The following is an 83284-nucleotide window of genomic DNA, read 5'->3' on the forward strand; positions in this document are numbered from 1 at the left end:
GATCAATAACCTTCAAAGGCTCTACCTCTCCCGTGAGCAACAAATAATTCAACGCAGAAACCCACATGCCAATACTAGTCCGCATATGCGAAATAGCATACCCATTACTCGACTGATACGGGCGAGGAATTGGAACACCCCACGCACGATGCTCCCGAGTCCCAGGAATAAACTTACCAACCGCCTGAAACTCCCAATACTTCACCTCACCCGAACGATCTTTATCATCCCAAAAAGGCTCCTCCGTAGGCGAAGGAGAAGACGAAAAACCCTCAGTTCTAGAAGGAGTTGGCCTAGAAACAGCGCATGAACTCAACACCGAACCAGCAACAACACCCAAACCACCAACAAAAATCGATCGACGAGAAAAGTACTTTATATTATGGGTCAACATACCTGTTGTACCCCTCAGAAAATTCATTAGTTCCTCTACTCCAAGGATCTTCATCTGCCGTATTTGTCCCAGTATATAGTTTAGTCGTAGTCTCCATGTCACTAGTTTCTACTGATACTACTGGCTCTGAAGGTATTTTATGGCTTTGAATGTTTCCTTGTACGGCTTTATCGTAAACGCTCATATCATGATACTGCATAGGGTTTAGTGACTCTAGTGGAGATTCGATGGTAATTTTATTTCCTTCCGGACCACTTAAATTCATACCATATGGAGTTGCATGAGGTATAGGATCATATCGATTCTCTACCTGCGTCAAGTTAAAATGATGGGGCAAATTTTTATTCTGCCCCTGTAAATTGTCAAGAGGCGCGCCATAGGTAACAACGTTACTCACATTATATTTATTATTAAATTCTTCATTATTCGCTAAGTTATAGGCAACAGCACCACCCTGAGAATGACCCACAAGAACTACCTGATCATCAGGAGATATTTCTGCATCTTGTAATGCTTGTGCTACAAGTCTAGGATACGGAGACATATCATCAATTTTATCCTTTGTATTTCCCCCAGGGGTACCCAGATTAGATCCTATACTACCCAGCTCACCTTTCTTGCCGTCGAAATCGGTACCAGATATATACACATAAACGACACGCTTGCCTTCTTTATTTTTATATATATCAAGCTGTACACCCGAGTATCCTCTATCGTCTTTTTTCTGCAATTCCTTAACATAATCCGCAGAATCAACCTGACGCATACGAGTCGTGATTTCGTCAAGGCGTGTAGGAGGCTCCTTAGGGGCAGCAGATATTTCAGGCATTCCATCTTTATTATTCTGTTCAGTTACATTCAGATCCTTAATATCAGGATGATTCTTATTATCCTGAAGCTGAATTTTAGGCTGCCTGCGTCCTTCTTCCTCACCGGCGCGCCCAGCACGCCAGAGCATAATTAGCAGTGGCAACTTCCTACCATTTTGAGAAATATCCGTAGTGAATTGGCCAACGAATCCGTCTATATAACCCTTCATATACATAATATTATTTATTGTATCTATATTAAATGAAATTAAACCATTTGAAGCCTTATATATCCAATCAACCGGCATAAGTAAAAATTTAAAAACAGTTAAAAGTGCCTTCTCAAGTATATGCAAAAAATCATTTCCTATCCCTACAGACCAAATAGTATACGTAATGAGGCCCAACGTCATCCGTGATTTTATATCAGATACAATCCCGTCCCATTTTAAAGCAGCTTCTAAAAGGGTTTGTTTCCACCAAGTCTGAAAATAATTCCAACCGCTATGAATCTCCCTCAACTTCTTCAGCTCTTCAACTGAGACAGGTGAGAGTCCCCACGGGTCGATGAGCCCTACGGGGTTGTTGCCGACCAGAGAATATTCGTTCCCTACCCAGCCAGTGCCGGGAATTGCCGGAAGTGGGTCACGCGAGAGGAACGAAGCCGTCGACCCATCCACCATCCGGTGTCCCAGAACGTTTACCCCTGCAATCCCGATACCACCAGCACGCGGCACAGAAATCAGAGACAGCGCATCCGGCATCATAGATGTCTGAGCTGGTGAAGGCGCGCTACTCTGAGGGCTGTAGGCGCTAAACGGATCGAGTGAACCCGTTCCCGGTGCCAGCATGGGAATCGAGAACTCACGGTCTTGGGGCAACGAAACGCCCAGAGCGCTATCGGCAATACCTTCGGGAAGCTTAGCAGCGGGCGCGGATCCCACGCCCATAAGCGCGGGCACATCCAAAAGATCATCCCACACCACCGGAACCGATACACCATCTGCGCCTGTCACCTGGTAAATCTCGCCCTCATAGGAAGCTGCCGCAGAAATAGTACCCTCAGCAGCCGCAGCATTCGCACGCGACACAGCTGCCAGATACCCGGAAGGGTTGAAATCTACGTCTATCTGAGAGCCGTCAGAGGTACGCTCACCCGTGCGGTGACCGTTAGCATCGTAGGTAAACACACGAACCTGAGATAGTGAAAGCTCGATAGGTTCTGTTGGCGTATTGTCTAATGGCAAAGCGCCCAAGGTGAAAGCCTGAGGATGCTCTAGACCGTGCTGCTTTAGGAAATCATCAGCATGCGCGATCTCATCAGAAGAAACATCGAGAGTATACGTACAAACGTTGTGAAGCTGAGCCGCAGCGTCATAGGTGAAAAGGCGCACACGGGCAGAGACAACCTGTAAAAGCCCAGGATTTTCTGCATTTTCTGGTTCGACGAGCGCGTATACTTCACGTTCCAGCGTGCCTGCGCTCCCCCAGTTCCAGGTCATGTATTCGTTTCCACGGCGGGCACTCACCAGCTGCCCAGAACCATCATAGGAGTACATGACTAACCCAGCAGGAGAATCGACACCAATAATGCGCCCTTCACTATCCCGCATAATCTGAGCATGGCTGTAAACATCGCCTGAAGATGCAGACTCTTCGGAATACTCCGTGATCAGACCGTCCGTGTAGTTCCAGCGGCGAACAATATCTCCCACCCGAGCACGTACTAGGTTGTTAACGGCATCATAGGCAAAGGACGCGGTTTCTCCCTGAAGGTAGTCACCCGTCGATACCAGGTTTCCGGCATTATCGTAGGTGTAACTCTGCATGCCATAGGGACTAATCAAACCCGTGCGGTAGCCATCGGCATCATAGATATACACTAGCTCATATGTTCCTTCCGAGAGGAAGGTCTGAGAAATATCAGCAACCGAGGTTTCGGAGGACAGCACCGATTCACCGACTCCGTGACGAACGCTGACCACGCGATCCAGGCGGTCACGGTGAGTACGGGTCACCCAAGGTTTTTGACCCGAGTTTTTACCGCCAACTGCGGTCCAGTCCCGCACGGTGATGCTTCGTCCGCGCAGGTTGCGGGCAATCTGTGCCATCAGCTCACCGTCAACGCGGTATGCCGTCACCTCGCCGTTTGCATCATACTCCCACACATGAACCCTGTGGTCAGGGTTAGTCTTTGAAACTAGGCGCGAAGCACCATCGTAGGAGTACTTTGTCACGGCACCTACGGGATCAACTCGGCGTACCATATTGCCCAGAACATCATATTCGTAGCTGGTAATGGCGCCTGCTGGGTCCATCATCGATACTACATTCCCGGCTTCGTCATAGGTGTAATGGGTACGTCCGCCTACGCCGTTAATCATGGTGATAACCTGACCTGCGGCGTCATAAACGAAGGAGCGGGTACCGTACTTACCATCACGGATACTTGTTACGCGCCCGGCGGCATCATAGGTATAGTGCGTCGGAAGCTGCGAACCACCCACCACACTGATAATACGGCTGGCACGGTCGTACGTCATGCGTTCTACAGTTCCATCCGCAAATTTACGTGCTACCGGGCGCGAATCGGCATCATACTCCAGCTCGGTGGTATTCCCGTTTCCATCGGTCATAGACGCAAGCCGCCCCGCTCGATCGTAGGCGTAGGTTTTGACTCGCCCTGCGGGAGATACTTCACGCACAAGCTGATGCGCGCGGTTATATTCGTACCGCGTCAGGCCGCCTTCGGCATCAAGAATTTCAACCGGGTTACCCACGACATCATAGACAATGCGCTCTTCACCAGATGCCGCACGCTCTTGAACGGTTTCCGTGGGTGAGGGGATTTCCTCGCGTGCCACCGGGCGTCCTAGCTGATCAAGCTTCACCCGTATTGCTGTACCTGAACCGTCATGCTGCGTCACCGTGCGGTGGGTACGATTGGCGATATTTTTCACCTGCACACCGGTCGGATCGATCGTGCTGGTAAGCGTACTTGCCGCGTCGTAAGTACGTTTCCAGGAACCGCCAGCGGGGTCGACGGTTTCCACCAGACGTGCCAACCCGTCATAGATATAGGTAAAGGTTCTATCGCCGGGCAGGGTTTCCGAACTCATATTTCCGTAGAGGTCGAAAGTACGTGTGGTAATGCGCTCAAGCGCATCGCGAAGCTGAACCACATCGCCGCTGGCACCGTATGTGTACTCTTGACGCGCGCCCAGGGGGTCAACGGCAGCAGTCAGGCGAGCGCCTTCAGCGTACTCAAATTTCCAGAGAGCACCCGTGGGGTCTTCATAGCAGATCAGGTTACCTGCGTTATCGTAGGTTAGAGTCGTGCGATAACCGAGTGGTGTTGTTACAGCCGTTAGCTGGCCTGAAGGAGTGTACTCCAGACGTGTGGTCTCGCCCAGATCATTACTCATAGTGACCGGCTGCCCAAACTTGTCGTAGGTGAAGTTCACCCCTACACCTTCAGGATTTTCAGTTCGGATCAGCATTCCCTGATTCCAGGTGAATGTGGTGGTGTTGCCTTGGGCATCAGTCACGGCAGACGGATAGCGATCCTCAGGACTGGCATAGGTGAAGGTCTGGGTTGCAAGGACCTGCGGTGTACTATCTTCCGTTCCCTCCCCGTTCAGGTGGGCAATGTACGTTTCGTAGCGTTTCCGCTGGTCCACCTCAAAAGTAGAGATGATTTGAGAGGTCACCCGGTCAAATTCATCGTAAGTAGTGAGCGTTTCTGCGCCTTCGGCGGTGATCTCGCGAATCTGCCGACCACGCTCATCGTAGTACCTGTGTATGCGGCTCCCATCGCGTTCCGTTACGAGACGGCGGTTACCGAAGGTGTCGTAGGAGAAGGTAGTACGGCCGCCTTCAGCATCATGCAGGGCAACCAGGCGACCGTATTCATCGCTAACCCACACGTTTGCATCGGTGCCGTCAGTATTGGCAATATCGGTGATGCCGTGGTTCAGATAGGAGTACCGCACGGTACGCCCGTAGTGGGTGAGCTGCTGAATTATACGGGCTCGTTCATCATAGGAGTTAGTAACCTCGACGGTACCATCTGCTGCGATAACACGGTAAATCAGATTATTCTTATCATGCTCGTATGTACGGGTACCTCGCGCAGTATTTACACCCGTGAGATGTCCAGCAGTTCGTTCTGCAAGACCTCCGTACATATATTCAGCATGCTCACCAGTAGAAGTGGTTGCGTAAGCAACGCGCCCATCACGGTATTGAATCTTAATATGTCGTCCAAGTTCGTGTATAAGCTGAACTATTTGATCTTCGCTGTTACGCAAAGCAGCAATTGTAGTTCCTGGGCCAGTAGTTGCACCAAGCCAGGTACCGCTCGGGGAGAAATAGGTTCGGGTTCCCTGATTATCTTGGGCACAGTAGAGCACACCGACATGTTGCTCTGTGGTATTCAGAATGAATTCAAGCGTGGAGTCAATGTCATGATGTTCTTCAAGACTTATACGCTCAAGCCATTGCGCTTCTCACTGAGCTCGGGCAAACCCTTCACCCTGCCGTGCATAGAAGATATGCCGCCCATCAGGAAGAATACGGGTTGCGCCTTCGTCCTCAAAAAATAGTTTTACGTCCAGATTCGATGACCAACCAGGACCAAAAACACCAGTATCCATAGAGTCATCGAGCAAGGCGACGCTGTTGTACATGCGGGTTAGAGCACAGGATGATGCAAGACCGGAATACTCAAGGTCAATCTCCGGTTCGATAAAGTTACCCGTCGCCACATTAACAGGGTCGTTTGCGAAACCACTTGAAGGCGTTTTACCCGTCACCATAGGTGCTGGAATCGTTAGGTCGGCGCGGTTATTACGTATACCTTTAAGATCTAAGCTGTTTTGCAACGCCGCGTCCGAGAGGGTAACAAACTCGCCAGCAGCTCCAGCCTTTTTAAATTCGTTCGCAATAGTATTTGCCCACCGATGATCTTGGCGGTTCTCTTCATTCCATGTCTCAAATGCTTTTATAAAGTCTTCGCAGTCAACGCTCCCCCACTGACTTCCAGCAGAAAATTCCGCAGCTTTATTACGGATTTCACTAGGAAAATGACTAAGCCCAGCGACAAGGCTCTCAGTTTGCATAGCGCTTATCATCAATCTGGAAGGTCGGAGCGAAGATACCGACATACCCTGTTCTGTATTCTCTCCTATACGAGGAAACTCACGTGAAGGCTGTCTTACGACCTCAATATGAACATTGGGAGGAATAATTTCATCTACTGGCGGGGCAAATCCCCAAAACTCATCCCAGCTTTTATGAAGCCCCCACCAGTCATCCTCATACTCGCGTGCCTTCTGGCGGTTTCTTCGTTCATCATAAGCAGATCTATCAATTTGTTTAATAGACCGTTCTAGCTGCTCCAGGTAGCTGATAATAGCGTTTCCACCCTCAACAGCTATCTCCATATTCCGCCGGTAAACTTCAGCGAAATACCCTCTGAAATCTTTAAGTGCTTCATCAGCAGTTCTACGCAGATCAGGTAGCAGAAATTTAAGCTCTCGCAAGGCTCTCTGACATATATCTGCGAATAAGGAAGCTGCAGAATGATCAAATATAAGGGGATTATGGTTCGCGTATCCGATTTCGGTTCTCTGTGGTTGTTCATCGCTCATGGCATGCATCCTCAATTTTATTAAGTCACGGAAGCTCAATGGTGTTCATGTAATTGACACCTATAAGAATACCTTGAAGAACGTAAATTATCGTGAATTTCTTCAATACTCCTTGAGAAATTTTTGCACTTCATATTGCTGGACTCCTCATGTCATACCCTAGACTCTTAGTACAGAATGCTACTCACAGAGAGTACGCCGCGCATAGTGAAGGGGATGGGAACCACGTTAGGTTCCCATCCCCTTTCTATTGCGTCAGCGGTGCTCTAGGCTCAACCGCCTAGTCCGTTTACCGCATTTGCCGAACCGGCTATTTGCCTTCGAGGATCACCACATCCAGGATGCGCGGCCCGTGCACACCCTCCACGCGAATCAGCTCAATATCGCTGGTCGCAGACGGCCCGGAAATCATGGTCACCGGGCGCTCGTAGGTGATGCGTTCAATCGCCTCCGGCACCAGCTCCACAACCGTGGATTCCGGCACCACGCATACGTGGTGATCGGGCACCAGGGAAATCGCACGGCGACCTTCCTGTGGGGTGGAGTTCAAGAAAATGGTGCCGGTCTCAGCGCACGATACGGTCGAGGAGGTGACCACCGCATCCACGGCATCAAGCTCATGCACCGAAAGCGCGCCGGGTTCAAGAGTGCTCCCCGAATCGGTGACATGCACGCGGGTTGCAGTGTCCTCAGGCAGCCATTCGGGGTTCAGCCCGGTGGGAACCACATAGCGCGAGTTCTCTCCTAGACGCTCAGCAATAACCTCGGCGATATTCGACTCGGTCGCGTTGAAGACGTTCGCCTTATAGTCGATCAGACGATCTACCAGCATCTCAATAGTCTGTTCGCGGTTCAGCTCGCTTACGCGGCGGTAATTACGCACGGGAGTTGGTGCCTCGGGGGCATCCGACAGGGACTCACGAATACGTGTGAGAATATCTTCCTTCGCAGAGGACATTATGCGTTCTCCTTACCTTCACGAGCCGCCTGAGCTTCGGCCGCAGCCTGTGCGTTCGCTGCGGCTTCTGCAGCCTTACCCTTATTCGCTTCGATGAGAGCGGAAATATCCACGCGCTCGGCGCTGTCACGAGCGGGTGCGCCAGACTTTTCCTTCTTCCACCAGTTGCGGAACGATTCTTTGGGAGGCTCAGGAATATCGCGGTAGTCCGTCCAACCGCCGACAATTCCGGGCACCTTCGTAATCTTATGTTTCTTGCCGCTAATCAGACGGGACATCGGCAGACCGCGTTCGGCGACCGCCATCATCTTGCCCGAGGAGAACAGCTTCTTAGCACCGTACATCATGGCGTCCATCTGGGTGGGCGCGTGTTTCTTCGCGTGCTTCGCCTCAACATCCTTACCGCGCAAATGCACCAGCACCTCGGGGAAGTTGATCTTCACGGGGCACACTTCGTAGCAGGCACCGCATAGCGAAGATGCGTATGGCAGCGAGTTATTGTGCGCCGCCTCAATACCGGAAAGCTGGGGCGAAAGAATTGCACCAATCGGACCGGGGTAAGTGGAACCGTAGGCGTGACCACCGGCACGCTCGTACACCGGACACACGTTCATGCAGGCAGAACAGCGGATGCAGCGCAGAGCCTGGCGACCCAGTTCATCGGCCAGCACAGCGGTACGACCATTATCGATAAGGATCACGTGCAGGTTCTGCGGGCCGTCACCGGGGGTTACGCCCGTCCACATGGAGGTGTAAGGGTTCATGCGCTCACCTGTGGAGGAACGCGGCAAAAGCTGCAGGAACGCCTCGTAGTCCTGGAAGGTGGGCAGCAGCTTCTCGATACCCATGAACGAGATGAGAGTATCGGGCAGAGTCAGGCACATACGACCATTGCCTTCGGATTCCACGATGGTCATAGTGCCGGTCTCAGCGATACCGAAGTTCACGCCCGAAACGGCGACCTTAGTCGAGAGGAACTTCTCGCGCAGACGGTTACGCGAAGCCTCCGCAAGCTCAGCGGGTTCATCGGTAATATCCGGGTTAATGCCTTCAATCTTCTTAAGGAAGATATCGCGGATTTCGCGGCGGTTACGGTGAATTGCAGGAACCAGAATGTGCGAGGGGCGGTCTTCGCCGAGCTGCACAATTTCTTCCGCAAGGTCGGTCTCAATGGCGTTAATGCCGTTCTCTTCCAAGAACTCGTTCAGACCGGTTTCGGCGGTTGCCATGGACTTGATCTTGATGATCTCGTCTACACCCTGCTCACGAATCAGATCGAGGGCGATCTGGTTTGCCTCGTGAGCATCGCGCGCCCAGTGTACGTGGCCACCGCGCGCGGTAAAGTTGCGCTCGAACTGTTCCAGCATTTGGGGCAGGTTGAAGAGCACATAGTTCTTCACCATTTCGCCGGTGTTGCGCAGTTCCTGCCAGTCGGGCAGCTCGCTGGTGACGCGGGCACGCTTATTGCGAATAGCGTGGGTCACGAAACGCAGGTTATTACGCAGCTGGTCATTCTTCAGCTCACGCTTGGCGTATTCGGGGAACGGTTCGTTCTCAAAGATATTACCTTCGCCGTAGTGCACGACCTTCGGCATACCCAGGGGGATTGCGGTGGAAGTCATCATCAACCTACTTTCTATGCGAAGGCGAGTTCTACGTTGCCGTCAATCTTCAGCGGATTCTCCTTGGTGGAGGCGAGGATTTCGGCAAAATGGACGGTCTTAACAGAGGATCCGCGGCGTGAGAGCGCACCGCCGATATTCATCAGGCAGGAGCAGTCGCCGCCAGTGCATACGGATGCGCCGGTCTTCTCAACGTTGGTTGCTTTATCTTCAACCATCGCACCGGAAACATCGGCGTTCTTGAACGAGAAGGTTCCGCCGAAGCCGCAGCACTGGTCGAGACCCTCAATTTCGGTGTACTTAATACCCTCAACGGTGCGCACAAGATCTGACTGACGAGAGCCAAGATGCAGCAGACGCATACCGTGGCATGAGCTATGGTAGGTCACGTGCTCGGGGAAGTAAGAACCAAGCTGCTCGGCAGCGTTGGTGATGCCCAGAACGTCAATGAGAAGCTGGGAAAGCTCAAAGGTGCGTGCAGCAATCTGTTCTGCGCGCACGGCAAGATCTTCGTCGCCCTGATGACGAGCGATCATGGGCTGCTGGTGCCCCAGGGATGCTACGCAGGAACCTGAGGGTGCCACGGCAACATCCCAGTCCCACGCCTCAAAAGACTCGACGTGGTTTTTTACGACGGGGTAAGCATCATCAAAGTACCCGGAATTGACATGCATTTGGGAACAGCAGGTCTGCCCGGGAGGATAAACAACCTCATGCCCCAAGCGTTCTAGAATCTCGACGGTCGCGCGTGCTACGCGGGGATACATGCCATCAACAATGCACGTGGAGAAAAGCGCAATACGCATGTTATCCGTCCTTTCTGGTTTCGAGTCTCTACAGAACCGCTGATGTGGGATGCGGTATGCGCTCCGGGACGCAAATTCCTGTGCCGAATTTACGTAACGCGGGTTTTCAACGCGCCAGGATCATGACTGACCAGGTTCTCTCAGGAACCCGCCGGTGTTTACGGGGACCGGTCATATCGGTGTAGAAACGTATTCGTAGACTTTCTTCGTTGATCTTCATTTAACACCAGGTTCGGAGCATTCCTTTAATTGAAATAACGAACATTTTTCTCACCAAATTGAGTTTTAAGGACTCCCTTAGTTTCAGGTAGTAAAGCATACTTTAGGTCATAGCAACCCCAATGTTTCGAGATACCTTAAACAGACATTCCGGCGGGTGTATATGCAGCATCCGCGAGCTGATGCGGAACTGCCCAATTTTTCTGCATAATTTCCCGCAAATATGCATACCTTACCTATGCAGTCCCTTGCAATATCGGGTGGCACAACCCAGGAACATCTCGAAAAAATGCAGTGCGCAAAATCTCTATGCGCAGAGCTGAAATTTAATGCCAGAAGTTGGAACAACCCGTTTTTGGCACCCAGAACGCAAATATCACCCCTCTCCCCCGCCATCGTGCGGAAAACACACCTGCACTCTATAAGTTGTATCTCAAAGCACCCTTCGGGTAGGCTTCACATGAAGCTAATGGTCAGACCACATCCCAGAAGGGTGCCATAGTCGCCACGAATCCGTGGAATTTTGATTGGTCTGACCACATCACATTGAACCGAACCAAAGGAGTTCCAGTGAATACATTCTTCGCTGAACCCAACGCAGTCGGGGGAAGCCTTGGGCTAAGCGCGCTCGTGGCAACCATACCGCTGCTGACCTTCTTCATCATGCTACTCGTCGTCAAGGCACGCGCGCACTGGTCGGCGCTGGTGGCACTTGCCGCATCTATCCTGGTGGCAAGCCTCGGCTTTACGATGCCCTTCGATTTGGCAGGGCTCAGCGCGGTGCGCGGCGCTATCTACGGTTTGGTGATCTGCTGGGTGATCCTCGGTGCCATCTGGTTCTACCAGGTCACCGTGCTTGCCGGACGCTTTGAAGACCTGCGCCGTACCTTCGACCGTCTGGGCGGCGGCGATTTGCGCATCCAGGCGATTCTGATTGCCTTCTGCTTCGGTGGTCTGCTTGAAGCCCTCGCAGGGTTCGGTGCTCCCGTGGCAATTACCGCGACCATGATTCTTGCCCTCGGCGTGAAGCCGCTCAAAGCAGCTATTACCGTGCTTCTTGCTAACACCGCTCCTGTGGCCTTCGGCGCCGTCGCCGTCCCGATTGTGACTGCAGGCGATGTTGGCGGCAAAGACCCGCACGTTATTGCAACTATCGTCGGTCACCAGGCACCGTTCCTGGCAATGTTCGTGCCCGTCATTCTGCTCTTCATCCTCGACGGTATGAAGGGTGTTAAAGATGCATGGCTCCCTGCCTTCGTTATCGGTATTTCCTTCGCTATTGCGCAGTGGATTACCGCCGCAACTCCCGCCTACAACCTCACCGACGTGGTGGCATGTATTGTTTCGATGGGTGCTGCGGTGCTCTTCCTGCGCTTCTGGAAGCCGCGCGGTGTTGAGGGCGTGCGTGAACGCTACGGCCTGCCTTCACAGTCTGAGGAGAAAGAGGCGCTGCCCGCAGTGCGCGTGTGGATGGCTCTGCTGCCCTACCTGATTGTGGTCGCTATCTTCGGCATCGTGAACCTCAATGCCGGTTTGAAGGCATGGCTGAAGACCGTGGCTATTAAAATCAATATCCCCGCGCTCAGCTCCCGTTTGGTCACCAAGGACGGCACACCCGTCAAGGACGCCCCTTACACCTTCACCTGGCTTTCAAACCCCGGTACTCTGCTGATTATCTCGGGCCTGATCGTTGCGGTTGTTTACTTCTTCTTCAACGAGAAGGGGCGGTATGGTTTCAAGTTCCCAGCCGTTTTCGCCGAGTTCGGTTCGGTCATCTACCGTATGCGCTGGACGATTCTGACCATTGCCTCGGTGCTGGCACTGGCATACGTCATGAACTTCTCGGGTCAGACCGTCGCAATGGGTACTTTCTTGGCGGGCTTGGGTACCATCTACGCAGTACTGGCACCGGTGCTGGGCTGGATCGGCACTGCGGTGACCGGCTCGGATACCAGCGCAAACGCGCTCTTCTCCAAGCTGCAGGTATCTGCTGCCGAGAATCTGCAGCATGCTGGTGTGAGTGGTGCTACCCCTGAGCTGATGCTTGCAGCAAACACCACCGGTGGTGTGGTCGGCAAGATGATCTCTCCGCAGTCACTGGCTATTGCGGCCACCTCTGTGGATATGGAGGGCAAGGAGTCCGACATCCTCAAGGCCGTGGTTCCCTGGTCGTTTGCGATGCTCGTGGTCGTCTGCCTGCTGGTCTTCCTGCAGACCAATATCCTCTCGTTCCTCGTTCCCTAGCCCTTAGGGTTCCGTAACGAGCGAGCTGGCGGGGCGGGGCACCACAGGGTGCACCGCCCCGCCGCTGCACTACCGGAATGCAGTGCGGGCATCATAAAAATACTGTAGGCTTGCAGAGCACAACATTGGGCGTGGTTCTGTGACGAACCCACCCAGGCGGCGTACACGCCCTCAGGCACCCACCCACAGGGTTTTGCACCCTGGAGAGTTGCACAAGCTAAAAGTCACTTTCAGATTTCACACGAAATGGGACATACTCATGACGCGCACAACAGGCTCAGGGACGATCATGCAAGAGCGTAGTTACAGCATCCTGCTCGAAAACTTTGAACGCAGGCTGCGTCTGGGGGAGCTGCGTGTGGGCGATAGGCTACCATCCGAACGCACCCTAGCCGAACAGTACGGTATTTCACGCCCATCGGTGCGTGAGGCCCTGCGTATTTTAGGGGCTTTGGGACTGATTCGTTCCAGCACCGGTTCGGGCCCAAAATCCGGCGCTATCGTTATTTCTGAGCCTTCAGATGCGCTCAGTTGGGCGCTTCGCATGCACATTGCCACCCGCAACCTGCCCGTCAAAGACGTGGTTTCCACGCGTTTACTGCTGGAGGGGCCTGCTGCACGTGCCGCCGCGAACGCTCCGGATTCTGCTGAGCGTGACCTCGCCTTAGAGAACGCCCGCGAGCACCTGGCGGAGATGGATTCGCCAGATATTTCCAATGAGCGGTTCCATTTCTGCGACACACGTTTTCACTACGAGCTATCCCGCTTGAGCGGCAATATTGTGCTCGATACGGTCATTGATTCTTTGCATATGGCCACTATCAGTTACGTGCAGGAGGCGGTTCCGCTGCTGCGTGACTGGGCTACGGTTAAGCAGACTCTGCAAGATCAGCACCGGGGAATCTATGAGGCGATTTCCACTCGTGATGAAGAGGCCGCCTATGAGCGCGTATGTGAGCACATTAAATGGTTCTATTCCCTCTCAGACCGCGCCCGCGACCAACAGCGGGAACGGCAGGCTCAGGTGATAGATGCGGATGCGCTGCCGCATCAGGTGGTGCTGCATGAGGAGCATCTGGCGTAGAAGCTCTCTCATATGCATTAGGCACAAAGCGGGAACGTTTTCTATCCCTTCGCTACGTTGTGCCCTATCAGCTCCACTGCTTGGAGAAGATAAGGCATAGGTGTGGCTGGGGATTCGGCTAACTCGTTCGGCATAGGGTTGTAGTTCCCCGTAAGATGTGCGTTCCCGCATGCTTTTTCGTACTCCTCAAAAGGAAAATCTTGAGGAATAGTTTTCTCATCTTTCTCCAAGACTCCCGATAACTGACGATAGTGTCGTTGCGCATCTTTCTGATTTTGGTATTTTCTGACCCGTTCGTAATGAGCGTTAAGCCACACTTCAAAGCACGGTGCATTCACAACAGCGGCGATATCTTCGTCCGTACAACTCTTGATAAACTCACGTAATTTTTCACGGGTATGGTCGTCCTGATCTACCACAAACCATACCTGATCATAGTTTTTAGAAGTTCTGCCTATTACTTTTTGAAGTATCCACGTGGGATCTCCTGAAATAGCTTCTATCGTTACTGAATACTTTTCACGCGGTCCGTTGACCTTATCGCGTAACCATTCAAGGTAACGATGCTCCGTCACTTCACCATTGGTTACGACTAGGATAGTAGTCTTTGTGCTGCGTTTTCTTGGTGCTCTTAGCACGACGGCTCATTGTTCCGCCTCTAAAAGAGCACGTAACTCAGACATGTAGGTGGTGGGTATAGCCCCGAAAGCACCGGTGAGATACTGTTTCTGAATATTGCTCTTGGGACGGGTATCAAACTCTTCCAAAGAAAAAATTTCGCTCGCGCCCTCATTATTTTTCTCGGTAAACCACACTTCCGGCGGGTCAAGCAGGCGCATGGGGATATTACCCAGCAGAGTAGCATCGTGCGAAGTAAAAATGAGTTGCGCGCCGGTACGGTTCATGTCAGGGTTCTTGAACATGCTCACCAATTCAGCGGCCAAAGTAGGATGCAGGCTAGATTCCAGTTCATCAACTACTAACGCTGCGCCCCCTTGGAGGGCTGCCACAGCTCTACCCGCAAGCACAAGCCAGCTGAGAGTACCATCGCTCTGTGCGCTAAGCCCCAGCCTAACCTCTTTCTCATGTACTCCACGATGGTATAGATTAAGTGCTTGTGCACTCTCTAACATATCTTCATGAGAAAGCTCAGGCCCGAAACCCGCTATTTGTCTAATATTTGCTACTTCAATAAACTCTGGTGGGAGTTTTTTACGGTCTACTTCAAGACGGGTAACTCCAATATCAGCCACTTGTGCTAATGCGCTCATAGAACGCTCCCACAGGTCGATATTACGAATTATCATACGCATTATTGTCACGATATTCGTCTGTCGTGAAGCCATACCATCCATGAAATAGAAATCGTAGGCAAGAACACGCGCCAAAGGTGCCAGGGTCTCATGCCCGTATTGCCGAGCAACCGCTAAAAACAGCTGATCTGGCTGTGTAATTTTACGAACCTCTTGGGTGGCGCCCTTCAGCGAGGACCCTGCCTTTACGGTAACTGTGGAGTCTTTTTGGGTGCGGCGCTCAAAGAGTAATCGTGCTGTACCTTTTGGGTAGGCATGCATGGTTTCAAGGGCTATAGCACCGCTTTTATCTGCCTGTACCCGATAGTCATAGCGCACCTGCTCGTGGGTGAAACTCAGCGTGTAGGTTGTCTGCGGGTTGAGAGGGTTCTGAAGCAGATAAGGATGATAAAGATGTCCCCCAGGCGCACGGACAGCCTGGCTCAGTCTGATAAGCGCACCACGCACAATGGTGCTTTTACCAGAAGCATTCGCCCCGAAAATAGCGGCCACTCGGCTCGTAGAGCTCTCCCAAGTCTGCCCATTTTTCGGCACCTGCGTTTTGAGGGAGGGAAGCACCATCGACAGGTACGCTTCATCCCTGAAACTTTCATAGTTTTCAACCGAAAATTCTAGAAGCATACGCCAACTCTAACAAAAATAGAGGGTATTTTGGGAAAATTTTTCCCTAAAACACCAGAATTTACCCCTGAGTACATAATATTCTAGGTAAAAAGAGCAACGCTGCATGAGGAGCATCTGGCGTAGAAAATTTCCGCGAGTAGATAGTATTTTGACGAGCAGATATCAACGCGTTATCTGCTCGTCAAAATATTATCTACTCGCGCATTTAGTCTATCTAGAACTTCGTTCCGGTCAGCCTCTCGTAGGCTTCAACATAGCGGGCGCGGGTCTTCTCAACCACATCCTCGGGCAGATGAGGCACGTTATCCGAACCGTCCCAGCCCGATTCCGGCGAGCGCAGCCAGTCGCGCACAAACTGCTTATCAAAGCTCGGCTGAGACTTTCCGGGTTCGTACTCACTCGCATCCCAGAATCGTGAGGAGTCGGGGGTAAGCAATTCGTCGCCAAGGGTGATTTCGCCGCGGTAAGAGTCGGTTCCGAATTCGACTTTGGTGTCTGCCAAGATAATGCCCTGCTCGCGGGCGATTTTTTCGGCGGTGCTGTAGAGTTCGAGTGAGAGTTCTTCTAGGCGGTTACCGATTGCGTGCCCTACTTCGGCGTAGAGTTCTTCGCGGGTTACCGGTTCATCGTGCTGGCCTACTTCGGCTTTGCCGGTCGGCGTGAAAATTGGGGTTTCGAGGCGTGACCCGTCCACAAGCCCCGCCGGGAGTTCGATGCCTGCTATGCTTCCGGTGTCGCGGTAACTTGTGAGCCCCGAGCCCGTCAGATAGCCGCGCACAATGCACTCGACCGGGAACATATTGAGCGATTTGCATATCATGGCTCGCCCTGCGACTGATTCGGGCACATCGATTGAAATCACATGGTTTGGGATATGCGAAAGTTGTTGAAACCACCACAGCGACATTTGGGTGAGGATTTTGCCTTTATCGGGGATTTCGGTGGGAAGAATTTTATCGAAGGCACTAATGCGGTCAGAGGCGACGACCATGACGGAGCCTGCGCGGATTTCAGCATCGTCGCTGACGGTTAGCCCGGCAGCGTCATAGCGGCTTTCTTCGGGAACGTAAAGGTCGCGTACTTTACCGGAGTAGACGTGCGTCCACCCCGGAATCATGGGTGGGTTGTTGCGGGAATTCATGGGCAGTTCTCCTGTGGGGCGAATGTGCGCGGCGTGTTTATCTATTCTTTACCTTACCGGACAATGCCCGCATCCCGCGATATGTGAATCCGAATGCGACCGCAACGCCGTGTTCTCAGGGTTCGGCTGTTAAGTTCTGTTACTTGGCGCCCGGCTGGAATACACCGCGAGCAGGTTGCTTTTGGTCGAGCAGGTAGGAAAATCCCACCTGTTCGACCAAAAACGACCTGCTCACGCGAATAGAGAGTAGCGGTTAGTTGCGGAGTTCGGGCACGGTAATCGCCCCCTGCACCGCTTTGAGGGCAATATCGGTGCGGTATTGTGCGCCTTCCCAGGTGATGGCTCGTACCCCTTCATAGGCGGCATCGCGTGCATGGGCAAGGGTATCACCAAGCGCGACGACGGCGAGCACGCGGCCGCCCGCTGTCACAATCTCTTCGCCCGCGACGGCGGTTCCGGCGTGCACCACATGCACATCAGGCATAGCGGATGCGCTCTCAAGCCCCGCAATCGCATCGCCCTTACGCGGGGTTCCCGGATAGTTTTCTGCCGCCATGACCACATCCACGGCGGTGCGGGGGTCCCATTCCAGGTGGGTGTCTTCGGCGATCTCGCCGCGGGATGCCGCAAAGAGCAGCTGTCCGAGCGGGGTGCGCAGGCGTGCCAGCACCGCCTGGGTTTCGGGGTCGCCAAAGCGAGCGTTGAATTCGATGACGCGCACGCCGCGGCTAGTAACGGCGAGCCCGCAGAAGAGCACGCCCACGAACGGGGTGCCGCGTTCTGCCATGCGCGTGATGGTGGGGCGGGCGATCTTTTCGATCACTTCGTCCACAAATCCTTCGGGCAGCCAGTCAAGTGGGGTGTAGGCGCCCATCCCGCCGGTGTTCGGGCCTTCATCGTTGTCAAAGATGCGCTTGAAATCCTGCGCCGGAGAGAGCGGGAGCACGTTCTTTCCGTCGCTGATGACGAAGAGCGATACTTCGGGACCGTCCAAGAATTCTTCGATCACCACGGAACCGCCAGCGGCAAAGCAGGCGTTCGCATGCTCTAAGGCAGCGTCCCGGTTCTCGGTGACAACCACGCCCTTACCCGCGGCGAGCCCGTCGTCTTTCACCACATAGGGGGCGCCGAATTCGTCAAGGGCTTGCGCCGCTTCGGCTTCGATCGTGGCGACGAAGGCGCGGGCGGTCGGTACGTTTGCTTCTTCCATCACCTGCTTGGCGAATGCCTTGGACCCCTCAAGCTGTGCCGCAGCCGCTGAGGGTCCGAAGACCGCGAAGCCTGCCTCGCGCAGGGCATCAGAAACACCGGCGACTAGAGGTGCCTCAGGGCCAATAACCACCAGGTCTGCGGCGAGCTCACGGGCGAGCGTGACAGCCTGCTCGGGGTTATTGGCGTCGATGGCGTGTACCGGAACGTCCTGAGCGATGCCCGCGTTGCCGGGTGCGCTGTGAACTTCGGTTACCTGTGGATCGCGTGCAAGCGCACGGATAATTGCGTGTTCGCGGCCGCCGGGGCCCAGTACCAAAACCTTCATGTACATAAGGGTACCGTGTCGGATGCGGCACGGGCGGGGGTTTCGGCGCTCTTCCGTATCGTGGGGTTCCCACCCTCAGGCCGTAAAAAAGAGCCTTTATGTGAATAAAGCGGTGTTTTTAACGCTTTTTTCGCATAAAGGCTCTTTTTAGCAGGATAGTTTAGGGCTGCCGCCATGGCCTGCATTTGCGTCATTCCAGGGGCGGGAGTAGGCTAAATTGTCTTGTGAATACGGTCTGTTCTACTGGCCGGGCGCATTTGCAGGGCGTATTACACAGACGAAAGGATCCTCATGAGCGCGCAAAATTCCAGCACTCAGACCCCCACCCAAGATACGCACAGCGAATCCGATATTCACGCCAGATTATTCCCGATCCTGGCGCGCGTAGCATCCGTAACCGCGGTGCTCATGTACGTCTTCTACTTCCCGCAAATTATCGGCAATATCAACGGCCATAAGGGCGACTGGATTCAGCCGCTCGTTGCAGGCATTAACTGCACGCTGTGGGTGGCATACGGTTTGTGGCGCGAGAAGAAAGACTGGCCCATTGTGATTGCGAATGCGCCCGGCATTATTTTTGGCGGTACGGCAGCCATCACCGCGCTTATGTGATTTTATCCGCTAGAATTTCTATTTTTAGCACTATTATTGTGGGTATATGACTTCTCCTCAGCTTTCCCTCACAGACGCCGAACTCGTATTTCAGACTCGTAACGATCTGATCGAGACGACCCACCACGGTATTGTGGTGGTGCTCTCCCCCGAAGGCACCACCGATCTTGCCCTCGGAGACATGAGCCAGCCATTCTTTGCCCGCTCGGCGCTCAAGCCCCTGCAGGCTATCGGCACGCTCAAATCGGGGGCGCCGCTGCGTGGCGCGCAGGTAGCGATCGCGTGCGGGTCGCATCAGGGAACGTTCGAGCAGATGCGCGCGGTTCAAGACGTGCTTCAGGGCGCCGGTGTTGATGCGACCGCCCTGCTCTGTCCTACCGCCTACCCCGCTGATGCACACGCGCACGAACAGATGGTACGCGCGGATTTGGCGAAGACCCCGCTTGCGCATCCATGTTCGGGTAAGCATGCCGGGTTTCTGTGGGCGTGTGCCGCGCAGCTGGACCGCTCGGTCGTAGACCCGGATTCGCGCCAGTGGACGATGAAGGATTACTGCGACCCCGAGCATCCGCTGCAGCGCATGATTGCTGAGGAGATCGCGAGTTTTACGGGCGAGCCTGTGGGCACATCGGGCATTGACGGATGTGGTGCCCCCGTCGCAGCGGTCTCAGCTCTGGGTCTGGCGCGTGCCTATTCGACGCTCGGTGCGGCGATTCGCAATATGGATGCGGATGCGCGCGCCTCAACCGTAGCGACCGCGATGGTGGATTACCCCGAACTGATCCAGGCCCCCGGTATGCCCGATACGGTACTGAGTGAGCAGCTGGATGCGGTCGTCAAGAGCGGCGCCGCCGGGGTATTGTGTGTGGGCCTGCGTTCTGGCGCGTCTGTGGTCGTGAAGATTTCCGACGGCGCAACCCGTGCTGCCTACCCGGTTGCGCTGTGGGCGCTGGAAGCTACAGGGCATCTGCCTTCCGAGCAGGTGCAGCAGCTTCTTCCGCAGGTGACTCGCCCCGTGATCGGCGGCGTGCAGGATAATGCGCCCCGCGAAGTTGGAGGCTGGGTGCCCGGCGCAGATTTAGAACCGCTGGTGGGTGAGAGCGCATGAGTGTGCGCCGTCGAGTTTCGGAGGCTGACGGCGCGGCTGCCTTTGCACAGGTCAGACAGGTTTTTGATACTGTGCTTTCCGGAGAAAAACCGCTTATTAGTGCGGAAAATCGAGCCGATATAGAACAAGCGTTCGCTCGCCTGCCGCGCGGTGTGCGCGCTACCGCAGTGCGGTACGCCCTTGAAGAGCTCGCCACGCTCGCCCCCGGCAACAGCGTGGAGGTTCGGGTTCCGCCCTACGGGGTTACCCAGTGTATTGCCGGGCCTCGCCATACCCGCGGCACGCCGCCGAGTGTAGTCGAAACGAGCGGGTTTATCTGGTGTGCGCTGGCTGCCGGTGCCTTGGCTTGGGATGATGCGAGCGCATCCGGACTGCTGACCGCTAGCGGCGAACGCAGCAATCTATCCCGCTACTTCCCGTTGTTCTAGGCGCCGAGCTACCTGACAACGGCACCTCAAGTCTTAGCGTCCACGCTCTAGAGCAGACGACATTCCTTCAGCCGCGTTTTCCGCACCCCGCCGTCGCCAAGAGTCATTAGGCAGGATTCACCCCAAAAGATAGACTTGAAGACATGAGTAGCGCACACACACCTTCTAATTCCCACTCTGATTCTTCGGAACCGGAATCCCTCACGCCCGAAGCTGAAGCATCCCCTGAAGCCGAGGTTGAGTACTCACAGGTGCGGGTTCGCCGTGCCCCGTCGGTGGTAGCTTTCATGATGCTGGGGCTCATCATCGGACTTATTGCGGCGTTTATTTCGGTGATCATGGGTCCAGGCGATCCGTCATATTCTGAAACATCAGTGTTCGGTGTTATCGCGGTTATTTACGGTGCCGTCGGTGTGGCGTTGGGCGCCCTCGTGGCCCTGTGGCTTGACCGCCGCTCCCTCAAAAAGTCCGTAACGGCGCAGGTTGAGCCAGAATCCAAAGAAGAGGATAAGTAGGAGCGAGCGGCGCATCCTAAAACGCTTGACGCAGCCAAACGTGACATATTCATCGCTCCTGCGGGCGTTAAATTTCATAGCGTGCACCACAGGGTGGCTTGAAAGAGGGTAGACTAGAAATGTCTGTGTACTCCCCCGAGGGTACAGCTGCCCGGCGGCTCACACACCCGCGCGCAGACAAGACTTTCCCGCAGTCCCAACGTCGAAAAGATGTGAATTGATTCGTCCTGACGGAAAACTCACTCACGATCTCGATCCGATAGACCACGGACCCAAGGACGCCTGCGGCGTATTTGGTGTCTGGGCTCCCGGTGAGGACGTGGCAAAACTAACCTACTACGGCCTGTATGCACTGCAGCATCGCGGGCAGGAATCCGCCGGTATCGCAACGAGCAACGGCAAGCGCATCCACGTGTATAAAGACATGGGGCTGGTGTCTCAGGTTTTTGATGAGGCCACGCTCAGTTCCATGCCGGGCGAACACGCTATCGGGCATGCGCGCTACTCCACGACCGGCGCATCCCATTGGGCGAACGCTCAGCCGACTCTGGGCACCACCCCGCACGGCACGCTCTGCCTGGCGCATAACGGCAACCTGACGAACTCGGCAGATCTTTACGATAAGCTGCTACAAAAGAACGGCGGCAAGCCCCCAGCGTTTGGTGAGCTAGCGCAGGGCAATACGACCGATACCGCACTGGTAACCGCGCTTTTAGCCGAGCACGATTTTGATTCTCTAGAAGAAGCCGTTCTCGATCTGCTGCCCACCCTGCGAGGCGCATTCTGCCTCACGTTCATGGACGAGCAGACTCTCTATGCGGCGCGTGACCCACAGGGCGTTCGCCCGCTGGTGCTGGGGCGTTTGGAGCGGGGCTGGGTGGTTGCCTCCGAGACCGCAGCACTCGATATTGTGGGTGCATCCTTTGTGCGCGAGGTTGAACCCGGCGAACTTATTACGATCGACGAAAACGGTCTGCGTTCACACCGTTTTGCTGAGGCAAAACCCGCCGGATGCGTCTTCGAATACGTCTACCTGGCCCGCCCGGATACTACGATTGCGGGGCGCTCTGTATACGAATCCCGCGTGGAGATGGGGCGCCAGCTCGCCCGTGAACACCAGGTCGAAGCAGATTTGGTGATGCCCACGCCAGAATCCGGCGTCCCTGCGGCCATCGGCTACGCCGAGCAGTCCGGCATTCCCTACGGTAACGGCCTGGTCAAGAACGCCTATGTGGGGCGCACCTTCATTCAGCCTTCGCAAACCATTCGCCAGTTGGGTATTCGGCTCAAGCTAAACCCGCTCAAATCCGTGGTTGCGGGCAAACGCCTGATTGTCATTGACGATTCGATCGTGCGCGGCAACACTCAACGAGCCCTAGTGCGTATGCTTCGTGAGGCCGGGGCGAAAGAAGTTCACGTGCGTATTTCTTCCCCACCCGTGAAATGGCCCTGTTTCTACGGTATCGACTTTGCCTCACGCGCAGAGCTGATTGCGAACGGTCTTTCGGTGGACGAAATTTGCGCTTCTCTCGGCGCCGATTCGCTCGGTTTTATATCGGAAGACGGCATGATGGCGGCAACCGAGCAGCCCGCGAAAAACATGTGCACGGCGTGCTTCACCGGCAAGTACCCGATTGGGCTTCCCTCGGAGGAGCGCCGCGGCAAGTCGCTCTTCGATGCCGAAGACGGCAAGGGCGGACCGCTCGCCGGCAAGGCGGCGGAAGTGACCGTTGAGCGCCCGGTACCAAGCAAGCCCGAGCATGCGGAAGCCGTCTCCATTGAAACCCGCACCGGTACCGATACCTTGGAGAACAAGTTCGATACCGCCGCGCTTCCGGTGGTTCAGGCGCAGGCTGGCTCTGGCGCATCCGCACCCGTTGGGTCTGTTCAGGAAGCTCAACAACCGGCACCGGGCATGTGCAACCCCGGTCCCGACGCCGATCTTGAAGCGCTTTTGACCGAAGAAGACTTGGTTCCAGCACACGTTAATTCACGCCCTATAACCCCGAAGGACTAATAAACCCATGAGCGAAAACAGCACCTCTGTAACCTATGCAAGCGCTGGCGTTGATGTTGAGGCGGGCGACCGCGCCGTCGAGCTGATGAAGGATGCGGTGAAGGCGACTCACAACGCTTCGGTAATCGGCGGTGTGGGCGGTTTTGCCGGGCTGTATGACCTCTCGGCGTTGTCCTCATATCGCAAGCCCTATTTGGCGACTTCTACGGATGGTGTGGGCACGAAGGTTGCTATCGCGCAGGCGCTCGATATTCATGACACGATTGGCTACGACCTAGTGGGTATGGTCGTGGACGATATTGTGGTGTGCGGTGCGAAACCCCTTTTCATGACCGACTATATTGCTACGGGCAAGGTTGTTCCCGAGCGTATTGCTGATATTGTGCGGGGTATTGCCGGGGCTTGCAAGGTTGCCGGTACCGCGCTGGTGGGCGGCGAGACGGCGGAGCATCCGGGGCTTTTGGCTGAACATGAGTACGATGTTGCCGGTGCCGCAACCGGTCTGGTGGAGGCCGATGAGCTGCTCGGCCCAGATCGCGTGCGCGAGGGCGATGTGCTGATCGGTATGGCATCGTCGGGTATTCACTCGAACGGGTACTCGCTGGTACGCAAGGTGATCGATGTGGCGGGCTGGGGCTTAGATCGTCAGGTGGACGAGCTCGGCCGTACTTTGGGCGAGGAGCTTTTAGAGCCTACTCGCGTGTATGCGGCGGATTGTCTGGATTTGGCGGCTGCGTTCCCGGTCAATGGTGCTGACGGGCAGACCGGTCACGGTATTCGTGGGTTCTCGCATGTGACCGGAGGCGGTCTTGCCGCTAATCTGGCGCGTGTTTTGCCGCAGGGTTTGGAAGGTCGCGTGGATCGTTCAACCTGGCAGATTCCCGCGATTTTCTCGCTTATCGGTTCGCTCGGTCAGGTTCCGCTCGCCGACTTGGAGCGCACCCTGAACCTGGGTGTGGGCATGATTGCGATTGTTGATCCTGCGTTAGCGGATGCTGCGGTGAGTCGTCTGAATGAGCGCGGTATTTCTTCGTGGATTATGGGGGATGTGGTGAAGGCTGGCGACCCCGAGTTGAATAACCCTGACTATGTGCAGGGTGCCAAGGGCGTTGATGGAGGCGCGGTGCGGCTTTACGGCAGTTACGCGGTCTAGCTTGTACTCTGGTACGTTTTCGCTGTACCTCTTCCCCGCAGCTCAGCAACCCGCGAGCGGATGATTTTTAACGAATCATCTGCTCGCGTTTTGTGTAAGGCTTCGGCGAGTTTGAAAGACGACGAGCTAATTTTGTGCAGGCTTTAAATCTTTACTCAATACTTGGTGAGCTATCATCCATACTTGCGGAAAACTTTAAAGTATTTCAAGACCCTAAATCTCGTATACAAGATAGTGTGATGTATATTAAATACACTATTATTTTCTCCGGAAGAATAAATTAGACCCTAATTTTACCGCGCAAAATCAAGGATTTCACCAATATTTTAATAGTAAAACTTTATGGGTAAATATATTTTTAGTGCGAAATGTACAAAAATATTTTGAGTTGAAATACTTTCAAGATGCACTTTTTCAAAACGCCCTATATTCTATTTTTTGATGACGAGTTCAATCACAAATTCGCCATCACATATATTCACTCACACATAACTGAACATAGGACATTTCATGTCACTCATCGAACACCCTACGGTGAAGCGGACCCGCATGGCGGCGCTGAGCGTGGCGGGTATCGCATCCCTGATGGTAGGGCTCTGCGCACCGTCCGCTCACGCCGCACCCGCATCGCCGGTATCAACGAAGACCGGAGTTCCCGCATCCGCACAGGCTGAGGATATTCTGGCTGCCACCTCGGCACAGCAGCAGGAACAGGGTTATGACCGCTTTATCATCAACTATGCCGATCAGGCCAAGAATGACCTCAATATCGCGGGGCTGGAATCTGGCGAATACTCCGAGTTTGTGCCCGAACTCTACCAGGGCATCGAGAAGAGCGTAAATTCGCTTGACGAGCTCCTTGGCGTTAAAACCACCTATGTGCGTGATACCGCACAGAATGATTCGGTTATCTCCCTGTCAAAGCCTCTGAATGCGCAGCAGGCAAAACAGTATATGCAGACGCTCGCCGAGAACCCACAGGTGGACTCGGTCGAGCCCGATCTCAAACGCCAGCCCACCGGCAGCCTCCCCGGCTCGGATAAGGTCGATTTCAACGATCCTAAGATGTCACGCCTGTGGGGTTTCACCACTATCAAAGCCGATTATGCGCTGAAGCACGCAGGGGATCACCAGGTGACCGTTGCCGTGATCGATACCGGCGTTACCAAGCATTCAGATCTGGATGAGAATGTGCTGCCCGGCTACGATTTCGTCTCGGATGCATCCGCTGCGCGCGATGGCAACGGACGCGATAATAACCCGCAGGATGAAGGCGACTGGACCACTGAAGGGCAGTGCGGTTCTGGGGCAAAAGCCACCAATTCAACCTGGCACGGCACCCATGTTGCCGGGACTATAGCGGCCGTTGGCAACAACAATATCGGTATTGCCGGGGTAGCCCCGAAGGCCAAGATTGTGCCGGTGCGCGTCTTGGGTGCCTGCGGCGGCTACGATTCAGACATCATTGATGGGATGATCTGGGCATCCGGTGGGTCCGTGAGGGGTGTACCCGCGAACCAGCACCCCGCGCAGGTTATCAACATGTCTTTGGGCGGTGCCGGGAAATGCTCGCGCACCTACAACCGTGCCATCGAGTCCGTGAACAAGCGCGGCAGCATCATCGTAACCTCCGCCGGAAACTCAAATCAGAATGCTTCGGCTCAGATTCCCGGCAGCTGTGACGGCGTGATCAATGTGGGCGCAAGCAACCCTGGAAATTCACGTGCACCCTACTCTAACTACGGCTCGACCGTTGCCGTCAGCGCCCCCGGCGGCGATTTTAGGCAGTCGGGCGTGGGCGTTCTTTCGCTGGTGAACAAAGGCAAGACTGTTCCCGAAAAGGAAGATTACGCCGAATATGAGGGCACCTCAATGGCGGCTCCTCACGTTGCGGGCGCGATTGCCATCATGCGGTCAAAATACCCGAACCTGAGCTACGAGAAGGCTCTGGATATTCTGAAATCCACCGCTAACCCGATCACCTGCGATCGTGACTATTGCGGCGCCGGCATTATAGATGCGGCTAAGGCGATGGATAAGGTCGATGAGCTCGTAGAATCGGAGAAACGGCCGAGCCCTGCACCGACTCAGCCTGCTCCGTCCGAACCTTCTAAGCCTGAGCCTGCTCCGTCCGACAGCTCTACTCCGGCACCGGCTGAAACCTCAAAGCCCGCGCCTGCACCCACGCCTACCCCAACGCCTGCGCCGAGCAAGCCTGCACGCCCGATTGGACCCCCACCGTCGAAGCCTCTGCCCACGCTGCCTCCATATGAGGAACAGCTGCCGGTTCTGCCGATCAAGCCCAAACCTTCGCCGAAGCCTACCAAGCCCGCACCGGTTGAGACTCCTAAGCCGAGCCCGGCTCCCGTAAAAACCAAGAAACCCACGCCCGCACCTTCGGAGTCTTATAAGCCAGCGCCTCCTTCATGGTGGTACTGGTACGATTACCCGGGTCAAGGCTACTACTCCCCCAGCCCCTGGTACGATCCCTGGTCGGGATACGGTGCATGGAATCGCTGGGATTACGGATACGGTTCTTGGGGCGGTTGGGGATACCACCGCGGACACCGTGGAAGCTGGCACAACACCTCGTGGATGTACCGTTCAGGGCATCCGTGGTGGGCATCGTACCCCTACGGCTGGGGTAACAGCTACCGCGGCTACGGCTACTATAACGTAGGCTACCGCTACTAAAAGCCCCTGACGGATAACACATAAAAAGGCTCTTGATATACATCAAGAGCCTTTTTAGTAAGAAGTGGAATAGAGAAAATATGTGCAATTTTAAGTCTACATAAAATTTTACTTTATGTGTGATGCATGTCTATGATATAGGACATCATACAAATCTCATCCATGCTCAACACACGGGGTTTTTATTTGAGTAATTGATGAGGGCAATAACCGCATCGCGCCTGTCTGCTCTGCACAATATGTAGCGGCTATGAGGCATGATGCGGTGCTGCGCTGCTATGAGGCATAGTAGCCTCACAACCTTGAATATCTGGAGAACCCCATGAGTAAACACAGCCTTTTGCGGGCAAATATCCCTTTGAGACGCACAGTATTCGCGATAGGTGCGAACCAGCTGTCAGACGCTATGTCTTATATAAGTGTTCCCCTAATCATGCTGTTCCTCACCGGCTCCCCCGAAAACGCGAGTCTTGCCCTCTTTGCTACAGGTGTAACACGCATACTGGCGAGCTTCCTGACTGGAGTTATTGTCGACAGATATAAGCCCACATACACTCTTACGCTTTCATGCATGGGGCAGTGCATCACCTGGATAGTCCTAACCCTGTGTGTTCTCGCAAACGTCGGTTCTGTTCCAATTCTGATAGGCATCCTGTGCGTGATGGCACTGGCATCATCGTTCGATTACCCCAGCGAGCAGGCTATTATCGCACGGGTGGTGCCTACCAAACAGCTCGGGTACGCCTCTGGATTAGGAGAAACACGAGAATCTGCCGCGAACCTAATTGGCAGCCCGTTAGCGGGTCTACTCGCCTCCACTTCTTTGATTCTGACCGCTTGCGTGCACGCGTTTGTCAATTTCACAGCTTTTCTGGCGGCACCTAGTTCATCTACTGTTGTGCATGCCGAGCGTAAGCACCGGCAGGCAGGCAGTGAAACTACGGTGTCCGATACTGTCATCGATACACAATCTACCGGATTTTTTGCCGACCTCGCCCAAGGGCTCATGTATGTTGTGAAGAACCGTGTTCTTGTAGCGATCGCATCTGTAGCCTGCTGCGCGAACTTTGCCGCAACAGGACTGCCACTCGTCTTCATCTATTATTACGCGGAACAGGGTATTGCGGCCTACAGTATCGGTATTTTTGCCTGTGTTTTTGGTGCCGGAGTGCTCTTAGGGTCCCTAACAGTCGGGTGGATGACGGAGCGTTTCGCCTTAGGAACATTGGGTGTGCTGGCGGTCGGGATGATGGTCATATGCTACATGACAGCGGCGTTCACCCACGACTATTTTTGGATAACCTGTGCGCTGATGCTTATTTCGGGAGTGCCGCTTCCTGCCTTCAATTCCAGTATCGTCGCGTATATCAATGCTTCGACTCCGGTAGACATGATAGGACGTGTACATTCGGCGCAGGGCATCCCGAATATGCTTCTAGCTCCTGTGGCGGCATTGCTTGCTGGCATCATGTATGTGCAGTGGGGGATTTCCAGAACGGTTCTCTTTTACGGATCGTTTATGGTTTTGGCTTTGATCCTGATGCTCTCACAAAGAAGTCTTCGCACACTGCCTAAACTTTCGGAAATGGCCCCGGCTTCTGACTAAGTAATCTATGTTCCCCCTCCCTATAAAAGGCTCATTATTTGAATAATGAGCCTTTTATAGGGAGAGACCTACGCCGCAGGATGTTCTACAAAGAATGCGTGGCAAGCTCGCGTGAGCGCTCGTTTTGCTCCGTAGTCTGCGGAGGCGGTGCTGGCAGGAAAACCCACCGACGCTGTACCGCGAAACTGAGGGGAATCAAGGTCAGCTCGGTCAGGATCTTCGCCACGATGAGCACGACCCCGAAAGCGGTGAGAACCTCCATCAGCGCAGCATTTGCAAGCAAAATCCCCACCGCTAAAATCGCATAGCGCCCCAGGGACACCGCCCGCGAGGGGCGATCGGCACCGTCGTTCATGAGAATACGGTTAATACTGAAATTCGTCAGCGCCGAGATAATGCGCGCCAGCACAATCGCCGGGAGCAGAGCAAAACCCACGCCTACGAGGGCAAAGAGGGCGAGCGCATCCACGATAAACCCGGTCCAGGAGGATACTAAGAATCCCAACAGCGGCGCGTAGATTCGTGCGGAATCGCGGATCGGGCGGAAATGACTGCTCGGGTTCCCCGGCTCATATACTTTCACGATGGGCAACTCAATAAGCTCCACCCCGGCCCGGCTGGCACGAAGCAGCATTGAAAACTCGTATTCGTATTTATCGCCGCGCAGGCTGAGAGCCCAATCAATCATCTGTGTGGTAAACCCGCGAAGCCCAGTCTGGGTGTCGGCAATGCGAGTGCCCGTCGCCAGCGTGAAGAACCCGACGGTAAGCGCATTACCCAACCGGGAACGCAGAGGAACGGTGGGCTCGGTGAACTCGGCGCGAGTATCCGGCAGGGTGCGTACCCCCAGCACGAGGGCACGCGTACCAATGCTCGCCATTCGCTCGGTTTTAGCGCCCACTCGCAGAATATCGCGGGGTAAATGCTGCCCGTCAGCATCCGCCGTTACCACAATGTGATCGGGCCGATGCGCCCGTGCCCACGCCAACCCGGTGCGCAGGGCCGCGCCTTTTCCGCGGTTTGCAGGGTGGGCAATAATCGTGGCGCCCCGAATCGCCAACTCGGTAAAGATCGGCACGTAGGTGCTTCCCGAGCCGTCATCGACCACTAGGATTTCGGCGTGCGCATCCAATTCTATGATCTGCTGCGCCAGCCGCACGAGAGATTCATCCGGTTTATAGGCGGGTATCAGGACTATCATGATGCGCTCCCGGCGATGTACAGAATATCGCTGGTTCCGCGTTCTTTGGTGCCGCCCATTGGCTTATTGACTAGCTGGTTGTTGAAGACCATCACCGAAGATCCGCCGCCGTCTAGGTTATAGGCGCTTACGCATCCGAGTTCCTTGAACATATAGGCAAATTCGGGCATGGTAACTCCGCGCGAATACCCGTCGGAACGCCCATCGACCACGATAAATACGAGGTGGTTCTGCCCGAGCACGCCCACACCGGTACGCGGCTGGTTGCCTTGAATGGAGTGGTTGCCGAAGTTGGTATCGACCTCAACCTGATCAATGCCGCTGACAACCTCTGAGTCCCGCACGAGTGCCGGCCCGAAGGAAAGCGTATTCCAGACGCCTTCGTTGAGGAGCTGCTGCGCGTTCGTGCCGGTTTCGTCGTAGAGTTTGACGGAGCCGTCTTGATAGAACGCGAGCCCTTCACGGGCGCCGGAATCGCGGTATGCCACACCGTTGCGAATGACGATGCCGGTGTCACGGAACCCGTAGTAGTCACCGTTAATCGCCCAGATGCCGTTGTGCTGCGCGGCGATATTGGAGGGCGTATCGATAATGTTTTGCCCGAATTTGTTGTTGGCGAAGGCTCCGCGCAGCAGGGTCATGGCGTTGAGTTTGATCTCTGCGGCAAAGGAAACGACCGCATTATCGCCGCTTCCTTCGGTGGATTTGGTAATAGTAATAGAGCCTTCGCTGGCGCTCAGACCATCAGAGGTGACCTTAACGTTGGTGAGTTCGCTGGGATTTGAGGCACCGTCAGATGATGAATTATTATTCTTTGCTTGTTGTGATTTTTCATAGGCTACGGTGTCATCAATCTGCGTATGCTCGGCAAGATAACGATTATATGCCCAACCAGCACCAACACCTGCGACGGCAAGGGTGCCGAGGCCGCCTCCTAAGAGAACGCGCCTAGTTACTTTCTTTTTCTTGGGTTTCTGGGATGTTTCAGAAGCCTCTTCGACCTGTTCGACTGGCAGTGTTGCAGTAGTATTTTCGTTCTTCATGATTCTAGAATGCGTTGCATTTCTCGTTTTAAAACATGAAGAAGCTATGTTTTAGCTATGTATGAGTATTCATTTCCGGTGATCGTCTCACCATGCGCATATACTCCACACAGCTTGATGCTTTAGATGCCAGACCGTCTTCGTCCGATTTCTATTTCGCGGGTTATCGTGCATCGGGCGACTTAAATAACCGCAAAATGCACAATAACTCGCAATAAGCCTGCCGCCTCTGCGTGATACGCGCTTACGCACCGGTGAGGTTATCGAGGTGCCGCTTTGTGACGGAGTCGAAAAGATCAAGGCTCTGTGCGGAGCGTGCTATCAGCTGCGCGCCCTGCACCGTGCAAAATAAGGACTCCGCCTCTGCCTGCGAGTGCTCGGGATCGTACCCGGCATGCTCAAAACGCTCGGCGAGCCAGCGAATATTCTTAGTCTGAAAGTCTGCGGTGTTAATCTCGGCAGGCTCACGGTTTTCAGCCTGGGCGCGCAGGGGCACGAACGTGGCGTTGATATGCGTTCCCCGTTTCGCCGTCTTCTTGTCCTCTTCAGCATCGTGATCGGGTGCGCTCTGCTTTAAGGATTCCAGCGCCAACATTGAGCAGAGGCAAAGTTTATAGCCCTGTTCCAGGTTTGCACGGTAGGGCCTCATATAGACTTCGAGTTCTTCGCGGAGGCTGTGTGCCGCATCCACACCCTGGCGCAGCGTCTCAAAAAAGTCTGTGCTGTACTTTTCGAAGGCTGCACGCACGAGATCGGATTTCACAGGGAAATAGTAGTGAATGCTGGGTTTTTTGATGTTCATTTTGCGCGCTATATCTGCGTAGCTAAAAGCGTTGACGCCGTTCCTTTGGATATAGTCGGTGGCTATGCGCACAATATCATCTTTAGTTCCCATCATTCTCTCCTTATGTGATCGTTAAAATCCCCTCGACCGTTGGAGCGGGGGCTGCGATGCGAATTCGCCTTGTCATCACTGCGGTAACCGAGGACAATTCCCGCGAGTGCGATTTCATTGGCGGGAATATCCAGGTGGGCACGGACCTTATTCGGGTATTGTACATTTTCGTAGGTGACACTATCGTATCCATACCGCAGGATGCCCGCCAGCATCAGCAGATGCGCAAACAAGCCAACATGAAAACCCGTAGGCCGCTCAAGCACGCCCGCAGAGTATATAAAAAACCGGCCCAAGCCACCCTGCAGGGTGCTTAAGCCGGTTCACGTATGAGCGTAACGCTAGGGCTCTACCGCTACACCTCATCATCATATTTGGCATATTTCTCCGCGTATGCCGAGTAATCATCCTCATCATCATAGCGACGAGAAGATGATTCGGAGGATTTAGTGTTCTTAGCGTTGAGCTCGCGCTCAAGTGCACTGTAGTCGGTCTCGGGGCTGAAGTACTTCATCTCCCGAGCCTGCCGTGTTGCCTTAGCCTTCTGACGGCCGCGCCCCATGGCGTGACCCCCTCTTTCCTCATGTCCGCAGCCACCACACCCAAGGCGCGCATAACCCACGGATCGCTCTCTAGTCTTTCCTATGTTCTAGGGTACCTTGTTTTACCCCTCAATGTCTTGTTGATTGACAGATTCATGCTCAGAAAATCTATCGAATCTTCAGTTTCTTCGCCTGAACTCCGGCGAATTATGCATAAGGTTTGGGCTCCACCTCGCGCATTATACGCTGATGTGGAGCCCAAACCTTTGTAGGAGCCTTCTATAAGAGCCGCGCGTAGCAACCCATCTCTACAAGCCCGAGACTCAAAGATTTTATCCCCAAGTCCCTGGGAACAACCCGCACTAGCTGGCTGTAAAGCTACCTAGCTCGGTCGCACCGGATGCCAACGACGCTGCGTTGGAGTCCACAGCCGATGTTGTAGTGTACACCGTGTAACTCTGACCCTTGACGATCGATGAGCTAGAGACGAGAACCAACTGCACATTCGACTTGGTGACTTTATAGTTAGCCACCACCTTACCAGATGAATCCGCTACTTGAACCGTGGATCCTTGCTCAAATCCGGAACTATTGGTCAGTTTCAGGTAGCCGCTCGTCGAGTTGGTGGAGGGAGCCTCGAACATATCTGCCGTGCTGCCGCTGAGAACCGTGGCACCGTTGAGGAGCAAGTCGCCGTTGGTATCCAGCGCAGCGTTACCGCCTTGGCTGGGGCCGTTCACTATCAGCGTTCCTCCAGAAAGAGTTGTGACACCGTTCGAATCAATGCCATCGCCCTCAGCATTGACGGTAATATTACCGCCGCTCACGTTGATTGCAGCATCGATAACCTCAAAGGTTCCGCCACCACCACCGGGCATACCACCCTGCGGGGGCTGACCCGTCCCCTGCTGGCCGGTACCTGTAGTTCCATTCTGAGACGTGCCGTCCTGCGAGGTTCCAGACATCGCAGGAGGTTGTCCTTGCGGAGGCTGACCCGTCCCCTGCTGTTGTTGATTGGAGGTTCCGTTCTGCTGCCCACCCGGCAGGCTGCCCTGCTGCTGATTGGCAGTATCAGAGGTGTTCGCGGATGAATCCGTGCTCTCAGAATCGCTTGTCTTCAGCGAGGCATTCATGCCGTCATCCGCACTCGTGACGTTTACATCGCCGCCAGAGATGTTGATGTACTGTGCCTCAATGCCTTCATCGGACTGTTCAACCGTCAGGGAGCCCCCGGAAATTTCGACGACCCGAGAGGCTTTGAAACCGTCATCGCCCGCATTCACGGTTACGGTACCGTTGCTCAGGCGGGTCCAGCCCTTCCCCTCGTCGGTATCGTTAGTGGATTTGATGCCGTCCTGCTGCGCGGTCACGTTAATAGTGCCGCCTAGGATATCCACATAATCCTTGCCCTTGATACCGGTGTTCGCCGCATTGACCTCAAGAGTGCCGCTGGCAATCACAAGGCCGTCATTCGTGTGAATGCCGTCTTCGTGGTTGCCGTTCACCTTCAGGGTGCCTTCACCCGCGATCGTCAGGTCGGCCTTGGAATAGACCACGGCATCCGGATCATCTTCCCCCGTTGCGGTGTAGTCTGCACCGTCGCTTATCGTATTGGTGGTGCCAGATGCGCTGTAAAGAATAACCTCGTCAGCGTTTACCACGTTCAGCGCGGCACCGCTGGAATTCGTGATGTTTGCGTTATCGAGAACGAGCCGAACCGCGTCGCTGTCAGCGGTTTCAACCTTGATCTGCCCCTGGTATTCGCCGGAGAGTTTGTACGTGCCAGCCTTCGTGATGGTCAGCGTTCCGTCTTCAACGGTAACGCCGTCCGTTGCGGTGGGGTTTGACAGGTCAATCGCGGTTTCGGAGGAAGTGTCCCAGCTGAGATCCTGCTCCGAATAGTGAGTATCGACGTCGAGTTTTTCGCCGCTTTTCACGTTGGTCGAGAATGACGAGCTGCTGGTGGCAGTGTCGGTGGCGGTCGCCGAGGATGTTGTCGCTGTCGTACCGACTGAGCTATCCGCCGCCGTGCCAGAGGCGAGGGCGTTGCTCGTAGTTGAGCATCCGGTGAGCGCAAGTGCTGCGAGCAAAGTTACCGAGGTTGCCGAAGTCAGTATTTTTTTATTCATGGGGAAAGAATCACTTTCTATCTACACTGTTTGAGCAGTTTGTGAGTATTTTCAGGGTTTACATCCGAATTCTACGGGGTAACGGGTACCAGCCGCATCAAATTCACGGGTTCCTGCAGGCTCCTGATGTATGTGTCGTGTGATAGAAATTGGATTTTCTGATGCATATTTGTGGCGTGCACCGCCACCCGCGCCGGAGTTTTGTGTGATGGTTTTATCCTGCGCAGGCTAAAGGTTGGAATAGGATTCTCTCCTCTCGTTATGTTTTACAGATCAGGGGTTGATGCCGTGAAAGTTCCACGTTCAACGGCACCAGGTGCAAGGGTGGTGGTCTTCGGATCCACCAGCGTGGGTGCTAGGTAAAGAGTATATTCTTGACCCTTCACGATAGAGGGATTCGAGAAAAATACTTGTTTAACACCCGGAGTAATCACCCGGTAGTTTGCAACGACTTGTCCGTCAGAATCTACTGCCTGAACAGACTGCCCTTGTGGGAAAGTATCGTTATCTGCAATTCGCAGATACCCATTTGCGGAGTCGTCGATCGGGCGCTTGAAAAGCTCTACACCACCGCCGCCAAATGAGATCCTGGCGTCGTTACTTACAGTAATGTCACCATTTGGATCAATAGGGTCATTGGCATCGTCTTGAGGACCGTTGATTAGCAACTCGCCTCCTGTGTAGAACTCGTGTCCGTTCGAGTCCATGCCGTCGGCACCCACGTTGAGGGTTACATTTCCACCGGTCATGTTGATCACGGTATCAATAACCTCTGTGGTATCGCGGGCACCACCCAGGGCGACACTAGGGCTGGCATCCGGCTGATCGCTGTCTTCCTTCTGATCCTCATACTCTTGATCGTTAGGCAGCTGATCCTTGAGTGATGCATTCACGCCATCATTACTGCTGTTGATGAGCGTATCGCCGCCATGAATATTGACGTATTGCCCTTCAAGCCCTTCTTCAGACCCTTCGATGGTGAGCTTCCCGTCCAGAATCTCAAGGGTGCGCAGCGCCTTGATGCCGTCGTCACCAGCACGAAGAACAGTGTCACCGCCAGCCACGCGCGCCCATCCAAGGCCTTGTTTTTCGGTGTTGGTGGCTTTAATCGCGTCTTTTGCGGCTTCAATACGCAGGGTCCCGCCCTGAATATCCACGTAGTCCTTGCCTTTAAGCCCGGTCTTCGAAGAATTAACGTTGAGGGCACCGCCGGCAACAACCAGTCCTTTAGTGGTGTGCACCGTCTCGTCAAATTTACCGGCGACGTTCAGCGTTCCATCGCCCGCAAGGGTTAGGTTAGCGGTTGAATAGATCGTAGAGTCTGCCTCTTTTTTACCGTGGACCGCGTACTCGGGACCGTCGCTGAGGTTATTGGTGCTGCCCCGAGACGTGTAGATGACGGCTTCATCGACAGAGGCAACGTTGATAGCAGATCCGGTGTCGTTTGTGATGGTAACGCCATCAAGAATGAGCTGAACCTTATCTGTTGTGGGGACTTGAACCTTCACTTGCCCCGTATAGTCGCCAGACATACGGTAGGTTCCCCCCTTCGTAATCGTAATCGTGCCGTTTTGTTCGCTGACCCCATCGGTTGCAGTGGGATCTGCCAGATTGAGCGGAAGAACAGCATCCTGGTTCCAGGTCAAGTCTTCTTGCATAAAGTGAGTTTGCGCATTAATCTTTTCACCATTTTTGGTGTTCGAGGTGTATACGCCAGATTTAAGTTCCTTCCCTTGTTCCTGTGCGGTCACAGTGGTTTTGGAGTTATCAGGGTTCCCGCTAATCGCGCATCCGGCAAGTGCCAGCGATGCTGCAAAGGCGCATGTAAGAACAGATGTAAACCGGTTTTTGAACATCTCGAACGGAGTTCCTCGTCTGTAGGGATTAAGTGTATCGGTAAAGATTGCCTCAACCATCCTACGCGAGAGGGTGGGGTTTCCAGAATGCCCTAACACGGTGAGCCTCTGGAACACCCCACCCTATTCTTGTGCCGCATTCTAAGACGTTACCAGCTCAGGGTCTAGTTCTAAGCGGCAGGTTCAAGCTGCATCCAATGTTGAATCGTGCGCTTCCACTTGTTCGCCGGTAGCTGAGGATTCAACGCGGCCATACCCGTAGCAAACTTAGAAATTTTGACGGGTCGGATGCCAGCGCGCCACAGATACTTATCAGCGACCGAAGGTGCACTGCCGGATTTCGTTTCGATAATCACCGTACCGGGTGCAGTATATTCGGTACCGACCTGATACTTGGTTGGCCCTTCACCACCGTCTGCGGTGTACATGAGCGCACTTTCTGAAAGCGGAGTCCAAGTGAGCGAAGTATCAATCGTGAGGCGAGAATCCACCGGATTCTGCTCGGACTGGGGCAAATATACAGTCGTACGACGGTACCCGGTGCGGATAACCGGCTCCAGGTCATCTACAGACGCATCCGTCAGCTGCTCAAGTGCGGTAGCTACATATTCCTTGCCTTCTGCGGTGAGCATGTCACGGTTTTCGATAGAGTACGGAATACGTTCCTTGACCGTAAATTCACGAGCCCCTTCAGTCTTGACTTCCAAGAAGCTCAGGTCAGAATCCAGATAGCTGCGAGTACGTACCTTGAACCGGTTACGACTGCCGATGGCGGAAGCCTTATAGCTCACCAGGTCAGGGGTGTCGAAGTATACAGAGTCATAGGCGAATTCACGCTGACCGTCGATTTCTAGGACAGCCGCCTCGTCTGCGGGAAGTTCAGCTAGGATAGATGCCGCATAATCTGCGTCCACAATGTATTTGCGGTCTACACGGGTCTGCATAGCGGCCTTTTCGTTGAGTTCATCAAGGCTGATGCTCTGCCAATAGGTTGGCACGATAGACATGGTACTTTCCTCTCTGTACCCGCTTCGGTGAGAAGACGGAGTATTATCTACCGCAGGAGTGTGCGTAGATTCCAAAGTCTGTGCGTCACCACCCTGAAACGGGGTGTACGGCTGAGGTGTTTGGGGACTCATGGTAGGTCCTTTCAACGTATGAGTTTTTAGGTGTAGTTTTAGGCAATATCTGCGAGATGAAGCCTAGGAAGCGTAGTATTCGTAGTTCGCGTTAAGGTGTTCTTGGAGTTGGGGAAGCTCTTTGTAGGTGATGGTCACCTGTGTGGTGTCGTTGAGCAGGTCAAGCTCCAGGATCTTAGCGGAGACGACCTCGTACCCGAGACGTGATTCCAGATAGGCTTTTAGGGTTCCTTCGTCGCTGATAGCGCGATCCACCGTGACGGTTTGGGTGCGCGGCTGGTTTTTCGCTTCAAAGATCGGTGAATCCAGTAGTGCGATAATTCCGACCAGTACCACCATGAGGATGAAGGCGATATATGGCGGGTCAAGCCGCACGCCGGAGATTAGACCTAGGGCGAGAGATACGAAGTAGTACCCGACCTCACGCTGGCTTAGGGAGGTAGACCGCAGGCGGATAATGGAGAGAACGCCGAAGAGTCCTAGACCCATAGCGCCCGCGGTGCTTCCGGCATGTGCCAGGGCGACCGTTACGGTGAAAACACCGGCGTTGATAACCGCGTATGAAATCATGAGTTCACGGGTCTTATGACGAATCATGTACAGGGTGCAGAGTGTGCCAATTGCTACTAGGTCTGCCAGTCCCATCATCAAAATATCCATTGGACTCTCCGTTCCGTTTTGTGTGCCGTTATGTTCTTGTATTTCTAGGTTCGCGCCCGTTCCTGTGTTCTTCCTGTGTCTTTCTTAACTTGTAGTTATGTATTTCGTGCATATCTAAAAGTTCCCCAAGATTGCAGGGAATAAAGGATAAAGAACGAGACTCAGTACTGTCAAAATGTGGTGGCATGCTCATAAAAATGCAGAATTTGCATATACGAGGTGTGTAGCGCCTATCTAGGGGATGCGCAAAAAGGCACATTCTGACTTAGATCCGTCTCCTATGCAAATCCTGATTGGTACGCTTTTCGATCGTTATTACTGCCGTGCGGGGTCTTGCTACGGAGGGCACCTATTGGCAGCTTTTTGTGGAAACTCTCTTCCTAGATTTTGAGGTTTAAACAGCAAAATCCCCCGCTCCTCAATCATGAGGAACGAGGGATTCTATGTAGCCTCCGGCAGCTTCTAGAGCCGCCCCGAGGACTTGATCATCTAATCTTTAGGCACGCTTGCGCTTACGCAGAGCAGCTACGGTTGCACCGCCCACGCCCAGAGCAACCATACCCAGACCTGCTACGGTCAGAGCACCGTTTGCACCGGTGTTAGCCAGCTTGCCGTTGCTGTTCGAAGAAGCGTTATTGGAGCCGCCGTTGTTATCCGAGACGTAACCTGCACCGCCGTTACCGTTGGATGCGGTACCATGCTCGCCATTGCCGCCGTTGCTTTCGCAAGCCACGCCATCATGGTCGCTGTCGAGGTGCTCGGCATATGCAGCGTCGCTGCGCTGGATATCCTGCTTGCCTGCTGCACGAGCCTCATCACAGGTAGCAAACTGGTGAGCACCGTTAGCTGCCTCAGCATTAGTAGCTGCGGCGGGGGTGTTCACATCTGCACTCTGGTTAGCAGTCTCGGTCTTGTTGGAACCGTCAGAGTCGGATGCCTGCTTGGCAGTCTCGGCCTGGGTACCTTGCTCTTCGGTCTTATTCTGCACGTCGCCGGTGGCGCCCTGACCGCCCTGACCGCCTTCTTTCTTGTCACCCTGGTCGGTATTATCATTACCACCGCCGGGCAGAGAGGAAGAACTCTGGTCGTCTGCCTGCTGGTTGTTGTCGCCTGTCGCAACGACCTTGACAATTGCAGCCGTACCGCCGCGTTTCACGTCGCCCTCTTTGAGCGAACCGGTAAGCACGTTGATCTCAACCTCATCGCCAACCTTGAGGTCATCACGCCATGCGATAGAGCCAGAAACGTTACCGTTTTCGTCTGCCTCAACCTTAGTCGGAGCACCGCCACCATTGACCTTAATGGCCAGAACAGAGCCAGACTTACCGTCTGTAGTCTTGAAACCGGAACCCTGGAAGTTCAGCGGCTGACCTTCTTTCCATTCGCTGGGGAAAGAGATAACAGCACCATCGCTGTAGGAATGACCCGCATTGGTCGGGGTAGATACGGACTGCGGGACCGACTGATCTGCAAAGGCTGCCGGAATGGTAGTAAAACCGCCTACCAATCCGCAGCTCAGAGCTGCAACGGCACCGAAAGTAGCAATTTTTTTAGTTCTCATGCTTTATATGTTACTCCTTAATGACTATTTCTGGGTCAATATAATGTGGAATTTTAGAGTTTTAAAAATGAAAATAATAACGGTAAGAATTTTGATATTCGCACATTAGATTTCTACGCGTAACATTAAATATCATGTTTAACTTTGGAGTTTTGTAATGCTGTATGGACAGTTTCTTACACCCACCCCTAAGCTGCTATTGCAATGTTGCACCCTTCGGCGAACCCCTATCCCTCCATCATAAAAGGCTCTTTATTTGAATAAAGCATTGGAAATCCCTCTTCATTCAAATAAAGAGAGTCTTTTTATTAGATCCGAAGATTAGCAGATTAGATATCGAGGCGATCCAGCATTTCTTCCAGCGCCTCCCCCACGCCCGTGCGCCACAGATAGGTGACGCGCGCATCCGCGCGCCCGGGACCACCATTCATAACCGCCACGGGTTTATCCGCGCGCAGGGCATCAAGCACAATCTTGTAGCTGCTCATAACCGCGACCGAGGAACCCACCACCAGCACACCCGAAGAATCCGCGAGCATCTGCTGCTGGCGAGCCTTCCGGTCGGCGGGCACGGATTCACCAAAATAGACGACATCCGGTTTGAGTTTCGTCGAGCCGCAGACCGTGCACCCCACCATCTGGAAGCTGCGAATATAGTCGTTGTCGAGCTCAACATCACCGTCAGGGTTGACCTGCAATTCGGTACTTTCGAGGCGTTCCAGATACCCCGGATTTGCTGCATCCAGGCGGATATCCAGGCTCTCACGCGACTCGCGCGTTCCGCAGTCCAGGCACAGAATTGAGGATAAATCGCCGTGCAGCGCCAGCACGTTCTTGCTTCCGGCACTCACGTGCAGACCATCAACATTTTGGGTAATCAGGCCGTTCACCGCACCCGCATGCTCAAGTTCGGCGAGCGCATAGTGGGCTCGATTCGGGGATGCGCGGCGCATGCGCCTCCACCCAACGTAAGACCGAGCCCAGTAGCGTTGTCGGGCGGCATCGTCGTAACGGAATTCTTGGTAGGTCATGGGCCGGTGGTCTAGGAGCGATCCGGAGGGTCCGCGGTAGTCGGGAATACCGGATTCGGTGCTGACCCCGGCACCGGTGAGCGCCAGAACGCCACCGGTACGGAGCATTTTTTCGATGCCCTCGGCAGCGTATAGAGGGTTGTGCGGGGTAACGGTTTCGGTGACGACTCGTTCAATGGAGCGAATGGCGGCGCGATGCGCGGAGGCGATGAGTGTGCTTTTCTCGCCCGCGTCTGCAAAGTTCTGCGTATCGGTCCATTTCTCCATGTGTCTAGTGTATGTCGGGGACGTTTCTCTCCCCAGTTAGGGACGGGCAACCTACTTCCCTGTTCGGGTTCTCTTGATCACAAACTCCTATATACAAGACTAGTATTACTGATAGTATTATTAGCAACAGCAATAGTGAAAGGAAGCATCATGGCAACCCCAACTATCGACGCTATGATCCTGGGGGCTCTGCATGAGCACCCGATGAGCGCCTACGAAATGAACAAAATGATGGACCAGCGCGGAGTGCGCAGTTGGGCGCGCATCAGCTCACCCTCCGTATACCGCAACCTAGTGCAACTCTACAAGCAAGGGTACGTGGAGAGCACCACCGTCAAAGACAGTGCTATGCCTGAGCGCACGGTCTACTCCATTACTCTCGAAGGCAAGGAACGTCTTCATGAGCTTCTCTACGATATTGCCTCCAGCCCTGCGCGCGTAGACTTCAACTTTGTCTCCGTCATCGCGAATATCCGCATGGTGGACGAGAAGATGGGGCACGAGCTGTTGCAGTCTATCGCCGATACCTACAGCGAGTGGGCAGATCGGCTGGAACAGGCTGCCGCATCCATCGACGACCAGATAGAGGCGAAGGCAACCCTAGAGCTATGCTCCGACACCTACCGACTTATTGCGGACTGGGCACGCAAATTCGAGAAGGATTTCTATCAGAATCGTAAGAAGTAAGGGCTGATTCCGCACTCTTGAGTCGGCGATAACGGCTACCTCGCTGGCCTTGCATTTCCGGGGAGTGGTTATGTGCAAAGGTAATAGTGCGTTCTCGTTCAGCAGCGACGCATCAATTGGAGAGGAATTAGAGCCAGTAATATACCCTACTGTATGCCTCTATGGCGCTTTATGGCATACCGCTTCGATCTTATGCCCGTTAGGGTCGATAAGAAAGGCGGCATAGTAGTTCGGGTGATAGTCAGCATGCACACTTGGCGCGATATGATCCTGCCCTCCCGCTGCCAAGCCTGCTTCGTAGAATGCATCTACCGCCGCCCGCGATGGCGCAGTAAAAGCGAAATGCAGCGGTGAGGAGGGCTCACCTTTCCCAAGCCAAAACATTCCCGTGTGCTGCGTGCGGTCTGGGTTGCTAAAACCCATGCCATATGGCTCTTCATCTATCGTCTTAGCATAGCCCAGCGGCGCCAGCACTGCCTCATAAAATGCTTTATTTGCTTCAATATCTTTGACGTTGATGCCGAAATGGTCGATCACTGGTAGCCTCCTTATGGCTTTAATAACGGTTCGCTTGCCGTCGTTTCAGTAGTAACATACTCAGGACGCTATTCCGAGCGTACGAGGAAATAAATAGCGTTCTAGCTCTGGAGAGACTATTTCCATGAAGAAAGTTGCAGCGGGAGCGTAAACTACGCTCCCGCTGCACCTTAGCATTCTATTTTGCGCCGTGATGATTTAGTCGTCACGCTTGGAGGTCACTGACAGACCGTCCATTGCAACATCCGGGTTCACATCCACCTCTACGGTGTCACCATCGTGAATAGCACCCGAGAGGATACCCTTCGCCAGACGGTCGCCGATCTCGCGCTGTACCAGGCGACGCAGTGGACGGGCACCGAAGGCCGGATCGTACCCTGCCAAGCCCAGCCACTCCAGGGCGGCGGGGGTAACATCCAGGGTCAGGCGGCGGTCGGTCAGACGCTTGCCCATGCCCTGAATCTGCAGGTTCACAATCTGTCCCAGATGCTCGGAAGAGAGCGGCTCAAACATAATGATGTCGTCCAGACGGTTCAGGAACTCGGGACGGAACGCCTGGTGAACCACCTGCATCGCCTTCTCGGTGCGCTCCTCAAACGGCATCTCCTGATCGACCAGGTACTGCGAACCCAGGTTCGAGGTCAGAATCAGAATCACGTTACGGAAGTCCACGGTGCGGCCCTGACCGTCGGTCAGACGACCATCATCAAGCACCTGCAGCAGAATATCGAAGACCTCGGGATGAGCCTTCTCAACCTCATCCAGCAGCACCACGGAGTATGGGCGACGGCGCACGGCCTCGGTCAGCTGACCGCCCTCTTCGTGACCCACGTATCCGGGAGGCGCACCCACCAGGCGGGAAACGCTGTGCTTCTCGCCGTACTCACTCATGTCGATGCGCACTAGGGCGTGCTCGTCGTCAAACTGGAACTCCGCCAGAGCCTTCGCAAGCTCGGTCTTACCCACGCCAGTCGGTCCCAGGAACAGGAAGGAACCAATCGGGCGGTTCGGGTCGGAAATTCCGGCGCGGGCGCGGCGAACCGCATCCGCTACGGCAACCACGGCGGCTTCCTGACCGATCAAGCGTTCACCGATACGTTTCTCCATCTCCAGCAACTTCTCGGATTCGCCCTGAAGCATGCGCCCGGCGGGAATACCCGTCCAGGAAGAGATAACCTCAGCAATGTCGTCAGCCGTGACCTCTTCAGAGACCATAGCCTCGCCATGAGCCTCAGTTTCGGCGCGCTGAGCTTCTTCCAGTTCCTTCTCCTTGGCGGGAATTTCGCCGTAGAGCAGGCGGGATGCATCCGCCAGGTTACCCTCGCGCTGTGCCACCTCGGCACGCGAACGTAATTCGTCGATTTCGCTCTTCAAATCGCCCACGCGGTTCAGACCGGCCTTTTCGGCTTCCCAGCGGGCGTTGAGCGCATCCAGCTGTTCTTTCTTATCAGCCATGTCTTTGCGCAGCGCCGCCAGGCGTTCCTTCGACGCCGGGTCGGTCTCGTTCTTGAGGGCCAGCTCTTCCATGGTCAGACGGTCTACGGCGCGGCGCAGCTGGTCGATTTCCTCGGGGGCCGAGTCGATTTCCATGCGCAGGCGCGATGCGGCCTCATCCACCAGGTCAATCGCCTTATCGGGCAGCTGACGTGAGGGAATGTACCTATTTGAAAGTGCTGCGGCGGCAACCAGGGCGGCATCCGAGATTTGCACCTTGTGGTGCGCCTCGTAGCGTTCCTTGAGTCCGCGCAGAATACCGATAGTGTCATCAACACTAGGCTCACCCACGTACACCTGCTGGAAACGACGTTCCAGGGCGGGGTCTTTCTCAATGTTCTCGCGGAACTCGTCAAGCGTAGTGGCACCAATCATGCGCAGCTCGCCGCGCGCCAGCATGGGCTTGAGCATATTGCCCGCATCCATAGAACCTTCGGATGCGCCCGCACCAACCACGGTGTGCATCTCGTCGATAAAGGTGACGATCTGGCCTTCGGATTTCTTGATTTCTTCGAGCACGGCCTTGAGGCGTTCCTCGAATTCGCCTCGGTATTTAGCGCCCGCAACCATGGATCCAAGGTCAAGGCTGATCAGGGTTTTACCGCGCAGGGATTCGGGGACGTCGCCGGAGACCATGCGCTGAGCCAGCCCTTCGACCACGGCGGTTTTACCGACGCCGGGTTCACCAATAAGCACGGGGTTGTTCTTGGTACGCCGGGAAAGCACCTGCACCACGCGGCGAATTTCGGAGTCTCGGCCAATCACGGGGTCGAGCTTGCCTTCGCGGGCGAGCGCGGTCAGGTCGGTTCCGTACTTTTCAAGGGCCTGGAAGGTGCCTTCGGGGTCCGGGGTATCCACGGTGCGGTCTCCTCGTACTTGGGGAATGGTCTCTTCGATAACTTTGGCAGTTGCGCCCAGGTTTTCAAGCGCGCGAGCGGTATCGCTATCGCCGCTTGCGATGCCCAGCAGCAGCATTTCGGTAGAGATATAGGTGTCACCGAATTTCTGAGCGTGGGTCTGCGCACTCTGAATAGCGGCGAGGGCGCTGCGGCTGAAGTTTGCGTTCTGTACGGATGCGCCAGATGCCTTCGGCAGCTTCTTAATCTCTGCGGATGCGGCTTCCGAAATGGCGTCGATATCGAGCCCTGCGGCCTTGAGAACCGCTACGGCAACGCCTTCTCGCTGATCCATCAGTGCTTTGAGGATGTGCGCAGGTTCGATGCTGGGGTTACCCGCTGTCTGCGCGTTCATATTAGCGGCGGAGAGCACTTCTTGGCTCTTGGTTGTGAATTTTGCGTCCATAAATCTTATCCTTTCGCGTCTTGTGCGGGGCGCATCCTGCGCCTTCTTTTTACAGCTAACTTGAGTCTACTACACTCAAGGTTTGGATGCAAGGGGTTAATGCGGGTTTTTGGAACCAAAATTCAGTGCTAAAAAGGCTCTTTATGCGAATAAAGCGGTGAAAAATACGCTTTATTCGCATAAAGAGCCTTTTTAGGGCGCGGGATGAGAGGGCCAGACTAGGCCTCAGTCCAAGAAGTCATACGGGCTTTGCTGTCGCGCCTGTTCCTCCAAAACCTCGTCAGTAACACCCTGCTGCATGCGCGCCGAGCGCCTATTGGCATTGAAAGCGATCACAGCGGCGGTAATAGCCATGGCAAAGGTCAAAATTCCGAAAGTATTCCCAAATCCTGCACCGTAGCCCACGTAATCGGCACCCGCGAGCGCACCAATTCCTGACACCGGTACCCCGGCACGGTAGTCGGGAATGAACATCCCAAAGAGAAATGCGAGCACCCAGCAGACCCACACGGAAAATACGAATCCCCAGGATGCACCAACCCGCGCGTACTCGCCGCTGGCGACGCGACGATGCGCATCACGAAACATCCACCATGCACCCAGACACAGAATTACGGCGAGTGCTGGGCCAAATGAGATAGCAAAAATGGGCACGAGATCACCAGCGGCACCAAAGAGAGCACGGCCTACGGTAATCCAGGCGGCAGAGACAAACGCCATGGGGTAGGCCAGATAAAGCGTCATAATCCGGATCGGATGCATACGCTGCGGCGGGCGTATTGGTGCCTGCCCTTCGTGATGTTCGGATACGTTATTCACATAGCCCATAGTACTAGCTGTGGCACATGTGCAGGATGATGGGCACCTGAACACCCGACCTGTAGGCTTAAACTATGACGAATAATTCTTCTTTTCCCGCCGCAATTCTTTTCGACCATGACGGCACGCTTGTGGATACCGAGCCGGTGTGGGCTGCCGCGAAGGTTGCTCTTGCGGCCGAGTTCGGCGGCACCTGGACCGAGCAGGATACCCTGGATTGTCTGGGGCTTTCCATGAAATTTACGCTTGACCGCCTGCGCGAACGCGGGGTTGATCTGCCGGATGAACAGATTAATGAGCGCCTGGTTGCCAAGGTTCGTGAGGCGCTGGCGCATCAGCAGGTGGAGTTTCTGCCCGGTATTGAGCGTTTCCTGACCCAAGTGCGTGATGCCCAGATTCCAGCGGCAATTGTTACGAATGCGACTACGTCGATCGCTCAGCGTACAGCCGATGCCGCCCCGGAAGGAACGTTCTCGGTCATTATCGGCAACGATGAGACGACGCATCCAAAGCCGGATCCGCAGCCATACCTTTTGGCTGCGCAGCGTTTGGGGGTTGAGCCTAGCCGGTGTGTGGCACTTGAGGATTCGCCATCCGGGGTGCGCAGCGCGACAGCGGCGGGCATGAAAGTAATTGTAGTGCCGGGCGAGCTTGAGGTTCCCGCCGAGCTGGGGCATGCCCGCATGTTACATACCGAGTTAACGTTGGATGCGGTGCGCGCCTTAGGCGAATAGCCGCCCGATTTTCGTATTCCTCACTGTATTCACGATGATGGTTCACTGATTGCACAGGGTTGTGGCGGGGTGTGCTAAGCCTTATCTGGGCTATTTTTTAGCGTTGTCAGAACCGCATCCAAAGCCACCCTTATTATGAATTACTAAAAATAAACTTGACTCCGGGGCGTAAAAATGATTTACTAAGGATAACGCTTTTGTGAGGAGATAGCGGGTGAGAATCCCCCGCCGTCTACCCCCTTGAAGCAGCATCTACGCACTAAGAAGGAGTCTCACATGACATTCGCACAATACACCGCACCCGGACTTACTCTTGACGAAGGCAAAGAAATTTCCGAGGTTCTGCAGGCTCGCCTGCACGACCTCAACGAACTGCATCTTTCCCTAAAGCACGCACACTGGAACGTAACCGGCCCCGACTTCATCGCCGTGCACGAAATGATTGACCCGCAGGTCGACACCGTTCGCAACTTCGTGGACGACATCGCAGAACGTATGGCAACCTTGGGTGCAACCCCCAATGGTCTCGCTGGTGCGCTGGTCGCAGCACGCAACCACGAGGATTACCCCGTAGGCCGCGCTCGCGTGACCGAGCACCTGCACGCCCTCAACGATGTCTACACCCGCGTGATCGAAGACCAGCGCAAGGCTATCGAGTTCGCCGGCAAGGTTGACCCCATTACCGAGGATCTGCTGATCGGCCAGACCGCTGAGCTTGAGAAGTTCCAGTGGTTCGTTCGCGCATTCCTAGAGAATAGCGCAGGCGAAATCAAGTAATCCGCACACAGGATTTTAGAACGAAAGGTGCCGTCTCCCCTACGCGGGAGGCGGCACCTTTATTGTCCTAACTATCCCCTGTATTGATTTTCCTCAGGTTTTCTTAACAGCCGTTTCTCACGCTACCTGTAAATTCTTTTTCGCATGAAGAAACGTACCAATGAGGGTACTGGGAAAGATATTTTTCGACGCAGCGAACATAAAAGCACCGGCACCTTTTCCTAGATTTTCGAGGACGAACCCCCTATGCTGGTGAGTTGCACACCAATCTACCCGGGATATCTATGACATCGGCCGAACCGCATAAAACTCAGAGCGAGCATCTTCTCACCGCACAGACTGAGGGGGTTCGCACCGCATCCGAAGATTCTTCCCCGGCGACCGGGCACATACCGGCACGGCACCATCCCGTCACCCAGCCGAGTGAAGCACAAATCCGGCGGTGGCGGCGTTATCTCGCCGATGAAGAGTCGGAGGCACGCATCTACCGCTATCTGGCCCAGCGTGCCGAGGGCGAAGAGCGTGAGATTCTGATGCAGGTTGCCGAGGCTGAGAAACGCCATCAACAACACTGGCGCGATATGCTCGGTGAACACGTTGGCAAACCCGTCCGCCCGTCGCTCTCATCCGCATTTTTGCAGTTCATGGCGAAGCATTTCGGGTCGGTCTTTATTCTGGCAATGGCGCAAATGGCCGAATCCCGCTCCCCCTACGCCGAGGATCCGGATGCCACCGAAGAAATGGCAGCTGACGAGGCTATTCACGAAGAAATTATCCGTGCCCTAGCCACTAACGGGCGTGAAAAGCTCTCGGGTAACTTCCGCGCGGCGGTGTTCGGCGCGAACGATGGGCTGGTCTCGAACCTGGCGCTGACGATCGGTATTACGGCCTCGGGCGCATCCAGCTCTATGGTGCTGCTTTCGGGGATTGCCGGGCTGCTCTCGGGTGCGCTTTCCATGGCGGCGGGCGAGTTCGTTTCGGTGCGTTCCCAACGCGAACTTTTGGATGCATCCCAGCCGACCCAGGTAACCCTGCGCGTGGCGAGTGACCTTGATATTGATGCGAACGAGCTTGAGCTCATCTACCGGGCGCGCGGTATGGATGAGGAGGCGGCGCATCACCGCGCGCTGGAACGTTTCGGGTACCTCGACTGCGATTGCGACCCGTCACTGTCGCATCGTGCTAATGAGGAAGGTGAGGAAGAGAATGTAGCACTGGGTACGGATATTGGTGCGGCGGCGGCTTCGTTTAGCTTCTTCGCATCCGGGGCGCTCGTGCCGATTCTGCCCTATATTTTCGGGCTTTCCGGCCTCTGGGCGATGCTGCTTTCGCTCCTGTTCGTCACCATGGCGCTGGGTTTCACCGGCGGTATTGTGGGCCTGCTCTCGGGTTCTTCCCCGATGCGCCGCGGGCTGCGCCAAATCCTTATCGGGCTAGGCGCGGCGGGCATCACCTACCTGCTGGGCCTAGCCTTCGGCACTACGCTGGGGTAGGTCTATTCCGTTCCATACTTTCTCTACGCCAGCGGCGTTGCCCCTTTGCGATACACGAAATGCCACGCATATGACGTGGCATCCTGAACTGGCGCATCCAAGCAGTCTTTCAGCTTTAGCTACTTGCATATCAGGTCATCGGCTATACAGCATTGCGCAAAGAGTAATCATAATGGAGAGACTGGTTCTTTGTTTTACACTCCCTCGCAAGCCCAATAGAAAAACTCCTGCCGTTGGCACTCTCCCGATAGTGGAGGGCCGTTGACAGGAGCGAATTAGTACTTTGATTATATATGAATCCCCGGCGGCGCGAGCGTAATGGCTCGCACCGCCGGGGGTCTTATTAGCTGCCCGAACCGGGCAAAATGCTACTTGTTGGCGAAGATTTCGCGCATCAGATTAGCGGCCTCGGAAGGGGTCTTGCCGACCTTCACGCCAGCAGCCTCCAGGGCCTCTTTCTTCGCCTGGGCGGTCCCCGAAGAACCTGAGACGATCGCACCCGCGTGGCCCATGGTCTTGCCCTCGGGAGCGGTGAAACCAGCAACGTAACCGACCACAGGCTTGGTGACGTTTGCCTTGATGTACTCGGCGGCGCGCTCCTCTGCGTCGCCACCAATCTCACCAATCATCACAATGCCCTCGGTCTCCGGGTCAGCCTCGAAAGCCTCCAGAGCATCAATATGGGTGGTGCCGATAATCGGGTCGCCGCCAATACCGATAGCGGTGGTGAACCCAATGTCGGCAAGCTCGAACATCATCTGGTAGGTGAGGGTACCCGACTTAGAGACAAGACCGATCTTGCCCTTTCCGGTGATATTCGCCGGGGTAATGCCAACCAGGCACTCCTCAGGGGTGATAATACCGGGGCAGTTCGGCCCGATAATACGGGTAATCTGCTTGCCGTTCTCGTCCACCGAAGCCTTCGCGGCAGCCCAGAACTCGGCGGTATCCTGCACCGGAACGCCCTCAGTAATGACGACGACCAGACCGATCTTAGCCTCAATAGCCTCAAGCACGGCGGCTTTGGTGAAGGCGGGCGGCACGAAAACAATCGAAACGTCCGCACCGGTTTCTGAGATAGCCTCGGCAACAGTACCGAAGACCTTCAGCTCAACATCGGAGCCGTCCTTTGCCTTGTGGGTAACGGTGGTGCCAGCCTTGCGGGCGTTCACGCCGCCCACAATGTTTGTGCCGGCTGCGAGCATACGAGCGGTGTGCTTGGTGCCTTCGCCGCCGGTGATGCCCTGAACGATGACCTTAGAGTCTTTGTTCACAAAGATAGACATAGTTTTTCCTATAAATCCTTCGGTGGCGATTACGCCTTGTTAGCGAGCTCTGCTGCCTTGTCGGCGCCTGAATCCATGGTGGTTGCCTGCACCACGAGCGGGTGGTTTGCCTCAGAGAGGATGCGGCGGCCTTCCTCCACGTTGTTGCCGTCCAGGCGCACCACAAGCGGCTTAGCTGCGGAATCGCCCAGAATCTCAAGCGCCTTCACAATGCCCTCAGCCACGGCATCGCACGAGGTGATACCGCCGAAGACGTTCACGAAAACGCTCTTAACCTGCTCATCGCCCAGAATAATCTCAAGGCCCGCAGCCATAACCTCAGCGGATGCGCCGCCACCGATATCGAGGAAGTTGGCGGGCTTCACGTTGCCGTGCTTTTCGCCAGCGTATGCTACCACATCCAGGGTAGACATCACCAGACCGGCACCGTTGCCGACAACGCCAACTTCACCGTCGAGCTTCACATAGTTCAGGTCGTGCTGCTTAGCCTTAGCTTCCAGCGGGTTCTCGGCGGATTTATCGACAAGCGCCAAGTGATCCGGCTGGCGGAATTCCGCGTTATCGTCGAGAGAGACCTTGCCGTCAAGAGCCAGAATATCGCCTTCGGGGGTCTGCACGAGGGGGTTAACCTCAACAAGGGTTGCGTCTTCCTTCTTGAAGACATCGCCCAGCTTCACGAGAACCTCAACCACCTTAGGCTGCAGTTCAGCAGAGAACCCGGCGGCCTCAACGATCTCCTGTGCCTTAGCGGAGTCGATGCCCACCAGCGGGTCCACCTCAACCTTAGCGAGAGCCTCGGGGCGTTCAGCGGCGAGCTGCTCAATTTCCATGCCGCCCTCTACCGAGCACATGGCAAGGTACGAACGGTTTGCACGGTCAAGCAGAATCGAGAAATAGTATTCTTCAGCAATATCAGCACCCTGTGCGACCAGCACGCGGTGAACGGTATGACCCTTGATATCCATACCAAGAATCTGCTGAGCGTACTCGTATGCCTCGTCAGGGTTTTTAGCGAGCTTCACACCGCCGGCCTTACCGCGGCCACCGGTCTTAACCTGAGCCTTAATGACGGTCAGGCCGCCGATTTCCTCAGCTGCTGCCTTTGCTTCTTCGGGAGTGGTCGCAACAATACCCTTGAGCACGGGTACACCGTGCTTTGCGAAGAGATCGCGCGCCTGGTATTCGAAAAGGTCCACAGGTGTCCTTCTTCGTCGAAGTGATGCCGCCGCATGGGGTGCGACGGCCTGGTCTCATGAGGTTCATACGATGCGCCTTGGCACCCGTGCGGGCGCGCGAAAACGCTTTCGAAATCCTCTCGTCTCTACTTTATCGGAAATATAGGTTAGTGTGCACTTATGGGTGCACATCAACCCGGTTTTTGTGGGTGGCATCACGTGTTCAGATGCGCCCTACGGGTCGGGGTCTACGAGACTTTCTCCAACGGCGCATACCGCAACAGCAAACGCTTCTCTTCGGAGGCAAAACGCACCTTCGCCACGGTCTTATCGCCGGTGCCTTCCAGAGCGAGAACTCGGCCCTCTCCAAACTTGGTGTGGCGCACCGTATCGCCCACCTTCAGCTGCGGAATTTCCTTGCCTTGATGCACCCGTGATCGGTTGCGCACCGCTCCGGATGCGCTGGCTGCGGCCGCCAAACCGTAGCTTGCCGAACCATTGACCTCAGCGGTTGATGGTTCACGGTTCGCTCGGGTGCGGGATTCATCGTATCCTGTGCCGTAGCCGCCCGTGCTGCGCCCGTCTAACCCGCGCCCATCAGCATTGCGCCCACCTCCGGAGCTGTATCCGCTCGCCCCGCGATAGCCGCCCTGCCCGTAGCCTCCATACCCGCTGGCACCGTTGGCGTATGCCCCCATCCCGGAGGCACCAAACCCGGCAAAACCGCCCAGGCGGCGCCACTCGATCAGCTCCTCGGGAATCTCTTCCAGGAAGGGTGAAGGCGGGTTGAACTGGCTCTTGCCCCACATCGTGCGGGTCTCAGAGCGGGTGATATAGAGCCGCTGCATCGCGCGCGTGAGCCCCACATAGGCAAGGCGGCGTTCCTCGCTCATCTCACCCTCGTCGGTCAGCGCCCGCTGATGCGGAAACAGCCCATGTTCCAGCCCGGTCAGGAAAACAACCGGGAACTCCAAACCTTTGGCGGTGTGCAGGGTCATCAGGGTAATCATGCCCTGCGCCTTCGCTTCTGCGGCCTCGGCGGCAATCTGCGCGGCGGACGGGGTCTGACCGTCGGCGGAGGCGCCTCGGGAGGGGATCGAGTCGGCATCAGCCACCAGCGAGACATGCTCTAAGAACTGTTCTAAGTCCGCGCCGGGGTTCTCCGCCTCAAACTCGACCATCGCATCCAGCAGCTCCGAGAGGTTTTCCACCCGGGATTCGTCCTGAATATCCTTAGATTCGCGCAGGGCGGCGAGATAGCCGGACTGTTCGAGTACCGCCTCTAGGGTTGTGGCGGCTGATTCGGTGCGCGCAATCTGGGCGAGATCGTCCATGAGCTTGACGAACTGAGCGTACTTTTTCACGGCGGCAGCGCCCAAACCCGGCACACTCCCTGGCTCGGCGGCAGCGGCACGGGCGGCGGCGAAGAAAGAAATTCGCTGTGCCGATGCGTGATCGGCAACCACGGTCTCAGATTTCGCACCGATACCGCGTTTAGGTTCGTTGAGAATACGCCGCACACTCACGTCGTCGTCCGGGTTTGAGAGGGCGCGCAGGTAGGCGAGCGCATCCTTAATTTCTTTGCGCTCGTAGAACCGAGTGCCGCCGACCACGCGGTACGGCAGTCCGGCGCGCATCAGGAGTTCTTCAAGGGCGCGGGATTGAGCATTGGTGCGGTAGAAAATCGCCACATCCGAGGGTTTGATGCCGTGTTCATCGGCAAGCCGGTCTATTTCTTGGGCGATGTAGCGTGCCTCCGCATGTTCGGATTCGGCGACGTACCCCACGATTTTGATGCCCTCCCCCGATGCCGTCCACAGCTTCTTGGGGCGGCGGTTGGGGTTGCGTTCAATCACGGCGTTCGCGGCAGAGAGAATGTTCTGCGTGGAACGGTAGTTCTGTTCCAGCAGAATAATGTGCGCATTGGGGTAGTCACTCTCGAAATCCGTAATATTGCGAATGTCAGCGCCGCGGAAGGCGTAAATCGACTGGTCTGAGTCGCCCACGACGGTCAGTTCGCCGGGCGGTGGAGCATCCGGGTACGGCCCCTGCTCGCGAGTGTTGCCCTGCGGATGCGCCCCCACCAACTCCCGCACGAGTGCGTACTGGGCGTGGTTGGTGTCTTGGTATTCGTCCACCAGAATATGCCGAAATTTGCGGCGATAATAGTTTGCGATTTCGGGGAACTTCTTGAGCAAAAACACGGTTTTGCCAATGAGGTCGTCAAAGTCGAGGGAGTTCGCGGCGCGAAGGCGCTGGGTATAGACGGTGTAAATCTGCGCGATAGTCTTTTCCCACGGGTTATTCGCGGCCGCCGCACTGTATTCTTCGGCGCTCACCAGCTCGTTTTTGAGGGCAGAAATCCTGTGCCCTACGGCCTTGGGAGCAAACTTTTTGGTGTCAAGGTTCAGCTCTTTGATAATGAGCGTGAGCAGGCGCTGCGAATCCGCCGAATCGTAGATCGTGAAGGTGGATTTGAGCCCGAGTGCCTTGGCTTCTCGGCGCAGCACGCGCACACAGAAACTATGGAAGGTGGAAATCCACATGTGCTGTGCACGCGGGCCGATCAGCGCTTGGATGCGCTCACGCATTTCCGCTGCAGCCTTGTTTGTGAAGGTGATGGCGAGAATCTGCCCGGGAGTCGCCCGCCCGGTTGCGAGCAGATGGGCGATGCGGTGCGTCAGCACGCGGGTTTTGCCAGACCCGGCCCCGGCGACGATCAGCAGGGGCGAGCCGGCGTGTAAAACAGCCTCGCGCTGCCGGTCGTTAAGCCCGTCGATCAGGGTTGCAGGGTCGATTGTGCTCAGCGAATAGGTGCGCTCCCCATAAGGATCTTCGGGATTGTACTCGCTTCCGTACCCGCCCACTCGGTAGGCGGGCGGCATGAACTCGCCGAGCGCATCCTCATGGGCGGTGACAGCTTGGGAGGTCACCGCTTCAGGGTTAAGCTCGGGCATAAAAGATTCGTGGGCGAAGGGGTCTTCTTCCGGTGCGGAGCTATCTTCCGGCGGAATATGGGCATCATATTCGGGATCGTAGGGCGGCTGCGTGTTTTCGAGATCGGCAAAGAGGGTATCTGCGGCAGGCTCAACGCCGGATGCGGAGTTGGTGGGTTCGCTCATGGTCTACCTCGCTGCCTAGAATACACGTTCGATATTCCATGCTACCGTATTTGCCCTCTCGCTCCCACCCATAGCGCCCGTTTGCCGCGCATAATTCGCTCTTAGCGGTACCCCGCCGCGCGGTGTAGACATGTTACGATGACCGGATGGATCAGGTCATCACTCCCGCTATTTGGTGCGACGGCACCGCCGACGAAGCAGCACAGTTCTATACTGGTGTTTTCCGCGATACATCCATTGCCGAGCAGGCGCCCGGGCTCACGGCGACGGTCAGCATCCACGGTTTCAGGCTCTCGCTCATCAACGGCGGTAACCAGTACGCGCCAAACCCGTCGATCAGCTGCATCCTGAACTTTGATCCGCTCTTATTCGGCGGAGAGGAACAGGCCCGAGCCTACCTTGATGAGCTCTATGAGCGGCTCAGCACCGGCGGCGTACTCATGGAGCTGGGTGAGTACCCCTTCTCCCCGCGCTACGCTTGGGTTCGTGACCGTTTCGGCATGACCTGGCAGCTCATGCTCACCGACCCGGACGGCGATCCGCGCCCCTTTGTTATCCCATCCTTCATGTTCGGCGGTACTAACCACGCTAATGCCGAGGAGGCCACCGACGCTTGGATCGCCCTGTTTGATAACTCCCGCCGCGGTGCTCTGTACCGTTACGAGGAAGGCGGACCGCTGGATGCGGGTACGGTCATGTTCACCGACTTTACCCTGCGCGGCACCTGGATAGCAGCCACGGACTCTGGGACCTTCCACGATTTCACTTTCACGCCCGGAGTCTCCATCATCGTCTCCTGCCGCGACCAAGAAGAGATCGACCGCTACTGGGCGGGGCTCTCTGCTGTGCCCGAGGCCGAGCGCTGCGGCTGGTGCGTCGACCGGTGGGGTGTCTCGTGGCAGATCGTCCCCTACAACATCGCCGAGCTCATGGCCGACGCCGCCACACGCGATAATATCCTGCACATGGGCAAGATCGACCTGGCCAAGCTATAACCCGCTGCACCACAGACTTCCTAATATAGAGGTATCAGCAAAACGAGCGATACCGCGCGGCAGAAGACCAAGAAGCCTGCCCCGTATATATACTCCACAGCATTCTTTTGGTAAAGGCTCCACGCTGACACAACCAGTCGCTCTGCGCAATAATGGAAGGTATGGGTCTATCACAAGGTCAGAAGAAACGCCTGTACGGCGAGCAGGCGCAGCAGGGGCAGAGCCGACCGCAGCCTGGGCGCAAACCCCAAGAGCATAAAATTCATGAGCTCAAACAGGTCATGGATGACCGTGCCGTGCGCGCGAACGCACCCGCCGAACAGCAGCGTTCGAAGACCTTTCTGTACGTGGCGGTCACGATCTCCCTGCTGTTGGGCGCCTATGTGGCGTTCTGGGTGCTGCCAAGCTACGGCAGGCTGGCGAACGCCCAAGTTCCCGACCTCTCCCCCGTCACCTCAACCGAAGCCCTATCTGCCTTCGCCTCCGGGCTGGGCAACAATCTGGGTGCGTATACGTATGCGCATCGTTCGGTGGGCATAGTTTTTGCGCTCTTTTTTGGGCTTTCGCTGGCGTTTCTGGCGTACACGTCACGCCTGCCGAAGGTGCTGCGGGCACTGTTCACGGCGGCTCCGGTGGGCTACCTGCTCGCGCACATTGCCACGATTTTTATGCTAGATGCAGCGCTCGCCGACCCCGCGCATCAGCCCGGCGCTCTGAACGTGCTGTTACCTGTGGATTGGGCGCTGCTGCTTCTGTCTCTGGCGGGTATCGCATACCAGCTGGTGCGCAGCATTAAGGATGCGGCCTCCACCTTTATCGCGGGCGGGCCAAACGCCGGGGCAGACGGTAAACCCGAAGAATAACTCCCCCTCGTCCTCACTGTATGAAAAAGGAACCCTAATTCACGATTAGGGTTCCTTTTTCATGGGAGGACTCATGCAGAGCCCCGCGCGGAAGACGAGATCAGCGTTGGCTAAACTTTTGACGAAGCTGATGGACTACTCGTGCTCTCCTCACCTTCCTCTTTAATCTGGGTAACGACCCCTAGAACCTCCCACACACCATGCTTGTACTCGGCAAGCAGACGTCCCGTAAACTTTTTGGTAACTTTAGCGCCGCCGGGCACAAGTTCTTCTGCGTTACCGTCATTGACCTCAAACGCACCATAGTCAACAGAAAAAGTGCGGTCCCACGAGTAGTACTCACCCTCAGAATCTGGCACTTCGGTATCTAGGGTGTATGTAAATTTAGCGTTATCAACCCACCGTTTACCGTTGCGTACTTTTTCGAGCTTTTCTTTGGTCTCTGGGTCTAAATAATAGTTCTGCTCCACTTTATCCATGTTGCTTTGCTGGATCAGAGAATAATCACCCGTATTAATCGCATACTCAACCGCCGCCACCGCGTAGGCAATACTGTCTCTCAGTCCTTTAGCGGATTTTTCGTTCATAGTCGACGGTTTCTTGGGTTTGGGGGTGTTTCTCTGAGCGTGTTCCTTGGTGGCGGGCTCAAAGGTACCCGACTTCTCGTATTCGAGCACGGATTCAAAGTTAATATCGCCCTTGTAGCTGCCGCTCATATCGATACTCGGGCTCGGGCTTGACGACGCTGAACGTGATGCCGACGAACTGGAGCTTGAAGAACTCGACGAGGAACTAGAGCTCGACGAGCTGGAAGAAGACGATGAACTAGAGGATGCGGGCGACGTCGCCTCAATCCCATTCACCTTGGGAGCACAGGCAGATAAAAATACGGCACCGGCGCTAGAGCCCAGAACCAGTAAGGCGGTTCGGCGATCGAACAGAGAAGACATGAGTAGAGTTCTCCTTATCGGAAGTGTAGGACAAATCGGTATATGTTTAAGTTTAGGCTTGCACTGCCCCTTTGCGCGGCACCGCGCACAAGTTCCCGTCATCATCAGCAATACTCGTCGCACAGGGGTATAGAGCAGTACAGCACGCACATTAGTAGTCCGAAAGGATAAACAGAGTCCTTCGGAGATAAATACCTTTACAGAGGCAAGGGCACTTACGTTTTAGCTCTTAGACTTCGGTTGATTGGCAACCGCGATGGTATTCCAGGTGCCATCACGATACTGCGCCGTCAGATTACCTATAAATTTATCGCGATATATCATGTCGTGGTCTTCGTCTGAATGGTACTCAACTTTGCCGTCAACAACCTCGAATTTACCGTACTCAACGATAAATTCACGATCCCATTTGTATTCGCCATCGCCTTCAAGCCGGGGACTCTCTTCGGTGAGCGTATACTCGATCGTAATATTATCCGGCCAGAATGTGCCTTCGCGGGTTTTATCGAGTCGTTCCTTCTCTTCCCTCAAGAAGTAATTGCGTTCTGGTTCCGACATAGAGCTTTGCTCCAGCAGGGAATAGTCGCCCGTGTTGTAGGCGTATTGCGTTGCGGCAACCGCAAACGCGATGCTCAGGTAGAGACCTTTGAGCGATTTCTCATCCGCACCGGCAGGTTTCTTGGGTTTAGGAACATTTTTTGCCGGATGCTCCTTCGTAGCGGGCTCATATATACCGGATTTCTCGTATTCCAGAACGGACTCAAAATCGATTTTTCCGCCATAGCTGCCGCTCATATCAATATCGGTTGCACCAGACTGCGATGATGAGGATTCTGGGCTTGATGAGGCGGAAGCTGACGAGGAGCTTACCGAGGATGAACTCGACGATGAAGAGCTTGAACTTGAAGAGGCACTCGGCGATGCATCAGACGACGATGCGCTCCCCGACCCGGAGCTTTCAGAGGTGGAATTACCACCGCACGCGCTCAGTAGTGCCGCACCGGCTCCGGTTCCGAACACGAACAATGCATTTCTGCGGGTAAAAATAGAAGACATCATTGCCTCTCATAGATATGTACGGGTATTTATCGGTCACTTTCAGAATAAGCGCATAGGGCTTCCTACTTCAGGATTTGCGGCAAAATGTTATGGAACCTTTATGTTCTACGCCCTCAACACGGGCAACGGCGCCCTGCAGATAAAATAAAACCCGCTTGATGCTCCTCCGCGAGGAAACTGCATCAAGCGGGTTCGCTACCCGTGCCCCCGAGACGATTCGAACGTCCGACACCTTCTTTAGGAGAGAAGTGCTCTATCCCCTGAGCTACGGGGGCAACTCGTTCCATTATACGGGCATCACACAGGTTTTAGCATCTTACACGCCCCTAGAATAGACGAGTGAGTATTTTTATTGACCCGCCCGTCTGGCCCGCGCACGGCACGGTCTTTTCGCACCTAATTTCTGACACTTCTCTGGCGGAACTTCACGATTTTGCGGCGAAAACCAACATAAGTCCGCGTGCCTTCGATGCCGACCACTACGACGTTCCCGCGTATCGGTACGAGGGGCTGGTTCGTGCCGGGGCGCGCGAGGTGAGCGGATCGCAGCTGACGCGCATCCTGATAGGCAGCGGGCTGCGGGTGCCGCTGCGGGAACGCCCTAATAAAATACGCCCGCGCCTCATGCGCGCCTGGGAGTCGTTGCTGCCCGGACACACGGAGCTGGGCGAAGATCTGCTGGCGCGTTACGAGCAGCCGCATCGGAAATACCACACGAGCGTGCATCTTTCGGAAATGCTCACCGCGCTCAAGACGCTTTACGAACGACACCACACCGCAACCCCGCGGGCGGTACTTCTGGCGGCATGGTTTCATGATGCCGTCTACGAGGCAAATCCCGGCGAAGACGAGGCGGCTAGTGCCGATCTAGCACGCACCACCCTCACTCCCCTGGCGAGTACTGGGTCCCTCACGAACCGCGAGGTTACCGCTATTGCGCACCTGATAGAGCTCACGGCTTCTCACCAACTAGCCGATGGTATTGAGGAATATACCTCCGGCGCACTTACCCGTGCCGATGCAGCATTCTTCCTTGATGCCGACCTTGCGATTCTCGCCGCCGATAGCCCGCGTTATACCCGCTATGTCGCTGGGGTTCGCGCCGAGTACGCCCATTACGCTCCGGACGCCTTCACTCGCGGCCGAGCGGCGATTCTGCAAGGTTTTCTGAACCGCACGGCGATCTATGCCTCAGACACCGCGCATCTTCTCTGGGATGCGCCCGCGCGTCTGAACCTCCGTACCGAGCTGGAGGGCTACCGCCCAGCGTTGAGCGAACAACCAACCAAGGAGGCACACTAAATTGTGCCCACCGATGAGCTATTCCTGCTCACTGCGGGGATTTTTTCGTGCCCTCGTTTTCTTGCGGTAGATCATACGGGCACTCACCATGCCGATAATAATGCCTATGCCGCCGACGACAGAAACCCACATGGCCGGGTTACCGAGCGGCAGCGCGACGAGCAAACCGATCACAATACCCGGAATCGCACCCGCCACCATGCCGATGGCAAGGTACTTAAATTCCTGGTCGGAGCTGTTCTTAGGGCTTTCAAACTGTGTTGGCATTCTTCTATGGTACCCGCATATCCTACCCCGCAAGAACGCATTTTCGCCTCACGCCTAGAGACGTATACGGGGCGTGCGCCTGATCGACCATCAGACGCACGCCCCGTATAACCTACCGAAAATAGCCTGAGGCGGGCTTAGTAGTACATGCCGTGGCGATAATCCCAGCTGAGGAATGAGTCGCTCAGATGGCGCATAATCTCTTCATAGTCCAGACCCTTACGAATCAGGGTGGGGGCGGGGGTCACGCCGCGTTCACCGTGCTGTTCGGGCACCAGGTTGCCCTCGGCATCGACCATTGAGACCATCACGCCCTGTTCGTGGCGTGTTTCGTCGGTCTTATCGGGTTGAATGGATTTCACGTATTCATCGCCGCGCACAATCACGTCTACGCCGTTCTCGATGCGGTCGCCAATGCCCGTCACGCGCCCCTTATTACCGATGCCCGAGGGGTTTGCTGAGCTCGCGAAGGTCAGTTTCCCTTCATTCTCCCAGAGGGCACGAACAATCTGTTCTGCGGGGGTACCAAAACGCACCACGAAGCAGCTGGTTGCGCGCGCATCGCGGGCAAGTTCCTTCGTCGTTTCATCCGGCAGGTACTTTTCAGCGTCTTCGCGCCAGGGCAGAATGCATCCTAAAAGAATGTCGTCATCCCAGTGTTTCCGATAGAATTCGCGGATTTCTGGGGTCATCTGGGCGAGTTTATCGAGCTGTTCTAAGGATGCGCACAGCACGACACCGGGCTTTTCGCGCTTGCGGAGCTTGGCATCAAATTTACGTTCGAGACCTTCGCCATCAGTAGCCATGAGGATATAGCCAACCTTTGTGGGGGCGACGATCAGGCCGCCGGTGCCTGAGAGGGTTGCTACAGCTGTCGGAGATGCCTCGCCCGTCCAGTCTTCGCGGATGGGAGTTGATGATGTATTTTCCATAGTTCAAGTATTGTACTCGCCCAGAAGACAAGGCAAGCCTATCTTTATATAGTCACATCATGAGATATTCACATGACCACGATGCGGTCTCTCCCGCGTTTTTCTGCCATAGAGCCGCGGTGTGAGGGCTTAAGCGCCTAGAATCTGCACGCAAGCCTTATGAGTGTGACACCACGTCTGACACCGAGCTCGAAAGGCATATATACCTTCCAGAGCACGCAAAGACGGCACCTATCCGATTGACGGGTGCCGTCTTTGTCTAAGTCTTCTCTATCTCAGATGAGATTAGAAAGCGGTGTAGTAACCATCGACAGGCATGTAACCATTGCCATCAACGGGGGTCAGCTGGGTACCCTGCGAGGGGTTCAGAGCGGAGACCATCTGGCCGTTACCCACGTAGATACCAACGTGGTTGTAACCGTTGGTGAACACGATGTCGCCAGGCTGGGGGTTCGCGGTTGCGCGAAGCTCAGTGGACATGGTGTAGGTGTAAGGAGTCAGCTTGATGCCCTGCTGAGCAAAGATGTAGGAGACGAAGCCGGAGCAGTCCCATGCACCGTAGGAGCGACCGCCCCAAACGTAACCGGTACCCTGAGCAGCCTTAGCTGCGGACACAATAGAATCACGGGTTGCGTTGTTGGTAGTGGGTGCAGGAGCCTGATCTGCTGCAGCAGCAGGTGCCTGTGCAGAAGTAGTCTCAACCTGTGCGGTCTGTTGTGCAGGTGCAACGTACTCGGTCTGCTGCTCAGCCTGAGGTGCAACGTAGGAAGTTGCGGGGGTCTGGTAGCTGCTGTAATCGTACTCGTAGCTGCTGTAGTCGTAGCTCAAGTCGGTTGCTGCAGGAACCTCAGCAAATGCGTTTGCGGGAATGTTGGAACCGATAACAGCAGCACCAGCAACAGCAACGATACCTGCGTTACGAACAATCTTCTTAGCCATTAGTAATATTCCTCCATTGCCTGACGAGGTAAGCTGTCGGGCGCGAGCATGGATTCACTCGGTCACTTGTGCGACTTAGCCCCTAGGCCTCTCCCCTAAGGAGAAACCAAAAAGTGGTTCCCCCGCTTCTGCCGTATATGGGTAGACGTTCCTTGAAGTGCTGGCAGAACTCGGCGGATTCACTCCAAGGGTGTCCTCTTACGATTAGGATTTGGACACAGAATGAGAATACACAGAAAACTCTCAGTTGTCACCTCTTGTCGCCACCTTTTTCACCCCAATAGTGTCAAATAGTCCGTAACACCGAGCTAGTAATACTTTACGAAAAGAACACTTGTTCTTCTAAAATAAGCCTCTGACTAGTAGTTTTATACAGCGTTCCGCGGATTTTAGGGGTTTTATCGGCACAAATATCCAGCATTCCCAGGTTTCTTTAAGGTTGATCCACATCTCTTAAAATTTTTTTCTGCGCGAACGTTAATTTTCTCCTGATAGTCGCACCGTAAAGTTTTGTCGTTTTACGGCAGCTTCCGCGCTATATCTGGGATGTATCCCCCAAAACCTGGTTTTGAACATCGCATCTGCAAAAGGCATATCCGGCATGGATGCACTATGACACGCTAAATTCTCGACGATACAGATATACCGTCCCGAAGAGTATAATCCGGCAGCCACCCCCTATATATTAAGGAGTAACCGCGGCTCACACCCGCTCACCCCCGAGATTTCAGGACATAACAGAACCGTGGAGCTCACCCTACGGTAAGCCCCACGGTCAATTATGAGATCTATACGGGAAGGCGCGCTATCAGCCGCCTTCTACAACCGCCCGGCTGGCGAACGATACATTCTTTAGAGTGCAGATGCGCGCTTGACCACAATAGCGTTCGCAACATCCAAATCCAGCGAGATAGAGGCGTCTTCGCCATCGGCACGCACAATTACATCGTTATTGTCGCCGCCGACCACAGACACCGAAGCACCAAAGGTAATACCGGCGTCGGCAAGCACCTTGAGCAGGTCAATATCCGTCTGGATAGATTCGGGGAAGCGTGAAATCGTGAAGCGATCCTCAGGTCCGGAATCACGGGCAGCAAGCGCCATAGGAACAGTACGTTCGTCGTTCTTTTCGCTGTCGATGCCGAGTTCTTCAAGACCGGGAATAGCGTTGCCGTAAGGAGAGAACTTAGGCTGATTGAGCATATCCAGAATGCGCCTCTCCACGTGATCGCTCATCACGTGCTCCCAGCGGCAAGCCTCATCATGTACATACTCGATATCCAGACCGATCACATCAGAGAGCAGACGCTCGGCAAGGCGGTGCTTACGCATAACCTCAACGGCCTTCTTGCGACCTTCATCGGTCAATTCGAGGTGACGGTCGGGCTCAACAGTGAGTAGTCCGTGCTTTTCCATACGCGCCACGGTCTGTGAGACGGTCGGACCGGAATGGTCTAAGCGTTCCGCAATACGCGCACGCATGGGGGTAATGCCCTCTTCCTCAAGTTCGAGGATGGTGCGCAGATACATCTCAGTGGTATCAATCAGATCGGTCATACCGTCTTATTCCCCTTATATACAACCTGCAGCCAAGCAAACGTAGCCTAGCCTTATATCGAACCTATATCTGAGTAACTATTATGTACCTTTTTAAGTAGTTTTGCCACGGATTACCCCGGCGCGTCGCTTGAAGCGAACTTTTCGCCTTAGAATCCATCTCGAAAATCGTTCCGAGTACATCCGCGAAAAGCAAAACTATCAAGGCGGCTCTCAGCAAAAGCTCACGCTAAACCTCTTCGGCATCCTCGGCGTCCTGCTGATCCTCAGCGGATGCGCCCGCCTCCTCAGCACCGTTGTTATCACGTTCACTGGCCTGCAGGCGATCCGCCCACGGCACCCATTCGGGGGCGAGAAGCGCATCATCACCGGGAATCAGACCGACCTCGCAGATAGTCGCGACCTTAGATCGAGGTGCCCGCGACAGAGTCGCAAACCAAAACCACCCGCGGTACCCCGGCAGCGTGCACTCAAAAAGATGTGTAGTCAAGCGCTCTTCTTCGCCGCGCAAATGATGCACCAGACCGATAGAGTTATGCGGTGCAACAGCTTCAACCCCGGTGAGTGCAATATCTTTTGCCTCCGCAAGAATATCGTCAACCTTCGTGGTGCGACGGCGCCTATGCGCAGGCCCCAGGGTGGGTTCCCCGGTAGGAAGTTCATCTTCCTTAACGACGAAAGGGTCATGCGCAGCTGCCGTTGTCTCGGCATCATGTTCAAGCGTGGGCACGGTAGATTCGTCGGGCTGTTGGTTCACCTGTTCAGACATACTACCTATTAAAGCATCTCCCAGCGCGATGACGGCGAGGAGTTCGTGTGATGTTTTCGTCCGTATGCGCCCATGTCAGACCCTAACCTGCGCAAACGCTGTGAATACTGCCCGTCACAGCGCAATATTGCGTTTTTCGGCGGGAGCAGGCCCATAAACCTGATACGGTTATGCCATGAGTAGCAAAAGCGTATCTTCCTCTGAGCCCGTAGAGGCCGCCGCTGCCCTTCCCTACACCCGAGCGATTCGCTGGCTAGGTGCGGGCGGCGGTATTCTAGCCGTAGTATGCGTAATATGCGGCGTCGTCATGCTCCTCATGAAATGGGCGGGGGCGCATCCGCCAGCGCTCATGAGTCAGATTCCGCTGATTCTGCTTCCGGTCGCTTTTCTTGCGCTCATGGTCAGTATTGTGCTGGCGGTTCTGCGCAGGCGAGCAAGCTAAGACGCGCATACCGGTACATAAGATTTTCCGATAATTTTTCTGGTGAAAGAAGAGTACACAATGTCTGCAGAAGCTAAACTGCTCGTCGTTGATGACGAGTTCAATATTCTAGAGCTTTTGGCTACATCCCTGCGGTTTGCGGGGTTTGAGGTTGTCACCGCCGGTAACGGTCGCGAAGCGATTGAAAAGGCGGAAAACGAACAGCCGGACCTCATCGTCCTCGACGTGATGATGCCCGGGATGGACGGCTTTGAGGTGACCCGTCGTCTGCGCGATGCGGGGCGCACGTACCCGGTGCTGTTCCTCACCGCGAAGGACGCCACCGAAGATAAGGTTGCCGGTCTGGGCGCGGGCGGTGACGACTACGTCACCAAGCCGTTCTCACTGGATGAGGTGATCGCCCGCATCCGCGCTATTCTGCGCCGGTCACGCAACGCCCAGGAAGAAGACGACGCGATTTTGCGCGTGGACGACCTGAGCCTGAACATTGACACCCATGAGGTGTTCCTGGGAGATGAGGAAATCGACCTCTCCCCCACCGAGTTCAACCTGCTGCACTACCTGATGCTCAACGCAAACCGTGTGCTCTCGAAGGCACAGATTCTCGACCACGTATGGGAGTACGACTTCAATGGCGATTCCTCCATTGTGGAGTCGTACATTTCGTACCTGCGCCGCAAGATTGATAACAATCGCGAAGGACACGAACCGCTCATTCACACCAAACGCGGTGTGGGCTACATGATTCGCGGTTCTCGGAGCTAGTATCTCGTGCCACTGAAACCTGTTGATCGTCTTCCTCACTCGCTGTCGCTGCGAACTCAGCTGGTGGTGGTGACCTCGGTGCTCATTGCGCTTGCCATCGCGGTCACCTCGCTCGTGGCGATTTCGGCACTGCGCGCCCAAATGGTACATCAGCTCGACGAAGAGATGAAGGCGAGCTCTTCCTCGCTCGTTTCCTCCGTCGGAACCTCGCAGACCCGGCAGGACGGGGCGGTCGGCTCGTACCGGGTCTATGTACTCGATCAGCACGGAAACGTGCTGCACTCGATTGCGGGAGCCGATCAACAGGCGGAAAACGAGCCGGTTCTGACCGGCTGGGACTCCGAAAAGGTCAAGAAATACCACGAAACCGGCACGACCGTAAACTCGCGGACAGGCTCTAACGACTGGCGTATTATGCCGATTTCTTTGGAGTCTTCAACCAACGGTCAGGCATCTTCAATGGTGATTGCCCTGCCGCTGAAGCAGACGAACCAGGTGGTCGCGTTGGTTGGGGTGCTGACCTTCGCGTTCGGGCTTGCCACACTTGCCGCTGCGATCGCGATGACCTGGGTGATTGTGACCCGTACCTTCGAGCCGCTGGCGCGTGTGGAGCAGACCGCCGCGAAGATTGCCGCCGGGGATCTCTCGCAGCGCATCGAGGATTACAACCCCAGCAACGAGATCGGCAACCTAGCGATCTCGCTGAATACTATGCTCGCGCAGATTGAGAGTTCGTTTAATGCGCAGGCGAAGTCAGAGGCGAAGATGCGCCGGTTCGTGGGAGACGCCTCGCACGAGCTGCGTACCCCGCTGGTGAGTATTCGCGGGTACTCCGAACTATACCGCCAGGGTGCCCTGCCCAATGACGAGGCCGTGGCAACCGCGATGGGGCGCATCGAGTCCGAGTCGAAACGCATGGGCCAGCTGGTGGAGGATCTGCTTACGCTGGCGCGCATCGACGAACGCCGCGAATCTAAACTCGCCCCCTTCGACCTGTTCCACCTGGCGGTTGATGCCAGCAACGACGCCTACGCAACGTCGCCGGATCGTGAAGTCTCGCTTGTGGGCCTTACCGACGATGTGGCCCCCACAAGTGCACCCGTGATCGGCGATGAATCGCGGATGCGCCAGGTGGTCGCCAATCTGCTCACCAACGCGATGCGCTACACCCCGGCGGGCACGCCCTTAGAAATCGCGGTTGGCGTGCGCGAAGATGTTCCCGGATACCCGCTCTCGGTTATTGAGGTGCGCGATCACGGCCCGGGTATTCACGGTGAAGACCGCGAGCGCGTGTTCGAGCGTTTCTACCGTACTGATACGTCGCGTTCGCGTGAGACTGGCGGCACCGGGCTGGGGCTGTCGATTGTGGCGGCGATTTTGGAGCAGCACGACGGTTCTGTGCATATTGAGGAAACGTCCGGAGGCGGTGCGACCTTTGTGATTAGCCTGCCGTTCTATCCGGCGCCGGTGATGACCGATAACGGCGTTTCGCAGTAGTCGCTGGGCGGGGGTATAGTTCGTCATAATTCGGCTGGTGCGGGTGAGAAACCGCATCCCATGCCGGTTTTAAGACGCTCTCAGACTGTGGATAACCGGTTTTTGTGTCCCGCGCGGGCAATTATCCACAGACAGTAAGGTTCGCGGGCGCATCGCGATGGGCGTTTCTCTAGGGTAGATGGTGAGCGCTGCACGGCACGAAATTCTACGGCAGAATTTCACGCGGCCGACAGCTTTCGAAAAAACCTTTACACCCTACCCAGGAGGAATATCATGGCACAGTTCGTCGTCGATTCAGAAACCATTGCGGCGAAGGCAGCCCAGGCTAAAACCCAGGTCGCTAACATTAGCGCCGAGGTTACCGGGATGACCGCATCCCTACAGGATTTGCAGGGTTCGTGGACGGGCTCGGCATCGACGAACTTTCAGGCGGTGCTTGATAATTGGCGCGGTACTCAGAAGCGTGTGGAAGAGTCGATTACCCAGATTAACGAGGCTCTTGACCGTGCGGGCGTGAACTATGCGGAGACTGAAAACGCGAACGCTGCGATGTTCGTGGGCTAGGTTCCAGAGTCGCACTATGTGCACTGAACTTTAACGAGATAGCACGCGGGGCTGCCGTGAAGGATTGATAGCGGACTTCACGGCAGCCCCGGTTTTTCTTAGGCGCAAATGATCTGGTGACGTCAGTTCCCGCGCGGACTGTACCGATTTATTCGGGCGATATGCGGTGCGGGCTTATGATGCGGTGGTCTCTTGCCTAAACCGCAGCCGCCACCCGTTCAGGGCTGCTGCCGTGTCGTAATGCCACAGGCTCGAACGATTGACCCGCCCGCGTGCCGTCTGCACTGCCGCCATGATGAGCACATTATGATCATCGACAACCTGCACGCCCTGTTTGGCGGGGCTGCCCTGCTGGGTGAAAGCGCGCGCACGGTACGCGATGGTGTCGGCACGGCTGACGGATCGACCGGTCGCGGTCACCCACACCAGACGCTCGTGCAGCAGCGCAGAAATCTCGGGTTCGCTCATGCTCCCGCCGCGCATCTCAAGTTCACGTTCGGCGTGCACGGCATCTTCGGGGTTCGGGGCGGAATGATCCGATTGTGCAGGTGCCGATGCAGCGGTTCCCGTGGGGTCGGGTGCAGGCTCTTCGGGCACGGCATTTTCCGTGACGCTTCCCTGAGAGTTGCTCTCCTGCTCGGTTTCCTCGAACTCTTCGCCTTCAAATTCTTCGTTCTCTTCGGCTTCTGATTCGGCGAGTTCCTGCTCGGCGAGCACTCGCTGCTGCGCCTGCGCCTCGCGCTCTGCGGCACGTGCGGAGGCTTCAGCAAGTTTCGTTTTCCGCTCCTGCACCGCCTGCGGATTGGGGGCGGCAATGGCAGATGCAGACTTGAGAATCCCGTTGAGTTTCAGGGAGTCGAACCCCTGGCGTGCGCGTTCCACCTCGGTTTCGGTGAAGTCTTCGAGGCTCAGGTGCGCATCCGCAGCGAGAGTATCGGGGTCTTGGGCGTGAGCATGGTTCTCGGTTTCACGAGTTTGGGCGGCTTGGGTGCTCGGGGCGCTCTGTTCACCTGCTGTATGCGGCGAGCCGGGAAACCCCGGACCGGTTTCGGGTTCTCGCCCCTCTTTGAAGGCCTGTGCGGCTGCGTTCGCACGGGAGTCTGCGGCCTCGTTCAGCTCGTGCCCAGCATGCCCCTTAACCCAGACCATCTCGTAGTCCCTGCCAGTGCTTGCGGCATCGAGCGCTTCGAGCAGGTCACGGTTCTGCACGGGTTTACCGTCGGCCTTTTTCCAGCCGCGTTTCTTCCACCCGGGCATCCACTGGGTGAGGGAGTTAATCACGTACTGGCTGTCGCAGTAGATCAGAAGTTTGCTCTCGGCACGATGGGCGGTCGCCTCAAACAGGTCGAGAACCGCCTTGATCTCGCCCATATTATTGGTACCGTGCTCCCAGCCCCCTGCCGCCCAGTGGTTCTCGTCAATGTACCATGCCCATCCGGCAGGTCCGGGATTACCAAGCGCGGAGCCATCAGCCGCCGCAATAATCTGATTCTGCATGCTCTCGACTTTACCTTACACACTCGTAAAGCGCAGAGTGTGGCGTCAGTTCATGAAGCTAGAGGTTTCGTCACGTCACGCAGGTTCCAGGCGGCGGGCGGGTAGACTTAGGGTATGACCATCCACTCTATATCTTCCGGGGATGCGGATGTTTCACGCACGCACATCAGTGTATTTACCCTGCCCACCCGCACCTTTACTGGCGGGTTAAGGTTTACGTGGCTTGACTATGTGGGCGAGGATGCTCGGCGCAAGGCGGCGTCGATACACAGCCCGTCGGCCTCTGTGAGTTACCTGGCGACTGAAGCTCTCATGCGGGCGTTGGCTGCGCCTCGGCTGGGTATTTCGGGGCGGAGTGCACGCACGATTACGGTGGATCGGTCATGTCGGCTCTGCACGAGCGGTAAACCGCACGGTAAGCCGCGCATTGCGGGCGTGAATTTCAATATGTCGCAGGTGCCTTCGCTGGCGGCGGGTGGTTTTTGTGCGCAGCAGCAGGTGGTTCTCGGCATTGATCTTGAGGCGGTTCAGGCCTCACTTTTCCCGGGTTTTGCACGGGTTGCGCTCACCGTCGATGAACGCGCCGCCTATGAGTCTCTGCCGCCAGGCCAGCAGCAGGCGGCGGGAGTTGCCATCTGGACCGCGAAGGAGGCAGTACTCAAGGCAACCGGGCACGGACTAAGTGTTTCACCGCAGACGGTGCAGATTGAGTGCGATGATGCGACCTTGGCGATGGTCAGCGCCCTGTGCGAACCGGCAAACCCGCTGGATGCGCCGGGCAGACAGGATCGCCCCTGCGAGCATGAGCTTTCGGTAAGTCCGCGGGTGAGTGTGCGTGCCACGCTCACTCTGCCCAAAGACTCAGATACGTCAGCAGAGGAAACGTCGGCGGGCGGTGAGGACGCCGATAAGCATCAGACCCCGAAAACCCGCGATATATCGGGCGAAAACGCCCGCGAGGGCGACGAGCGCTCGTTCTTTATCACCTGGTCGGTACTGACGCTCAGCCCGACAGCGCATCCAACGGCGGATACGGTGGGGCGGGCGGCGCATCCCGAACGGTTCCTGCTGGCGGTGGCAACCGAAGATACCGTTCCCGTAGTGGATGTGCACTCGGTCGCCACACCGCTGGATGTTAAGCGTCTGCTGGAACCGCCTGCGGCAGCGTATTAATGCCCAGAGCGCGCCCGAAACTACCCAGTTTCGTGCCGGTTTCGGTGTGTTCCAGCACCGGGTCTGACTCAGCCACAATGCCCGCGCCCGCATAGAGGATGGCGGTTTGCGCATCAACCTCAGCACAGCGCAGCACGAGCGCCCACTGACCGCTTCCGTCCGCGTTCATATAGCCGATGAGCCCACCAAAATAGTCGCGGCTAAACGGCTCAAGTTCGGCGATCATACGCCGCGCAGCCTCGGTGGGGGCGCCGCAAATCGCAGGGGTCGGGTGAATGGCGCGTGCACCATCCAGGCAGGTCATACCCTGCTTAAGCACACCCGAGATGGGGGTGCCCAAATGCCACAGCTGCGGGGTCTGCAGAAGCGAAGGCTCCTCAGGAATAGTGAGCTGGCGGGTCATAGGTTCCAGCTGCGCCCGAATATCAGCGATAACGGTCGCATGCTCGCCACGGTCCTTACGCGAAGCCATAAGCCGCTGCCCAAGAGCCTCATCCTCGGCGCTTCCATGCTCGGCAATGCGCGGCGCACTGCCCGCCAACGGGTGCGTTTTGAAAGCACTGCCTTCCCCGGTATCGGGTTCCGTACTGAAAATCAGCTCCGGCGAGGCACCCATCAGATATGGATGCTCCAACCCGCGGTGGTCCTGCGGCAGCTTAACGCTAAAAACAAACGTGTTGGGCTGCTGGGCGCGCAGGTTGTTATACACCCCTGCGAGATCGAGGGCACCCGGCGCATAATCGGCGCGCAGCAGGCGGGAAAGCACGACCTTATCCAGCTGATGCGCCTTCATACGCTCAACGGCGGTCGCCACCGCCTGCCGATACCCGGGGTTTTCGCGGCCCTCAATCTGCGTTGGCTCGGCGAGCGTAACCTCATGCTCGGGCACCGGAATGTCGTCGATCTGCAGGCGTGCGGGCACAAAGAGATGCGCGGGTGCGTTCGGGTCGAAAGGAATCAGACCGACCACGGCGGTACCGGCGGATTCGGCGGCGGCGCGCGCATCCTCAAGGGTGACCTGGCGCAGGGAACCGGCGGTACGCATCACGCGGGTTCCGGTGGCAAACATAAAATCAGGAAGATTATTGCTCACTGATAACGCCTTTCGGGTCTGTTAGAAGGTTGCGCCGCCATCGGCAACAATATTTTGCATGGTGATATGTCGTGAGGCATCGCTGATGAGGAAGGCATTCACCGCCGCAATATCGGCGGGTTCGGCGATGCGCCCGAGCGGAATTCCCAGGCGGAAGGTCTCAGGGCTGCCCGCCACGGGTAGGGCGCTGAGGTCTTCGCCGTTCCACGCGTCGGTCACCATGGGGGTGCGGGTGGTGCCGGGGCAGACCGTGTTCACGCGAATGCCATGGCGCGCCAGCTGCAGCCCAAAGGTTGACGATACCCGCACCGCTGAGGCTTTCGAGGCCCCGTAAGCACCGAACTCGGCGCGGGGCACGCGGGCGGCGTTGGAGGCAATCGTCACCAGCGAGCGCGTGTTCTCGGGTGATGTCTGCACCTGCTCAATCATAGCGCGCGCGAACTCACGCAGGCACAGGAAAACGCCGTCAGCATTGACCGCATGCAGCCGTTTCCAGTCTTCAAAAGAGGTGTCTAAGAGCGGTTTGCTGTGCACGATTCCCGCCGCCAAGACGGCGCCTTGGATAGGTTCATCCACTTCAGCGGCGGCACGTGCGAGCGCCCGCACCGATTCTTCGTCGCTCACGTTGACGGAGCGGTAGCGGAGGATGGCGTCGCCGTAGGCGGCGAATGATTCGTGCGGTTTTTCCGCCAGATCGGCGGCATACACCGAATAGTTATTCTTGATGAGTTCGTGCACGGTTGCCACGCCGATTCCGCCGTTTGCGCCGGTCACGATAACCCAGCTCATGCGCATACCTTTAGGAGTTCCGGTTCATCTGCTGTGACGAGGGCACCGGCGTTGATGTGCTTCAGCGCCTCGGCGGTGTTAAGCACGCGGGCGCATCGACCCGAGGCGTATTCACAGGCCATGCGGTGCTCTTTTTCGGTGAAGTCGGCGAGCGCATCCGTGACCATGAAGGGCTGAATATCGCGCATGAACGCTTCAAGGGCGGTGGTCAGGCAGCCGATATGTGCGTATATGCCGCCGATGATGAGCTGATCACGCCCGAGGTCTTTGAGCTGTTCTTCGAGCGGGGAACGCACGAAGGCGGAGTAGCGCCATTTGGTGAGCACGGTATCGGCTTCGGTAGGGGCGAGTTCGTCGAGAATTTGGGCGTTTTCGTCGTCCTGCAGGCCATCGCCCCAGAAATCGGTCAGCAGGCGCCTGTCGGCGGGATTCTGGCGGGGTGGTTGGGCGGTGTAGTAGACCGGGATGTTCGCCGCGTGTGCTGCATCTAGTAGGCGACGAATATTGGCAATGGCAATGTTGATTTGGGCGTCTGGGAGGGGTTGTCCGTCGCGTTCCAGCTCAAAGGCGCGCACGAAATAGCGCTGCATATCGTGCACGAGAAGCGCGGCACGCGCGGGATCGACCCGCCAGTTTACACGGTTTTGATGCTCCTGTTCGCGGTACGAATAGGGGGCAATCTTGGGTAGCGCCATATGATCTTCTCCTGCCATTGGGTTACAACAGCTTAGGGGGTTCTTAATAGAACGTTTGTCTGTCTGCAAGTACTATATTAGGTCATCCTTAGCTAACAGATATAGACACCCCGTAACTAAATGAGCTTCCCAACCCGCCGCCTCATCATGACAGCACGGGTTGGGAAGCTCACAGGCACCCCAAAGTCTCCTGTTATTTCAAATTCACAGGCACCGCATTCGCCAAAACCTCATTCAGGCCTTCAGTAATCGACGGGTGAGTGTAAATTTCATCACGTAGCTGCGATGCCGTAATATTGTGGCGCATTGCCAACGCCACGAGGTTGATAACCTCCATAGACTCGACCACCAACAGCTGAGCGCCGAGAATCTGGTCAGTCTCGGCATCAATCACGAACTTCATGATGCCGCGCGGGTTCTCCAGGGTCTTCGCACGCGGCATGGCGGCGATAGCGGCAACAGGCTTGGCGGCAACCTTGATGGTGTAACCGGCGGCGAGCGCATCACGCTCAGTCAGGCCGACGGACGAGAGCGGCGGGTTCATGTAGATGGTTGCGGCAACCGCCTGGCGATCCTTCGTGGAGCGGGAACCGTCACCGAGCAGCTGCGAGAGCACCACGCGGTAGTCGTCCAGGGAAATGTAGGTGAACTGCGGGCCGCCGTTGACGTCGCCGAGCGCAAAAATATTCGGTGCCGTGGTGCGCAGGTGCTCGTCGACAGCGGTTGCGCCGTGCTCGGTGGTTTCGATGCTCGTGTTCTCAAGCCCCAGCCCCTCGGTGGCGGGTTTGCGCCCGGTTGCAACCATCACGTAATCCACCTCAAGGTGCTTGGACGCACCCTCGGAGTCCAGGTAGTTCACGGTCACGGAGTCGGCGTTATCGGTAACGGTCTCTATGCGAACGCCCGCGTGAGCGGTAATGCCTTGGTCGGCGATAATCTCGCGTGCCGCCTGGGCGACATCGTCATCGTAACGCCCGAAAAGCGCGGGAGCGCCTTCAAGCAGGGTTACTTCGGTGCCGTAGGAGGAGAAAATACCGGCGAACTCGACACCAATAGGACCGCCGCCGATAATGCCCAGGCGCTTCGGGCGCGGGGTGAGCTTCTGCAGTTCGGTGGAGGTGAGCACGCGCTTCGATTCGCGGGCGCCCGGGATGGGCGGGATAGTCGCCACGGCACCGGTGTTGATGATAAAGCAGTCGGCGGTGACGACCAGTTTGTCCTCGCCCGCGGTGACCTCGACCTCGGTGTCTGAGAGGAACCGTGCGTGACCGTCAATGAGTTTGGCGGTGGCGTTCGATTCGAGGATTTCGCGGTTCTTCGCGCGCATGGCACCGGTGAGTTTGTCACGGAAAATCACGGCGCTCTCGTAGGCGGCGTTCGCAGCGTCGGCGTTGTGTTCGCCGCTGGCACGGAATTCGTCAGCCCGGTGCACAAGCGCCTTGGTGGGCACGCACCCGATATTGATGCAGGTGCCGCCGTACATGTTTGAGGACTGCTCGATCAGGGCAACGTTCTTGCCGGTTTTCGCGTAGGCGCCAGCAAGGGTTTTGCCGCCCTTGCCGAAGCCGATAACGACCATATCGAAGTGAAGGCGCGCGGTAGTCATAGTGTTCTCCCGGTGAAGTTTGAGGTGTTTATAATTCGTGTCTGGTGTTCCGGTAAACTTCAACGGGCGGCGTGTGGCATTTATTCCTGGTTTTTGCAAGAAAACATTAAGTTTTTTGACGCTGCGCTGGCGGGCCGTCTACCTTATCTTATGCAGCCTAAAAAGAGCCTTTATTTGAATAAAGCGGGATTTCCAACGCTTTATTCAAATAAAGGCTCTTTTTACACCCAGCAGCGGGGGTGTAAGCTACCGCGACACCACACTCACGCGCTCACGCTGATGATCCCCCGACTCAATAAGGTCAAGCACGGCGACCGCAAAATCCGCATAGCTGATTTCACTCTGCCCGGCGGCATTCATCGTCAGCACACCGCCTGCCAGCTGGTATTCAGAGGTCTTCCACCATATCAAGCTCATACGCGGTTTGCAGGTTCAGCCAAAACTGCGGTGTTGTGCCGAAGTATCGGGCAAGGCGCGCAGCTGTATCGGCTGTGATTCCTCGCTTGCCGTGCACGATCTCATTGATGCGCCGGGGCGGCACGCCAATTGCCACCGCCACCTTATTCTGGGTAATCCCAAACCCTTTAATGAAGTCTTCTAACAGGACTTCTCCGGGGTGAATTGGTGCAATTTTGTCAGTGATAGTCAACGATCTTTACCTCCTCAGGTCCTAAATCGGTCCACCTAAAACATATTCTCCACTGGCCATTATATTGCTGCACATTACGCATGAAACGGCGCGGTAACTGGCAGAAGTGCATCCCTTCCTGCGGGTTGCTTTGCGTTTCGCAGCTTAAATAGCCCCAAAATAGATGTGCCTCTGCGCTTTGAAATCTAGACTGGTGGTAGACGCTTTTACCCCGAATGAAGGAGCTATCATGGATGCCCGCGATGTTCTGCGTGAAGCCGCAAGCCGACCCGCAACTGAGGCGAAAGCCCTCATAAACACTCTGCCCGAGGGGGCATTGAACGCGCACGCGGGTGGGCATACGAATTCGATCGCCTGGCTGCTGTGGCATGCGGGGCGGCAGATGGATGCGCAGCTCTCACAGCTGAATGGCAAGCCGCAGGTGTGGCATAGTCAGGGGTTCGATTCCCGCTTCAACTTGGGCGAGCTGGGCGACACGGTGGGTTACGGCCATACCGCCGAGCAGGCGCGCGCCGTCGTGGTGGAGGATGCCGCGTTGCTGGTCGAGTATCTGAGCGCAACTGCTGCGGCGTTGAGCGAGTATATTGCGGGTTTGAGTGAGGCTGATTTGGATGACGTGATTGATACGTCGTGGACTCCGCATGTGACGCGCGGGGTGCGGCTGGTGAGTATGATCGACGATGCCGCCCAGCATGTGGGGCAGGCAGCCTATGCGGCGGGTATTCTCGCGGGTGGGGCTGCCACCTCGGACAAGGAGGGGTAGTGGCTGTTGGTACGAGCGGAGCCGATTGGCATGATAGTGCAACCCCCGAGCAGGTTGCGGCGGTTGAGCAGCTGTACCGCAGCCACCGGAATCTGCCGTATATTTCGCCCGAGCGTGACCTGGCGGCGTGGCTTGAGGAGGTGGAGCTGTCCTCGTCGAAGGCGGTTCCGAAGTGGGCGCTTGAGCCGGTCGCTAACATCGAGCTTTATAGTGGGTACCTGTTTGAGGTGACGGCGGGCGACATTATTCTGCTGTGGCGCGTGGGTTTCGATACGTTCACCACGCAGAGCTGGTTCCCGAAATATTTTGAGTACACCTACGGGATTGATGCGGCGTTCGACCTGCGGATGCTGGTTGAGGCCGGACTCGTAGAGGTGGAGTCCGCCGCAGAATCCCTAGACTTAGTGACCGCCCCAGCACTGCGCAAGGCCATCAAGGATGCGGGCGTGAACGGCTTGAGCAGTGCGAAAAAGGCCGATTTGATGAGGCTTGCGCGGGAACACCTCTCCCCCCACCCAACTTGAAGATGCGGTTCCTGTGCGATCTTACAAGCTCACTACCACAGGACGCGCGCTTCTTGACGCCCACCCCGAGGTAGTAGCTAAGCACCCAAAAAAGAGTTAGGGGATGGGAACCCTAGGATTTCTTGAGCTGATCTGAATCGATTGAATCATCAAATTTCTCAGACGTTATTCATCGAACTTGACTTTCTTAAACTTAAAATCATCCAAGCCGGACAAGGCATAATAGAGTATTTAATATCCTTTATCAATTTCCGATTACATTATACTACTCAACTTTTCTATAATATTTTTACATAATTCCATTTAGAACTTATACTCCACATAACTTTCTAAGTTTTTGACATAATTTTTTCTAATTGTGCATTCTTGCATAATGAAAATCGCTATAAAAAATACCAGAACTGCAAATGTACTCCAAAAAATCACTCCTTGATCTACAGTAGATAAACTGTTTTTAATTATTTGAGTTGCCTCTTCGACAAGTTTTTTCTTTTCTTCTACATCCACATCATTTTTGTTTTGCATGAGATACAGTTCCACAGCAAATTCCCCAATCTTAGGACCATATACATTTGCACTTTTTAAATATAATTCGCCTAATAGATCATGATTGAATATAACCGGTAAATACCACGATAAAATAAATATCGCAGGAATTATTAATGCTCCCTGCCACAACTTATAGAAATACTTCGATACTCTCACCAATCCCAACAACAAAAGGACTGGAAGGCCTATAAATGTTCCTGCTAAAGAAGCTCCCCCAACCACTGTAAAAATATCTAACTTACCAGATATATCATTATCTAGAAAGCTGTACATAGTGACAAAAACTCCAAATATAAATCCTATAGATGTAAACCCGCCTATATAACTCCATACCATAGAAAATGTCACCGATACCCACTTATTCTCAAGGGGAATAATCTTTCTAAATAATACTAAAATCGCAATAGAAAGAGTCAAGGCAAATACAAAATATATGTATATAGGTACGATATACATAGGAAAAACCTGCGTATAAACTATATGATCAAATGAATTATTATTAGATCCTTTTATAAAATAATATGTAGTTCTTGAGATAATCCAAATTACAATAAGTATGAATATATATTTTAAAAATATATACATCCACTTAAAATCTCCATATGATTTTATTACACTTAAATATTCCACATAATTATTATGTTTCTGTATTTTAAAAAAGTTATATATATTTCGAAGTTTCATGCTCATCGTATTCCTATTAGTTGACAACCGTTCTCACCTGAAATTTATCATCAAAGCTTTATTTAATTAATTCATCCTACCCTTAATCTTTCCTTAAACCTTGGATTTTTGGAGAGAAGCACCCAAAGATTTTTGTTTGTGACAAGCTATAGCGCGAAACCCACAGTGACACGCCAGCGCGCCGCTGCCGTACTACCGCCTCACCTCCGCCACGTTGCGGGCTGCCGTATTCGGTCGGAACCGTGCTTACCTATGTTTCGGAATTTGGGTATTCATCATCTACCACTGGTTCCAGCCATTCTGCCGTACCTGCCGTGATAACAAGGTGGGAGAACCACGAGTCTGCTGTAGCTCCATGCCAGTGTTTCACGCCGTCTTTGGCGACCGCCACATCTCCAGCGCGGAGTTTGACAGGTGGCTTGCCTTCTTCCTGGTACCAGCCCTCCCCCGCCGTCGCTAGGATGATCTGGAACCCGCCATTATGCTTGTGCCAGTTATTGCGAACACCCGGCTCGAAGCTCACGTTCGCCACGGTGACAGGCACATCCGGATCATTCACCAGCGTATTCATGTAGCTGGTGCCGCTGAAATACTGGGCGAGTGCATCGTTCACACCGCCGAGCGGGAACACACCCTCGGTCACTTCAGTCTCGTATTGACTCATGGATTCCTCCGTTTGTCCTTGAAACGTCATTCAGGCATTAGATTACCCTTAATGTTTCCTTAAACCTAGAATTTTCGGAGAGAAACACCCAAAAATTTTGTTTGTGGCGCTTTATGACGCAAAACCCACAGCGACACGCCAGCACGCCGCTACCGCACTACCGCTTCATCCATCTCCGCCAGGTTGCGGGCAACCCCGATAACACCGCGAACAGATAATATTTCGGCGAGAAGATAACGGACTGTTATCTGCTCGCGCGTCTTGTGTCTTGTTTCGCCTCGGTTACAGCGTTCTTACCCGTGATAGAATCCACAGTATTATGAGACGCACCACAGACCCTTCGCCTGAGCACCCTGAATCACCTGCGCCGCGCATTCCAACAAACACACCAGACGCGACCGCAAAACCCACATCAGCAACGCCGCTGAACGCACGCGGGCAGCTCACGCTCCTGACCGCGCAGGTTTCTGATGCTCTTGCGTCCAGTATCCAAGCTATCGCCATGCCCCTGCTGACCTACGGCACCACCGGCGACCTCGCCCACTCCGCTATCGTCATGGTCGTCGAGGCAGTCCCCGTCATCCTCTTCGCACCCTTCGCAGGCGCTATCGCCGACAAATTCAACCGCAAAACCCTCACCGTCAGCTTCAGGCTCGCCAGCGCCGCCCTACTCATCGCATCCCCAGCCCTCTACGCCGCCGCAGGACTAGCCGCCTTCCTCACCATCGCATTCCTCGTCTCAACCTTCGGCACCTTCTCATCCCCCGCAGCCTCCGCCGCCATGCCCTCCCTGCTCGGCGACGACTACCAAAAATACATGGCACGCCGCGGCAGCCTCATCTTCCTCGCCCAAACCCTCGGCCCCACCGTGGCAGCCGCCGTCGCATCCTTCACCACCCCAGCCCTCGCCGTCGGATTCGCAGGCACCCTCAACCTGCTCGCTGCCCTCACCGTCGCCACCATACGCAACTACGACCTCACCCACGCCGAACGCACCGCCACCGTGCAGGAACACCACACCGGCAGACTCCTGCGCGAAGGCGCCGCCTACACCGCACACAACCCCATCGTGCGCGGCATGCTCACCTTCTGGTTCCTCTCCATCGCCGCCGTACCCATCACCACCCTGCCCATGCTTGAATACCTCACCCGCGATCTCGGACACGCCTACACCGCCTTCGGAATCGCAACTTCCGTCTACGCCGCCGGATGCGTGATCAGCTCCTGGCTTTCAGCCAAACTCGGCGTCGGTACAGGCGCCGGGCGGGTGCGTATGACCAAACGCGGGTGGATGTGCATCTCCGGACTCGGCTACGGCGCCGTTTGTCTGAGTATGGGACTGCACCCGGCGCTGTGGGCGGTACTCGTGCTCTGGTTCATCTGGGGCATGTTCTACGGACCCGAAGAAGTGCTCGGGCAAGTCCTCTTCGCAGACGCTATCGACGAACACATGCGCGGGCGCGTCTACAGCTTCATGGGCGTGGTTTTCTCCCTGGCGGGTATGGTTGGGTACCTCATCACCGGATGGACGGTACCAGCGTTCGGTGCGATCAACACCATCGTTGCCGGAGGGTCACTCTTCGTTATCGCCACCGTATTCACATTCATTCTCGGCCCGACCGCACGAGCGATACGGGCGCAGGAATCGCGGAATGAGGCAAAGAACCGTGCGGGTGCATGACTTGCTCTGTATATCGCCTCTAGGTACCACCCACTGCCTCGCGCCCGCCGGGCTACGGGCAACTCTAATAACACCGCGAGCAGGTCGGATTTTGCCAAAAAGGTAGGAAAATCACACCTGCTCGGACCAAAAACCACCTGCTCGCGAATCTGGGGTGGGGTAAGCCCGCTACCACAGAAGACCCCGAAAATCTGAAGGTCTATCCGTGCATCCGACGGCTGGGGCCGCGTTTGCCTATACTTCGGAATCCAGTGGTCAAACGTAAAATAGGGAGTGAAGGGGATACACCGTTGAGCTCCACACCGAAGGGAGCTGACGATGACCAAGTTTAAGACCAAAGTGACCGAGGGTATTTTCCCGTGGGGTGAGGTGAACCCCAATTCGACCGCACCCGAGATACGCCCCAGCTATAACTACCCATTTGTTGCTGACCCGAGGTGAGCGCCAAGGTGGCGAACGTGAGCTTTGAACCGGGTGCGCGCACCGAATGGAATCTGCCGCAGATTCCTTGGACTTAGTAACCGCCCCAGTGCTGTGCAAGGCTTTGAAGGATGCGGGCGTAAGCGGGCTGAGCGGCGCGGAAAAGGCTGAGCTGATGAGGCCGCGCGTGCCCCTCTCCCTGCCCACCTTGAAGATGCAGTTCCCATGCAGGACTACAAGCTCACCACCGCAGGGCAGGCACTCCTTGATGCCCACTCCGAGGTAGCAGTTAGACATCCGAAGAAGGGTTAATCCTCAGCTTTGGACTTCGCAGATTTAAATTCTTCCTCTGTAAGAATAGAACTCGATACAACTTTCACCCGAGTATCCCCTGGCAGAACATACTCTAAGGTACTATCATGCTGCTTATGCTTATTGAGTTCTCTTGATTTATTTTTACATTCACTATAATAATATAAAAATTCACTATAGTTTGTTTCAGGTATTTCTAAATCGTCCACGTCTATAGAGTTCCTATAGAAAAAGGCTTCTTTATATATTGCCATAGCTTCAGTCCACTTATACCAGGATTCTGCAAAATGTAAAACACTATCTACAGAAGATTTCGAAACTTTCAAAGTCTTTTTGCCAATATATTTAATAAATATTTGGCGAGCAAGCCACAAACCCGTAGGGATAAAAATAATTAAAAATATATACCATAATATTCCCAAAACCTCAAATATATTGTAAGGCTTAACATTGTGCCTATTATGAAAAACTTCAATTAATCGAATTCCGGTATACGATAGCACCCCTCCCCAAAATATAGACAAGCTTATATAATGAAGTATCTGCAGTGGATAATATTCTATAAATGAACCTTTCTTATAAATGGGGAATAAAACAGGTAATGGATAAATAAAGAAATATACCATTGAAAGAATGAAGTTTCCAACAAATCCTACCAAAAATAATCTCAGCAAATACATGGGATTATAGACTAAAATATCAAAATATAAAACAACCGCAGGAGACACAAACATTAAAGAAACAAGAAGGTAATAAGTAATACAAAAAAATAAATACTTCCTAAATGAAATATACCCTGAAATTGATGCAATATACGAAAGATAGGGTTTATTGTATGAATAGGCAGAGTAATATTTATAGAAGTCTTTAGATGTAATCTGTGAAATGTTACTGAAGTCTATTTTATTTTTGATATTTATATTATTAAGCAATACTAAACTATTTATTTTATCTTTCCACTGTCCTTCCAAGGAAAGGCGATTCTCTCCTGGCAATGCACTAACAATAAGCATAAAAGTTGCAAAGAAAATTAAAATTAATAAAGATGGATTGAAGTTTTCTATTGGGCAGCCGTCGCTAATTATTTTGTATATAGTGTTGATAGAATGTGAAAATATAATAAAAGATACAATATACATTACTGAATTTGCAAATTTTTTATAAGAAACTGCTCTTATCTGAGCATTCCGAGATAGCTCGTCAATATCCTTAACTTCACTCCTAACATTTATAAATAAAGCGAGTATTAAAGCACAAAGACCTGTAAGTGTAGATTGGTCAAGAGGAATTAGCTTTGGAATAAAATATAGCACTTCACGTGTACTATAATCTAAACTTTCTAATTCAAAACGACCATTAAGTCTAACAATTGTAGCAATATAAAAAGCCAAGAAATATACTAATATATACAATAGTAATATTTTTACTGCATGTAATATTGCATTCATAAGTAAATAATTTGCACGATTCCTTAGGATCTTATAGTCATCATTCATTAATTAAACCTCCATAGTTATATACTTTCAGAGATAGTATTACATCAAAATATAGAAATTTATATTGTAAATATACATTTTCTTTGATTAATATTCTCTTCTACCATACTCACCTATAATATCAACTCCTGTCGCCATATCATTCAAATCTTTAAGGATGCCTCCATACCCACCTTCAATACCTCCTATAAGTTTGAGCAGTTGTTTCTTTCCATCTTTAGTCCTTGAACTATTTAATATGTTAACAGCCTTTCGGTGAGCAGATTTATATATGCTTTCTTTCTTATCTGGATCCCGAGAATTCTGAATGTCTTCCATTTTTATTTCCATATAAGAATTTTCACTCATATACTTAATAATATTATTATATCTATTTTTATCTATGTCATACTTTCCTCCTGGGTTGGTTACAAAATATTGGGTTTTATTTTCCGAATCCCCAATATATTTATAATCTATTTGCACAGCAATCATTAGATAAGGGTACGTAGTTACTTCAACCTTCTCAGGAAAACTACTACCATTTTCATAGAGAGGGTTTTCTACTACGCTAGTTTCAACATCTCGTAATCCATATTTCCCTTTAAAGTAATATGGAAGCTTAGATTTCACAATATCCTCGGTGGTTTTTCCGCTCTTAATTTGTTCTTCTACATATGTGTAGGATACAGGCTGTAAAAACATATGAGTCATATCATTTTTTACTAATCCCCTTACTTTTGTAGGTACAAACATAATATATGTTGGAGATGGAATATCAGATAATTTTTTTGTTGATTCGTTATATAAAATATATTCTGGAGAATCATTCCAGAGATTTTGTACTACATTAAAACTTTCTGATTCTTGGTAATTTACACGATTTTCATTAGTTACATGAGTGATAAAAGATAGAATTAGCGCTACAATCGAAATAAATATAGGAAATACGTTCAGAATATAATTTCGGACATTATTGCTCTTTGATTTATCCGGTTCCAGAGTAATATCCGGATCTTTTTCAGATTTCTGAATACATTTTTCACTTTTTACAGTTTTCTTATTATTTTTCCTTCTCTTAGACATTCTATATCCTTTCTGCTAAATAAAATCTCTATGATCCTTAAAATATAGAGATTACCCTTATGTTGATCATTGCAATTTGTAATAAGACTTCGTATCTTGTACGTGCTCCGTGTAGCAAATATATCTGCACTCTTCATATTTGATATGGCGACAGACCCCTGCGGCTAGATCTCTGATGACGAACCCACTACCTCCATTCACTCAAACTCTTAAAACCTTATTTAATCCTCAGCTTACCCTTAACCTTTCCTTAAACCTAGGATTTTCGGAGAGAAACACCCGAAAATTTTGTTTGTGGCGCTTTATGACGCGAAACCCACAGTGACACGCCAGCGCGCCGCTGCCGTACTACCGCCTCACCTCCGCCACGTTGCGGGCTGCCCCGATAACACCGCGAGCAGGTCGGATTTTGCCGAAAAGGTAGGATTTTCCTACCTG

Annotated in this window: 71 protein-coding genes, 1 tRNA gene and 1 riboswitch; of the genes, 27 read left to right on the forward strand and 45 right to left on the reverse strand. The window is 54.6% G+C overall.

Annotated features, from left to right (window positions below; translation table 11 throughout):
• From HMPREF2981_RS10920 to HMPREF2981_RS01275, 6 genes are all read right to left on the reverse strand, one after another.
• Positions 1 to 205: DUF6318 family protein (locus HMPREF2981_RS10920; protein WP_246825188.1), on the reverse strand; the 205-nt coding region annotated here is incomplete at its 3' end.
• A gap of 175 nt (positions 206 to 380) precedes the next feature.
• On the reverse strand, positions 381 to 5615 hold the full coding sequence (locus tag HMPREF2981_RS01255) for a hypothetical protein (RefSeq protein ID WP_070660125.1): 5235 nt from the start codon (positions 5613 to 5615) through the stop codon (positions 381 to 383).
• 96 nt (positions 5616 to 5711) lie between these two features.
• Positions 5712 to 6854, reverse strand: coding sequence for a DUF6531 domain-containing protein (locus HMPREF2981_RS01260; RefSeq protein ID WP_141750945.1), 1143 nt, complete (start codon positions 6852 to 6854; stop codon positions 5712 to 5714).
• A 310-nt stretch (positions 6855 to 7164) separates the two neighbouring features.
• Positions 7165 to 7812 carry a LutC/YkgG family protein gene (locus HMPREF2981_RS01265; RefSeq protein WP_013397788.1) on the reverse strand — a complete coding sequence of 216 codons (648 nt, stop codon included), beginning with the start codon at positions 7810 to 7812 and terminating at the stop codon, positions 7165 to 7167.
• A complete protein-coding gene (locus tag HMPREF2981_RS01270; RefSeq protein WP_048752701.1) occupies positions 7812 to 9437 on the reverse strand; it encodes a LutB/LldF family L-lactate oxidation iron-sulfur protein in 1626 nt (541 codons plus the stop codon). The genes HMPREF2981_RS01265 and HMPREF2981_RS01270 overlap by 1 nt, the downstream gene beginning before the upstream one ends.
• Positions 9438 to 9448: 11 nt before the next feature.
• Positions 9449 to 10240: a (Fe-S)-binding protein gene (locus tag HMPREF2981_RS01275; RefSeq protein WP_004005516.1), complete on the reverse strand. Its 792-nt coding sequence runs from the start codon at positions 10238 to 10240 to the stop codon at positions 9449 to 9451.
• 789 nt (positions 10241 to 11029) lie between these two features.
• Between HMPREF2981_RS01275 and HMPREF2981_RS01280 the strand changes: the two genes are divergently transcribed.
• Both HMPREF2981_RS01280 and HMPREF2981_RS01285 read left to right on the forward strand, forming a co-directional pair.
• Positions 11030 to 12703, forward strand: a complete 1674-nt coding sequence (locus HMPREF2981_RS01280) for an L-lactate permease (RefSeq protein WP_048754098.1) — start codon at positions 11030 to 11032, stop codon at positions 12701 to 12703.
• Positions 12704 to 12962: 259 nt separating this feature from the next.
• The gene (locus HMPREF2981_RS01285; RefSeq protein ID WP_048754099.1) at positions 12963 to 13787 is read left to right on the forward strand and encodes a FadR/GntR family transcriptional regulator; all 825 of its coding nucleotides are present in this window, start codon (positions 12963 to 12965) and stop codon (positions 13785 to 13787) included.
• A gap of 41 nt (positions 13788 to 13828) precedes the next feature.
• Here the strand turns inward: HMPREF2981_RS01285 and HMPREF2981_RS01290 are convergent, their stop codons facing one another.
• The 4 genes from HMPREF2981_RS01290 to purD form a co-directional block, all read right to left on the reverse strand.
• Positions 13829 to 14425, reverse strand: coding sequence for an RloB family protein (locus tag HMPREF2981_RS01290; protein ID WP_065425139.1), 597 nt, complete (start codon positions 14423 to 14425; stop codon positions 13829 to 13831).
• 6 nt (positions 14426 to 14431) lie between these two features.
• On the reverse strand, positions 14432 to 15721 hold the full coding sequence (locus tag HMPREF2981_RS01295; RefSeq protein WP_048754101.1) for an AAA family ATPase: 1290 nt from the start codon (positions 15719 to 15721) through the stop codon (positions 14432 to 14434).
• A gap of 217 nt (positions 15722 to 15938) precedes the next feature.
• On the reverse strand, positions 15939 to 16865 hold the full coding sequence (locus HMPREF2981_RS01300) for a phosphoribosylaminoimidazolesuccinocarboxamide synthase (RefSeq protein ID WP_048754102.1): 927 nt from the start codon (positions 16863 to 16865) through the stop codon (positions 15939 to 15941).
• Positions 16866 to 17118: 253 nt separating this feature from the next.
• A complete protein-coding gene (purD, locus tag HMPREF2981_RS01305) occupies positions 17119 to 18402 on the reverse strand; it encodes a phosphoribosylamine--glycine ligase (protein WP_070660397.1) in 1284 nt (427 codons plus the stop codon).
• A 291-nt stretch (positions 18403 to 18693) separates the two neighbouring features.
• On the opposite strand from purD, the gene HMPREF2981_RS11005 reads away from it, so the two are divergent.
• The 8 genes from HMPREF2981_RS11005 (at position 18694) to HMPREF2981_RS01345 (ending at position 28535) form a co-directional block, all read left to right on the forward strand.
• Positions 18694 to 19014 carry a PQ-loop repeat-containing protein gene (locus tag HMPREF2981_RS11005; protein ID WP_083313828.1) on the forward strand — a complete coding sequence of 107 codons (321 nt, stop codon included), beginning with the start codon at positions 18694 to 18696 and terminating at the stop codon, positions 19012 to 19014.
• A 46-nt stretch (positions 19015 to 19060) separates the two neighbouring features.
• The gene (locus HMPREF2981_RS01315; RefSeq protein ID WP_048752694.1) at positions 19061 to 20122 is read left to right on the forward strand and encodes an asparaginase; all 1062 of its coding nucleotides are present in this window, start codon (positions 19061 to 19063) and stop codon (positions 20120 to 20122) included.
• On the forward strand, positions 20119 to 20550 hold the full coding sequence (locus HMPREF2981_RS01320; RefSeq protein WP_070660128.1) for a sterol carrier family protein: 432 nt from the start codon (positions 20119 to 20121) through the stop codon (positions 20548 to 20550). The genes HMPREF2981_RS01315 and HMPREF2981_RS01320 overlap by 4 nt, the downstream gene beginning before the upstream one ends.
• 143 nt (positions 20551 to 20693) lie before the next feature.
• The gene (locus HMPREF2981_RS01325) at positions 20694 to 21065 is read left to right on the forward strand and encodes a hypothetical protein (protein ID WP_070660131.1); all 372 of its coding nucleotides are present in this window, start codon (positions 20694 to 20696) and stop codon (positions 21063 to 21065) included.
• A 217-nt stretch (positions 21066 to 21282) separates the two neighbouring features.
• Positions 21283 to 23082: an amidophosphoribosyltransferase gene (gene purF, locus HMPREF2981_RS01330; protein ID WP_070660133.1), complete on the forward strand. Its 1800-nt coding sequence runs from the start codon at positions 21283 to 21285 to the stop codon at positions 23080 to 23082.
• Between the two features lie 7 nt (positions 23083 to 23089).
• On the forward strand, positions 23090 to 24235 hold the full coding sequence (gene purM / locus HMPREF2981_RS01335; RefSeq protein WP_070660136.1) for a phosphoribosylformylglycinamidine cyclo-ligase: 1146 nt from the start codon (positions 23090 to 23092) through the stop codon (positions 24233 to 24235).
• A gap of 510 nt (positions 24236 to 24745) precedes the next feature.
• Entirely contained in the window at positions 24746 to 26929 is a 2184-nt protein-coding gene (locus tag HMPREF2981_RS01340) for a S8 family peptidase (protein WP_246825189.1), read from the forward strand.
• Positions 26930 to 27251: 322 nt separating this feature from the next.
• The gene (locus tag HMPREF2981_RS01345) at positions 27252 to 28535 is read left to right on the forward strand and encodes an MFS transporter (RefSeq protein WP_013397801.1); all 1284 of its coding nucleotides are present in this window, start codon (positions 27252 to 27254) and stop codon (positions 28533 to 28535) included.
• Positions 28536 to 28620: 85 nt separating this feature from the next.
• On the opposite strand, the gene HMPREF2981_RS01350 is transcribed toward HMPREF2981_RS01345, so the two are convergent.
• From HMPREF2981_RS01350 to HMPREF2981_RS01360, 3 genes are all read right to left on the reverse strand, one after another.
• Positions 28621 to 29736: a bifunctional glycosyltransferase family 2/GtrA family protein gene (locus HMPREF2981_RS01350; RefSeq protein WP_070660138.1), complete on the reverse strand. Its 1116-nt coding sequence runs from the start codon at positions 29734 to 29736 to the stop codon at positions 28621 to 28623.
• A complete protein-coding gene (locus HMPREF2981_RS01355) occupies positions 29733 to 30779 on the reverse strand; it encodes a phosphodiester glycosidase family protein (protein WP_070660141.1) in 1047 nt (348 codons plus the stop codon). The genes HMPREF2981_RS01350 and HMPREF2981_RS01355 overlap by 4 nt, the downstream gene beginning before the upstream one ends.
• A gap of 244 nt (positions 30780 to 31023) precedes the next feature.
• Positions 31024 to 31674, reverse strand: coding sequence for a TetR/AcrR family transcriptional regulator (locus HMPREF2981_RS01360; RefSeq protein WP_246825190.1), 651 nt, complete (start codon positions 31672 to 31674; stop codon positions 31024 to 31026).
• Positions 31675 to 31730: 56 nt separating this feature from the next.
• Between HMPREF2981_RS01360 and HMPREF2981_RS10735 the strand changes: the two genes are divergently transcribed.
• Positions 31731 to 31991: a hypothetical protein gene (locus tag HMPREF2981_RS10735; protein WP_037231264.1), complete on the forward strand. Its 261-nt coding sequence runs from the start codon at positions 31731 to 31733 to the stop codon at positions 31989 to 31991.
• 38 nt (positions 31992 to 32029) lie between these two features.
• Here the strand turns inward: HMPREF2981_RS10735 and HMPREF2981_RS01370 are convergent, their stop codons facing one another.
• The 7 genes from HMPREF2981_RS01370 to HMPREF2981_RS01400 form a co-directional block, all read right to left on the reverse strand.
• Positions 32030 to 32236, reverse strand: coding sequence for a DUF3073 domain-containing protein (locus tag HMPREF2981_RS01370; protein WP_013397806.1), 207 nt, complete (start codon positions 32234 to 32236; stop codon positions 32030 to 32032).
• 342 nt (positions 32237 to 32578) lie between these two features.
• Entirely contained in the window at positions 32579 to 34345 is a 1767-nt protein-coding gene (locus HMPREF2981_RS01375; protein WP_070628193.1) for a carbohydrate-binding domain-containing protein, read from the reverse strand.
• A 266-nt stretch (positions 34346 to 34611) separates the two neighbouring features.
• Positions 34612 to 36318 carry a carbohydrate-binding domain-containing protein gene (locus HMPREF2981_RS01380; RefSeq protein WP_246825191.1) on the reverse strand — a complete coding sequence of 569 codons (1707 nt, stop codon included), beginning with the start codon at positions 36316 to 36318 and terminating at the stop codon, positions 34612 to 34614.
• A gap of 53 nt (positions 36319 to 36371) precedes the next feature.
• Entirely contained in the window at positions 36372 to 37208 is an 837-nt protein-coding gene (locus tag HMPREF2981_RS01385; RefSeq protein WP_070660150.1) for a polyphosphate polymerase domain-containing protein, read from the reverse strand.
• A 195-nt stretch (positions 37209 to 37403) separates the two neighbouring features.
• On the reverse strand, positions 37404 to 38000 hold the full coding sequence (locus HMPREF2981_RS01390) for a DUF4956 domain-containing protein (RefSeq protein WP_004005538.1): 597 nt from the start codon (positions 37998 to 38000) through the stop codon (positions 37404 to 37406).
• 496 nt (positions 38001 to 38496) lie between these two features.
• Entirely contained in the window at positions 38497 to 39561 is a 1065-nt protein-coding gene (locus HMPREF2981_RS01395) for an excalibur calcium-binding domain-containing protein (protein WP_070660154.1), read from the reverse strand.
• A gap of 329 nt (positions 39562 to 39890) precedes the next feature.
• Complete coding sequence (locus HMPREF2981_RS01400) at positions 39891 to 40859, reverse strand: Sir2 family NAD-dependent protein deacetylase (protein ID WP_070660156.1); 969 nt, start codon at positions 40857 to 40859, stop codon at positions 39891 to 39893.
• Between the two features lie 150 nt (positions 40860 to 41009).
• Here HMPREF2981_RS01400 and HMPREF2981_RS01405 point away from each other — a divergent pair, with 150 nt between their 5' ends.
• A complete protein-coding gene (locus HMPREF2981_RS01405; RefSeq protein WP_004005541.1) occupies positions 41010 to 41546 on the forward strand; it encodes a PadR family transcriptional regulator in 537 nt (178 codons plus the stop codon).
• Between the two features lie 159 nt (positions 41547 to 41705).
• Here the strand turns inward: HMPREF2981_RS01405 and HMPREF2981_RS01410 are convergent, their stop codons facing one another.
• From HMPREF2981_RS01410 to HMPREF2981_RS01420, 3 genes are all read right to left on the reverse strand, one after another.
• The gene (locus tag HMPREF2981_RS01410; RefSeq protein ID WP_070660159.1) at positions 41706 to 42083 is read right to left on the reverse strand and encodes a VOC family protein; all 378 of its coding nucleotides are present in this window, start codon (positions 42081 to 42083) and stop codon (positions 41706 to 41708) included.
• A 198-nt stretch (positions 42084 to 42281) separates the two neighbouring features.
• A complete protein-coding gene (gene clpB / locus HMPREF2981_RS01415) occupies positions 42282 to 44879 on the reverse strand; it encodes an ATP-dependent chaperone ClpB (RefSeq protein WP_070660162.1) in 2598 nt (865 codons plus the stop codon).
• A 225-nt stretch (positions 44880 to 45104) separates the two neighbouring features.
• The gene (locus HMPREF2981_RS01420; protein WP_239668086.1) at positions 45105 to 45698 is read right to left on the reverse strand and encodes a hypothetical protein; all 594 of its coding nucleotides are present in this window, start codon (positions 45696 to 45698) and stop codon (positions 45105 to 45107) included.
• Between the two features lie 74 nt (positions 45699 to 45772).
• On the opposite strand from HMPREF2981_RS01420, the gene HMPREF2981_RS01425 reads away from it, so the two are divergent.
• From HMPREF2981_RS01425 to HMPREF2981_RS01435, 3 genes are all read left to right on the forward strand, one after another.
• Complete coding sequence (locus tag HMPREF2981_RS01425) at positions 45773 to 46432, forward strand: HAD family hydrolase (protein ID WP_048777949.1); 660 nt, start codon at positions 45773 to 45775, stop codon at positions 46430 to 46432.
• 276 nt (positions 46433 to 46708) lie between these two features.
• The gene (locus HMPREF2981_RS01430; protein ID WP_070522005.1) at positions 46709 to 47209 is read left to right on the forward strand and encodes a Dps family protein; all 501 of its coding nucleotides are present in this window, start codon (positions 46709 to 46711) and stop codon (positions 47207 to 47209) included.
• 284 nt (positions 47210 to 47493) lie between these two features.
• Positions 47494 to 48702, forward strand: coding sequence for a VIT1/CCC1 transporter family protein (locus tag HMPREF2981_RS01435; RefSeq protein WP_070660165.1), 1209 nt, complete (start codon positions 47494 to 47496; stop codon positions 48700 to 48702).
• Positions 48703 to 49070: 368 nt separating this feature from the next.
• Here HMPREF2981_RS01435 and sucD read toward each other — a convergent pair whose 3' ends face one another.
• The 3 genes from sucD to HMPREF2981_RS01450 form a co-directional block, all read right to left on the reverse strand.
• Complete coding sequence (gene sucD / locus HMPREF2981_RS01440) at positions 49071 to 49988, reverse strand: succinate--CoA ligase subunit alpha (protein ID WP_006887608.1); 918 nt, start codon at positions 49986 to 49988, stop codon at positions 49071 to 49073.
• Positions 49989 to 50017: 29 nt separating this feature from the next.
• Positions 50018 to 51184, reverse strand: a complete 1167-nt coding sequence (sucC, locus tag HMPREF2981_RS01445; RefSeq protein WP_070660168.1) for an ADP-forming succinate--CoA ligase subunit beta — start codon at positions 51182 to 51184, stop codon at positions 50018 to 50020.
• 227 nt (positions 51185 to 51411) lie between these two features.
• Positions 51412 to 54285, reverse strand: a complete 2874-nt coding sequence (locus HMPREF2981_RS01450) for an ATP-dependent helicase (RefSeq protein ID WP_070660172.1) — start codon at positions 54283 to 54285, stop codon at positions 51412 to 51414.
• Between the two features lie 146 nt (positions 54286 to 54431).
• On the opposite strand from HMPREF2981_RS01450, the gene HMPREF2981_RS01455 reads away from it, so the two are divergent.
• Together HMPREF2981_RS01455 and HMPREF2981_RS01460 are read left to right on the forward strand one after the other, a co-directional pair.
• Positions 54432 to 55280 (forward strand): VOC family protein, encoded by an 849-nt coding sequence (locus HMPREF2981_RS01455; protein ID WP_070660175.1) that lies wholly within the window; start codon positions 54432 to 54434, stop codon positions 55278 to 55280.
• A gap of 161 nt (positions 55281 to 55441) precedes the next feature.
• The gene (locus HMPREF2981_RS01460) at positions 55442 to 56143 is read left to right on the forward strand and encodes a TANK-binding kinase 1-binding protein (TBK1-binding protein 1) (protein ID WP_246825192.1); all 702 of its coding nucleotides are present in this window, start codon (positions 55442 to 55444) and stop codon (positions 56141 to 56143) included.
• 110 nt (positions 56144 to 56253) lie between these two features.
• On the opposite strand, the gene HMPREF2981_RS01465 is transcribed toward HMPREF2981_RS01460, so the two are convergent.
• The 3 genes from HMPREF2981_RS01465 to HMPREF2981_RS01475 form a co-directional block, all read right to left on the reverse strand.
• Positions 56254 to 57093, reverse strand: coding sequence for a DUF6318 family protein (locus HMPREF2981_RS01465; protein ID WP_048754128.1), 840 nt, complete (start codon positions 57091 to 57093; stop codon positions 56254 to 56256).
• 222 nt (positions 57094 to 57315) lie between these two features.
• Positions 57316 to 58152 (reverse strand): DUF6318 family protein, encoded by an 837-nt coding sequence (locus HMPREF2981_RS01470; RefSeq protein ID WP_246825193.1) that lies wholly within the window; start codon positions 58150 to 58152, stop codon positions 57316 to 57318.
• 202 nt (positions 58153 to 58354) lie between these two features.
• Positions 58355 to 58427: transfer RNA gene (locus tag HMPREF2981_RS01475), tRNA-Arg, on the reverse strand.
• 64 nt (positions 58428 to 58491) lie between these two features.
• Here HMPREF2981_RS01475 and HMPREF2981_RS01480 point away from each other — a divergent pair.
• Positions 58492 to 59454: a DUF4031 domain-containing protein gene (locus HMPREF2981_RS01480; protein WP_070660184.1), complete on the forward strand. Its 963-nt coding sequence runs from the start codon at positions 58492 to 58494 to the stop codon at positions 59452 to 59454.
• 18 nt (positions 59455 to 59472) lie between these two features.
• Here the strand turns inward: HMPREF2981_RS01480 and HMPREF2981_RS01485 are convergent, their stop codons facing one another.
• The 5 genes from HMPREF2981_RS01485 to HMPREF2981_RS01505 form a co-directional block, all read right to left on the reverse strand.
• Positions 59473 to 59721: a hypothetical protein gene (locus tag HMPREF2981_RS01485; RefSeq protein WP_070660187.1), complete on the reverse strand. Its 249-nt coding sequence runs from the start codon at positions 59719 to 59721 to the stop codon at positions 59473 to 59475.
• Positions 59722 to 59858: 137 nt separating this feature from the next.
• Positions 59859 to 60653, reverse strand: coding sequence for an L-threonylcarbamoyladenylate synthase (locus HMPREF2981_RS01490; RefSeq protein WP_070660189.1), 795 nt, complete (start codon positions 60651 to 60653; stop codon positions 59859 to 59861).
• Positions 60654 to 60938: 285 nt separating this feature from the next.
• A complete protein-coding gene (locus tag HMPREF2981_RS01495) occupies positions 60939 to 61592 on the reverse strand; it encodes a C40 family peptidase (protein WP_070660191.1) in 654 nt (217 codons plus the stop codon).
• A gap of 2 nt (positions 61593 to 61594) precedes the next feature.
• Positions 61595 to 61778: riboswitch (cyclic di-AMP (ydaO/yuaA leader) on the reverse strand.
• A gap of 666 nt (positions 61779 to 62444) precedes the next feature.
• On the reverse strand, positions 62445 to 63149 hold the full coding sequence (locus HMPREF2981_RS01500; RefSeq protein WP_013397831.1) for an iron-dependent transcriptional repressor DtxR: 705 nt from the start codon (positions 63147 to 63149) through the stop codon (positions 62445 to 62447).
• A 229-nt stretch (positions 63150 to 63378) separates the two neighbouring features.
• Entirely contained in the window at positions 63379 to 63918 is a 540-nt protein-coding gene (locus HMPREF2981_RS01505; protein ID WP_239664661.1) for a DUF3027 domain-containing protein, read from the reverse strand.
• Positions 63919 to 64093: 175 nt separating this feature from the next.
• Here HMPREF2981_RS01505 and HMPREF2981_RS01510 point away from each other — a divergent pair, with 175 nt between their 5' ends.
• The 4 genes from HMPREF2981_RS01510 to HMPREF2981_RS01525 all read left to right on the forward strand — a co-directional run bounded on the left by HMPREF2981_RS01510 (position 64094) and on the right by HMPREF2981_RS01525 (position 67186).
• Positions 64094 to 64360, forward strand: a complete 267-nt coding sequence (locus HMPREF2981_RS01510; protein ID WP_013397833.1) for a hypothetical protein — start codon at positions 64094 to 64096, stop codon at positions 64358 to 64360.
• A 60-nt stretch (positions 64361 to 64420) separates the two neighbouring features.
• The gene (locus HMPREF2981_RS01515) at positions 64421 to 65125 is read left to right on the forward strand and encodes a response regulator transcription factor (RefSeq protein ID WP_013397834.1); all 705 of its coding nucleotides are present in this window, start codon (positions 64421 to 64423) and stop codon (positions 65123 to 65125) included.
• Positions 65126 to 65131: 6 nt separating this feature from the next.
• Positions 65132 to 66622 (forward strand): sensor histidine kinase, encoded by a 1491-nt coding sequence (locus HMPREF2981_RS01520; protein WP_070660194.1) that lies wholly within the window; start codon positions 65132 to 65134, stop codon positions 66620 to 66622.
• A gap of 273 nt (positions 66623 to 66895) precedes the next feature.
• On the forward strand, positions 66896 to 67186 hold the full coding sequence (locus tag HMPREF2981_RS01525; protein WP_004005567.1) for a WXG100 family type VII secretion target: 291 nt from the start codon (positions 66896 to 66898) through the stop codon (positions 67184 to 67186).
• A 174-nt stretch (positions 67187 to 67360) separates the two neighbouring features.
• On the opposite strand, the gene HMPREF2981_RS01530 is transcribed toward HMPREF2981_RS01525, so the two are convergent.
• Positions 67361 to 68683, reverse strand: coding sequence for a ribonuclease H family protein (locus HMPREF2981_RS01530; protein ID WP_070660197.1), 1323 nt, complete (start codon positions 68681 to 68683; stop codon positions 67361 to 67363).
• Between the two features lie 114 nt (positions 68684 to 68797).
• On the opposite strand from HMPREF2981_RS01530, the gene HMPREF2981_RS01535 reads away from it, so the two are divergent.
• On the forward strand, positions 68798 to 69856 hold the full coding sequence (locus tag HMPREF2981_RS01535; RefSeq protein ID WP_070660199.1) for a 4'-phosphopantetheinyl transferase family protein: 1059 nt from the start codon (positions 68798 to 68800) through the stop codon (positions 69854 to 69856).
• On the opposite strand, the gene HMPREF2981_RS01540 is transcribed toward HMPREF2981_RS01535, so the two are convergent.
• The 6 genes from HMPREF2981_RS01540 to HMPREF2981_RS01560 all read right to left on the reverse strand — a co-directional run bounded on the left by HMPREF2981_RS01540 (position 69819) and on the right by HMPREF2981_RS01560 (position 74688).
• Positions 69819 to 70949, reverse strand: a complete 1131-nt coding sequence (locus HMPREF2981_RS01540) for an isochorismate synthase (RefSeq protein WP_070660202.1) — start codon at positions 70947 to 70949, stop codon at positions 69819 to 69821. The genes HMPREF2981_RS01535 and HMPREF2981_RS01540 overlap by 38 nt on opposite strands.
• Positions 70950 to 70970: 21 nt before the next feature.
• A complete protein-coding gene (locus tag HMPREF2981_RS01545) occupies positions 70971 to 71738 on the reverse strand; it encodes an SDR family oxidoreductase (RefSeq protein ID WP_070660204.1) in 768 nt (255 codons plus the stop codon).
• Positions 71735 to 72433, reverse strand: coding sequence for an isochorismatase family protein (locus HMPREF2981_RS01550; protein WP_070660207.1), 699 nt, complete (start codon positions 72431 to 72433; stop codon positions 71735 to 71737). Before HMPREF2981_RS01550 ends, HMPREF2981_RS01545 begins: the two co-directional genes overlap by 4 nt.
• Before the next feature lie 193 nt (positions 72434 to 72626).
• On the reverse strand, positions 72627 to 74039 hold the full coding sequence (locus HMPREF2981_RS01555; protein WP_070660210.1) for an FAD-dependent oxidoreductase: 1413 nt from the start codon (positions 74037 to 74039) through the stop codon (positions 72627 to 72629).
• A gap of 246 nt (positions 74040 to 74285) precedes the next feature.
• Positions 74286 to 74456, reverse strand: coding sequence for an NAD(P)-dependent oxidoreductase (locus tag HMPREF2981_RS10520; RefSeq protein ID WP_246825194.1), 171 nt, complete (start codon positions 74454 to 74456; stop codon positions 74286 to 74288).
• Positions 74428 to 74688 (reverse strand): HigA family addiction module antitoxin, encoded by a 261-nt coding sequence (locus HMPREF2981_RS01560; RefSeq protein WP_070660213.1) that lies wholly within the window; start codon positions 74686 to 74688, stop codon positions 74428 to 74430. The genes HMPREF2981_RS10520 and HMPREF2981_RS01560 overlap by 29 nt, the downstream gene beginning before the upstream one ends.
• 229 nt (positions 74689 to 74917) lie before the next feature.
• Between HMPREF2981_RS01560 and HMPREF2981_RS01565 the strand changes: the two genes are divergently transcribed.
• Positions 74918 to 75451, forward strand: a complete 534-nt coding sequence (locus HMPREF2981_RS01565; RefSeq protein WP_070660216.1) for a mycothiol transferase — start codon at positions 74918 to 74920, stop codon at positions 75449 to 75451.
• A complete protein-coding gene (locus HMPREF2981_RS01570; protein ID WP_083313830.1) occupies positions 75451 to 75975 on the forward strand; it encodes a hypothetical protein in 525 nt (174 codons plus the stop codon). The genes HMPREF2981_RS01565 and HMPREF2981_RS01570 overlap by 1 nt, the downstream gene beginning before the upstream one ends.
• 303 nt (positions 75976 to 76278) lie before the next feature.
• Here the strand turns inward: HMPREF2981_RS01570 and HMPREF2981_RS01575 are convergent, their stop codons facing one another.
• Complete coding sequence (locus tag HMPREF2981_RS01575) at positions 76279 to 77214, reverse strand: hypothetical protein (RefSeq protein WP_070660219.1); 936 nt, start codon at positions 77212 to 77214, stop codon at positions 76279 to 76281.
• A 244-nt stretch (positions 77215 to 77458) separates the two neighbouring features.
• Positions 77459 to 77872 (reverse strand): cupin domain-containing protein, encoded by a 414-nt coding sequence (locus HMPREF2981_RS01580; RefSeq protein WP_070660222.1) that lies wholly within the window; start codon positions 77870 to 77872, stop codon positions 77459 to 77461.
• A gap of 319 nt (positions 77873 to 78191) precedes the next feature.
• On the opposite strand from HMPREF2981_RS01580, the gene HMPREF2981_RS01585 reads away from it, so the two are divergent.
• Together HMPREF2981_RS01585 and HMPREF2981_RS11170 are read left to right on the forward strand one after the other, a co-directional pair.
• Positions 78192 to 79553, forward strand: a complete 1362-nt coding sequence (locus tag HMPREF2981_RS01585) for an MFS transporter (protein ID WP_246825195.1) — start codon at positions 78192 to 78194, stop codon at positions 79551 to 79553.
• Between the two features lie 318 nt (positions 79554 to 79871).
• Positions 79872 to 79994, forward strand: coding sequence for a hypothetical protein (locus HMPREF2981_RS11170; protein WP_256370510.1), 123 nt, complete (start codon positions 79872 to 79874; stop codon positions 79992 to 79994).
• A 287-nt stretch (positions 79995 to 80281) separates the two neighbouring features.
• On the opposite strand, the gene HMPREF2981_RS01590 is transcribed toward HMPREF2981_RS11170, so the two are convergent.
• Together HMPREF2981_RS01590 and HMPREF2981_RS01595 are read right to left on the reverse strand one after the other, a co-directional pair.
• On the reverse strand, positions 80282 to 81781 hold the full coding sequence (locus HMPREF2981_RS01590) for a hypothetical protein (protein ID WP_070660228.1): 1500 nt from the start codon (positions 81779 to 81781) through the stop codon (positions 80282 to 80284).
• A gap of 87 nt (positions 81782 to 81868) precedes the next feature.
• Positions 81869 to 82846 (reverse strand): hypothetical protein, encoded by a 978-nt coding sequence (locus HMPREF2981_RS01595; protein ID WP_070660230.1) that lies wholly within the window; start codon positions 82844 to 82846, stop codon positions 81869 to 81871.
• Positions 82847 to 83284 lie beyond the last annotated feature (438 nt).

This window comes from Rothia sp. HMSC069C01 (genome assembly GCF_001814655.1).
GTDB lineage: Bacteria > Actinomycetota > Actinomycetes > Actinomycetales > Micrococcaceae > Rothia > Rothia dentocariosa.

Coding starts and splice junctions, on each gene's coding strand:
- HMPREF2981_RS01435 (WP_070660165.1), top strand. CDS start 47,494: ATGACATCGGCCGAACCGCATAAAACTCAGAGCGAGCATCTTCTCACC.
- HMPREF2981_RS01470 (WP_246825193.1), bottom strand. CDS start 58,152: ATGATGTCTTCTATTTTTACCCGCAGAAATGCATTGTTCGTGTTCGGA.
- sucD (WP_006887608.1), bottom strand. CDS start 49,988: ATGTCTATCTTTGTGAACAAAGACTCTAAGGTCATCGTTCAGGGCATC.
- HMPREF2981_RS01455 (WP_070660175.1), top strand. CDS start 54,432: ATGGATCAGGTCATCACTCCCGCTATTTGGTGCGACGGCACCGCCGAC.
- HMPREF2981_RS01370 (WP_013397806.1), bottom strand. CDS start 32,236: ATGGGGCGCGGCCGTCAGAAGGCTAAGGCAACACGGCAGGCTCGGGAG.
- HMPREF2981_RS01425 (WP_048777949.1), top strand. CDS start 45,773: ATGACGAATAATTCTTCTTTTCCCGCCGCAATTCTTTTCGACCATGAC.
- HMPREF2981_RS01550 (WP_070660207.1), bottom strand. CDS start 72,433: ATGGCGCTACCCAAGATTGCCCCCTATTCGTACCGCGAACAGGAGCAT.
- HMPREF2981_RS01295 (WP_048754101.1), bottom strand. CDS start 15,721: ATGCTTCTAGAATTTTCGGTTGAAAACTATGAAAGTTTCAGGGATGAA.
- HMPREF2981_RS10520 (WP_246825194.1), bottom strand. CDS start 74,456: ATGAGCTTGATATGGTGGAAGACCTCTGAATACCAGCTGGCAGGCGGT.
- HMPREF2981_RS01500 (WP_013397831.1), bottom strand. CDS start 63,149: ATGACCGATCTGATTGATACCACTGAGATGTATCTGCGCACCATCCTC.
- HMPREF2981_RS01405 (WP_004005541.1), top strand. CDS start 41,010: ATGGCAACCCCAACTATCGACGCTATGATCCTGGGGGCTCTGCATGAG.
- HMPREF2981_RS01385 (WP_070660150.1), bottom strand. CDS start 37,208: ATGTCTATCGTGCCAACCTATTGGCAGAGCATCAGCCTTGATGAACTC.
- HMPREF2981_RS01575 (WP_070660219.1), bottom strand. CDS start 77,214: ATGAGCATGAAACTTCGAAATATATATAACTTTTTTAAAATACAGAAA.
- HMPREF2981_RS01285 (WP_048754099.1), top strand. CDS start 12,963: ATGACGCGCACAACAGGCTCAGGGACGATCATGCAAGAGCGTAGTTAC.
- HMPREF2981_RS01485 (WP_070660187.1), bottom strand. CDS start 59,721: ATGCCAACACAGTTTGAAAGCCCTAAGAACAGCTCCGACCAGGAATTT.
- HMPREF2981_RS01340 (WP_246825189.1), top strand. CDS start 24,746: ATGTCACTCATCGAACACCCTACGGTGAAGCGGACCCGCATGGCGGCG.
- HMPREF2981_RS01530 (WP_070660197.1), bottom strand. CDS start 68,683: ATGCAGAATCAGATTATTGCGGCGGCTGATGGCTCCGCGCTTGGTAAT.
- HMPREF2981_RS01510 (WP_013397833.1), top strand. CDS start 64,094: ATGAGTAGCAAAAGCGTATCTTCCTCTGAGCCCGTAGAGGCCGCCGCT.
- HMPREF2981_RS01450 (WP_070660172.1), bottom strand. CDS start 54,285: ATGAGCGAACCCACCAACTCCGCATCCGGCGTTGAGCCTGCCGCAGAT.
- purM (WP_070660136.1), top strand. CDS start 23,090: ATGAGCGAAAACAGCACCTCTGTAACCTATGCAAGCGCTGGCGTTGAT.
- HMPREF2981_RS01590 (WP_070660228.1), bottom strand. CDS start 81,781: ATGAATGATGACTATAAGATCCTAAGGAATCGTGCAAATTATTTACTT.
- HMPREF2981_RS01525 (WP_004005567.1), top strand. CDS start 66,896: ATGGCACAGTTCGTCGTCGATTCAGAAACCATTGCGGCGAAGGCAGCC.
- HMPREF2981_RS01515 (WP_013397834.1), top strand. CDS start 64,421: ATGTCTGCAGAAGCTAAACTGCTCGTCGTTGATGACGAGTTCAATATT.
- HMPREF2981_RS01375 (WP_070628193.1), bottom strand. CDS start 34,345: ATGAATAAAAAAATACTGACTTCGGCAACCTCGGTAACTTTGCTCGCA.
- HMPREF2981_RS01315 (WP_048752694.1), top strand. CDS start 19,061: ATGACTTCTCCTCAGCTTTCCCTCACAGACGCCGAACTCGTATTTCAG.
- HMPREF2981_RS01580 (WP_070660222.1), bottom strand. CDS start 77,872: ATGAGTCAATACGAGACTGAAGTGACCGAGGGTGTGTTCCCGCTCGGC.
- HMPREF2981_RS01460 (WP_246825192.1), top strand. CDS start 55,442: ATGGGTCTATCACAAGGTCAGAAGAAACGCCTGTACGGCGAGCAGGCG.
- HMPREF2981_RS01355 (WP_070660141.1), bottom strand. CDS start 30,779: ATGAAGAACGAAAATACTACTGCAACACTGCCAGTCGAACAGGTCGAA.
- HMPREF2981_RS01400 (WP_070660156.1), bottom strand. CDS start 40,859: ATGGAGAAATGGACCGATACGCAGAACTTTGCAGACGCGGGCGAGAAA.
- HMPREF2981_RS01505 (WP_239664661.1), bottom strand. CDS start 63,918: ATGTCTGAACAGGTGAACCAACAGCCCGACGAATCTACCGTGCCCACG.
- HMPREF2981_RS01270 (WP_048752701.1), bottom strand. CDS start 9,437: ATGATGACTTCCACCGCAATCCCCCTGGGTATGCCGAAGGTCGTGCAC.
- HMPREF2981_RS01595 (WP_070660230.1), bottom strand. CDS start 82,846: ATGTCTAAGAGAAGGAAAAATAATAAGAAAACTGTAAAAAGTGAAAAA.
- HMPREF2981_RS01345 (WP_013397801.1), top strand. CDS start 27,252: ATGAGTAAACACAGCCTTTTGCGGGCAAATATCCCTTTGAGACGCACA.
- HMPREF2981_RS01320 (WP_070660128.1), top strand. CDS start 20,119: ATGAGTGTGCGCCGTCGAGTTTCGGAGGCTGACGGCGCGGCTGCCTTT.
- HMPREF2981_RS01430 (WP_070522005.1), top strand. CDS start 46,709: ATGACATTCGCACAATACACCGCACCCGGACTTACTCTTGACGAAGGC.
- HMPREF2981_RS01585 (WP_246825195.1), top strand. CDS start 78,192: ATGAGACGCACCACAGACCCTTCGCCTGAGCACCCTGAATCACCTGCG.
- HMPREF2981_RS01360 (WP_246825190.1), bottom strand. CDS start 31,674: ATGGGAACTAAAGATGATATTGTGCGCATAGCCACCGACTATATCCAA.
- HMPREF2981_RS01545 (WP_070660204.1), bottom strand. CDS start 71,738: ATGAGCTGGGTTATCGTGACCGGCGCAAACGGCGGAATCGGCGTGGCA.
- HMPREF2981_RS01325 (WP_070660131.1), top strand. CDS start 20,694: ATGAGTAGCGCACACACACCTTCTAATTCCCACTCTGATTCTTCGGAA.
- HMPREF2981_RS01495 (WP_070660191.1), bottom strand. CDS start 61,592: ATGGCTAAGAAGATTGTTCGTAACGCAGGTATCGTTGCTGTTGCTGGT.
- HMPREF2981_RS01265 (WP_013397788.1), bottom strand. CDS start 7,812: ATGTCCTCTGCGAAGGAAGATATTCTCACACGTATTCGTGAGTCCCTG.
- HMPREF2981_RS01300 (WP_048754102.1), bottom strand. CDS start 16,865: ATGAATTCCCGCAACAACCCACCCATGATTCCGGGGTGGACGCACGTC.
- HMPREF2981_RS11170 (WP_256370510.1), top strand. CDS start 79,872: ATGACCAAGTTTAAGACCAAAGTGACCGAGGGTATTTTCCCGTGGGGT.
- HMPREF2981_RS01465 (WP_048754128.1), bottom strand. CDS start 57,093: ATGTCTTCTCTGTTCGATCGCCGAACCGCCTTACTGGTTCTGGGCTCT.
- HMPREF2981_RS10735 (WP_037231264.1), top strand. CDS start 31,731: ATGCGAATTCGCCTTGTCATCACTGCGGTAACCGAGGACAATTCCCGC.
- HMPREF2981_RS01555 (WP_070660210.1), bottom strand. CDS start 74,039: ATGACTACCGCGCGCCTTCACTTCGATATGGTCGTTATCGGCTTCGGC.
- HMPREF2981_RS01535 (WP_070660199.1), top strand. CDS start 68,798: ATGACCATCCACTCTATATCTTCCGGGGATGCGGATGTTTCACGCACG.
- HMPREF2981_RS01350 (WP_070660138.1), bottom strand. CDS start 29,736: ATGATAGTCCTGATACCCGCCTATAAACCGGATGAATCTCTCGTGCGG.
- clpB (WP_070660162.1), bottom strand. CDS start 44,879: ATGGACGCAAAATTCACAACCAAGAGCCAAGAAGTGCTCTCCGCCGCT.
- HMPREF2981_RS11005 (WP_083313828.1), top strand. CDS start 18,694: ATGAGCGCGCAAAATTCCAGCACTCAGACCCCCACCCAAGATACGCAC.
- HMPREF2981_RS01565 (WP_070660216.1), top strand. CDS start 74,918: ATGGATGCCCGCGATGTTCTGCGTGAAGCCGCAAGCCGACCCGCAACT.
- HMPREF2981_RS01390 (WP_004005538.1), bottom strand. CDS start 38,000: ATGGATATTTTGATGATGGGACTGGCAGACCTAGTAGCAATTGGCACA.
- HMPREF2981_RS01275 (WP_004005516.1), bottom strand. CDS start 10,240: ATGCGTATTGCGCTTTTCTCCACGTGCATTGTTGATGGCATGTATCCC.
- purD (WP_070660397.1), bottom strand. CDS start 18,402: ATGAAGGTTTTGGTACTGGGCCCCGGCGGCCGCGAACACGCAATTATC.
- HMPREF2981_RS01490 (WP_070660189.1), bottom strand. CDS start 60,653: ATGGAAAATACATCATCAACTCCCATCCGCGAAGACTGGACGGGCGAG.
- HMPREF2981_RS01395 (WP_070660154.1), bottom strand. CDS start 39,561: ATGAGAACTAAAAAAATTGCTACTTTCGGTGCCGTTGCAGCTCTGAGC.
- HMPREF2981_RS01260 (WP_141750945.1), bottom strand. CDS start 6,854: ATGAGCGATGAACAACCACAGAGAACCGAAATCGGATACGCGAACCAT.